Below are 115,343 nucleotides of genomic sequence, written 5' to 3' on the forward strand. Positions count from 1 at the left end.
GATCGGCGGTTCCTGATCAGTCAGGGTGATCCGCACGATCGACTTGATCGACTTGAACCCATATTTCCACGGCACCACCAGCCGGATCGGGGCGCCGTTCTGGTTGGCAATGGGTTCGCCGTAAATACCGGTCGCCATGATGGTCAGAGGATGCATCGCTTCGTCCAGACGCAGACCTTCGACATAGGGGAAATCCAGCACGCGGCGCTGCACCCCGATCATGTTTTCGGGCTGGACCACGGTTTCAAAGGCAACGTAGCGCGCGCCGGACTGCACACCGACCTTGTTCAGGATGTCCGCCAGTTCGATCCCATTCCACGGAATGACCATCGACCACGCCTCGACACAGCGGAACCGATAGATGCGATCCTCGACCGTCAGGCCTGCCAACAGATCGCCCAGCGCGTAATCGCCGGGGCGGTCCACCATGCCATCGACCTTGATCGACCAAGGCGCTGTGACAAGCTGGTGCGCATTCGCGGCGGGGTCGCCCTTGCCAGTGCCAAATTCATAAAAGTTGTTGTAGCTGCGGATTTCCTCGAGCGTGTTAGGCTCCAGCCCAGCCTGCGCATCAGCCGCGCGTGGCACCAGACCGATCGCACCCAGCCCTGCGGCGCCCGCAAGGATCTGTCGCCGGTTAAGATACGCCGCTTTTGGCGTGATGTCTGCGTGGGTCAGCGTGTTCTTCCAGCGATAGGCCATTGTCTGTCTCCGATTCAGGTGGGTTACTTGTCTATACGACAGAAAGCTGAATTTGTTTCTCACGATGCTGCCAAGGTTTGAAATGTTCCAGTTTTGCACGGAATTTTCACGACTTTTCACAGGAGGTTGATTTGAAATCGCAGATGACGGCGGCTTAGCCCGCGCGCCCTTTCTGTCAAGCGGCGTAGGCGGGAATCCCCGCTGATCCAGCCGTAAAACACTACGTAAAAAGCACGATGCCAACGAAAAGGCATTTCCAACTGAAGGAACATATCATGCTACGTAGAACTTTTGTCGCAATCGCCACTACCACCGCCTTGTCGTCGGTCGCTTTCGCTGCCGGACATTCCAAGGACATCGTGGACACGGCCGTCGAAGCAGGCACATTCACAACGCTGGTCGCCGCTGTCGAAGCCGCAGGTCTGGTTGAGACGCTCAAGAGCGAAGGCCCGTTCACCGTATTCGCCCCCACTGACGAAGCCTTTGCCGCCCTGCCTGCAGGCACCGTCGAAGGTCTGCTGGCCGATCCAGAAGCACTGGCCGCGATCCTGACCTACCATGTTGTCGCTGGCAAAGTGATGTCGACCGATCTGTCGGATGGCATGACCGCAACAACCGTGAACGGCGCGGACATCACCATCGGCACCACGAATGGCGTGACCGTCAATGGCGCGAATGTCGTGACCGCAGATATCGAAGCATCGAACGGCGTGATCCACGTCATCGACGCGGTGATCCTGCCACCGATGTAAGACCTGTCCTCTTGGATACGACAAAGCCCCGGTCAATGACCGGGGCTTTTTTGTTTTCAGACGCTGCCGGATGCGGGCGTTTGATGGCGCTGAAGCCTCCGGCGGGGATATTTCGGCTCGAAAGATGGGAAAGGCTTTGGCCTTAATGCAGCGGCAGGTTTGGCGGTGCGATCTGGCTGCTGGTGGCGACACGGTCGCCCACGATCAATCCGTCCACTCCGGCCGTGACCTTGATCACGGCGCCTTCCAAGACATCACCGCCAAGGATCATTTCTGCCAACTGGTCCTGCAAGGTGCGCTGGATCACCCGTTTCAGTGGGCGCGCACCGAACACCGGATCGTAGCCTTCATCGGCCAGCCAACGCAGCGCGCCATCATCCAGATCAAGGCTGATGTTGCGCCCGGCAAGCCGTTTGGCCAGCAGACCCAGCTGGATCGCGACGATCCCCGCCATGTCATCACGCGCCAGACGGTCAAAGATGATCGTCTCATCCAGCCGGTTCAGGAATTCGGGCCGGAAATGGGCACGCACGGCATCCATCACATCGCGTTTGGCGGCACCCGAATCCACCCCGTCAGGCAACTGGCTCAGCGCCTGCGCGCCAAGGTTGGACGTCAGGATGATCAGCGTCTGTTTGAAATCGACATGCCGCCCTTGGCCATCGGTCAGCACCCCGTCGTCCAGCACCTGCAACAGTACGTTGAACACATCAGGATGCGCCTTTTCAACCTCGTCGAACAGGATCACCTGATAGGGGCGGCGGCGCACAGCCTCGGTCAGCACGCCGCCTTCGTCGTAACCAACATAGCCCGGAGGTGCGCCAATCAGCCGTGACACGGCATGCTTTTCCATGAATTCGGACATATCGATCCGCACCATCGCGCTGTCGTCGTCGAACAGGTACTCGGCAACGGCCTTGGTCAGTTCGGTCTTGCCCACGCCGGTTGGCCCGAGAAACAGAAACGACCCCAGCGGGCGGTTTTCGTCATTCAAGCCCGCCCGCGCACGGCGCACGGCATTGGCGACGGCGCGCACGGCGGTTTTCTGGCCGATGACGCGCTTGCCCAGCGCGTCTTCCATGCGCAAAAGCTTGTCACGCTCGCCTTCGAGCATCTTGGACATCGGGATACCGGTCCAGCGTTCCACCACTTCGGCGATTTGTTCGGGGCGCACGGCCTCTTCGACCATCAGGTCGTCATTCGCCTCGACCTCGGCCAGTTGGCGTTCCAGTTGCGGGATCACGCCATAGGACAGCTCGCCCGCTTTCGCCAGATTGCCTTCGCGCTTGGCGATATCCAGATCGGCGCGCGCACGGTCAAGCCGTTCCTTGACGCCGCGGGTATCCTCTAGCTTATCACGCTCGGTCTGCCATTTCGCGGTCATTTCCGACGCGCGGTCCTGCACATCGGCCAGTTCCTTTTCCAGCTTTTCCAGCCGGTCCTTGGACGCTTTGTCGTCTTCTTTTTTCAACGCCTCGGCCTCGATCTGCAATTGCAGGATCTGGCGGTCGAGTGCGTCGAGCTCTTCGGGCTTGCTGTCCACTTCCATGCGCAACCGGCTGGCGGCCTCGTCCATCAGGTCGATGGCCTTGTCCGGCAGGAAACGGTCGGTGATATAGCGGTGGGACAGCGTGGCGGCGGCGACCAGCGCGCTATCCGAAATCCGCACGCCGTGGTGCAATTCATATTTTTCCTTGATCCCGCGCAGGATACTGATCGTGTCGACGACGGTCGGTTCTTCGACCAGCAAAGGCTGGAACCGGCGGGCAAGAGCTGCGTCCTTTTCCACATATTTGCGATATTCGGCCAAGGTGGTGGCACCGATGCAATGCAATTCGCCCCGGGCCAGCGCCGGCTTGATCAGGTTGGCGGCGTCCATTGCGCCATCAGCCTTACCGGCACCGACCAGCGTATGCATCTCGTCGATGAACAAGATGATCTCGCCGGCGGCGGTTTCAATCTCTTTCAGCACGGCCTTTAGCCGTTCTTCAAACTCGCCCCGATATTTCGCACCGGCAATCAGCGCACCCATATCCAGCGCCATCAGTTTCTTGTGACGCAGCGATTCAGGCACATCGCCATTGACGATGCGCAGCGCCAGACCTTCGGCAATCGCGGTTTTCCCCACACCAGGTTCACCGATCAGCACCGGATTGTTCTTGGTCCGGCGCGACAGCACCTGCATCGCGCGGCGAATTTCCTCGTCCCGCCCAATGATCGGGTCGATCTTGCCTTGCTCGGCGGCTTCGGTCAGGTCGCGGGCATATTTTTTCAGCGCGTCGAAACTGTCTTCGGCGCTGGCGCTATCGGCGGTTCGGCCTTTGCGCATGTCGTTGATCGCGGCATTCAGCGCCTGTGCAGTGACGCCACCGGCATCCAGCGCATCCTTGGCTTTGGATTTTACCAATGCCAACGCGGTCAGCAAGCGTTCAACTGGCACGAAACTGTCGCCCGCCTTTTTGGCGATTTTTTCAGCCTCATCCACCACCGTGGCGGTGATATTGTCGAGATAGACCTGCGCAGCATCGCCGGTCACCTTGGGCAGTTTGGCAAGGGTTGCGTTGACGGCGCCCAGCACATCGGCAGGGCGGCCACCGGCACGGGTGATCAGATTGGCGGCAAGCCCTTCCTCGTCGTCCAGCAAGGCTTTCAACAGATGTTCAGGTGTCAAACGCTGATGGTTTTCGCGCATCGCGATCGTCTGGGCGGATTGGATAAAACCGCGCGACCGCTCTGTGAACTTGTCCAAGTTCATGGTGTTCTCCTTTATAAAGCGCCCGTTGACGAACATGCCCGGCTTTGCGGCACATGCCCAATTGGGCCTCATGGTATAAATGGGTGGGGCGGATTGATTGCGCAAGACCAGCGCGCAGGCTAGACCGCAACAAACAGATAAGGATTGCCAAGATGCCCGATGACCGCCTGATTGTTGCGATGGATGTCCCCAATGTCGTGGCCGGTCTGGAACTGGCGGCCCTACTTGGCGACAGCGTCAGCTTCTACAAGATCGGTCTGGGGATGTTGACGGGCGGCGGTCTGGCGTTGGCCAACGAGCTGAAACAGGATCAGGGCAAGCGCATCTTTCTGGATATGAAACTGTTCGACATCAGCGCCACAATCGAGGCGGCAGTGCGCGGCATCGCAGCTTTTGATCTGGATTTCCTGACCGTGCATGGCGACCCGCATGTGGTGCGCGCGGCACGGCAGGGGGCGGCAGGGTCGGATATGAAAATACTTGCCGTGACGATCCTGACGTCGCTGGACCGCAATGATCTGGACGCGTCCTGTATCAAGGCGGGCAATATCACCGATTTGGTGCAGGAACGTGCGGGGCTGGCGCTGATGGCGGGGGCCGATGGCGTGATCGCGTCACCACAAGAAGCGGGATTAATTCGCGCGCTCCCCGAAGCGGCAGGCAAGCTGATTGTGACCCCCGGCGTGCGGCCGGTCGGGGCAGATCGGGGCGACCAGAAACGCGTGGCGACCCCTGCGCAAGCCGTGGCAAACGGGGCTGATCATGTCGTCGTCGGGCGTCCGATCTGGCAGGCAGCCGATCCGCGCGCAGCCGCCCAAGATATCCTGCGCGAACTGTCTTCAGTGCAAGCGACCGCGCCTTAGTCGTTGATATCAGTTTCCCAGACCTTGACCTGTCCCTGACGCAGCCGGAAAAACCGGCGCATCCCCAGATAGGATAGCAAAGACAGAACTGCGAAGATCACAAGAGTTAGCGCAAGCCCGGTTGCATTGATCCCGAACAGGATTAGCAGACCCAACAATCCGGCACCGATGGCAAAGCCCAGAAAGATATAGCCGGGGATCAAGACCTCCAACGTCGCCAGGATCAGCGCGCCGGACATCCAGACCCACCATTGTGCCCACAATACCATATCAGCGCCCCTTCAACATCTTGAACGCATCGGCAAAAGCATCCAGCGCATTGGCCGGCAGCACGACGGTCTGGTTGCCTTGCCCTGCACCCATTTTTGATATCGCCTCGACCTGTTTGAGCGCGACTTGGTATTGCGCAGCTTCCAGCCCGTTTTCGGCAATCGCACCTGCCACAACCTGCGTTGCATAGGCTTCGGCATCAGCCAGCACGCGGCGCGCCTTGGCTTCTTGTTCGGCGGCGTAAAGATCGGCATCGGCCTGCAATTCAACAGACCGTTTCTTGCCCTCGGCCTCGGTCACTTGGGCACGGCGGGCGCGTTCGGCGTTCAACTGCTGCAGCATCGCGGCGCGGGTCGCCTGATCCAGATTGACGTCAAGGATTTCGGCGCGCGTCACCTCGATCCCCCAATCATCGACTTGCTGGGATACCTGTTCGCGCACTGCTTCGATCAACCGGCTGCGATTGGCCTGCACCTGATCAAGCTCCATCCGGCCAATCTCGGACCGCACGATCCCCGCGACGGTGGTCGAGATCGCAGCATCGACGTCACGAATGCGATAAACCGTCTTTTCAGGTTCGATGATGCGGTAAAACACCGATGTTTCGACCTGTACCAGCACGTTGTCAGAGGTGATCGCATCCTGCGTCATCGGAGGCAATTGCCGTTCGAGGATCGACACCTGGTGGCGGACACGATCCAGAAACGGCACGATGAAATTGATACCGGGGCCAAGCACCGATTGCAGGCGGCCAAGACGTTCCACCACGAACTTTTCCGATTGCGGCACGATGCGCACACCCGCCATGACGCAAACGACGATGAACACCGCCAGCAAAAGATAAAGTATGTTCTGGCCGAAAAACTCGGCCAGAAATTGATCCATCGGCATTGGTGCATCCCTTGCGTTGTCTTGAGTGTCAGTTAGGCACGATTGACGCGGATTTCAAATCATACCGCGCCATGCTGTTGCTTTTGAAACGCGCGGCGATGGTTGCGCCGATGGCGTCCGCTGTCGCGGGGCTCAGCGTCCAGCCCAGATGACCATGGCCGGTGTTGTAAAACACGCGGTCATTGCGGCCCTGCCCGACGCGCGGCATCATGTTGGGCATCATCGGGCGCAGGCCCGCCCAAGGCACACAAGCCTCGGTCGAAACATCGGGAAAATGCGTTTCGCACCATTGGATCAAGGGGCGCACACGACGTTCCAGAATATCGCGGTTTTCGCCGTTGAACTCCGCCGTACCCGCAATCCGCAGCCGGTCCCGACCCAGACGGGATGTGACGATCTTGGCCTTGTCATCCAGCAAGGAAGTCGTTGGCGCCGCCGCCTGACTGGCCGCATCGTTCAGATTGACCGTGATCGAATAGCCTTTGACCGGATAGATGTTCACGCGATCCCCCAGCTTGGCCGCGAATTTGCGACTGGCGACACCGGCCGAAATGACGATACCGTCAAAGCGGGTCTCGTCTCCGCTTTCCACATAAACCCCGTCATCGCGCAGATGCAGGTCCGTCACCGGCACACCAAGGCGAAAGGTCACGCCCTGCTTTTGCAGCCAATCGGCCAGCCCGACGGTGAATTTGTGAATATCACCGGTGCTGTCGCTTTCGGTCCAGAACCCGCCAATGATATCGCCACGCAGGGTGGGTTCGCGCGCCAAAACCTCGTCCACGGTCAGTTCGCGGCGATCCAGACCGCCCTCGCGCAACAACCCGTTGACCATGCGGGCATGGCGCAGGTCCTTGTCAGTCTTGTAGAAATGCAGGATGCCCGCAGGGCTGAAATCGAAATCCACACCGGACCTGTCCGCCATCTCCGCCAGACCCGCGCGCGCGGCAACAGCCAACCGCGCGGTCTTGACGGTGTTGGACTTGTAATTGGGGATATTGCCCAGAAATTCCATCATCCAGCTGACCTTGTGCCAACCGGGGCGCGGATTCACAAACAAGGGCGCATCGCCCTGCAACATCCATTTGATCCCTTTCAGCACGGTGGACCATTGGTTCCAGACCTCGGCATTGGAGGCACTCAACTGGCCGCCATTGGCAAAACTGGTCTCCATTCCGGCGTAACGCTGGCGGTCATAGACCGTCACGTCGAACCCGCGGATCATCAGGGAATAGGCAGTGGTGACGCCGGTAATCCCGGCACCGATAACAGCAATCGAAGGCATGGCTTTCTCCGCCATTGGCGCTTGCGCGCGCTCGCCCCCGCCGTTGCTGTGCCTGAGAGATTCACCCGTCGCGGGGCTTGCTCCTTCGGCGGACCATCAAAGGCCACTCTTCGGCGTGTTGCACCCCAACCGGTCCTTTTGCCTGAGAGTGACCGGGGCGGTTGCTCCTTCGGCGACGGACATCCGTTCTCTCCCGGATGGCGTGTGATGTGGCGGGGTTACGCCGGAACCCGGCACCACGCAAATGAAATTCCGCATCTTCCGAGGATAAATATCCCCGCCGGAGGCCAGAAGTCTCTTTTTTACGCAACCGCCCAGTCTATTATGCGACATGCCTGCATTATGCCGCGATTGCCTGACGACATTCGACAGCGAAACACGCTGTCCCGCCTGCCGGTCACCCCGCGTGACACGGCACCCCGAATTGTTCGCACTGGGCATCGCGCATATGGATTGTGACGCCTTCTATGCTTCGGTGGAAAAGCGCGACAATCCGGGTCTCGCCGACAAACCTGTAATCATCGGCGGTGGCAGGCGCGGGGTCGTGTCCACCGCCTGCTATCTGGCGCGCATCAAGGGCGTCAAATCCGCCATGCCGATGTTTCAGGCGCTGAAGCTTTGCCCAGAGGCTGTCGTCATCAAACCGCGGTTCGACGCCTATGTCAAAGCGTCCCGCGCGATCCGCGCGATGATGGATGACTTGACGCCTCTGGTCGAACCTTTGTCATTGGACGAGGCGTTCATGGACCTGCGCGGCACCGCAAAACTGCACCATGCGCCACCCGCCGTGATGCTGGCGCGGCTGATCAAGCGGATGAAGGATGAATTGGGCCTGACGGGGTCGATTGGGTTGTCGCATAATAAATTTCTGGCCAAGGTCGCGTCCGATCTGGAAAAGCCGCGCGGCTTTTCGATCATCGGCAAGGATGAAACCCCGGCCTTCCTGCGGCCTAGATCAGTCAGGCTGATCTGGGGGATCGGTCCTGCGGCACAGGCCAGCCTCGAATCTGCGGGCATCCGCACCTTTGACGATCTGTTGCGCTGGGACCGGCGCGACCTGCACGCGCGATTCGGCCACACGGGGGAACGGCTTTATGCACTGGCGCGCGGCGAAGACGGGCGCCGGATCAGCCCCAATGCACCGGTCAAGACGCTGTCAAATGAAACCACTTTTCACGAAAACACCGGCAATCCCGATATTCTTGACGGGCATCTGTGGCGCATGGCCGAAAAGGTCAGCGCGCGGGCCAAGGCGACCGACAAGGCGGGGCGTGTCGTGCAGCTGAAGCTCAAGACAGCAGATTTTCGGCTCATCTCGAAACGGCAAAGCCTGCATCACCCCACGCAGCTGGCTGACACGATCTATCGCACCGCGCGGGGTCTGTTTGATCAGGTACCGGGGTCGGGGCCTTACCGTTTGCTGGGGGTCGGGCTGTCAGACATCACAGCGGCTGCGGATGCGGACCGCAGCGGCGACCTGCTGGACCCTACGGCAGACCAACGGGCCAAGGCGGAGCATGCCACCGATGTTATCCGACAGAGATTCGGGTCCGATGCGATCATCAAGGGGCGCGCGTTGCGGTAAGGTGCTTGATCCACCTTACTCGGCGGCGACACGCACCGCAGGCACGCGTCCGATATTGGCAAGTGCGGCGATCACCCCGTCCAGCAAATCCCGAAACGCATCAAAACCGGCGCTGGGCGTCAGCGTTGTTTCATGCATGTAAAGCGCGCGGTCGATCTCGACCTGAATGGCGTGCTGGTTGCGCGACGGGCGGCCATAATGCTGCGTGATATAGGCCCCGGCAAAAGGCATGTTGCGCGCCACTTTCAGCCCCGCCGCGATAAATGCCGCCTCGACCTGATCCATCACCGCGCCCGACGCCGTTGCCCCGAAACGGTCCCCGAGCACGACATCGGGACGGCCCGCTCCCGGCGGCCCCATGTTTTCCAGCGCCTCATGCGGCATCGAATGACAATCTATCAGAACAGCCTGACCAAAATCATTGATGCTTTGGTCTATCAGCATCTGCAAACGGTCATGATAGGGCCGCCAATATTGAATGATGCGTTGATGCGCCTCAACCAGTGTCAGCTTGCCGCGATAGATCTGCCGGCCATTCGCCACAACGCGCGGAATCACACCCAAACCGCTGGCGACGCGTGGGTTATGGATGTTGCGCCGAACGCCTTCGATCAGGGCCGGGTCGAATTCATCCGGCCCACGATTGAGATCAAGAAAAGCGCGCGGCGCAGTCGCGGTCAGGAACGGGGCGCCATGCAGTGGTGCTGATGCAAACAGCAGATCGACAAATGCATCTTCCGACGACCGAATTTCCTGCGCATCCAGCACCGCGCGGCGCAGAAACGACGCAGGATAGTCACGCCCGCTGTGTGGCGAAGCGAAAACGACGCTGGTCGAACGCGCCTCTGGCAGCAATAGGTGATAGGGCGATGTCGGCAATGAAACACTCCTTCAGGTCTTCAATCTAGCGCATTTGTGGAAATGAGCAAAAGCCCTTGATCCCTGTTCCGACTCCTTTTATAGACCGCACGACTGACGCGGTTCGTGCCGCGTCCTATTTCGTTATAGGGCGCATCAAACCGTTGACGGCATGGATGATTAGCTCAGCGGTAGAGCACTTCGTTGACATCGAAGGGGTCACTGGTTCGATCCCAGTATCGTCCACCATGATTTCGCGGGCCATTCCGGCCTAAATGCAACCCAAGGCGCAATCCGCGCGCCGCGACATGAAGGACACGCACCATGAAGGTCCGTAACTCCCTCCGCTCGCTCAAGCAGCGCCATCGCGATTGCCGCGTCGTGCGCCGTAAGGGCCGCGTCTATGTGATCAACAAGACGCAACGCCGGTTCAAGGCCCGTCAGGGCTAAGACCTGCCAAAGCAGCAGATCAAAAAGGTCGCATCCTTCGGGGCGCGGCCTTTTTCTTTGTGACGGGATCAGAAAGTTGCGGGCAGATCGCCACCCGGACTGGAAAAGCCCGCAAGGGTTGTATTAACGTGGCACAACGTTTTGTTTTGATTGCCGCGAAGGAAACCAGATGGCACGTAGATCCATTCCCCAACCAGCTACATTATCTGTCATTTTGCTCAGTCTTGCCGCCCCTGCATTTGCCCAAGACCTCTGCGGTGGCGTAGGGTCCGGCGGGCAATGGATCGGCGGCGACGCCGCCAGTTCAGATATGACAACGGCCGACAATTTCCGTGAACAATTGGCGCTCGTGATGGGTGGCAATGATTACGTCGCCCTGTTCACCCTGTCTGAGACGACCGATGTCCGGCTAGAAGCGGCAGGCCGGGGCGCGGGCGATCCGATCATCGACTTGCTGCATGCGGACGGCAGCCTGATCCTGTCGGATGATGATTCCGGTGGCAATGCCGCATCGCGCGCCGAAACAACGCTCGACGCAGGCAGCTATTGCATGGCGATGCGCAGCTATGACGGCGGACCGATGACCGCATTCGTCCGCATCGGGCGGCAGGACCATGAACCGCTGACCGAGGGGATCGCCTTGCAGGTTGATCCCGGTAGCAGCGGCAGCTGTGCCGAGGCGGTGCCGATCGGCCCGCTGGGGTCCAGCGTCAACGGGTCAGCCATTGACGACCCCTACTGGAGCTTCACGCTGGATCAACCCACTGCAATCAGCATTACCGCTGTGAACGAATCCGCCGACCCGTTGATCACGCTTTATGACGGCGCCAATAATTATATCGCCGAGAATGACGATCACGACGGGTTCAATTCGCGCATCGACATGACAGACCCGCTGGCCGCTGGCACCTATTGCATCAGTCTGAACGCATTGGCCGATGAAACCGCGCCAATCACCTTGACCGTCAGCGCCTATGACCCGCAGGCCGCCGTGCTCGCGATCTACGACCGCGGTGAAGCGGCACCACCGCTGGACGGGACGGTGCCTGTGACAGACCTTGGCCTTGTCAGCACCCGCATCCGGCAGGATGTTAACGGAAGTTCCATCGCATCATGGTTCACCGTTGACGTCGACGCACCCGGCCTGCTGATGCTGGAAGCCATTGGCAATGCGAGCGCCGATCCGGTTCTGGTGATCTTTGACGATCTTGGCCGCGAGATTGGCCGCAACGATGACCACGGCAACACGACCGACAGCCTGATCGCAGCACGGGTGACCCCCGGCACCTATACCATCGGCGTATGGAAATACGGCGGAAGTCTGGGGCTGATCCGCCTGCTTGTGGAACGCTACGTTCCGGCCCAGTAAAGGGTCAGGCATCAGCGCGTGATGCGTCGTTATTGGCATCAGGTGTCATAGCTTCGGCGATCCTCGATCACCAACCCGTCGCGCGGCAGCGTGCCGGGCGCACAACAGATCACCTCGCCCTTCAGTTTCAGGATATCGACGACAGCGGCAGCGATGGCCGTTGCATCCAGCCCGGTGCCTTCGACATGGACCTGCATCGTATCGGCATCGCCAGCACGGTCGGCGATAACGCGCGCACGCGCAGCACCCAGCTTGGCGACAAGGGCAGCCACCTGTTCGGGGCGGACGAACATGCCCTTGATCTTGGTCGTTTGATCGGCGCGGCCCATCCAGCCTTTGATGCGCATATTGGTGCGCCCGCAGGCGCTCGTGCCTGGCATCGCGGCGCTCATGTCGCCAGTCGCAAAGCGGATCAGCGGGTAATCGGGGTTCAGGGACGTAACCACGACCTCGCCCACATCGCCGGGGACGACCGGATCGCCGGTGCCGGGGGTGACGATTTCGACGATCACGCCTTCATCGACGATCATGCCTTCGACGGGGGCCGTTTCATAGGCGATATGGCCCAGATCGGCGGTCGCATAGCATTGCAGACAGGTGACACCACGGTCAGCATAATACTGGCGCAATTGCGGAAACAGCGCGCCACCCGAAACAGCGGCCTTGGTGATTTTCAGGGCGACACCCATCTCGTCCGCTTTCTCAAGGATCACCTTGAGGTAATCAGGCGTGCCGGCATAGGCAGTTGTCCCGATATCGGCGGCGGCACGGACCTGCAATTCGGTCTGGCCGGTGCCGGCAGGCAGGATCGCGGCACCGACGGCGCGCGCGCCATTCTCGAACATCGTGCCGGCAGGTGTCAGATGATAGCCGAAACAATTCTGCACGATATCTGTCGCGCCGATCCCGCAGGCATGCAGGAACCGCCCGAACCGCCACCAGTCATGCGAAGATCCACCCGGTTCATAGATCGGGCCGGGCGACTGGAACACATGGGTCATGTTGGACACATGCAGTCCGCCAAAGGGTGGCTGTGCCTTTTGCCAGCTGCCAAGATCGGATTTGCGCAGGACCGGAAACTTTGCAAGATCCGCCATCGACGTCACGACGACATCGGGCAGACAGGCCCCCGGCATCGCGCGCACGCGTGCGATCTGTGCGCGCAGCTGGTCGAGCTGGGCTGCGGCGCGGGCCTGAGGCGTGCGTGTTTCCAGATCGTCGAAATAGGTCGTCATCAGTGTCTCCTGTCCACATCCATGCAGCGACGTGGATCAAGGCAGGTCTGGCCCTGCACGCACCGCTATTCAAAGCGCCCCCTCAGAAGGGCGCGATCATCATGCCAACCACCGCTTGCGCCGCCGGTAGCTGCGCACGTCACGAAACGATTTGCGCCCCTCGTCCGACATGCCCAGATAAAATTCCTTCACATCGGGATTTTCGCGCAATTCGGCGGCGGGGCCTTCCATCACGACACGCCCGCTTTCAAGGATATAGCCTTGATGCGCGAACCGCAGGGCGACGTTGGTATTCTGTTCGGCCAAAAGGAAGGACACGCCTTCGTTTTCGTTGAGGTTTTTCACGATGGTGAAAATCTCCTCGACCAATTGCGGCGCAAGACCCATCGACGGCTCGTCCAGCAGGATCGTTTCAGGCCGCGACATCAGCGCGCGCCCGATGGCGCACATCTGCTGTTCCCCCCCCGAAGTATAGCCCGCCTGACTTTTGCGCCGTTCTTTGAGGCGTGGGAAATAGGTATAGACCATCTCAAGATCAGCCGCGACAGCCGCCCCGCCATCACGGCGGGTATAGGCCCCAGTCAGCAGGTTTTCCTCGATTGTCAGATGCTCGAAACAATGCCGGCCTTCCATGACCTGCACGACGCCTTTCTTGACCAAGGCCTCTGGCGACAAGTGATGCACGGGTTCGCCGCGATAGATCACCGATCCTTTCGTCACCTCGCCGCGTTCGGAATGCAAAAGGTTGGATATTGCCTTGAGCGTGGTGGTCTTGCCTGCGCCATTACCACCCAAAAGCGCCGTAATCCCGCCTTTGGGCACATTCAACGACACGCCTTTCAGCACCAGAATGACGTGATTGTAGATCACTTCGATGTTGTTGACCTCAAGCAGGGTCTCTTTGCTGTCCGGCATTACTGGCTCCATGGAAAACGGACGGCCCGAAGGCCGCCCGTGGTGATGTGTTTAGAGACAGCCGGGAGTGATCCCACTTTCGGCGGCAAATGCGGCCGAATCTTCGGCAATCAAAGGTGCGATGACCGAAGCGTCAGGCGAAATGAAACCCGTCAGCGGTTCCCAGACCCCAGCCGAGGCATTCCACTGCTGCACAAGGCCCTGCCCCGTGCCTCCATGGTTCTGGCAGGTGACCGCAAATTCCGGCCCGATTCCTTCCATGCCCAGTTCGGTCATACGGGCGTTGGTGATCTCCAGCGCCTCCATCCCATCGCGGACCATCGCAGGGGTCACATCAGCCACCCCGTGGATGTCCTGCGCATTGGCAATGGCTTCGGCGGCCAGCATGGCGGCATACATGCCCCGCACATAAAGCACCGACCCAAGGTTCGATCCGTCACCGGCCGCGTTGCCCGCCTCATGCACAAGGCTCTGGATTTCGCTCAACACCGGATAGTCGGTGATCGGGTTCATGTTCAGCGATTTGTACCCGTTCGCGGCCATGCCCGCCGGTGTCACGTCATGCTCAGCCCCGGCCCACCAATTGCCGATGAAGTTTTCCATCGGGAAACCGATATTCGCGGCTTCCTGCACGGCAACCTGGTTCATCACGCCCCAGCCCCACATCAGCACATAGTCAGGCCGCTCGCGCCGGATTTGCAGCCATTGCGATTTCTGTTCCTGACCAGGGTGATCCACAGCCAGCTGCGTCAGGGTAAACCCATGCAGCGCAGACAGGTCTTCCAGCGTGCGGATCGGTTCCTTACCATAGGCGGAATTGTGATACACAAGTGCGATGGTCTTGCCATCCAGCGACCCGCCGTTTTCATCAAGCAGGTAATTCACCGCAACTGATGCAGCATCCCAATAATTGGCGGGATAGTTGAACACCCAGTTGAACACCTCGCCATTGGCGGCAGATGTGCGGCCATAGCCCATCGTGTGCAGCGGGATATTGTCGGCCGTAGTGCGCGGGATCAACTGATAGGTGATACCCGTAGATAGGGGTTGATAGATCAAGGCACCCTCACCCTTGGTCGCCTCGTAACATTCGACACCGCGTTCGGTGTTGTAGGCCGTCTCGCATTCGATCACGCGGACAGGCTCGCCGCCGATCCCGCCATCACGGGCATTCAGCAGCGCGAAATAATCCTGATACCCGTCCGAAAACGGCACGCCGCCCGCCGCATAGGGGCCAGTGCGATAGCTCAGATCCGGGATCACCAGATCGGCCATGGCGGTCCCTGCGGTCATCGACCCAGCCAGGGCCATTACGGCCAGTGTCTTCATCTTCATCGGTCTCTCCTCCCAATGGTTACGATTGTTCTGCCGGGGTGTACCCCGATCTGTCTTTTAATAGGGGAACGGCCATAGCCGCAGTTTCTCTTTTGCCACGCGCCAAAGCTGGGCAAGGCCGTGGGGTTCCTTGATCAAAAAGAACATGATCAGCCCGCCCACGATCACCAGTTGCAGATGGGCCACCAGATCCGTGGGCCAACCCAGCAGATCAACGCCAATCACCTTCAGCGCGACAGGCAACAGCACCAGAAACGCCGCCCCCGCGAAGCTGCCGAACAGCGACCCCAGCCCGCCGATAATGATCATGAACAACACCAGGAACGATTTCTGGATGCCGAATGCCTCGCCCACCTCGACAGCGCCCAGATAGACGGCAAAGAACAAAGCACCCGATATCCCGATAAAGAACGACGACACGGCAAAGGCGGTCAGCTTGGCCTTCAGCGGGTTGACCCCGATGATCTCGGCCGCGATATCCATGTCGCGGATCGCCATCCATGACCGGCCAATCGTGCCGCGCGTCAGGTTGCGCGCGATCAACGCGCAGATCGTCAGAAACACCAGACAGATCATGTATTGCGCCCAAGGCGCGGTATTCGGCCCTGTCACGGCGATGCCAGCGACAAAACGTTCCGGCGCGTTGATCTGGCCAGATGCGGAATAATTATAGAACCAGCTGACCTTGTTGAACATCCAGACCAGAAAGAACTGCGCGGCCAGCGTCGCCACTGCCAGATAGAACCCTTTGATCCTCAGGCTAGGCAGCCCAAACGCCGCACCGACAGCCGCGGTGATCCCGCCTGCCAGAATGATATGGATCACGATCGATACGTCCGGAAAGGACGTCATCAGCTTGTAACAGGCATAGGCCCCCACAGCCATGAACCCGCCGGTGCCCAGGCTGACCTGCCCGCAATAGCCTGTCAGGATATTCAGCCCGATCGCTGCAATCGCATAGATCAGGAACGGCACCAGAATGGCATTCGCCCAATAGGCATTGACGAAAAACGGCACCACGCAAAAAGCAATGACCAGCACAGCCCAATACCGCCAGCGATCAAAAGCAATAGGAAAGGTCTGGCTATCCGCCTGATAGGATGTCTTGAAATCGCCCGCCTCACGATACAGCATGACTTAATCCCTTCCCATCTTCCGAGCCCAAATATCCCCGCCGGAGGCCAAAAAGTTCTTTTGAAATGACGCTTGCATCACACACGTTCGATGATCCTTTCGCCAAACAACCCCTGCGGACGGAACACGAGGAACACCAGCGCCAGCATATAGGCGAACCAGTTTTCCGTAGCCCCGCCCAGATAGGGCGCACCAATCGTGTATTCGAACAGCTTTTCGCCGACCCCAATGATCATACCACCAACGATGGCCCCAGGAATCGACGTGAAACCGCCCAGCATCAGCACCGGCAAAGCTTTCAACGCGATCAGCGACAGCGAGAACTGCACGCCGGATTTTGCACCCCACATAACCCCAGCGACAAGGGCAACGATCCCTGCCAGCGACCAGACCAGCACCCAGATATAGCTCAGCGAAATGCCAACGCTCAGTGCGGCCTGATGGTCGTCGGCCACAGCCCGCATCGCGCGGCCCTGCTTGGTATATTGCGCAAAGGCGACTAGCCCCGCGACCAGCACCAGCGCCACAAGGGTCGCGACCATGTCCAGCTTGTCGATGAAAAAACCGTAGAAATCATCGCCGCCCAGCCCGTTCGTCATCTCCTCGACCCAGAGCGACCCACCCTGTGGCAGGCCCAGCGCCAGCGTGCGGATGCTTGACCCCCACATCAGATCGCCCACACCTTCAAGGAAATAGGCCAGACCGATGGTCGCCATGAACAGGATGATCGGTTCCTGTCCGACCAGATGTCGGAACACGAAATGCTGCACCGCCCATGCAAAGGCGATCATCACCAGCACCGTCAGGAAAATCGCGAGGATGGCCGGCACCTGCCAGCCGAAATGGTGGATGTTCGTGCCAAAGACTGCGTTGATCAGATGGGCAAAGGGCACCTGCCCTTCCATGATCCCCACCAATGTCAGTGCCGCGAACAGCGCCATCACGCCTTGGGCAAAGTTGAAGATGCCAGACGCCTTGAAGATCAGCACAAAGCCAAGGGCGACCAGCGCATAAAGCACACCGGCCATCAGCCCGTTGAGGACGACTTCGATGCCGTAAAGAAAATCAGCCGACATAGCGTGCCTCCCCGCCCCGGGCCTGACCCGGGGCCTCTTGCCAATGGTGGTCGAGGTCCCGGATCAGGTCCGGGACGGCGAAGGCGTTATTCATGCGCCACCCCCAGATAGGCGTCGATCACCTCTTGATTGTTGCGCACCTCGTCGGGGGTGCCGTCGCCGATCTTGCGACCGTAATCCATCACCACAACACGGTCGGACAGGTCCATGACCACGCCCATATCATGTTCGATCAGCGCGATGGTCGTGCCGAATTCGTCGTTCACATCCAGAATAAAGCGGCTCATGTCCTCTTTCTCCTCGACGTTCATGCCGGCCATGGGTTCGTCCAGCAGCAAAAGCTTGGGTTCGGCGGCAAGCGCACGCGCCAGCTCCACCCGCTTTTTCAACCCGTAAGGCAGGCGGCCGACAGGCGTCTTGCGGATCGCCTGAATTTCCAGAAAGTCGATGACCTTTTCCACGATTTCGCGGTTGGCGACCTCTTCAGCCTCAGCGCGACCTTTCCAGATCGCCTGCGCCAGCAAACCGGTTTTCATATGTGTCAACCGCCCGGTCATGATGTTGTCGAGCACGCTCATCCCCTCGAACAACGCGATATTCTGGAAGGTGCGCGCGATGCCAAGGCGGGCGACCTGATAGGGTTTCATCGGCTTGCGCTTTTCGCCACGAAACCAAACCTCGCCGTCCTGAGGATGATAGAACCCCGAGATCACGTTCAGCATCGACGATTTGCCCGCCCCATTCGGCCCGATGATCGCCCTGATCTCGCCTTCGCGGATATCAAACGAAATGTTCTTGATCGCCTCCACCCCGCCGAACCGCAGGGTGATGCCGCGCATGTCCATCAACACGCCACCGATCTGGCGGCCGTCAGCGGTCACATAGGGTGCAACACCGTCCATCATTCTGCCGCCACCTTGTGTTGTTCCGCCGCGACCTGAGCGTCGCAGATCGCCAGCGTCGCCGTAATCTTGCCCTTGCGGCCGTCCTCATAGGTGACTTCTGTTTCAGTGTAGATATCAGCCGCCCCGCCATAAAGCGCCGTGATCAGGTCGTGGAATTTCTCTTCCACGATCCGGCGGCGGACCTTGCGGGTGCGAGTCATCTCGCCGTCATCGGCGTCAAGTTCCTTGTGCAGCACCAGAAAGCGATGCACCTGACAGCCTGCCAGCATCGGGTCGGCGGCCACGGAGCGGTTCACCTCGGACACATGGCCAAGGATCATGTCCAGCACGCGCGGATGCTGCGACAATTCCTGATAGCTGGAATAGGCGATATTGTTGCGTTCCGCCCAATTGCCCACCGCTGTCAGGTCGATGTTGATGAAGGCGGTGCAATAGTCGCGGTTCGCGCCGAACACGACGGCCTCGAGGATATTGGGATAGAACTTGAGCTTGTTCTCGACGTATTTGGGCGCGAACAGCCGCCCATCAGCCATCTTGCCCACATCCTTGGCACGGTCGATGATCCGCAGGTGGCCGGTGCCATCCTCGATGAACCCCGCATCCCCCGTCGCGACCCAGCCGTCGGCATCCTTTGTGGACGCTGTGCTTTCAGGGTTCTTGTAATATTCGACAAAGACGCCAGGGCTACGATAATAGACCTCGCCATTCTCGGCGATGCGCAGCTCCACACCGGGGCTTGGCACGCCGACTGTATCGGACCGGACTTCGCCATCGGGTTGCTGGGTGATGAACACGGTCGCCTCGGTCTGGCCGTAAAGCTGTTTGAGGTTGATGCCCAGCGCGCGGTAGAAATCGAAAATCTCTGGCCCGATAGCCTCGCCCGCGGTATAGCCCACACGCACGCGGCTAAGGCCAAGGGTGTTTTTCAACGGCCCGATCACCAGCAGTTTCGCCAGCATGTAATTCAACCGGTCGCCAGCGCTGACCTGCTTGCCATCCAGCAACAGCGCACCGACCCTGCGCCCCACCGCCATATAGCGATGGAACAGCCATTTCTTGACCCGCCCCGCATCTTCCATGCGGATCATCACATTGGTCAGTTGCTGTTCGAACACGCGTGGCGGGGCAAAGAAATAGGTCGGCCCGATCTCGCGCAGGTCCAGCTGCATCGTGTCCGCACTTTCGGGGCAATTGACACAAAAACCGGTCCACATCGCTTGCCCCACCGAAAAGATGAAATCCCCGACCCAGGCCATTGGCAGATAGGCCAGCACCTCGTCATCGGCGCGCAGATGGTCGAATTCAGACGAGTTTTTCGATGTTTCGATCACATTGCGGTTGGACAGCACAACGCCCTTGGGCCGCCCGGTGGTGCCGGAGGTATACAGCATCACACATGTGTCGTCATAGGTCCGCGCAGCGCTGCGGGCATTGACCTGATCCAGCAAACCGGACGCGCGCCCCGCCTTTTGCACATCAGCATAGCTGGTCATCGCGGCATGGTCGTATTTACGCAAACCCCGCCCGTCGAGGTAGATCACATGGTCAAGCTGGGTCAGCCCGTCACGGACATCGGCGATTTTATCCACCTGTTCCTGATCGCCTACTACCGCAAAGCGCGCGCCACAATGGTCCAATGCATAGGCGATTTCCTCGGCCGCGGCTTCGGCATAAAGCGGGACGGGGATACAGCCGATCCGTTGTGCCGCAACCATCGCCCAGTAAAGCGCAGGGCGATTCCGACCAGAGACAGCAACATGGTCGCCCACATTCGCCCCCAGCGTCAGCAAGCCCATCGCCAGCGCGTCAATCTGTTCAGATGCCTGCGCCCAGGTCCAGCTTTGCCAGATACCGAATTCCTTTTCGCGGTAAGCGGGCTTTGCCCCATGGCGCGCCACATTGCGCGCCAGCAGGTCGGGGATTGTGACAAGGCCGCCGTCAGCGGGTGCGTGCATCTTGATGATCCTCCCTCTGGGCGGTTATCCCGCCCTTGGCCACGAGTCGCCTCCTCGCAACGTGCAGCCTTGGGGTGATCTTGCGGACCATAGGGCGATCCGTCAAATCTTTTTTTGAACGGGCGTTCAGTTAATCGGTGGGACTTACTCCGCCGCGACCTCGCTTTGCGCTTTCTCGACCCGCACGGCGGCGAATTTGAATTCGGGGATCTTGCCATAGGGGTCGATGGCGGGGTTGGTCAGGATATTCGCCGCCGCTTCGACATAGGCGAAGGGGACGAAGACCATGTCGGGGGCGACGGCGCGGTCGGACCGCGCCATGATGTCAATGCTGCCGCGCCGTGTCGTCAGGCGCACCATGCCGCCGGGTTCCACGCCCAGCCTGCGCAGGGTGGACGGGTGCAGCGAACAATTCGCCTCGGGTTCGACCGCATCCAGCACGCGCGACCGCCGTGTCATCGACCCCGTGTGCCAATGTTCCAGCTGGCGGCCGGTGGTCATGATCATCGGATAGTCGGCATCGGGGGTCTCGTCGGGGGCAATCACGCTGGCGGGGGTGAATTTGGCGCGCCCATTCTCGCGCGGGAAACCATCGGCAAAGACAATCGGCTGGCCCGGATCATCGGGCGTCAGCGACGGATAGGTCACCGCGCTCTGCGCCTCCAGCCGGTCCCATGTGATATTGTTGAGCGACGCCATCACTTGGGTCATTTCGCCGAACACCTCGGACGGATGCGCATAGGTCCATGGCAGGCCCAGCCGTTTGGCCAGTTCCACGGTGATCCACCAATCCTCGCGTGCGTCACCTGGCGGCGGCACGGCGGGGCGGCCCATCTGGACCTGCCGGTTGGTGTTGGTCACGGTGCCGGTCTTTTCGGCAAAGGCGCTGGCGGGCAGGATCACATCGGCGAAATTGGCGGTTTCGGTGATGAAAATGTCCTGCACCACCAGATGCGACAGCTTGGCCAAGGCCGCGCGGGCATGGTCCACATCGGGGTCCGACATGGCGGGGTTTTCGCCAAGGATATACATACCGTGGATGTCGCCATCATGCACGGCATCCAGAATCTCGGTCACAGTCAGGCCCTTGGTGGCGTCGATCTCGCCGTGTTGCCAGACCTCCTGAAACGCGGTGCGCACCCCTTGGTCGCCGACGGGCTGGTAATCGGGCAAAAACATCGGGATCATGCCGGCATCCGACGCGCCTTGCACGTTGTTCTGCCCGCGCAGCGGGTGCAGCCCTGCCCCCGGACGCCCAACCTGCCCCGTCATCAGTGCAAGCGAGATCAGGCAACGCGCGTTGTCGGTGCCGTGGATATGCTGGCTGACGCCCATGCCCCAAAAGATCATCGCGGCCTTTGCACCGGCAAAGGTGCGCGCCACGTCGCGCAGGGTTTCGGCGTCGATCCCGCATATCCCAGCCATCTTTTCGGGGCTGAAATCGGCCAGATGCGCCTTTTCGGCCTCCCAATTCTCGGTATAGGCGGCGATGTATTGCCGGTCGTAAAGCTGTTCTTCGACGATCACATGCATGATCGCATTCAGCATCGACACATCGGCACCCGGACGGAATTGCAGCATGTGGCTGGCATGCCGTTTCAGCGCCTGCCCGCGCGGGTCCATCACGATCAGCTTGCCACCGCGTTTGGCGAATTGCTTGAAATAGGTCGCGGCGACGGGGTGGTTCTCGATCGGGTTGGCACCGATGACGATGGCGACATCGGAATGTTCGATCTGGTTGAAGGTCGCGGTCACAGCACCGGAGCCGACATTTTCCATCAGGGCCGCCACCGATGACGCATGGCACAGCCGCGTGCAGTGGTCGACGTTGTTGTGGCCGAACCCCTGACGGATCAGTTTCTGGAACAGATAAGCCTCTTCATTGGTGCATTTGGCAGACCCGAAGCCCGCGACACCTGTGCCGCCAATCGCGCGCAACCCGCCGGCAGCTGCGTCCAGTGCTTCGTCCCATGTCGCCTCGCGAAAATGTTTCTGCCAGTTGCCGGGATCGACGTTCAGCCCCTTGGCGGGCGCATCGGCGCGGCGGATCAGCGGTTTTGTCAGGCGGTGCGGGTGGTGGATATAGTCGAACCCGAACCGCCCCTTGACGCAGAGCCGTCCTTCGTTTGCCGGGCCATTGATGCCCTCGACGAACTTGACCCTGTTGTCCTTGATCTTCAGGCTGACCTGACAACCGACACCGCAGAACGGGCAGACGCTAGCGACCTCGCGGTCGTAATCGGCAGTATCGCCCTGCTGGTTTTCATCAGTCACCGTCGCAGGTAAAAGCGCGCCAGTCGGGCAGGCCTGCACGCATTCCCCGCAAGCCACGCAGGATGATCCCCCCATCGGGTCATCCATGTCGAATACCGGATAGGCCGTGCCACCGCGCCCCGCCATGCCGATCACGTCGTTGACCTGCACTTCGCGGCAGGCGCGCACGCAAAGCCCGCACTGGATACAGGCATCAAGGTTCACCGACATCGCGACATGGCTGTCATCCAGCAGCGGAATATGCTCGGCCTTGGCGGGAAAACGGCTGACAGCCACACCTTGCGCGCCTGCCATGTCCCACAGATGGCTGGACCGGTCATGCGCCACGTCTTGCGCCGGTTGGTCGGCGACCAGCAATTCCATCACCATGCGTCGCGCCTGCACCTCGCGCGGGCCATCAGTCGTGACAACCATGCCGTCGCGCGGTTCGCGGATACAGGAGGCGGCAAGCGTCCGTTCGCCTTCGATGGCGACCATGCAGGCGCGGCAATTGCCGTCCGACCGGTAACCGGGCGCGGGTTTGTGGCACAGATGTGGGATCACCAGACCGCGGCCGTTCGCCACCTCCCAGATCGTCTGGCCGGGGACGGCGGTGACGGTCACGCCATCAAGGGTAAAGGTGATCTGGTCGGACATTGCATCGCTCCGCTTGGCTTGGCCCGACTAGACCACGACTGCCACGATGCGGAAAGGTCAGGCGCGACCGCCAGCGGCATTTTTGCGCCATGGTATCCACCGTGTCGCAAAATGCATCGAGGCGCAGCCGCGGCCCTGCAATCAGACAAAGGCCCCGATATTGTTGATCAGGAAGATTCGCAGGATTTCCAGACCGACCAGCACGATCACCGGAGCCAGGTCAATACCACCCATGTTCGGCATCATGCGGCGCACCGGGCCATAGATCGGGTCAAGCACGCGTTCGAGCGTGTACCACACCTGCCCGACGAATTGCTGGCGCACGTTCAGAACCTCGAACCGGATCAGCCAGCTCATGATGAAATGCGCAATGACGAAAAACCGCACGACGCCGATGATCACGAGCAAGGCCTGTATGATGGTAAGCATGAAAAGATCGCCCTTTTGAAACTGTCGTACTGACCTAAGCGGTTCAGCCTTGTCCGACAAGCCCAAGGTTGCCCCAAGGTCAAAATTGACGTTAACGTCAGGTGGGATCACTTTGCGCCCAGCAGCAAAAGGCGTCGCATGTATCCTGTCATTCGCACCCTCAAGGAAATCATCGTAAACCGGCGTAGGTCCGCACTTGGGCCGATGGAGGCGCATGTGTCGTGGCACCGCTGCTGGCCGCAGGATATCGACATTTATCTCGAGATGAACAACGGGCGCATCCTGACGATCATGGATCTGGGGCGCACCGGGCTTGGTATCCGCACCGGTCTGGTGGCGGCGCTGCGGCGCAATCGCTGGGGGCTAACGATGGCGGGGGCATCTGTGCGGTATCGCAAACGGATCAGGCCCTTCACGCGGTTCCGCATGGTCAGCAAATGCATCGGCTGGGATGACAAGTTCATCTATCTGGACCAGTCGATCTGGATCGGACAGGATTGCGCGGTGCAGATCCTCTACCGCTCTGCCGCGACGGACAGGAACGGGATCGTCAAACCCGAACGGCTGCTGGCCGAAATGGGCATGCGTGATCCGCAACCATCCCTGCCCGACTGGGTGCAAGGCTGGATCGACGCCGACCGTGTGCGCCCGTGGCCGCCGGTCGATCATAGCCCGCAACCCTAAAGCTTGTCTTGCCAGAGCCGTGATTTGCAGTGTCTAGTCCCCGAAGGGACAGTAGAGGCAGGTCATGTCAGTGAGCAAAAAACGTATCTGGGGATGGATGGCGTTCGATTGGGCGTCGCAGCCGTTTTACACGCTTGGCCTGACCTTCATCTTCGGCCCCTATTTCGCTGTCGTCGCCGCCCAGTATTACCTTGGGGCGGGGCTGGACGAGGCTGCTGCAAACGCCCGTGCGCAATGGATCTGGTCGGCAGGCCAGACCGTCGCGGGGTTGCTGATTGCCTTTAGCGCGCCGTTTTTGGGGGCCTTTGCAGACCGGTCGGGGCGCAAGATCCCGTGGATCGCCTTTTTCTCGGTCGTCTATGTGGTGACGACATGGATGCTTTGGGGTCTGACGCCGGACGGCGCATCTCTGATCCTGATCCTGGTCCTGTTTTATATCGGCTTTATCGCCGCAGAAAGTGCGCTGAACTTTGTCAACGCGATCCTACCGTCGCTTGGCAATGACCGCGAGGTTGGGCGCATTTCAGGGTCTGGTGCGGCATTCGGCTATTGGGGCGGGGTGGTGTCGCTGTTTTTGATGCTGCTGTTGCTGGCGGAAAACGATCAAGGCGTGACCCTGCTGGGCAATGCGCCGTTGTTCGGGCTGGACCCTGACCTGCGCGAAGGCACACGGGCGGTCGGGCCGTTCATCGCGATCTGGTATGTGATCTTTATCATCCCGTTCTTTCTGTATGTCCGCGACGACCCCCATGCCCCGCGTCAATCCACCAACCTGCGCGCCGTGACAGGCGAATTGATCGACACGCTGCGATCCGTGGTGAAGCGCAAAAGTCTGTTCAACTTTCTGCTGGGGTCGATGTTCTATCGTGATGCGCTGAACGCGGTCTATGCATTCGGCGGGGTCTATGCAGCACTTGTGCTGGAATGGCAGACGATCCAGATCGGCGTCTTTGGCATCATCGCGGCCATCGCCGCGGCTATCGTGACATGGCTGGGCGGTCTGGGCGATGCGCGCTATGGCCCGAAACCCGTGATCACCGCCTGCGTCTGGGTGCTGATCGGCGTGTCCGTCATCATCGTCGGCATGTCGCGGCAGGCGATGTTTGGCATCCCGCTACCCCAAGGATCCCCGATCCCCGACATGGTGTTCTATGTCTGCGGCGTCTTTATCGGCGGTGCGGGTGGCGCACTATATTCCGCGTCACGGTCGATGATGGTGCGCCACACCCACCCCGATCGTCCGGCCGAGGCGTTCGGCCTGTTCGCCCTGACCGGCAAGGCAACGGCCTTTCTGGCCCCCGCGCTGATTACAATTTTCACAATCGTGACCGGCAGCAACCAGCTAGGCTTTTTGCCGATCATCTTTCTTTTTGTGATCGGGCTTTTCTTGCTACGCTCTGTCAACAAGAACGGAGATCGTGACGCATGGTCCGCCTGACCGCAGCACTCATCCTGAGCATGGGGCTTGCCGCGTGCCAGCCTGATACACCACGGATCGCGGTGACGCAAAACGCAGGCGACACCCGCGTGGCCAAGGTGTTGTTCGGCGCGGCCCCGCGCCCGACAGCACAATCCCCCTCCGCCTTGGGAAGCTATGCGCGCGGCTGTCAGGCCGGCGCAGTCGCCCTGCCCGAAACCGGCCCGACATGGCAGGCGATGCGCCTGTCGCGCAACCGCAACTGGGCGCAGCCGATCACCGTGGATTATGTGCAGGATCTCAGCCGGTTTGCGGCAACCTTGCCGGGCTGGAACGGGATCTATGTTGGCGACCTGAGCCAGCCACGCGGCGGGCCGATGCTGACGGGGCATGCCAGCCACCAGACTGGGCTTGACGCCGATATCTGGATGCTGCCAGCAACACGGCTGGACCTGTCGCGCGCCGAACGCGAGGCGATTTCGTCGATTTCCATGCGGCGGGCGAACGGCGCCTATGTCAACACCGACTGGACCCCGCAGCACGAGGCGCTCATCCGCGCTGCAGCATCCGACCCGCGCACGGCACGGATTTTCGTGTTTCCGGGTGCCAAGGTCGAAATGTGCAACAACGCAACCGGCGACCGCAGCTGGCTGAACAAGGTCCGGCCTTGGTACGGGCATCATTACCATTTCCACGTCCGGCTAAACTGCCCCGCAGGGGACGCAACCTGCGTCGATCAGGCCCCGCCGCCAGCCGGAGACGGCTGCGCCGAAGCGCAAGATTGGGTGAACACTATCCTGAACCCACCACCGCCTGACCCGACAGCACCGCCTGCCCTGCCACGGGGTGAATTGACGATGGCAAGCCTGCCAGGCCAATGCCTTGGCGTGCTGAACGCCAACTGATCTGCGTAAAGCGATCTTAACCCTGCCAGACTATGGTCGGCTATGACGCCTGCCCCAATGAAATGATCCCGCCTTGCGCCTGACCGCATTATTGCCCGCCCTCTGGTTCGCCCTTCCCGCCCAGTCAGACCCTGTCCTGATCGGCAGCCATGCCTGGGTTCTGGATGATCCGCGCTTTGGCGGCTTCTCCGCGATTGAAGTATCAGATGACGGGGACAGTTTTCTCGCGCTGAGCGACCGCGGCGTGTTTGTAAGGGGGCAGTTTGCACGGTCTGGCGACCAGATCACCGGAATCACAGCAGGCCCCATCGTCACGGTGTCAGGCCCCGGCGGGCAGGCGTTGACCCGCGCGGAAAGCGACAGTGAGGGGCTGGCAATCGGTGCCGACGGGACGATCTACGTGTCCTATGAATGGACGCATGGCATCCGCAGCTTTGCCGCCATCGACGCACCCGCGTCCGATCTGATGACGACGCCCGCGTTTGACGGGATGCAGACCAATGCATCGCTGGAAGCCTTGGCCATCGACCGCGATGGCGCGCTTTATACCATCCCCGAACGGTCTGGTGGCGCGACGCAGCCATTCCCCGTTTTCCGGCTGCGCAATGGCATCTGGGACCAGCCGTTCAGTATCCCGCGGCGGGGCGCGTTTCTGGTCGCAGGCGCGGATATCGGGCCGGACGGGCGGCTTTATGTGCTGGAACGGGATTTTCTTGGCATAGGGTTTCGCAGCCGGGTCCGGCGGTTTGATCTGACCGGCGGGAACGAACAGGTTCTGTTGGAAACGCGCCTGCGCGCGCATGACAATCTAGAAGGTATCAGCGTCTGGCAGGACGAACAGGGACTGCGGATGACCCTGATCTCGGACGACAACTTTCGCGCGTTCCAGCGGACCGAGATCGTGGAATACAGGTTGACGGACTGACAGGCGGGCGTTAGGTCGCGCTGTCCCCTTTGGGGGCCAAGTGCCGCACCCTTGTCAAAACGGAAACATTCAAATGACACGCATCCTTCCCGGCGTTATCGCCATGGCCGCCATCGTTGTGGCCTCAAATATCCTTGTGCAATTTCTGATCCTCGATGGCCTGCTGACCTGGGGGGCATTCACCTATCCGCTGGCGTTTCTTGTCACCGACGTCATGAACCGCGTCTACGGCACCCAAGCCGCGCGCAGGGTCGTGTTCGCGGGGCTGATCGTGGGGATCATCTGTTCGCTGATCGGCAGCCAGATCATGCTGCAAGGCGACGGGTACGAATACCCCGCCGTTGCACTGCGCATCGCGATCGGGTCGGCGACCGCCTTTGCCGTCGCGCAGATGCTCGACATCGCAATGTTCAACCGGCTGCGCGACGGGTCGTGGTGGAAAGCGCCCTTGGGCAGCACGCTGGTCGGGTCCACCGTGGATACGGTGATCTTTTTCGCGATTGCGTTTTCGGCGGTGTTCAACGGGCTGTCGGCAGCGGCGGCAGATGAAATCATCTGGGCGCAGGACGCCGTGCCGTTCTTGAACGCGGGGCCGCTGGTGCCGCTGTGGGTATCGCTCGCCGTGGCGGATTGGGGGGTCAAGCTGACCATCGCACTGTTGGCGCTGTTGCCATTCCGCCTGATTGTTGGGCGAATGCAGCGGGCGAAAATTTAAACGCGAGTGGTGGTATATTTTTACTTGAAATATACCAAATCTGTGCAACTCTACGGATATCGAAACATTTGAAAGGAGGTGATCCAGTGCATCATGAAGTTCTGGAGACGTGTGGCGGGACAACTTGGGGGGCGCGCAGCTAAGGCAGCCCTTGGCTGAATTAACCCCAAGGTGGAGATCCTAACCGACCCACCTCCGACATTCAGGAAAGGGCTATCCCAACGCGGGGTAGCCCTTTTTGACTTTGAGGCCTCCGGCGGGAGTATTTCGAACAAAGCGAGGCGAGATGCGCATCACCGACCAGATCGAGATTGCCGATTGGGAGCTGACAGAAAGCTTTGCCCGCGCGTCCGGACCGGGCGGGCAGAATGTGAACAAGGTATCCACTGCGGTCGAATTGCGGTTCGAGGCGGAACGGTCCCCCAACCTGCCCGATCCGGTGAAACGGCGGCTGCGGCGGCTGGCGGGGCGGCGCTGGACGAATGACGGGGCCATCGTGATCTTTGTGCAGGACACCCGCAGCCAGGCCCGCAACCGTGACATCGCCCGCGAGAGGCTGGCCGAACTGGTCCTGTCCGCCACCGTGGTCCCCAAACGCCGCGTCGCCACGAAACCGACCTATGGGTCGGTCAAGCGGCGGCTGAAAGAGAAGAAGGTGCGCGGGGAAGTGAAGGCGATGCGGGGGAAGGTAGATGAGTGATGGGGATTGCTATCGCTCCCTCATCTAAAAAGTAGGTTAAAATACTGCTATGCTTGATCCTGAAAAACAAACTTAAAGAAAGCTAACTGCTTTTGCTCGTCGTTTAGCTTATGGTTCGATAGCATCTGACCTATCGCGTCCTTTGCGTCACTATGCTGTCCCGATATTAACTGCAGCGCACTATGAGGCTCGTAAACATTGTAGCGAGTAAATGCGTCCTCAAGACTGCGGATGACTAAACGATAATACAAAAACGCGTTTTCGACCAATGGGGCAATAAATGGACTTCTGCTCCCTGAATGAACAATGTCGTTGCGCTCCCTATAAATTCTATTGACCTGCCAAGAAACTCTACTCTCATGCGTTGTCGTTTTACCAAGACCATCTTTTGGATTTAGAAGTACTCGTTGCAATGACCAGACCCTGTTCATCAGCAATGGACTATCAGCCAGGGACTTCATTAACATCTTTTGATATGCAGGCTCTCCAATCAAAATACTGCCTAGCCTCTCAGCCGGACTTGCACCAGCGCCGTGGTCATCAAGAACTTTCTGAAAACTACCCCCAACGCTAGCGGCACAAACCGAGAAGCAATTTTGAAACTTTGACAATAAATATTTTCTCGCAACACACGGAACGATCAGCTTATTAAAGTGTACTATTCTAACGTGTTTACCATCATCTTTTGACGGAGCAGGTAGAAGAGCCTCAAATGCAGACCATAAAGTAATCAACTGAGTCTCAGAATCAGATGAGTTGGCCGCTAACGAAGCAGAGTTTAGCGACCGCAACATCATGCCCATCGTTTTTCGGTCGCTCATCACTTCGCTAGCAAGAGCGTACTCTGCAAAACTCTTAACTGATTTTGATGCCGACTTAATCATGCTAGACTTTGACGGCAAAGATGAAACAGTTGACTTACGCGAAATCTTGTGGAGCTTACTTGTTTTTCCTTCTATGACGATGCACTCATCTTCTAATGCCTCACGCAATCCGGACGGGTAGATAAACAAGAAAGAGCGTGGAAGAGTTAAGAAGCTCTCGACGCCCTTAACAGCCGAATAAGGATCTCTTGCCTTGTACTGAGTTAACACCAATATTTTTTTGTCAGCAGGCAAACCTATCTTTTCAGGCTCTATGATCTTCACTTTAGGTGGAAGAGATTCAATGTTCGAGTAAGCTGGTATTGAGAAAACTCCTGATAGGAAATTAATATAACGAGAACTACCTATCAACAGAATCGTAAAATCGCCACCGCCATCGCGGTGAAATTTGTCGAAAAAACCCATTAGTAAATATCTTGAGCACTGCTTGACCCTGTCTTTACAAAATAATTCTTTAACTGATTGCTCGACCCAACCTCGATGGAATCCAGAGCCAATCAAAAATGAAATGTATAGCTTTGTTAGAACAAGTAGCTCACTTTTCCCCCCTCAGTTTCGCAACACTGAATTATCATTTCCTCACAGGTTCTTCGGTATTCCTTTTTTACTAATCGTTGAGCGAGCTTTGTTCTGCTATTAATTTCTTCTGTTGTTTCTGTAATCAGCGGTGTAATCACAGATACGTCTAGCTTTAAATCTGAAAGTATCTTCTTTACAACCAAATCGCTTTTTATGGCTTCATTAACTTCATCAACTATTGAGCCAATCGAAGCCTTAGGAAACTGCCTGTCTATCACTTTCTGGCTGTTAACTAATAACTCAGCCAACTTTAACGGAGTTGAGAGCGCGTGAACTCTGTAACTGTCATGTGACTTAGGGTTAACTAACTCAGCACAACGCTCAGCAAAAAGCTTATAGCGAACTGCGTTTGGTGTTTTTGGCCAAATTGTATCGCCAACACTGTGCATTAGACCACAACCTCAACCCTTTTCTGATCCCCCACCCCAAACACTCGCTTATAACGTGCAATCTCGTCAAGAGGCCCCATCGCCTTGTTGGGGTTGTCGCTCAGCTTGACCGTGGGCCGGCCGTTCGCACTCACTGCCTTGCAGACAAGGCTGAACGGCGCCAGCGCGTCGTCTGCCACCAAGCCTATGAAATCATTGGTCAGCATCGTCCCCCAGCCAAAGCTGACCCGCACCCGTCCGGCGAATTGCTGGTGCAGTTCGATGATCTTGGCCACGTCCAGCCCGTCGGAAAAGATGACCAGTTTCTGGCGCGGATCCTCGCCGCGTGACTGCCACCAGGCGATCGCCGTCTCGGCCCCCGCCGCCGGATCGCCGCTGTCCACGCGGATGCCCGTCCAGCCTGCCAGCCAATCGGGGGCGCGGTCCAGAAACCCCTTGGACCCAAAGGTGTCGGGCAGGATGATCCGCAGGTTGCCGTCGTGTTCCTCCTGCCAGTCGGCTAGCACCGCATAGGGCGCGTGGCGCAGAGCTTCGTCGCTGTCGGCCAGTGCGGCATAGACCATGGGCAGTTCGTGGGCATTGGTGCCGATCGCCTCGATCTCGCGCTGCATGGCGATGCGGCAGTTGGAGGTGCCGGTGAAATTGGCGCCCAGCCCTTCCATCATCGCCTGCACGCACCAGTCCTGCCACAGATAGGAATGCCGCCGCCGCGTGCCGAAATCGGCCAGCCGCAGGTCGGGGATATGGCGCAGGTCCTCGACCTTTTCCCACAGCTTTGTCATGGCGCGGGCGTAGAGCACCTGCAATTCGAACCGCCCCAGCGTTTTGAGCACCGCACGGCTGCGCAATTCCATGATCACGGCCAGCGCGGGGATTTCCCACAGCATGACCTCGGGCCAGGACCCTTCGAAGGTCAGTTCATACTGCCCGTCGATCTTTTCCAGATGGTAAGGCGGCAGTTGCAGGTTTTCGAACCATGTCATGAAGGCGGGGGTGAACATCTGCCGTTTGCCATAAAACGTGTTGCCGCGCAGCCACGTGCTTTCGCCCCGCGTCAGCCGTAGGCTGCGGATATGGTCCAGCTGTTCGCGCAATTCGCCTTCATCCACCAGATCAGCCAGCCGGATGGTTTTGGTCCGGTTGATCAGGCTGAAGGTGACCTGCGTGTCGGGATGGTTGCGGAACACCGACTGGCACATCAGCAGTTTATAGAAATCAGTATCAATGAGCGAGCGGACGATCGGGTCGATCTTCCATTTGTGGTTCCAGACGCGGGTGGCGATATCGACCATGTTGTTCCCCTGACGGTTTGGGGTGTTAGAGCAAGTGACCGGCCTGAGGGCAAGGGTTAGGCTTGAAGAGTGTTATGCGCAATTCTGCGCTGGTATCGCTTTTTGCCGGCGCATTTAATCTGCCAAAAAAGCCAGGCGCGCAGGCGCAAACGAAAAGGCTGCAGGTCCCTTAAAAGAATCTTTGGCGTTTCCTTAACGCCATTGTACGCCGCAAAACGAAGGCATCTCCGGATCAGGGCCCATTGTTCCGCCGAGTGAGTTTTGAAATAGTTCTGGTTACGCTGGAAGGTGCGCAAATGACACTGGGATTCAATTAATTTGTCACTTCCGCGTGTCAGCTGGGGCGCATCGCTCCCCGAGACAGCATAGCTGCGACTATAGATGCAGCCTGGTTCAGTCTCGAACCATGCTTTTTGTCGATGGCCGTAAAGCCTAAAACAATAATCCGTATCTTCGTCTAGCTTCTGATCGACATAGATTGGACCAAGCTCGGTGAACACTTGCCGCCTTATCCAAAAGCCCTGACTAAATGCTGGTAGGCGGTCAAGAATAGGCACGTCGTCACCCACCAAGCCACTAGAAATTCGTGGAGTCTCATCATACCGGGCAAGGCTGAGCGGTTGATCAATCCCGTTGATCTCAGCTAGCCGCGCAAACCCCCAATCAGCGCCACTTTGCGCTGCCGCAGCCAGCACCCGCCCCGGATAATCCGCGACCATCACATCATCATCATCCAGAAACATCACGATCTCGCCCTTGGCCTGCGCAATCCCGTGGTTGCGGGCACCTGCGGCGCCTTTGTCGCCTGTGTTGGTCGTGATCCGCAGCCGTGGGTCGGTGACATCGCACAAGGCTGTCTGGGCGGTATCGGACCTGTCGTCGATCACGATGACTTCGCCATCCTGCGGGCAGGCCGCCAAGGCGGAGACTACAGCCCGTTGCAGCAAGGCAGGCCGGTTGTAGGTCGGAATGATGATCGAAACCGTCATACCAGAACGACACCCGCCGCCTGCATGTCCGCCTTGGCCCGCGCCAGTGATCCGTCGAAATCAATCGCTCGGCACAAATCCAGCCGGACCATGACGTCGAACCCCAGCTTTGCCGCATCCAGCGCGGAATAGGCGACGCAGAAATCTGTCGCCAGCCCGACCAGCGTGATCCGGTCGATACCGCGCGTGCGCAGATATCCTTCCAGCCCGGTCGGCGTGTTCCGGTCGTTTTCGAAAAACGCCGAATAGCTGTCGATGGCCGGATTATGCCCTTTGCGCAGGATCAGATCGGCGCGGTCCACCGTCAGATCGGGGTGAAACTGCGCGCCAAGCGATCCCTGGATGCAGTGATCCGGCCATAGCACCTGTGGGCCGTAGCGCATGTCCATCATGCTCATCGGGGCGGCACCATGGGTCGATGCAAAAGAAGAATGCCCCGCTGGATGCCAATCTTGCGTCAGCACGACGATATCGAAATCACTCATCGCCACATTGATCCCCGGCACGATCTGGTCGCCTTGCGCCACGGCCAGCGCCCCGCCGGGGCAAAAGTCTTTTTGCACGTCGATCACGATCAGCGCATGTGTCATGGCGGCTTTCCTGTCTTGCTTCACCCACAATCTGCCATTGATTTGTCGCAAGCGAAACCCGAGGGCTTGCGCCTTGCCTGCAATTTTCCTATCGGCGGCATCTTTGCAGGGGGCATGATGGCAACGCTCGGGATCGATTTCGGCACGTCCAATACGGCGGCGGGTGTCATGGTGGCAGGCAGGCCGCATCTGATCGCCGTCGAACCGGCGCAGTCCACCTTGCCGACATCGGTGTTCTTTGACCCCGATCGGAAGGTCACGCTCTATGGGTCCGCGGCCAATGCCGCCTTAATCGAAGGTCGCGAAGGCCGCTTCATGCGCGCGCTGAAATCGGTCTTGGGCACGCCCTTGCTGCGTGAACGGCGCATGATCGCGCATGAACGCCTGACCCTGCTAGAAGTCGTGGCGCGGTTTCTGGCGATGATCCGCGCAAAGGCCGAGGCCGAGACGGGCCAGACCTATAACCATGCCCTGTCGGGGCGTCCTGTCCGGTTTCATTCCGCCGACCCCGCCCGCGATGCGCAGGCCGAACTGGACCTGCACGAGGCTTATCTGCTGGCCGGTTTCCGCGATGTCACCTTTATGAACGAACCCGAAGCAGCGGCGCTGGCTGCTGGCCCGCTGGACAAAGGCGCCTTGGGGCTGGTCATCGATATCGGCGGCGGCACGTCAGATTTCACGATTTTCGAACGCGACGGCAGCGCCACGCGGATTGTCGCCAGCCACGGCGTGCGCGTCGGCGGCACCGATTTCGACCGTGCGCTGTCACTCGCGCAGGTGATGCCACTGCTGGGGCGCGGTGCCGAGATCGGCAATGCCATCGGCAACGGGCGGCATCTGGCGCCAAATGCGATCTACAACGATCTGGCGACATGGCAGAAAATCCCTTTCGTCTATACGCCTGAAAACCGCCGCATGGCGGCAGGTTTTGCCAAACAAGGGGTCGATCCTGCCCTGTTCGCGCGGTTGCAGACTGTGCTGGACATGGAACTGGGTCATGACATCGCCTTTGCCGTCGAGGCTGCCAAGATCAGGCTGAACGCCCCCGACACCGACCAGACCGGCATCGATTTGCGCTTTGTCGCCTCCGATCTTTGGGCGCAGACCCTCAAGGCGGAAATGGATGCAGCCCTTTCCGATCATACTGCCGCGATCAGGGCCTGTGCGGTGGACACACTGGCGCAGGCGGGTATCACGCCAGACCGGATCGCAAAGATCGTCTTTGTCGGCGGGTCCAGCCTGTTGCAGGCAGTCGAGGCATCGGTGAGCCAGCTTTTCCCGCAGGCAGCGCTTGAACGCGGCGAGGCGTTCACCGCTGTCGTGGATGGGCTGGCGCTGGCATCCGGCCCCTCTTGAACCTGATGGCGGGCAGGCGTAACTCAATGCCCATGTATATCGTCGCTGCCCTTTACCATTTCACCCGCTTTGCCGACCCTGCCACGCTGCGCGGGCCGCTTTTGGACCTGTGCCGCGCGCGCGCGATCAGCGGCACGCTGTTGCTGGCAGGCGAAGGCATCAACGGCACGATTGCTGGCGACCGCGCCGGTGTTGATGCCGTGCTGGCGCATATCCGTGCCTTGCCCGGTTGTGCCGATCTGGACTGGAAAGAAAGCACCGCCGTTGACGCCCCGTTTCATCGCATGAAAGTCCGGCTGAAACGTGAAATCGTGACCATGGGCCAGCCGGATATCGACCCGGTGTCGCGGGTGGGCCATTACGTTGAACCTGCTGACTGGAACGACCTTATCAGCGCCCCCGATGTCGCTGTCATCGACACCCGCAACGATTACGAGGTTGCTATCGGCACCTTCGACGGCGCGATAGACCCACAAACCAAGTCTTTCGGCGAATTCCCCGCATGGTGGGAAGCCAACAAGCACCGGTTCCACAACAAGCGTATCGCGATGTTCTGCACCGGCGGCATCCGCTGCGAAAAATCCACCAATTACCTGATGGGTCAGGGGGTGGAAGACGTCTATCACCTCAAGGGCGGCATCCTGAAATATCTGGAGGAAGTCCCGCAAGACGCCAGCAAATGGGACGGTGAATGTTTCGTCTTTGACGGGCGCGTCAGTGTCGGGCACGGGCTGGCCGAGGGGCCGCATATCCTGTGCCACGGTTGCCGCCGCCCGCTGCTGCCCGAGGACCGTCATCATCCAGCATTTGAACAAGGTGTCAGCTGCCATCATTGCGTGGACGAGACGACCACCCAGGACAAGGCCCGTTTCCGAGAACGGCAAAAGCAGATCGCCTTGGCAAAGGGCCGTGGGGTCCGGCATATTGGCGGGCTTTGATCGCAAGACAGCACTGGCGCTGCTGCTCGGGCTGACGGGTGGCGTGGTGGCGTATTTTGTGGGCCTCCCACTGCCTTGGATGCTGGGGCCGATGATCGCCAATGTCGCCGCCGCCATGCTGCGCGCACCGGTCAAGGGGCCAGCCGGGCTGCGCAATATCGTCGTGCCGGTGATCGGTGTGCTGCTCGGGTCGGGTGTCACGGCAGAGCTGTTCGGGCTGGTCTCGACATGGGTGCTGACGCTGGCCCTGCTGCCGCCTTTCCTGCTGGTCGCGGCGGGGGTGTCGTTCCTGATCTACCGCCGCGTCGGGGGCTATGATCCCGTCACCGCCTATTACGCCGCCATGCCCGGCGGTCTGAACGAGATGATCCTGTTAGGGGCAGAGGCTGGTGGCAGCGAACGCCAGATCGCCCTAGCCCATGCCGCGCGGGTGATGATCGTGATTATCTTCGTCGCACTGTTTTTCGGGCTGGTGCTTGGTGTGTCGGCGGGTGGCACAGGTGGCGCCAACTGGACAGCGCTTGATGCGCTGAGCTTGCGCGATTACGCCGTGCTTGGCCTATGCGCCATCGCGGGGGCATGGCTGGGCAAAATCGCGCGCCTTCCTGCCGCCCCCGTCTTTGGCCCTATGATCCTAAGCGCGATCGCCCATTATACTGGCCTTGTCACCGTGCCGCCGCCAAGCCTGTTTGTGATCGCAGCCCAACTGACCATCGGCACCGTGATCGGCACCCGCTTTGTCGGGGCAAAAATGGCCGACCTGCGGCGTGAACTGGGGCTGGCGGCGCTCGCATCGGGGATCATGCTAGCCATCGCCCTCGGTTTCGCCGAAGTGATCGTGCTGGCGGGCGGAATGCCGCTGGCACAAGCGTTTCTGGCCTATGCGCCGGGCGGGCTGACGGAAATGTCGCTGCTCACCCTCGCGATGGGGCAGGATGCGACCTATGTATCAGTGATCCACGTCATCCGCATCACGCTGGTGATTGCGGCCGCACCCCTTGTTTTTGCAATGATCCGCAAACGCGCCCTTTGATTGGAAGCCTTGATGTTCAAACATTTGCCCAACGCCCCTTTGGCCGGCAAACGCCCTACCACGGCCACGGCGCATGGCGTCACGCTACGCGATGATTTTGCATGGCTGCGCGCGGACAACTGGCAAGAGGCGATGCGCGACCCCGCCAAACTGCCCAGCGACATCGCGGATTATCTGACGGCCGAGAATGGCTATTACGACGCGGCCATGGCCGATACGGCAGACCTGCAGACCGCGCTGATCGCGGAAATGCGGGGGCGGATCAAGGAAGACGACACATCCGTCCCGCGCAAGAACGGGGCCTATGCCTATGTGATGCGCTACAGCGAAGGGGCCGAACACCCCGTCTATATCCGCACCCCACGCAATGGCGGGGACGAGGTCGTGCTGCTTGACGTCAACGCCGAAGCTGCGGCGCATGAATATTTTGACCTGGGCGCTGTCGCCGTGTCACCCGATCACGAGGTGCTGGCATGGAAGGCCGATACCACGGGGTCAGAGTTTTTCACCCTGCGGCTGCGCGATACCACGACCGGACAGGATAGTGCCACATTGATCGCGGATGTGGGGTCGGTGGCTTGGGCGAATGAAAGCACATTGTTCTATGTCCGCGTCGACGCCCAGCACCGCCCGAACAAGGTGTTTCGCCACACCATCGGCAGCGATCCGGCGGATGACGTGCTGGTTTACGAGGAAAAAGACCCCCGGTACTTCGTCGGCGTCAGCCGGTTGCGGTCGGGGGCCTATGTCCAGATCGCCACTGGCATGAACGACGAAAACGAGGTTTGGGTGATCCCCACCGCCACACCCGATGCGCAGCCTGCGCTGATCGCGGCGCGCACTGAAGGGCTGGAATACGAAATTGACCATCAGGGCGACCAGTTTGTCATCCTGACCAACGCGGGTGGCGCGGTGGATTTCAAGATCGTCACCGCCCCCACAGCCACGCCGCAGCGCGCGCATTGGGTTGATCGGGTGCCCTATCGCGCGGGGCGCATGGTGATCGGGCTGGCCGCCTATCGCGACTGGCTGATCTGGGTGGAACGCGAAAACGCGCTGCCGCGCATATGTTACCAGGGACGGTCAGGCCCTGTGCAAAGCATCGCTTTTGACGAAGAAGCCTATGCTTTGGGGGCCGACCCGAGTGCAGAATACGACACCGACATGTTCCGCTTTACCTATTCGTCGCCCACGACGCCGTCGCAAGTCTTTGACTTTGATCTGTCCAGCGGCGACCGCGTGTTGATGAAACAGGTCGAACTGCCCAGCGGTCACGACCCTGCCGATTATGTCACCCGCCGGATCATGGCGCCATCGCATGACGGCGCGCTCGTGCCGGTCACAATCCTGCACCATGCGACGACCCTATTGGATGGCACTGCACCTTGCCTGCTTTATGGCTACGGGTCCTACGGCGCCTCCATGCCCGCAGGGTTTTCCGCCAACCGGCTGTCGCTGGTGGATCGCGGTTTCATCTATGCCATCGCCCATGTGCGCGGCGGTGAGGAAAAAGGTCGCGCCTGGTACGAGGACGCGAAATTCGGGCGCAAGGTCAACACGTTCCACGATTTCATCGGTGCCGCCCAGTCGCTGATTGACGAAGGTTACACCGGCAAGGGCCGGATCGTCGCACAAGGCGGATCGGCAGGCGGGTTGCTGGTGGGCGCAGTCGTGAACATGGCACCTGACCTTTGGGCAGGGATCATCGCCGATGTGCCTTTTGTCGATGTGCTGACCACGATCCTTGACGACACGCTACCTCTGACGCCCGGCGAATGGTCGCAATGGGGCAACCCGATCGAAAGCCGCGCCGCATTCGACGACATCCGCGCCTATTCGCCCTATGACAATGTCACCGAACAGGATTACCCTGCGATGCTGGTGACGGCCGGCGTGTCCGACCCGCGCGTGACCTATTGGGAACCGGCCAAATGGGTGGCCAAGCTGCGGACCACCAAGACGGATGACAATATCCTGCTGCTGAAAACAAACATGACATCGGGGCATTTTGGCAAGACAGGGCGGTTCGCCGCACTGGAGGATGCGGCACGATCCTATGCCTTTGCGATCAAGGCGGTAGGTAGGATGGTGGGCTAAAAAAGCCCACCCTACGACCACCCCGATTTGAAGAACCGTAGGGTGCGCTTCAGCGCACCATTCTAAAAATCGAGATTCTCGACGTTCAGCGCGTTCGTCTGGATGAACTCGCGGCGCGGCTCAACAACATCGCCCATCAGCTTGGTGAACAGATCGTCGGCTTCGGCCACGTCTTCGACCTTGACCTGCAACAGGGTGCGCGCATCTGGGTCCAGCGTGGTTTCCCACAGCTGGTCGGGGTTCATTTCGCCCAAGCCTTTGTAGCGCTGCAGGGACAGACCCTTTTCGCCTTCTTCCAGAATAGCGCGCAGCAGGTCCAGCGGGCCATGGATCAACTGGCTGCGATCCTTGCGCACCAATGTCGCGGGCAGGTTGTAAACGTCTTGCAGGCTTTGCGTGAAGGTGCCTGTGCGCCGCGCCTCGCCCGACCGCAGCATGGTGCCGTCCAGCGTGCGCACCTCTTCTACGCCGCGCAGGATGCGGGCCAGACGCATGCCTTTGTCTTGCGTGATCCGGCCTTGCCAGCCACGTTCCCATTCCAGCGCGACCAGATCAAGGCGCTGCGCCACGCGGTCGGCAGTGCCTTGCAGGTCGTTTTCCACGACGCCCGGCACGAAGGCACCAGCAATGGCTGCCTGTTCAAGGATATGGCGAGGGTAATGGGTTGGAAACGCTTCCAGCACGCGCTTCAATTGGCGTGCTTCATCGACGATGCGGCGCAGGTCGGCACCGGCAATTTCCTCGCCATTGCCTTGGCGCAGCATGGCGCCATCAATGCCCTGTTCGATCAGATATTCATCCATCGCGGCCTGATCTTTGAGATAAACCTCTGACCGGCCACGCGTGACTTTGTACAGCGGAGGCTGCGCGATATACAGATGCCCGCCTTCGATCAATTCAGGCATCTGGCGGAAGAAAAAGGTCAGCAAAAGCGTTCGGATATGCGCACCGTCCACGTCGGCGTCGGTCATGATGATGACCTTGTGATAGCGCAGCTTATCGATCTTGAATTCGTCGCGCCCGATACCCGTGCCAAGCGCCATGACCAGATTGCCGATCTCCTGACTGCCCAGCATCCGGTCGAACCGCGCGCGTTCCACGTTCAGGATCTTGCCCTTCAGCGGCAGGATCGCCTGCGTGCCACGGTCGCGGCCTGTCTGGGCGGACCCGCCGGCGCTGTCACCCTCGACAAGAAAGACTTCAGTCTTGGACGGGTCCTTTTCGGAACAATCCTTGAGCTTTGAGGCGTTGAAATTCACATCCATCGCGGATTTACGGCGGATTTCGCGGGCCTTGCGCGCGGCTTCACGCGCTGCTGCGGCCTCGACGATCTTGGAGATGATGGATTTCGCGGTCGCAGGGTTTTCCTCAAACCATTCGTTCAGTTTCTCGCCCATCAGGTTTTCAACAGCGGGCCTGACCTCGGAACTGACCAGCTTGTCCTTGGTCTGGCTGGAAAACTTTGGGTCCGGCACCTTGACCGACAACACACAGGTCAGCCCTTCGCGGGCATCATCGCCTGTCAGGGCGATCTTTTCCTTTTTCGTAATCCCGGTTTCGGTGGCATATTTGATAATCGCGCGGGTCAGCGCGCCACGGAAACCGGCCAAATGCGTGCCACCATCGCGCTGGGGAATGTTGTTGGTGAAGGGCAGCACCATTTCGTTATAGCTGTCGTTCCACCACATCGCGACCTCGACCCCGATGTCGTCGCGTTCGCCGGTGACATAGATCGGCGTTTCCATCAGCGGGGTCTTCGAACGGTCCAGATATTTGACGAATTCGCGCACGCCGCCTTCATAGAACAATTCGTTGCGCAAAGGTTCCGCAGGACGCAAATCTTCCAAGATGATCCGCACGCCAGAGTTCAGGAACGCCAGTTCGCGCAGCCTCTTTTCCAGAATATGGAAATCGAAATCGCGGTTGGAAAAGGTGGTCAGCGCCGCAAGAAAAGTTACTTCCGTGCCTTTGCGCCCATTAGCGTCGCCAACGACACGCAGGGATTCCACGGTAAAGCCACCCTCGAACCGGGCATAATGCTCCTTGCCTTCACGCCAGATGCGCAGTTCCAGAAAATCAGATAGCGCGTTCACAACCGACACACCAACACCGTGCAGACCGCCCGAGACCTTATAGGAATTGCTGTCGAACTTGCCGCCCGCATGCAGCTGGGTCATGATCACCTCAGCGGCGGACACGCCTTCGCCTTCGTGGATACCGACAGGAATACCGCGCCCGTTATCGCCCACAGTGACAGAGCTGTCGGCGTTGATCCGTACATAGACATGATCGGCGTGACCGGCCAAAGCCTCGTCAATGCCGTTATCCACGACCTCGTAAACCATATGGTGCAGACCGGACCCGTCATCAGTATCACCGATATACATACCGGGACGCTTACGAACAGCCTCTAAGCCCTTGAGAACTTTGATAGAATCCGCACCGTATTCTTCCGGTTGCTTGTTGTCATCGGCCATGTGGTCAGTCCTGTTCATCTACCCGCAAAATATATGCGGTTTGACGGGGAATGTCACGCGAATGACACCATATTTTGTATGTTAGCAAAGCGCTTAGCTGATGGCGATGACGGCCCCGACCGCAACCAGCAAACAGCCTGCGACAAGATTGATCCGACGCAGCGTTTCAGGTGACTTCAGCGCGCCGCGCATTCGCCCGATGAACCCAGCCAACAGCAGATTGCCAACCAGCGGGATCACAAAACTCAGCGTGCAGATTGCGACGACATCGGTCAGCGTCACCTGCGTCAGATCGAAAAACCCCGGAAGCACCCCCATGTAGAACAGTACCGCCTTGGGATTGCCAAGGATCACGGCGACACCAGCGACAAAGCCCGCCCAGCGCCCCGGCCGCGTCAGGCGGCTGTCCGCGCGCAGCGTATGCCCACCCGACCGTATCAGCCCGATCCCCATGACGATGAAAACGGCAACGGCGATCCATTTCATCACCATCATCACCTCGGCAAAGGCCGAGACCAGCCATGTCACGCCAAGGATCGCAACCAGCGGCCAAAAGATATCACCCAGCGCAACCCCCACCGCCAAGGGCCATGCGGCCGCAAACCCACCCGACAGGGACCGCGCGAGCAGCGCGACCCAGACCGGACCGGGTGTGACGAACAGGATCAGCAAGGCACCAGCATAAAGCATAAGGCCCGAGGCGGTAACGGTCATACTGCGTCTTTGCGCTCCACTGCCGATTGGCCGTGCGTTTCGGTGACTTCGGCGTATTGCGCGCGGGACCCCAGTTCGGCGAACAGTTCCGGCCCCGTGCCTGTCATGAACGCCTGTGCGCCCAGCGCGCAGATTTCATCATAAAGCGCGGCACGGCGGGTGGCGTCAAGATGGGCTGCGACCTCGTCCAGCAAAAGGATCGGCGGCGCGCCAAAGTCCTGCGCCAGCGCGCGCGCATTGGCGAGGATCAGGCTGATCAGCAAGGCCTTTTGTTCGCCGGTAGAGCAATCCCGGGCAGGCACATGCTTGTCTGCAAAAACTGCATCGAGATCCGCGCGATGCGGCCCCAAGAGCGTGCGCCCGGCGGCCATGTCACGACTGCGGTGATCGGCAAGCGCCGATTGTAAATCAGTTGGCAGCGGGTCGGAATAGGTCAGCGTCAACTGCGCGGTAGGAAAGGCGCTGACCGCCGCCGCTTGTGCTGCCATCAGTGCCGCGATCGCCTTTGTGCGGTTTGCGGTGATCTGAGTTGCGGCCGCGGCCATCTGGCCTTCGATTGCCGCATACCAATGCGGATCGCGCACCATATCTTTCAGCAGGCGGTTGCGTTCGCGCATCGCCTTTTCATAGGTCAGCACGACATCGGCATGACCAGGTTCAAAGCTCAGCGTCGCGCGGTCAAGAAACCGCCGCCGCCCGTCGGCCCCTTCGGTCCAAAGCCGGTCCATCGCGGGCACCAGCCACAGCACCCGCGCGATCCGGCCCAAAGCCACCTGTGGCGCTGTCTTGCCGTCGATACGCAGCTGGCGCGGCTGGCCGGCCTCGGCCCAGGTTTCGATTTCATGGACCTGATAAAGCGATTGCAGCACGCCGGTGATCTTCCAGCCCAGCGCCTCTGGCCTGCGCGCCAGATCGTCGGCCCCCGCACGGCGCAACCCGCGCCCCGGTGACAACAGCGACACAGCTTCAAGGATATTGGTCTTTCCCGCGCCATTCGGCCCAAAGATCGCCAAAGGGCGCGGATCAAGGTCCAGCACCGCGCGTTTATGCGACCGCAGATGCGACAGGGTCAGTTGCAAAAGTGCAAGCCCAGTCATGGGCAACGCCGGGTCATGCCGCCAGACGTGTTTTGCCCCGTCACACGCGCATCGGCATGACGACATAGATCGCCGACATGTCGTTGCCTTCGCGCATCAGGGTCGGATCGCCCGAGGAATTGAACATGAAAACGGCGTTCTCGCGGTCCACCTGGCTGGCGATTTCCAGCAAATATTTGGCATTGAACCCAATTTCCAACCGTTCGTCGGAATAGGCGACGGCCAGTTCTTCTTCGGCGGCACCTGAATCTGGCGAATTAACCGACAGGATCAGCCGGTCTTCGTCCAGTGACAGCTTCACAGCGCGCGACCGCTCGGACGACACAGTGGCCACACGGTCCACGGCGCGGGCGAATTCGCTGGCATCAACTTCTAGCCTGCGCGTGTTGCCCTGCGGGATGACGCGGGTGTAATCAGGGAATGTGCCGTCGATCACCTTAGAGGTAAGGGTGATGTCGGGGGTGGCAAAACGGATCTTGGTTTCGGACACCGACACCGCAATCTTCATGTCGTCATCATCCAAAAGCTTGCGCAATTCGCCCACGGTCTTGCGCGGCACGATCACACCAGCCATGTTTTCGGCGCCCATCGGCAATTCCGCATCAATCCGCGCCAGACGGTGACCGTCGGTCGCCACACAGCGCAGGACCTTGCCATTTTCGCCATCGGCCACATGCATGTAGACACCGTTGAGGTAATAGCGCGTTTCTTCGGTCGAGATGGCAAATTTGGATTTGTCGAACAGCCGCCGCAGCACGGGTGCCTTGGCCGAGAAATTGGCCGCGTAATCGGACGAGGCCATCACGGGAAAATCTTCTTTCGGCAGCGTCGCGAGCGAGAAGTTGGAGCGCCCCGCCTCGATTGTCAGGCGGCCTGTGGCGCTTTCCTCGGTCAGGGTGACCAGCGCGCCATCGGGCAGTTTGCGCACGATTTCGTTCAGGGTCACGGCCGACACTGTGGTCGCTCCGGCGCGGTCCACCTTGGCGGGGGCCTTATCGACGATTTCGATATCAAGATCTGTCGCGCGGAAATGCACCTCGTCGCCCTGCGCCTCGATCAGCACATTGGCAAGGATCGGAATCGTGTTGCGTCGTTCAACGACGGATTGAGCCTGCGCGACCGCCTTGAGCAATACCGCGCGTTCAATGCTGAATTTCATGTCCCAATCTCCGCCTGTCTTGTTGCCGGACGAGGCCGGGATGCGAAATCTACTGCATTCCGGCGCGGCCTCAAGTGTTTTGTTTCTGATGCCGACGCCAGCGTCAAGCGCGCCTATGCTTCCAATGCGCGGCGCAGCAGTTCCAGATCATCCGCGATCTGGCTGTCCAGCAATTTCAGTTCTTCGATCTTGCGCACGCCATGCATGACTGTCGTATGGTCGCGCCCCCCAAACCGCCGCCCAATTTCGGGCAAGGACCGGCTGGTCATCTGCTTGGCCAGATACATCGCCATTTGCCGCGGGCGGGCATAATTACGCACGCGTTTCGGCCCGATCATATCGGACAGGCGAATGTTGTAATGTTCTGAAACCTTGCGCTGGATTTCTTCAACCGTGACCTTGCGATCCGACGCTTTAAGCACATCGGACAGGCAATCCTGTGTCAGTTCCAGATTAATCTCGCGGCCGACCAGGGATGCAAAGGCGAACAGCCGGGTCAGCGCGCCTTCGAGCACCCGAACATTGGTCGAAATGCGATGCGCAAGAAATTCAAGCACACCAGGTGCGACCGCCAGACCGGGGTATTGCGCCGAAAACGCATCGACCTTTGATTGCAGGATGCCAAGGCGCAGTTCATAATCAGTCGGGTGCAGGTCAACGACCAGCCCGCATTGCAGCCGCGACCTGATCCGGTCCTCGAGGTCCTTGATTTCACCCGGCGCACGGTCAGCGGAAATGATGATTTGCTTTTGGCCGTCCACCAGCGCGTTGAACGTGTGAAAAAACTCTTCCTGCGTGCTGTCCTTGCCGGCAATGAATTGCACGTCATCGACCATCAGCACATCGACAGAACGGAACAATTGTTTGAAATCCATCATCTTGCGTTCGCGCAACGCGGTGATGAAGCGGTACATGAATTGTTCGGCGGACAGATACAGCACGTTCAATTCGGGCGACCGGCGCTGCAATTCATGCGCGATGGCGTGCATCAGATGAGTTTTCCCCAAGCCCACCCCACCATATAAAAACAGCGGGTTAAAGGTGACAGGCCCACCGTCGGCGACGCGGCGTGCGGCCGCATGGGCCAGTTCGTTGGGCTTGCCGACCACAAAGGTATCAAACGTAAACCGTGCATCCAGCGGAGAGCCGGAAATGTCGTCCACATTTACAATGCGGGCAGTGGGTTTCGGCGCAGGCTTTAGCGTGACCTGTGCGCTGACGGGTACCTTGAATTGCAGGCGCTGCACATCTTCGCCCTGCTGGCCCAACTGATAGATGATCTGATCACCGAAATTCTGGGATACATAATTGCCGATGAAATTGGTCGGGACATGGAAGACGGCAACGCCATCAGCAAGTTGGGCAAATTCCAGTGGTTCGATCCAGTTGGAATAATTGTTAACCCCAAGTGCCCCCTTGAGTGTCAGAAGCACCTTTGCCCAGATATCGTTCGTCATTCTTTTCTTTACCCTAACCCCGCACAACCCCACAGCAGAGCCGCACCCATCCTCGCGATGTCACATCAGCGCCGAAAACGGCAATCTCTTCGCCCGAGGTCCCCACCCCAACCGAAATGCCATTTGTCAAACTAAGGTCCATTCAGGGCACACGACGAAAAGTCGCGCACCAAAACGGCAGACGAATGGTGACACAGCAGCACAGAACATCAAAGAGCAGCCCTTGATGTCCACACAGACACAAATGTCGGGACCCTACGTTGTCGCAGTGTACCCCCGTCACATTTGCATGAAGGCCGACCCTTTTATTCTGACAGCAGCCGCCACAGCAATGGGCGCACGGATGTCAAACTGGATCGATCCCCCCATGTCCCCCCGGAACGATGTGAATCGCTGGGTCAAGCTAGCAAGGGGTTTGGGGCTGCTTCAACACAACAACGTGCTTGACTCTGACTTTACCTAAAAAGAATCTCTGGCCTCTGGGTTTTGCGTCAAAATCTTGGCCAGCCTGCAACACCTGCACAAAAAAAGACGCGCCCCAAAAAAGGACGCGTCTTGTCAAATCTGGCCGATAGTCGCCGGTGGTTCAGCCGATCGCTTTGACACGGGCCGACAGGCGCGACATTTTCCGCGCTGCGGTGTTCTTGTGAACAACGCCTTTGGTCACGCCGCGCATCAGCTCTGGCTGGGCAGCGCGCAATGCTGCGATTGCGACGGTCTGATCGCCAGTTGCGATTGCCTCTTCGACTTTGCGCAGGAATGTGCGGATGCGCGAACGGCGCATTTTGTTAACCTGGAAACGAGCGTCGTTCTGACGGGCCCGTTTTTTGGACTGTGGTGAGTTTGCCATGGGTCTTTCCCTTCGTCGGGTCAAATTAAAACTGTTAAGCGCAAAAAGCCCCGACCGGGTTCAGTACCGGTGATTCTGGCCTAAGCGGGCCTCTCGCGCATGTGGTGTCGGCATTAGTGCAGTTTTCCCGCAAAGGAAACCCGAAATATCAACGATCGCGGAACTGCGCCTCGCGCTTTTCCAGAAAGGCAGTCATGCCTTCGGTCTGGTCATCGGTGGCGAACATCGACTGGAACAGCCGGCGTTCGTACTGCAGCCCTTCGGCCAGCGTGGTCTCGAAAGCCCGGTTCACCGCATCCTTAGCCGCGATTGCCGCAATCTGCGACTTTGCAGCGATCTTGACCGCAGCCTTGCGCGCCTCGCCAAGCAGATCCTTGGCGGGGACAACGCGGCTTACCAGCCCGCTGCGCTCCGCCTCGGCTGCATCCATGAAACGGCCTGTCAGATGCATGTCCATGGATTTTGATTTGCCGACGAAACGGGTCAGGCGCTGGGTACCACCCAGCCCCGCAATGACACCAAGGTTGATCTCGGGCTGGCCGAATTTCGCGGTATCGGCGGCGATGATGAAATCGCACATCATCGCCAGTTCGCATCCGCCGCCCAGCGCATAGCCTGCGACAGCAGCGATAATCGGCTTGCGGGTGCGGTTGAAACGGTCGGTTTCATTCTCAAAGAACCGTGTTGTGTAAAGATCGACGAATGTCTTGTCCGCCATCTCGGCAATATCCGCACCTGCGGCGAATGCCTTTTCCGATCCGGTGATGATGATGCAGCGCACCTTGTCGCTGGTGTCGGCCTCTTCCAGCGCGGTGCATAATTCGCGCAGCAGATCGCCGTTGAGCGCATTCAGCGCGTCGGGCCGGTTCAGCGTGATGGTCGCCACGTCGTCGCGCGTATCCACGATGATGTTCTCGTAAGCCATGCTGCCGTCCTTTGCTGATGGTCAGGCCTTTGTGCTTAACAAAGGCTGCGGCTGGTTCAAGTTATCTTTGGCATTGCGCACAAAAGAAAGATGACCGGCCCGATTGTACGATTCGGCTGATCGGGCGGGCACAGTCTGGGGTGACACAGGGCGCGCCTTCACGGTCATAAACCTGAAACCCGTGCTGGAAATAACCCAACTCACCATCACTTTGCCGGTAGTCGCGCAGGCTTGATCCGCCCGCGGCGATCGCCTCGTGCAGCACATCGCGGATCAGCGGCACCAATGACGCCACCCGGCGCGCGGCGATTTGACCCGCCTTGCGCCGTGGGTCGATACCCGCGCGGAACAGCACCTCGCAAACATAGATATTGCCCAGACCTGCCACGATCCGCTGGTCGAGCAAGGCCGATTTGATCGGCGTGTTGCGCCCTTTCAGCCGGGCGACCAGGTAGGTTTCGTCGAACGCATTGCCCAAGGGTTCCGGCCCCAGATCGCGGATCAGCCAGTGATCGTCCTGCGCTGCTGTCGGCATCAGGTCCATCGCGCCGAAACGGCGGGCATCGTTAAACGTGATCCGCGCGCCACCATCCATATGCAGGACAACGTGGTCATGTTTGGCGGGTGCCGGATGCGGGTGGTAGAATGCGCCCTGTGCCGCCCCGGACACCAGAATCCGGCCCGACATGCCCAGATGGATCAACAATGTCTCGGCACTGTCCAGATCGACCAGTATGTATTTCGACCGCCGCCGCAGACCCAGAACGCGCCGCCCGGTCAGACGATCTGCCATGTTTTCAGGGAAAGGCCAACGCAGGTCGGGGCGGTTCACCTCGGCCTTTGCGATCAACTGCCCTGTCATGACGGGGGCTATTCCGGCCTTGACGGTTTCGACCTCGGGCAATTCGGGCATGGCGGACTTTCTATCGGCAGGTCGGCGTTGTAAGCCTTTGTCTGCGCCCTATAGTTGGGACGAGCGCAAAGGACCACAAGCACCGATGACCGACGATACAGAAAAGACCACCCATTTCGGTTTCGACACCGTCCGCGAAGATGAAAAGGCAGGCCGCGTGCAGGGCGTGTTTTCCTCTGTCGCCAGCAAATATGACATCATGAACGACGTGATGTCCGGCGGTATCCACCGGATCTGGAAAGATGCCATGATGGATTGGCTTGCCCCACGACCCGGGCAGCGGTTGCTGGATGTCGCAGGCGGCACCGGCGATGTGTCGTTTCGGTTTCTCAAACGCGCGGGGCGCGGCCATGCGACCGTGCTGGACCTGACCGAATCCATGCTGGTCGCCGGGCGCAAACGCGCCGAAGCGGCACAGATGTCCGACAGCCTCGACTGGGTCGTGGGCGATGCGATGGCCCTGCCATTCGAGGCGAACACCTTTGACGTCTATACGATTTCTTTCGGGATCAGAAACGTGACCCGTCCCCAAGACGCGCTGGCCGAGGCGTTTCGCGTGCTCAAGCCCGGCGGGCGGTTGATGGTACTGGAATTCAGCCAGATCCCGAACCCGATGTTGCAGGCCGCCTATGACGCCTATTCGTTCAACGTGATCCCTCGCATGGGCCAGATCATCGCAGGCGACCGTGACAGTTACCAATATCTTGTCGAATCGATCCGGCAATTCCCCGATCAGGACACTTTCCTTGGCATGGTCCGCGATGCAGGATTCGGGAATGCGAAGTACCGCAACCTGACCATGGGTGTCGCCGCGCTGCACTCAGGGTGGAAGATTTAGGGTGCGCGGACCTCACAACATCATCCGGCTGATCCGGACCGGGGCGACGCTGGAGCGTACCGGTGCAATGAAGGTGATCCTTGACGCCTTTGATGTCGGGTTGTTGCTGCGCATCACGCTACGATCCTTGGTCTGGCCGTTCCAATGGCTGGGCTACAAGGGCGATCCGTCGATGCCGCCCGCGCCCCGCGCGCTGACGGCACTTGGCCCTGCTTACATCAAATTCGGGCAGATCCTGTCGACACGCCCCGATGTCGTCGGTGAGGACATGGCCGTGCAGCTGCGCGTGCTGCAGGACAAGCTGCCGCCCTTTTCCATGGCCGAGGCCAAGGCCGAAATCCAGCGCGAGCTGGGGATGCCCGTGGAAAAGCTGTTTTCCACCTTTTCTGCCCCCGTCGCCGCCGCATCACTGGCGCAGGTCCACAAGGCCCATCTGGCCGACACGGGCGAAGCTGTCGCCGTCAAGATCCTGCGCCCCGGCATCGAAAAGGCATTTCGCCGCGACATTGACGCGTTTTATTTTGCGGCCCGCACGATCGAGGTGCTGTCACCCTCGTCGCGCCGCCTGCGCCCGATGGATGTGATCACCCATTTCGAAGGCGTGGTAATGGGCGAACTTGATCTGCGGCTGGAAAGCTCTGCGGCAGCCGAATTCGCCGCCAATACCAAGGATGATCTGGGTTTCACCGTGCCACAGGTGCGCTGGCATCTGTCAGGGCGGCGGGTGATGACGCTGGACTGGGCCGAAGGAATCGGGATCGGGGATAATGCAGCACTAGATGCCGCCGGACACGACCGGCGGGCGCTGGCAGACCGTGTGCTGGGGTTATTTTTGAATCATGCGCTGCGCGACGGCTATTTCCACGGCGACATGCACCAGGGGAATCTCAAGGTCAGCGCGACCGGAGAGATCATCGCCTATGATTTCGGGATCATGGGGCGGATCGACGAATATACCCGCCGCGTTTATGCCGAAATCCTGTTCGGGTTTATCCGCAAGGATTACCAGCGCGTGGCCGAAGTGCATTTCGAGGCGGGTTATGTCCCTGCCAACCGCGACGTCGATGAATTCGCCCGCGCCCTGCGCGCAGTGGGCGAACCGATATTTGGCATGGATGCCAGCCGCATTTCGATGGCGCGGCTTTTGGCCTATCTGTTCGAGGTGACCGAGCGTTTCGGCATGGAAACCCGCACCGAGCTGATCCATTTGCAGCGCACAATGGTCGTGGTCGAAGGCGTGGCCCGTTCGCTCGACCCGCGGATGAATATCTGGGAAGTCGCGAAACCTGTGGTCGAAGACTATATCAAGCAAAGCATTGGGCCAAAGGCCCTGCTGCGCGACCTTGGCCGCACGGCAATGATCCTGTCGCGGTTCGGCCCGCAGCTACCGCGTCTTGCCGAACAGGCGTTGATCCGCCTGAACAACCCCGCGCCCGAACCCAAACCACAACGCCGGATCGCGCGCCTGTCGTGGATGGCGCTGGGGGGCGTGTTGGTTGGCGGTGCAATGTGGCTTGGCCAGATGATGTAGCGTGTTGGATTATGTCGTGTGTGTGTCCGTCCGCCAGTGCCTTGGTTGGCGATTTGCGCGCCATAATCTGCGGTGATTTGTCCATGAGGACCGCAGACACGCATCGTCACTGATCATGACGGACTGCGCAGAGCCGTCACGTCGCCTACTCGAATCATGATACCGCCATGTGCGACAAGGCTGGTTTGACCGGCAAAAGACTGGACCTCTGTTACCGTGTTATAGGTCTCGACCGGGTTTTCACCCAAAACCTCACCATCGCTCAGGCTCGCAAAGGCGAAGCTGTACACACCATCTGGTACCACGACCCCGTTGCGGCCGACACCGTCCCATTGCACAGGATCGGTCGTGGCGGGTGACGCAAAACGGTGCACCACGGCTCCGCTGGCATCGCGAACAACAATTTCGCCTGCGGTCGCAGCCGCCATAGGGTTGGGATGCAATGTGACAGGCGCGCCATCAAAATAGACGGGCGCAGGGGCGCGCACCTCCTTGCCGACCCAGGAAGCCAATCCGGAAACTCCGATTTGCAACGAAAGCCCCCGCAACAGATCGTTCGTCAGTACGGCCTGTTCAACACCTGAAAATGTCGCCAACTGCGTCGCGAAATCCGCTGATTCAACTGGATTGAGCGGATCTTGATTTTTCATTTGCGCGGTCAGCATTCGCAAGAAGGTTTCAAAATCCGAACTGATCGCAGATTGGGACTCCGCTACCGACGGCGAGCGATTCGTTGTAATGGCGCTGCTAGATTGAGGGATTTCCATCATTTCTCCTTAAAGGCGCAGGTCAAGGCCGCCACGCGGCTGCCGCATGCCCGTTTGTTCAGGCGCCTGTGTTTCGGTGGTATCCTCGGCATTTTCGGTCAACGGACTGGCGTCATGGCGCGCCTCGTCCTGTGTGCGTCCGTCGCCGAAATCAAAGGAAATATCGTTATATCCAAGGCTGCGAAATTCCTGTGCCAAGGTATCAATGTGACGCCGCAGCAAATCGGCCGTTTCTGGCCGTTCGGCGTTGATATGCAACATAAGGGTACCATCGGTCAGCGACATGCTCATCCGGACCCGCCCCAATTCTTCGGGGTTGAGCGCGATTTCGGTCGGTTGCCCCGCGGTCTGCGTGATCGTGACGGCCAGCTGCTGCGCAACATGACGGGCAAGACCAGGCGCAGATTGCGCTTCCGACGTTTTGGCCACGCCCGAAGCCGTGTCGCCAGCCGGGGCAAAGGGCAAGGTGGATTCGTCACCACCCAGAGCAGCGTCCACCTTGGGGTCCAGCCCTTTGACAATCGGGATCACAAGTTCAGGCCGCTTGATCGCTGTGGCAACAGGCGACATTGGCACTGTCCGATCCATGACGGTTGCTGGCGGCAAAGGCTCGGGGATGTCGCGCGTCGCCAGCGGCGCAGACGAAGGCATCTGCGCCGCAACAGGCGACGGCGCAATTGTTGGCTGAGCCGCAACAGTACTCGCGATACGCGCAACTGGTGCGCCCTCCTTGATGGCGGTCTCGCGCTTGGTCGGACCAGCATCTGTATCAGCCAAACCGGCCCGGGCAATTTCCTCTGCGGATACGGGCTGACGCGCACCGGGCAGCACCGTCACCAGCGCTGCTACATCAGCCGCATCGGCAGGCGGCGGTGCTGCGGGCGCGGCTGGCTGATCGAACATCATCTGGATCAGTGCATGTTGGGTGATTTTAACCGGCAGGCGGGGGTCACCCGCAGGCAAGAAGGGAACGGCACCTTTCTGGTCAGGGCTGCCAGCAATCTTCACAGGCTCCGCCGTTGTAAGCGGCACCAAATCAGCACCCATTTCCCCCGTCACGTCATCGGCAAGCATCAGCATGTCCGGATCAGAGCCCACAGATACTGTCTGGTCAGGGGGCATGATCACCACCTCGATCAAAGGCTGTGGGTCAACCGCCGCCAATCCGGCAGCGGCATCATAGGTCAGTTGAAAATCGTTCTGCCCTGCCAGCGCGACAGCCCCTGCAGGGGCCACAGGCAGCGCCGACGCGGCGGGGATCAAATGGGGCACAAGCATGCAATGTCCTGTCAAATAAAGTTCGACAGCTTGTGACATAAGAAAATTACTGAATGTTTACGGCTTTATCGCAGGATGAAAAAAATCACTGACGGAGCCGGACATGACCATCATCCCCGTATTGTCACCCCCACGGGGGCCGATCGCCATACCCGAATCGCTGCGCGGCGATACCAAACTGCGCGAAGCCGCTCAAAAACTCGAAGCAACGTTTCTGGCGGAAATGCTGAAATCGGCAGGGCTCGGGACCAGCCGACCAGCTTTCGGCGGCGGCATCGGAGAGGATCAGTTTTCATCCTTCCTACGCGATGCACAGTCGATCGAGCTGGCAAAATCAGGTGGAATCGGGCTTGCCGAATCGCTGTTCAACGCAATGAAGCGCAGCATTGATGCGTGACCCTACGGTATCCGAATTGCGCAGCGTGTTAGCGGCAGAAACTGCAGCGATCCTTGCCGGGCAATATGCACAGCTTGACGATCTGGCCGCGCGCAAGGACCAGCTGTTCAACGCATTGCAACAGGCGCCGCGCGCGGCGGCGGATCTGCGCGCGATATCGCGGATGCTTGCGCGAAACCAGGCGCTGCTCGCGGCAGCATTGAAAGGCATCAGCGCGGCGCGCCTGCGGCTGACGGCGCTCAAGGCGGTGCGTGACGGCTTGCAGGTCTACGATCAGTCAGGGCGCTTTGCAGCCAGCCCTATCACACGGCCTGATCTGGTCAGGAAGGCCTGATTTGACTCGAATTGGCTGAATCAGCGTTCTGGAGATTAATCCGTTGTTCAGAATCCAACGATTAAGTCACAGCACTGCCCGAATGGCAGGATGACAGGCACCAAGGTGCTCGGATCAACGTCAGAATGGCGCGACAACCTGCATATCCGCAGCTTTATGAACCAACCCGGCGCAAAGCGCCTTATGAAGGACCTACAATCATAGCGACCTTCCAAGCGCCACCGTGGTGACCGCCGCCAGAGATCACCTTTTTACGTTTTATGATCGTCGGCGTGTTTTTATCTTTTGTCATCCCGCACCTCTGCCACCCGGTGCCACGTTTAGCTTCACGGGTGTGAAGAGGAAATTAATGCCGCAATACGATTAAAATATCAGGAAATACGCTCAGGAATCGCGCAATACCCCTGTCACCGATCCTGCGACGTGGCGCGCATAGCATTGGTTGATGCCTGTGCGCGCCTCGGCCGCCGACGCGATGGTCGCCAGCAAGGCCTGCGACAAAGCAACGAAAGCGATGCCATATTCCTTACTGGCGTCGCAATTCTGAAGATCCTTGATCAGCGTCATCTGATCCCGGCGCGCATCGCCAAGTTGCTGGATCAGGTCTGCCAACACATCATCGGGCGGCATGATCCGGTCGGCAAGACGCGAGAGCAGCCCATGCTGGCGGCGAAGTTCTGTTTGCAGCACCGGATCGTCCGCAGCATCCAGTCGCAGTTGCAGGTCAACAATCCGGTCGATCAGGTCGGCAGGGTCGGCCGGGACAAGAATATCGTTCATTTGAACTGTTCCACTTCGGGTCACGTCAGAAGGCCGGTCGTGCGGTTGCAGGCCGCGCCATGCGACAAGACCGTAAACGGAAATCCTTGTCAAAAGACCCACCGTACGGTGGTATTGACACAGCACTTGATCGGTTAGGGATTTTGTGGCAACCGCCGCGCGCCACGGCCATCCGCAACGCGACCGATTGGCGCAGTGTAAGCTTTAGTTTACACTTGCTCTGACCACTACTGTCATCTTAGACTGACAGTATGAGCGTCATGTCCGATCTTCCGCTAAACCGTACCACGCGCCGCTGGCCAGAGCCGCGGGCGATGGTGTGGTTGATAAAGCCTGTCACGTGGTTCCCGCCAATGTGGGCGCTGCTCTGCGGGATCGTATCCTCGGGCGCAGCCTTCACTGGCAATTGGACCCTGATTCTGCTGGGCGTGCTGTTGGCCGGCCCGATTGTCTGCGGCATGAGCCAGGCCGCCAACGATTGGTGCGACCGGCATGTGGACGCGATCAACGAACCTGACCGGCCGATCCCGTCAGGGCGGATACCGGGGCGCTGGGGCTTGTGGATCGCGCTGGCGATGACGGGGCTGGGGCTGGGTGTCGGCTATACCTTGGGGCCTTGGGTTTTTGGCGCGACGGTTCTGGCTGTGCTAGCGGCTTGGGCCTATTCGGCGGAACCGGTGCGCGCCAAGAAATCGGGAATCTGGGGGCCAGCGCTTTGCGGGCTGGCATACGAGACGCTGCCATGGATCACGGGGGCGGCTATCCTGACATCGGGTGCCCCATCTGTGCCTGTCATCATGATTGCCGTCCTTTACGGGCTGGGCGCGCATGGGATCATGACGCTGAACGATTTCAAGGCGGTCGAGGGCGACCGCGCCATGGGCCTGCGGTCCTTGCCCGTCACGCTGGGGGCTGACCGCGCGGCGCGGGTCGCCTGCTGGGTCATGGCGGTGCCGCAGATCGCGGTTATCGGGTTGCTGGTCACTTGGGGCTATCCCTTCCACGCGCTGGGCATCGGCGCGATGCTTGCCGTGCAACTGGCCGCGATGCGGGTGCTGTTGCGCGATCCATTGGGCAAGGCGCAATGGTATCAAGGCATGGGCATCCTGTTCTATATCAGCGGCATGATGATCGCTTCCTTCGCATTGGGGGCGATGGCATGAACCTGACTTGGGTCCAAATTATCCGGCTGGGTCTGGTGCAGATGGCGCTGGGCGCGATTGTTGTACTCATGACATCAACGCTGAACCGGCTGATGGTCGTGGAACTCGCCCTGCCTGCGGTGATCCCCGGCATGCTGGTGGCGCTGCATTACGGCGTCCAGATGTCGCGGCCCAAATGGGGCCATGCATCTGATGCCGGTGGGCAGCGCACGCGCTGGATCATCGGCGGGATGGTGGCGCTGGGGGCAGGCGCCATGGCCGCAACTGTCGGGCTGGTGGTGCTGGAAGCCTCTTTTACATGGGGCATGGTTCTGTCCATCGCCGCCTATGGGCTGATTGGCGTCGGCGTCGGCGCGTCGGGTACATCATTGCTGGCGCTACTGGCGACCACGACTGCGCCACACCGGCGCGCGGCGGCGGCGACGATCACTTGGCTGATGATGATCTTCGGGATCGCCATGACGGCAGGCATCGTCGGCACGCTGATCGACCCTTACACCCCGCTGCGCCTGATCGAGATCGTGGCCGCTGTTGTCCTGATCGCCATCGGCGTCACCACCCTTGCCGTCTGGGGCATCGAACGGGGCCTGAAAGTCACCCGCGAGCCCGACCCTACCCCGTTCCGCGAAGGGCTGGCCGAGGTTTGGGCCGAACCAAAGGCGCGCAATTTCACCATGTTCGTGTTTTTGGCGATGACCGCCTATTTCATGCAGGAACTGATCCTAGAACCCTATGCAGGGCTGGTTTTCGGCCTGACGCCGGGACAGACCACGTCGCTGTCGGGCGCGCAGAACGGCGGCGTGTTTATCGGCATGCTGACCGTGGGCATCATGGCAACGGGGCTGAAAATCGGGGCGCTGCGCAACTGGGTCATGGCGGGCTGTCTGGGCTCGGCGGGCGCGCTGGCCATCATCACCCTGCTGGGGCCATTGGGACCGGGTGCACCGATCCTGCCAGCTGTCATGACGTTGGGTTTTTTCAACGGCATGTTCGCCGTCGCGGCGATCGGGTCGATGATGGCGCTGGCAGGCGAAGGCCGCGAACGCCGCGAAGGAACGCGGATGGGCCTTTGGGGCGCGGCGCAGGCCATCGCTGCCGGTTTCGGCGGACTGGTCGGGGCAGCGATGGCCGATATCCTGCGCCTGACGCTGACCGATACCCAAGCCTTTGGCGCGGTGTTCCTGTTCGAAGCCAGCCTTTTCATTGCTGCCGCAGTCGTGGCCGCCAAAATCATGGACCGCAAGATGCCGTCCGCAACACTCGTTCCGGGAGAATAGCCAATGCAATATGATGTCGTCGTCGTAGGTGCGGGGCCTTCCGGGGCCACTGCCGCCGAAGATCTCGCCCGTTCCGGCCACAAGGTCGCGTTTATCGACCGCGAAGGCCGGATCAAACCCTGTGGCGGGGCGATCCCGCCCCGCCTGATCGCGGATTTCTTTATCCCCGATGACCAGATCGTCGCCAAGGTGAACACCGCGCGCATGATCTCGCCTACCGGGCGGCAGGTCGATATCCCGATCGAGAACGGCTATGTCGGCATGGTGGACCGCGAACATTTCGACTCATTCCTGCGGCAACGCGCGCAGGATGCGGGCGCGCACCGTTATGCCGGTACGTTTACCAAGATCACCCGCGACGCAGATGGCACTCATGTCGTCTATCGCGACAAGATCAGCGGCAATGACATGCGGCTGACGACGAAACTGGTGATCGGGGCCGATGGCGCGCGGTCCAATGTCGCGCGCGCGGAAATCAAGGATGGCGACAAGATTCCCTATGTGATCGCCTACCATGAGATTATCGAGGCCCCCGCCGCCAATGCGACCTATGATCCGCTGCGCTGTGATGTGGTCTATGACGGGCGCATCTCGCCCGATTTTTATGGCTGGGTTTTCCCGCATGGGGCGCAGGCGAGCGTCGGCATGGGATCGATGCTGAAATCTGTCGATGTCAAACAGGCAACCGCCGATCTGCGCGCGGCATCCGGCCTGACCGATTGCAAGACGATCCGCCGCGAAGGCGCGCCGATCCCTCTCAAACCACTGGATTGTTGGGACAATGGTCGTGATGTCGTGCTGGCCGGTGATGCGGCGGGTGTCGTCGCGCCGTCGTCTGGCGAAGGCATCTATTACGCGATGGTCGGCGGGCGTGTGGCGGCGACTGCTGCGGCGGCCTGCCTTGCATCCGGCAGGGTCAAGGATTTGCAATTGGCGCGCAAATTGTTCATGCGCGAACACAAGCAGGTGTTCCGCGTTCTGGGGGCCATGCAGAACGCCTATTACCGCAGCGATGAACGGCGCGAACGGTTTGTGTCCCTGTGTCATGATGTCGACGTGCAAAAACTGACGTTCGAGGCATATATGAACAAGAAACTGGTAAAGGCCCGCCCCATGGCGCATTTGAAAATTGGGATCAAGAATCTCGCGCATCTGACGCGGCTAGTGTCGCCGCTGCGGACGTGACAATCATGATCCCGGCCTGGGTGAACGGCAAACTGCAACCGGTGGAAAAGCTGGACGCGCATCAGCGCGGGCTAAAACACAAGGCCGTCAGCGTCTTTGTGATGAACCGCGGGCGGGTGCTGATTCAGCAACGCGCGCTGGAAAAATACCACACCCCGGGGCTGTGGGCGAATACCTGTTGCACCCATCCGGAATGGAACGAAGACCCCGCCGCATGCGCGCTGCGCCGTCTGGACGAGGAATTGGGCATCACCGGGTTGTATCCGACGCACCGCGACCAGATCGAATATCGTGCCGATGTTGGCAACGACCTGATCGAACATGAACTGGTCGAGGTCTATGTCGCCGATGCGCCGAACAATCTGCGCATCACCCCCAACCCATCCGAGGTGATGGCGACGCGCTGGGTGGACTTCTATGACCTGTCCGCCGATGTGACGCGCCACCCCGAGCATTATACCCCATGGCTGCAAATCTATCTGCGTGATTATCAGGATGCGATCTTTGGCGATCTGATGCGCGCGGTCTGACCCCTTTCCGTCAGCGCCTAAACGGTGTTTATGGGCATGACAGGAAAGGGCAGTTTTATGTGGGTTTTCGGATATGGGTCGCTGTTGTGGAACCCAGGCTTTACGCCGGTGCGGCGCGTCACCGCACGCCTGCCCGATTATCACCGCAGCTTCTGCATGCTGTCGATCCATCATCGCGGCACACCCGACCATCCGGGCCTTGTGCTGGCGCTAGACCATCAGCCCGGCGGGCAATGCACCGGCGTCGCGTTTCAAGTAGCACCGCAGGATCAGGACGAAGTGCTGGCGATGCTGCGCGAACGCGAATTGGTATCATCGGCCTATGTCGAACAAGAGGTTCCGCTAATCTGCGACACGGGTGACCAGGTCACGGCACTGGCCTATGTCGTGGACCGCACCCATATCCAATATTGCCAGTTCGATCTGGAACAGCAGGCGCAGATGATTGCCCATGCGACAGGCGGCCGTGGGCCGAATACAGAATATCTTTACAACACTGTCACCCATCTGGCCGAGATCGGGATCAAGGATGCCGACATGGCATGGCTGGCAGACAGGGTCCGTGCCTTGACGGCAACATAAGATCACTACGATTTTGTTTGGGTTGGTCCCTCTGCCGCCATATGCTGCTATGGGTGCAGTGACCGACCCCCAGATAAGGATGAACCTGCGTGTCAGACAAACGGGCAGCCAAGGCAGCGCCGCAGTTTTCCCAGCCGATCCGCCAGCTTTTGTTCATGTTGATCGTGATTGGGCTGCTGGGCGCGGGGATCTACCTTGGGCTTGAACAGATCACCGCGATTTACCTGTCAAACCCCTATCTGAACGGGGTGATCCTGGGCGTTTTCGTGCTGGGGGTGCTGTCATGTTTCAATCAGGTGTTTCTGCTGATGAACTCGGTCCGCTGGATCGAGCTGTTCGCGCGCGAAACCGGCGGGCATAGTTTTACCGCAGCACCGTCCTTGCTGGCGCCATTGGCCACATTGCTGCGGTCGCGCGGCGCGCGGACGCAGGTTTCGTCAAGTTCCGGCCGGTCGATCCTCGATTCTGTTGCCCAGCGCATCGACGAAGACCGCGAGATAACGCGCTACATCGGGAATTTGCTAATCTTTCTGGGGCTTCTGGGCACATTCTATGGGTTGGCAACCACCGTTCCTGCATTGGTGGAAACCATCAAATCGTTGAACCCTGGTGACGGCGAATCCGGTGCTGACATCTTTGGTCGGCTGCAGGTCGGTCTGGAAAACCAGTTGGGTGGGATGGGCACCGCCTTTTCCAGCTCTTTGTTGGGGTTGGCGGGGTCTTTGGTGGTTGGCTTGCTGGAACTTTTCGCAGGACATGGGCAAAATCGGTTCTACCGCGAACTGGAAGAATGGATGTCCACCATCACCCGCGTCGGTATTGACGGCGACGACAGCGCTGGCACGGGCGGGGCCGCAACCACGGCCATGGTCGAACAGATGGGCGAAGTGATGGACACGATCCAGCTGCTTTTGGCACAGAACGAGGCAGACCGCGCCGCGACTGACAACCGCTTCCAAGCGCTGGCCGAGGCGATTACGACGCTGATGCAGGTCACAACCACGCAAGACACATCCGCCTCTCTGGCCCGTGTGGCCGACGGACAGGCCACGCTGATCCAGAAACTGGACGACAGCGGGATGGACGGGATCGATGCCGAAAGCCGGATGCGGCTGCGGTCGATCGACGTGCAATTGCTGCGGATACTTGAAGAGCTTTCCGCAGGTCGGCAGGAAAGCATCGGCGCGCTGCGGCATGATCTGGCCACCCTTGCCAGCGCAATACGGGACAGAGGCTGATTCATGGCGCTGAGCCGCAGATCATCCAACCGTTTTCAAAACGCGATCTGGCCGGGCTTCGTGGATGCAATGACCGGCATCCTGCTGGTGCTGATGTTCGTGCTGAGCATTTTCATGGTGATCCAGTTCACGCTGCGCGAAACCATCACCGGGCAGGAATCGGAACTTGATCTGCTGTCAGGCGAAATGACTGCGCTTGCCGCAACGCTGGGGCTGGAACGCGCACGGACAGCGACACTGAGCACCGATCTCGACGCCGCCAATGCGCAGGCGGCACGGCAGGCCAACCAGATCGCCAGCCTGATCGCGCAGCGCGCGGCACAGGATCAGGCGCTGGCACAGGCGCAGAACCAGATTACCAGTTTCGAGGCGCAGGTCGCAGGGCTGCTGTCGGACCAGCGGCAAGCGCGCGATACAATTTCGGGACTGGAGGCGGCGCAGGACCAGCTGCTGTCGGACCAAGAGGCGCTCAACCTTGCCCTTGCGCAGGCGCGTGATGAAATCGACGCAGGTGCCGAGACCGCGCGCCTAGCAGCCGCAAGGCGTGAAGCGTTGGAAGCCTTGATCGTCGATCTTGAAACCGCGCGGGACGAAAACGCAGCGCGGATCAGCACGTTTGAGGCAAAACGCATTGCCGATGCCGCCGCGGCCGCAGCCCTGCGCGCACGACTGGAAAACGCGGATGCCGAACTGACCGCGATGACCCTGAACCTGGAACGCCAGCGCCGCGAAGCCGAGGAGACACTGACGCTTCTGGCCGCCGCCCGAACCGCGCAGGCCACACTTGCCGCAGACCGCACCGAGGCCCTGACAGAGGCCGAACGCCAAGCCGCCCTGCTGGCCACAGCGACTGCTGCGCTGTCAGAACAAAAAGCGCAATCCGATGCCAGCCAGCGGCAGGTTGCCGTTTTGAACGAACAGATCCTTGCGCTGCGCAATCAGGTGGGCAATCTGCAAAGCCTGCTAAACATTGCCGAAGATTCAGACCGTGCAGCACAGGTGCAAATCGAAACGCTCGGCGCGCAGTTGAACACCGCCCTCGCGCGGGTGGTGTCCGAGGAAAGGCAGCGCATTGCGCTGGAAGAAGCCGAACGCTCTAGGCTAGAGGCCGAAGCCGCCCGCCTGCAGGCCGAGGCTGAAAACCTTGAAAGGTTCCGGTCGGATTTCTTTGGTCAGCTGCGGCAGGTGCTGGAAGGTCAGGACCGGATCAGGATCGAAGGTGACCGTTTCGTGTTCTCCTCCGAAGTCCTGTTCGAAGTCGGGCGCGCCGATCTTTCACCGCAGGGGCGCGACGAAATCGCAAATGTCGCGGGTATTCTGAACGACATCGCCGACGATATTCCCGCTGGGATCGACTGGATCATCCGCGTGGACGGGCATACCGACGACAACCCGATCGCCGCTGGCGGCCGCTTTGCGGACAACTGGGAATTAAGCCAGGCCCGTGCGCTGTCCGTAGTGCGGTTCATGGTCGATGATCTGGGCATCCCACCAATGCGGCTGGCCGCAAATGGGTTTGGCGAATACCAGCCGCTGAACACAGCGGATACGGCACAAGCGCGCGCCCAGAACCGCCGGATCGAGCTGAAGCTGACCGAAAGGTAGGGGCGGGGCGTTCCGCTTGGTCAACTTGCACCAGCGGCTTGGAGTGCTGGTCCGGTATCACCAAATCGGCAGAGCAAGACACCAAGAATCATCCTTTGAGTTTCGGGAAAAAAAATCCGCTGTTCACTGCCGCTCGTTGCGCTCGAACGTCAAAAGCGGCAATCGGTTTTCCACTATTTCCCGAAACGTGCTATGCAAAAACCAATGGCTGCGCATTGCGTTGATGGCGCGAGACCAGATTGCGCGCGGGCCCACCAGTGACGACGGGGCGGGCGAAAGCAGCCGTTTCATTTTCCATGTCTGGAAACAGTTCAAGAAGTTCGTTGCGCGTCGCTATATCCAGGCTGCGCAGCACCATAGGTCCAAGATAGAAACTTTCCATCGGCGCGCCTTCGGCCAGAACGATCCGGTGCGCATCAAACATCAAATGGATGTAATCTACGTCAGTAATGTCATCTGCGCGCGCAATACCCGGCAGACCGACAAGGTCTTTGGCCGCGACCAGCACCTCGTCAGCGTCGAACATCCGCTGGGCGATACGCGAACGGATCAAGACCCGATGCTGAGGCGACACCATCATATCCCGCTTTGGCAAACCAGCGCCAAGCGCGCCGGCGCTGATGCGAACGGGGCACCATTTCGGCATGCGAGACAAGACGTCCGAACTGATATGGCGGCGACCGACCCATCGCAATTCCTGCAGCCCCGCATCGCAGGTCAGGATGCGATCACCCGGCAATAATTCCTCGATTAGGCGTGGGCCGGTCTCGGTTTCGATCAGGGTTCCCGCAGCAAAGCAGAACGGGAAAAAGCCGGTTTTCAGGACAGGTGCGGCAACGCCAGACCCAAGGCGCACATCGTTGGAATACGGGTTAAATCCAGTCGGCCCCTCGCGCAGGCCGCCGCCACCGCGTTGCCAGGGATTGAAGCCCCCGGGATAGTCGTTGCCAACCGAAATCAGGGTAAAGGTTGTTCCGATCGGCGGTGGCCCAACCCATTCCTGGGTAACCGGATTCCAGCCTTCGGACATGACACTGCCGTTATACAGGGAATCTGCCAGAACGCTGACCTTTACCTTGCCGACAAAATAATCGATGCCGTTACTGTCACGGACGATAAACCCATAATCCATTTCGACCGACGAGCCGGCACCAAAGCTGCGCCCGCTGATCGTATAGGTCTGGGATAGTCCCCTTGCCGCAGAAGGACTGTCTGCGAGCCCGTCGCCACGGACAGTCACGACCTGCCCCGATTCAGGGTTCCTGAGCGTTATCTGGTCGCCCGTTCTTGCTCTTCCCAGGTTGTCACTTTGGTTGAGCATGCTACGCGGATCATCCCATGCATCACGGTTGAACAAATAAAAACTGTAAGACATCACGCGCCTCCTACAGCTATCCCTAAGAGCAAAAACTTAAAAAACTCTTTCGATGCGAAAGCGCGTCCATTTTGAAAGAAATTTTGTTTAGTTTTGATTCACACAGGAACGTCATGTCGCCATGCAGAGGTCGCCTGCCTTTGGCGATTAGCGGCCCGATCAGAACTTGCGCCATGCAGTCAGTTGCCCAACAAAAACGGGCGCCAGCATCACGCCAGCGCCCGCATTGCTCGTCATGACAGGTCAGATCAGTTCAGCGCCTGATCCGTGATCAGATGCGTCCATGCGCCTGTGGGTGCAGCCGAGATCACGGGGTCAGACCCGCCACCCAGCAACGTCGCGACCGTACGTTCGTAATCGGCCGGGTCCAGCGCGCCGTTCGATCCAGCGGTCAGTTTGGCGACTTCCTGCATCATGCGGACCTGTGCGGCCTCTGACTGGGCGCCAGTTTCGTCATACTCGATGATGATGGCGCCTGCCGCTTCGGGGTTTTCCTCGGCCCATTTCCAGCCCTTCATCGAAGCGCGCACGAAACGGACCATCTTTTCTACGAATACGGGGTCTTCAAGGTTCTGTTCCAGCACATAAATGCCGTCTTCCAATGTGGCAACGCCCTGATCTTCGTACATAAAAGTGATCAGTTCGTCCGGATTTACGCCCGCATCCAGCACCTGACCATATTCGTTATAGGTCATGGTGGAAATGCAATCGGCCTGCCGCTGCAACAACGGGTCAACGTTGAAACCCTGCCGCAGCACCGTCACACCATCCGGGCCGCCATCGGTTGGGATACCGGCCTGCGCCATCCAGCTCAGGAACGGGTATTCGTTGCCAAAGAACCACACCCCGATGGTGCGTCCGCGGAAATCCTCGACCGATTCAATGCCGGTGTCTTTCCAGCAGGTCAGCATCAGGCCCGATGTCTTGAACGGCTGCGCGATGTTAACCACCGGCAGACCGCGTTCGCGCGCGGCAAGGGCGGATGGCATCCAGTTCAGCATCGCATCGGCACCACCACCGGCCAGCACCTGCGGCGGCGCAATATCGGGACCACCGGGCAGGATGGTGACGTTCAGCCCTTCGTCTTCGTAATATCCCTGATCGAGGGCAACGTAATAGCCCGCAAACTGGGACTGCGTGACCCACTGCAATTGCAGCGACACGTCATTGTCTTGCGCCTGAGCCACGCCGCCCAGACCGGCAGCAAGAGCCGCCGCAATCATCGTCTTTTTCATTTTGACCTCCTAGTCAGTGTGATGCCCTCTTGGCGGGGCTTGTTATTTGCGTTGCGATGGGTGCCAGAAAGTCACCCGCCCCTCGATCCATGCGACAGCACCATAAAGCGTGCTGCCCGCAATCGCTGCGACAACAATTTCGGCCCAGACCATATCCAGCGCAAGCCGTCCAACGGATGTGGATATCCGAAAGCCCATACCCACCGTGGGAGAGCCGAAAAATTCAGCAACAATCGCCCCGATCAGCGCCAAAGTCGTCGCAATTTTCAGCCCGTTGAAAATGAACGGCATCGCCGCAGGCAGGCGCAACTTGAATAAGGTCTGCCAATAGCCCGCGCCATAGGTGCGCATCAGGTCGCGCTGCATCGCGGATGTATCGCGCAGCCCCGCGACGATATTCACAAGGATCGGGAAAAACACCATCACCGCAACAACCGCCGCCTTGGACTCCCAATCGCTGCCCAGCCATTTTACGAAAATCGGGGCGATCCCGACAATGGGCAACGCCGCCATGAACCCACCCACCGGCAAGATGCCACGTGTCAGGAAATCCGACCTGTCCGCGAGTACCGCTACGGCAAAGGCGCAGATCATCCCGATGACATAGCCGGTCATCGCACCTTTGACGATCGTCTGTTCGAAATCCACCCAAAGGATCGGCAGCGAGTTCGCAAAACGCTCTGCGATCATACTGGGCGGCGGCAGGACAATGGGGCTGACACCTGTCATGCGGACAAGAAGCTCCCAGATCAAAAGCAAGGTCAGCCCGAAAATCACCGGCACCAGCACGCGTATGATGCGCGCATCAGACATACGGCTGACTGCCAGCCGCGCATTAATGAACCAGCCCACCACCCAGACCGCCAGAACAGAGATCAGCGCCGGTCCCGTCATGCCGCTGCCATCCCCATCCGGCGCAGCGTCAACCGCTCCATTGCGGTGAAGATAGCGACAAGTGCCGCCGCCGTGATCGCCGCGGCAAACAGCGCCGCCCACGTCACCAGCGGATTGCCATATTGATCCCCCACCAGCATCCGCGCGCCAAAACCGGCCCGCGCACCTGTAGGCAATTCGGCCACGATCGCCCCCACCAGCGCCGCCGAAATCCCGATCTTGAACGACGCGAACAGATACGGCACCGAGGCGGGCAACCGCAGCTTCCAGAATCCCTGCGAAGAACTGGCATAATAGGTACGCAGCAAGTCCATTTGCATCGCATCGGGACTGCGCAAGCCTTTGACCATGCCGACGACAACAGGAAAGAAACTCAGATAGGCGCTGATCACGGCCTTGGGCAGCAGACCTTGAATGCCAAACTGGCCCATCATGACGATAATCATCGGCGCCAGCGCCAGAATCGGAATGGTCTGGCTGGCAATTGCCCAAGGCATCACGCTCATATCCATGGCACGGTTATGCACAATCCCCACCGCCAGCAGAATGCCCAGCGTGGTGCCAATGGCAAAACCCACCAGCGTCGCCGACAATGTTACCCAGCCATGATAAACCAGCGACTGGCGCGAGGTGACATTGCGCAGTGCAATCGTCTCCCACATCTCGCCTGCCACCTGATGCGGCGAGGGCAGGCGCGGACGGTCCAGCGTATAGGTCAGCGGGATCAGACCTGCATTGGCGAAACTCAGCCCCAGCCCCGAATAGCCCTGCCGTTCCGCAGGCGTTTGGGGCATCACCATCAGACCATCCCGCTGCGCCTGATCGGCGGTCAGATGCATGTTCATCGGCACCACGGCCAGCACCCAGATCACCAGGATCGCAGCAACAATAGTGAGGATCGGAAACAGCGATTTCACAACGCCCCTCCCTCGCTTTGGTCAAAATACTCCCGCCGGAGGCAGCGCCTAGTCATCCACATGCCCCGCCCGCAATCCTTCACGCACACGGTGCGCGATGTCGATGAATTCCTTGCTGTCACGAATATCCAGCGGGCGTTCCTTGGGCAGCGGGCTGTCGATCACATCGGTGATCCGGCCGGGACGTGGCGACATGACGACAATTTTGGTGGACAGATAGACCGCCTCGGGGATCGAATGGGTGACGAAACCGATGGTCTTTTCTGTGCGCGCCCAAAGGGCAAGAAGTTGCTCGTTCAGATGGTCGCGCACGATTTCATCCAGCGCGCCAAAAGGTTCGTCCATCAGCAGGATATCCGCATCAAAGGCCAGCGCGCGGGCGATACTGGCGCGCTGCTGCATCCCGCCAGACAATTGCCAAGGAAACTTCTTCTCGAACCCCGCCAAGTCGACCAGCGCCAGCACACGCGCCACGCGCTCGGCCTGTTCGGATTTAGAAAACCCCATGATCTCCAACGGCAGTTTCACATTGCCGCCGATAGTGCGCCACGGATACAGCCCCGCCGCCTGAAACACATAGCCATAGGCCCGCGCGCGCCGCGCCTGATCAGGCGTCATGCCGTTGACGGACAAGGTACCGTCCGTGGGCGTCTCCAACCCTGCGATACAACGCAGAAACGTCGTCTTGCCACAGCCGGACGGACCGATAAAGCTGATGAATTCGCCTTTGCGGATATCCAGATTGACGTCTTTCAGCGCATGCACAGGGCCATCATTGGTCTGGAACGTCAGGTTCAGCCCTTGCGCGCTGATTACAGTATCGGCAGTCATCAAACCCCCGTCGCGGGAATGCCCGTCCGTTCAACCGGGCGGGGTGCGGTCAGTTCTTTCCACTTGGACAAGGCCGTATTGGTCGGCGTATTGGGCGCGCGCTTGACGAATTGGCCGTGGCCTTCGCGCGTGCGCATCTCGCCATCATGCACCGCGACATGGCCACGCGTCAGGGTAAAGCGCGGCAAGCCCGTCACTTCCTTGCCCTCGAAAACATTGTAGTCGATGGCGGATTGCTGGGATTTCGCCATGATCGTCTTGGACTTTTCAGGGTCCCAGACCACCAGATCGGCATCGGCACCGACCAGCACCGCGCCTTTGCGCGGATAGCAGTTCAGGATTTTGGCGATATTGGTGGATGTCACGGCAACAAATTCGTTCATCGTCAGCCGCCCCGTGCGCACACCATGCGTCCAGAGCATCGGCATCCGGTCCTCCAGCCCGCCCGTGCCGTTCGGGATCTTGGTGAAATCTCCCACGCCATAACGTTTCTGCGCCGTGGTAAAGGCGCAATGATCCGTCGCCACCACCGACAGGCTGCCCGATTGCAAACCGGCCCACAGGCTGTCTTGATGCATCTTGTTGCGAAACGGCGGCGACATTACGCGCCGCGCGGCATGGTCCCAGTCCTGATTGAAATATGCGCTTTCGTCCAAGGTCAGATGCTGGATCAGCGGTTCACCCCAAACGCGTTTGCCCTGCATCCGCGCGCGCCGGATCGCCTCATGCGCCTCCTCGCAGGACACGTGGACGATATAAAGCGGCACACCGGTCATGTCGGCGATCATGATCGCGCGGTTGGCGGCCTCGCCCTCGACCTGCGGGGGGCGGGAATAGGCATGGGCCTCTGGCCCAGTGTTGCCTTCGGCCAGTAGCTTGGCAGACAGTTCCGCAACCACATCGCCGTTTTCGGCATGGACCATCGCGATGGCACCCAAGGATGCGAGACGGGCGAAGGAGGCATACATCTCGTCATCATTGACCATCAGCGCGCCTTTATAGGCCATGAAATGCTTGAAGGTGTTGATACCACGGTCGCGCACGACGCTTTCCATTTCATTGAAAACCTGTTCGCCCCACCATGTCACCGCCATGTGGAAGGAATAGTCGCAAGACGCGCGGCCCGATTTGTTGTCCCACATCTGGAGCGCATCATGCAGGCCTTGACCGGGGGCAGGCAGCGCGAAATCGACGACCATCGTGGTACCGCCCGACAAGGCCGCACGCGTGCCGGATTCGAAATCATCCGCCGAATAGGTGCCCATGAAGGGCATTTCCAGATGCGTATGCGGGTCGATCCCGCCCGGCATGACATAGCAGCCCGTGGCATCGAGCTTTTCGTCGCCCGACAGGTTCTGCCCGATTTCGATGATCTTGCCTCCGTCGATCAGGACATCCGCCTTATAGGTCAGATCCGCCGTGACGATGGTGCCGTTCTTGATGACTGTTGTCATTGGTCTCTCCCTGTCTTCACCCGTCCCGGCCAAAAGCCGGGACCTGTGCCCGGATCAGACAGGTATATGGATGGTGATGTCCTGCCAATGCGGATTGGCCGTGTGGATCAATTGGTTTTTCCATGCGCGCCGCCACCGCTTGATCGCGCGTTCGCGGCGCAGGCTGGTGTCGAAATCGTCGTGCGTTTCGAACCAGACCAGCGTCTTGATCTTGTATTTCGCCGTATGCACGGATCGGCCGTCGCGGTGGTGTTGCACGCGGGAATGCAGATCGCGGGTACGACCGATGTAGATCGCACCATTCGGGCGAGAGGCCATGATATAGACGAAATGGGTCATGTCGCAGTTTTGGCTGGATCTGATGACCAAGTGGTAAATGCTCATCGCACCCCGGACTTGATCCGGGGTCTCGGGCAAAGGTTGGCGAGAGGCCCCGGATCAAGTCCGGGGCGCAGAGGTGTGCACCGACACTCACCCGACAATCTCCGCCGTTTCGACCACGGCATGGAACAACACATCCGTCCCTGCGGCGGCCCATTGCGGCGTGATTTCTTCAGCCTCGTTATGGCTCAACCCGTCTACACAAGGGCACATGATCATCGCTGTCGGATAGATATCATTGATCCAGCAGGCGTCATGGCCCGCACCCGACACGATATCCATGTGGCTATAGCCCAGCCGTTCGGCCGCCTTGCGCACGGCGGCCACGCAGGTTTCATCAAAGGCGGGCGGGTCGAACTGGCCCACGATCTCGGCCTCGAATTCGACGCCGATATCGGCGCATATTTGCGGCGCGCGCTCCATCAGTTCGGTCACCATCGCGTTCAGCTTGTCCAGCAAATGGCTCCGCATATCGACGGTAAACACCACCTTGCCCGGAATGATGTTGCGGCTGTTGGGATAGACATCAATATGGCCGATCGCCCCCACCGCATTGGGCTGGTGTTTCATCGCGATCTCGTGGACGAGTTCGGTAATCAGCGCCAATCCGCGCCCAGCATTCTTGCGCATATGCATAGGCGTCGATCCGGTGTGGCTTTCCTTGCCGGTCACCGTGCATTGCACCCAGCGCAGACCCTGCCCATGCGTGACAACGCCAATCTGCTTGCCTTCAGCCTCCAAAATCGGGCCCTGCTCGATATGCAGTTCAAAGAAGGCATGCATCTTGCGATCGCCCACCTTTTCCGGGCCTTTCCAGCCGATACGTTCCAGCTCGTCCCCGAACCGTTTGCCTTTGGCGTCCACGCGGTCGAGCGCCCAGTCCAACGCATGTTTGCCAGCAAACACACCCGACGCCAGCATCGCAGGCGCATAGCGTGTGCCTTCCTCATTGGTCCAGTTGGTCACGACGATGGGGTGTTTGGTCTTGATATCAAGATCGTTCAGCGTACGGATGACTTCCAGCCCACCCAAGACCCCCAGCACTCCGTCGTATCTGCCACCCGTGGGCTGTGTATCAAGATGCGACCCGACATAAACCGGCAGCGCGTCAGGGTCGGTGCCGTCGCGGCGGGCGAACATATTGCCCATCTCGTCCACGCCCATCGTGCAGCCTGCGGCGTCACACCAGCGCTGGAACAGATGCCGGCCTGCGCTGTCTTCATCGGTCAGGGTCTGTCGGTTGTTGCCGCCCGCCACGCCGGGGCCGATCTTGGCCATCTCCATCAAACTGTCCCAGAGGCGTTCGCCGTTGATCTTGAGGTTCTCACCGGGGGATGGCATCACGCTTTCCTTTTTCTTGGTTTGACCAGATGGTCAAAACAACGCTAACAGAGGAATAGTACCAGTCAAGTTTTCTGCGCGAACCTTTGGCAGCTGCCTATTTTGCCAGCAAGACAGACCCTCCACCGGCGTTCCCGCCTGAAAATTGAGCGTTGTGTGATCATGACCAAACCACCAACCAGAATCCAAAAACGCAATCAGGCGGCGATCATGTCTGCGGGGTTGGATATCTTTTCGCAATTCGGGTTTCGCGGGACAACCCTGGACCAGATCGCCGATGCGGCCGGGCTGTCAAAACCCAACCTTTTGTATTATTTTCCGTCGAAAGAGGCGATCCATACCGCCTTGCTGGAACGGTTGCTGGAAAACTGGCTTGACCCGTTGAAGGCGCTGAACAGTGGTGGCGATCCGGTGCAGGAAATCATCGCTTATGCCCATCGAAAACTGGCATTGAGCAAAGATTACCCGCGAGAAAGCCGCCTGTTTGCCAATGAAATCCTGCAAGGCGCGCCACGGATCGAAAACATCCTGCATACTGACCTCAAGCAGCTAGTTGATGAAAAGGCCGCCGTGATCAAAGGCTGGGCCGATAAAGGCAAAATCGCGCCTGTCGATCCGTATCATCTGATTTTTTCGATCTGGGCACTGACACAACATTACGCTGATTTCGATGTGCAGGTGCAAGCGGTGATGCCGGGCAGCGACCCCTATGCCGGGGCCGCCACCTATCTGGATCATGTGATCAGCCGGATATTGCAGCCCTGATCATTCTGCCGCGACAGCACCGGGATTGTTCGGATGTGTTGTCCAGTTGGCGTATTCTTTCTGCACAACCTTGCCAGTGCGCGGATCAACCTGACCAGGTTGCATCGCCTCCATCGTGATGCAGTTTTCCACCGGACAGACATCGACACACAGGTTACAGGCAACACATTCCGCATCGATCACGGTAAACGTCCGGTCGGCAGACATCGCAATCGCCTGATGGCTGGTATCTTCGCAGGCAGCATAGCAGCGGCCGCATTTGATACAATCGTCCTGATTGATCTTGGCTTTTGCGACGTAATTCAGGTTCAGGTATTTCCAATCGGTGACATTAGGGATGGCACGCCCGACCACCTGTTCGACCGAAGTATAGCCTTTTTCATCCATCCATCCGGACAGGCCGCTGATCATTTCCTGCACGATCTTAAAGCCATAGGTCATCACCGCGGTGCAGACCTGCACGTTGCCGCAACCAAGGCTGATATATTCCGCTGCATCGCGCCACGTCGTGACACCGCCAATGCCGCTGATCGCCAAACCACGCGTTTCGGGATGGCGCGCGATTTCGGACACCATCGACAGCGCGATGGGTTTCACCGCAGGCCCGCAATAGCCACCATGCGATCCTTTGCCGTCGATCGATGGTTCGGGCGACATGGTGTCAAGGTTCACAGATGTGATCGAATTGATCGTGTTGATCAGGCTGACCGCATCCGCCCCCCCGCGCATCGCAGCAGCGGCAGGCTGGCGGATGTCGGTAATATTGGGCGTCAGTTTCACGATCACCGGCTTGTCGTAATATTGTTTGCACCAGCGCGTGACCATTTCGATATATTCAGGCACCTGCCCCACGGCAGCCCCCATGCCGCGTTCGGACATGCCATGTGGACAGCCGAAATTCAGCTCGATCCCGTCGGCACCGGTTTCCTGCACACGCGGCAGGATGTCTTTCCACGCCTGTTCCTCGCAGGGGACCATGATCGACACGATCATCGCACGGTCGGGATAGTCGGCCTTGACGCGCTTGATCTCGTCAAGGTTCGTTTGCAAAGGCCGGTCTGTGATCAACTCGATATTGTTCAGCCCCAACAGACGCCGGTCCGCCCCATAGATCGCGCCATAGCGCGGGCCGTTGACGTTGACGACAGGCGGCCCTTCGGACCCCAGCGTTTTCCAGACGACACCGCCCCAGCCTGCATCAAAGGCGCGGCGGACGTTATATTCCTTGTCCGTCGGTGGCGCAGAGGCCAGCCAGAACGGGTTGGGGGATTTGATCCCCAGAAAATTCGTTGTCAGATCAGCCATGGCTTTATCCTTTGCTGTCCGCCGCGTCCCGGGCGTGACCCGGGACCTCGTGCGGTAATGTTAGAGGTCCCGGGGCGGGCCCGGGACGCCGCCTTGTTCATGCGGTCAGGGCCGCGTGTATATCCATTGCCGCATCGCGCCCTTCGGCCACGGCGGTCACGGTCAGATCGTCGCCACCGCTGGCGCAATCGCCACCGGCCCAGACACCCGCGCGGCTGGTGCGGCCTGCTGCGGTGACCGCGATCTTGCGCCCGTCGAGCGCCAGCCCTGCGCCTGTTTCCAGCGTCTGGCCGATAGCCTTGAACAGCTGGTCGACGCGCAGGCGGATGGTTTCACCTGTCCCTTGCAGCCCAGCGCCGGTGTCGGCGGTATATTCCAGTTCCACCTCGCGTACGGACCCATTCCCGTGGATCGCAACAGGCTGGACGTTGAACATCAGCCGCACGCCGTGAGATGCGGCAAGGTCCTGCTCATAACGACTCGCGCTCATCGCGTCGCGGCTGCGGCGATAGGCGATGGTGACGTTCTGGGCGCCAAGCAGTTTGGATTGCACGGCGGCATCCACCGCCGTCATGCCACCGCCGATGACGACGACATCGCGGCCAACGGGCAGGCTGGTCAGGTCGCTGGCCTGGCGGAGTTCGGCAATGAAATCGACAGCGTTGCGCACGCCATCCTTATCCTCGCCTGCCGCCTGCAGCGCGTTTACACCGCCAAGCCCGACAGCAAGAAACACCGCGTCGAAATCACCCGCCAGCGCATCCAGCGACAGATCGCGGCCCAGCGCCTTGCCGGTCTGCAGGGTTATGCCGCCGATGCCCATCAGCCAATCAACCTCGCGGGCGGCAAAATCATCGGTGGATTTATAGGCGGCGATGCCGAATTCGTTCAGCCCGCCGGGTTTGGTCTGGGCATCGAAAATGGTGACATCGTGGCCGTACATCGCCAGACGGTGCGCACAGGCGAGACCGGCAGGGCCAGCGCCGACGACAGCAACCGTCTTGCCGGTGGGTGCCGCGCGGGAGTAGGGATGGCTTTGCTTGGCCATCAGCGTATCGGTGGCATAGCGTTGCAGGCGGCCGATTTCGACAGGTTTGCCTTCGGCGGCTTCGCGCACGCAGGCCTGTTCGCACAGATCCTCGGTCGGACAGACGCGGGCGCACATGCCGCCGAGGATGTTCTGATCAAAGATTGTTTTCGCCGCAGCATCTGGTGTGCCTGTGCTGATCTGGCGGATGAACAGCGGGATGTCGATGCTGGTCGGGCAGGCCGTCACGCAGGGCGCGTCATAGCAGAAATAGCAGCGGTCCGCCGCGACGCGGGCTTCGTGCCGGTCAAGTGGGGCGTGCAGGTCGGCAAAGTTCTGGGCAAGCGTTTCAGCGGGCAAGCGGGCCGCTGCAATTCCGGGAGTCATCGGGTTGGACATGGCTGGATCCTGTCTGGCGTGTTACCATCAGCCTGCCACAGTTTTATTTTTTATCAAACGGTAAATTTTTGGCAGTTTGTGAACAACGATTTCTTCGTCGAGGGCGCGCCGCACGAGGATATTTTTACTCTGAAGAAGCAAGGGTTTGGTCAGAAATCGAAAGCGTCGACCACGTGTCTTTTACCCAGGGTGAGCGCATCTGCGACATGGATCATCGGGGTGATATCAACCTCTGACGCCGCTGTTTTGACCAGTTCCGCCATCCGGTCATAGAGGGCGGGATATTCACGGTCGGCGCCAGATTCGACGTCTTTCCCATCAATCACAAGCCGCGCACCGCCGTCGTGCAAGGCCAGCGTGCCATTGTCGGTCTGCACCACGATATCCCAGCTTTGCGGGCCGGTTTGCCGCCAGTCGAAGCTGCCGGTGACATTGCCTGTCCATGTCAATTCGGCCGCAATCGGCGTGTCGCGGTTGGCGGGGAAATAGAGGTCGGCATGGCGCAGATGCACGGGCTGCGGCAGGATCTCTGTCATGATCGAAAGCGCATTGCTGCCCGGATCGAACACGCCCATGCCACCGGGCGTAAAGACCCAGTCCTGACCGGGATGCCAGCGGCGCACATCTTCTTTCCAGGTGATGTGGGCGGCGGTGACTATCTTGTCCGCCAGCCACGCCTTGGCGGGGGCGACGCCTTTGGCCATCCGACTATGCCATGTCGTATAGAGCGTCACACCTGCATCCTGCGCCATCCGCGCCAGCGCCTGCACCTCGGCCAAGGTGGCACCGGGGGGTTTTTCCAGCATCACATGGCGGCCTGCGGCGATGGCCGCGGCGGCGTAATCATAGCGCGGCACCGGCGGCAGGCAGAGCGAGACCGTGTCTATATCAGGCCGTTCCGCCAGCATGCGCGCAAAATCCGTATAGGCTGGCACGCCATCCACCGCGCCCGCGCGGCTAACGGTCGCCGCAAGCATCCAATCGGGGCTGGCGGCGATGGCGGGGATGTGTTGATCAACAGCGATCTTGCCGATACCCACAAGGCAGATGGCGCGCATCAATGCGCCTCTTTGCCGACGGCATTGCCGCGATGTCCGACAAGGAAATCGAAATCCGCACCCGTGTCAGCCCCCATCACGCGGTCATGATACAGCATCGCGTATCCGCTGGCAGGGCGCGGGTTGGCACCTGATGTCTCTGCCGACCATGCCGCCAGACGCGCCTGCAATTCGGCATCCGTGATATCCAGATGCAGGCGGCGACCGGCGACATCCAATTCGATCATGTCGCCGTTCTGCACGACAGCCAGCGGGCCGCCCATCGCCGCCTCGGGCGAAGTGTGCAGCACCACGGTGCCGAATGCCGTGCCTGACATGCGGGCATCCGAGATGCGCACCATATCGGTGATGCCTTTTTTCAGGATCTTGGGCGGCAGGCCCATATTGCCAACCTCGGCCATGCCAGGATAACCGCGCGGGCCGCAGTTTTTCAGAACCATGACGCAGGTTTCGTCGATATCGAGATCATCATCGTTGATGCGCGCCTTGTAATCGTCGATATCCTCGAACACCACAGCACGCCCGCGATGCTGCATCAGGGTTGCGGTCGCCGCAGAGGGTTTCAGCACTGCGCCACCGGGGGCCAAGTTGCCGCGCAGCACCGCGATGCCGCCCGAGGCCGTCAGCGCCTTGTCTACCGGAAGGATCACCTCCTCGTTCCAGTTGCGTACATCCTTGACCTCGTCCCAGATCGTGCCGCCCGACACGGTCAGCGCGTCGCGGTACAGCAGCCCTGCCTCGCCCAGTCGTTTGATGACGACGGGCAGGCCCCCGGCGTAGAAAAATTCCTCCATCAGGTATTTGCCCGATGGCATCAGGTTCACAATCGTCGGCACGTCGCGGCCCAGCCTGTCCCAATCATCCAGCGTCAGGGTCACGTCCTTGGTGCGTCCTGCCATTGCCAAAAGGTGGATCACCGCATTTGTCGATCCGCCAATCGCGGCATTGGTGCGGATCGCATTTTCGAACGCCGATTTGGTCATGATATCGGAGGGTTTGAGATCATCCTTGACCATCTGCACGATACGCCGTCCGGTCAGATGCGCCATCACGCGGCGGCGGCTGTCAACGGCAGGAATCGCAGCATTGCCAGACAGGGCCATACCCAAAGCCTCGGCCATGCTGGCCATCGTGCTGGCCGTACCCATCGTGTTGCAGGACCCGGGCGAACGAGACATCGACGCCTCGGCCTCGACAAATTCTTCTTCGGTCATTTCACCCGCGCGCACCGCTTCGGAAAATTTCCACAAATGCGTGCCGGACCCAACCCGTTCACCGCGAAAATGGCCGTTAAGCATTGGCCCGCCCGAGACCATGATCGCGGGCAAATCGACCGAAGCTGCGCCCATCAACAGCGCAGGCGTGGTTTTATCGCAGCCTGCCAGCAACACGACGCCATCGATGCATTTTCCGCGCAGCGCCTCTTCGACATCCATGGCGCAAAGGTTGCGATACATCATCGCCGTTGGGCGCAGGGTGCTTTCCGACGGGCTGAAGACAGGGAATTCCACCGGGAAACCGCCGGCTTCGTAGATACCGAATTTCACACGCTCGGCCAGATCGCGCAGATGGGCGTTACAAGGCGTCAGTTCCGACCACGTATTGCAGATGCCGATCACAGGACGCCCATCCAGCAGATCGGCGGGCAGACCCTGATTTTTCATCCATGACCGGTGGTAGATCGCGTCTTTTGACGAGCCGCCGAACCATTCCTGCGACCTTAATTTGCGTGGCCATGTTGCGGGTATGAAGGTCATGATGAATTCCTGCTATGATTGCGCTACCATTACAATGGGCCAAAGGGGAATCCAAGCGGTGCGCGCGCCTGCTGGTTTACAATGAGGTCAATTGGTTGCAAATTTATTTACAACAGAAAAACTCCAAATCCTTATCTTATTTGAAACTTCTGCCAATATGCTAACCTGACGGCGGAGGAGATGGCACGCGTTCACCTTGGTGAACCGCGCCATCGGCTAAAAAGCCGGGATGATAAACGGAGGTTCCATGACACACGCACCCAGCGCCGACGATCGGTTTGCGCCTTCTGCGGCATTTGCCGCCAAGGCCCATGTCACCGCAGACCAATATCAGGCGATGTATAACGCGTCGATCCAAGACCCAGAGCGTTTCTGGGCCGAGCATGGCAAGAGAATCGACTGGATCAAGCCTTTCACCAAAGTGAAAAGTACCAGCTTTGCTCCCGGCAAAATCGACATCAAATGGTTCGAAGATGGCACGTTGAACGTCAGCGCCAATTGCATCGACCGGCATCTGGAAACCCGTGGCGACCAGACCGCAATCATCTGGGAGCCCGATGATCCAAAGGACGCCGCACAGCACATCACCTATAAAGAGCTGCACCGCCGCACCTGCCGGATGGCCAACATTCTGGAAACCATGGGCGTGCGCCGCGGCGACCGCGTGGTGATTTATCTGCCGATGATCCCCGAGGCTGCCTATGCCATGCTGGCCTGCGCGCGGATCGGCGCGGTCCATTCGATCGTTTTTGCCGGCTTCTCGCCCGATGCTTTGGGTACGCGCATCAATGGCTGCGACGCCAAGGTCGTGATCACGGCTGATCACGCACCGCGCGGCGGCCGGTCCACACCGCTGAAATCGAACACAGATGCGGCCCTGCTGCATTGCAAGGACAGTGTGAAATGCCTCGTCGTGCGTCGCACCGGCGGGCAGACCAGCTGGGCGGACGGACGCGATTTCGACTATAACGAAATGGCGATGGAGGCCGATGATTACTGCGCCCCCGCCGAGATGGGCGCCGAAGACCCGCTGTTCATTCTGTACACTTCAGGGTCCACCGGGCAGCCCAAGGGGGTCGTGCATTCATCTGGCGGCTATCTTGCCTATGCCGCGATGACGCATCAATATACGTTTGATTATCATGACGGCGACATCTTTTGGTGTACCGCCGATGTGGGTTGGGTGACGGGCCACAGCTATATCGTCTATGGCCCGCTGGCCAATGGCGCGACCACGATCATGTTCGAAGGCGTGCCAACCTATCCCGATGCAGGCCGGTTCTGGGAAGTCTGCCAGAAACACAAGGTCAACCAGTTTTACACCGCCCCCACCGCGCTGCGCGCGCTGATGGCGCATGGTAACGGACCCGTGGAAAAATATGATCTGTCCAGCATCAAGGTGCTAGGTACCGTGGGTGAACCTATCAACCCCGAGGCATGGAACTGGTACAACGATGTTATCGGCAAGGGCAAATGCCCCATCGTCGATACCTGGTGGCAGACCGAAACCGGTGGCCACCTGCTGACGCCGCTACCCGGTGCAATTGCGACCAAACCCGGATCGGCCACGCTGCCGTTCTTTGGCGTGCTGCCTGTCATTCTTGACCCGCAGACAGGTGTCGAAATCACCACGACTGCTGCCGAAGGTGTGCTGTGTATCAAGGACAGCTGGCCCGGCCAGATGCGCACCGTTTACGGCGATCATGAACGGTTCGAAAAGACATACTTTTCCGACTACAAAAATTACTATTTCACCGGTGACGGGTGCCGCCGCGATGAAGACGGGTATTACTGGATCACCGGTCGCGTTGATGATGTGATCAACGTATCCGGGCACCGCATGGGCACCGCCGAAGTCGAAAGCGCGCTTGTCGCGCATGCAGATGTCGCCGAGGCTGCTGTCGTCGGCTATCCCCACGCGATCAAGGGTCAGGGCATCTATGCCTATGTCACGTTGATGAACGGGGTCGAACCGTCAGAGGATCTGCGCAAGGACCTGGTGAAATGGGTCCGATCCGAAATTGGGCCAATCGCCAGCCCCGATCTGATCCAATGGGCGCCCGGCCTGCCGAAAACGCGATCGGGCAAGATCATGCGCCGCATCCTACGTAAGATAGCGGAAAACGATCATACCACTTTGGGCGATATCTCGACCCTTGCTGATCCGTCCGTGGTCGATCATCTGATCGAACACCGGATGAACAAGGTATGAGCGGTGCAGAAACCATAACCCGGCCCGCCGTCCTGATCCTTTTGGGGCCTCCAGGTGCGGGCAAGGGTACACAGGCGCGGATGTTGCAGGATCGTTTCGGCCTCGTGCAATTGTCCACCGGCGATCTGTTGCGTGCAGCCGTCGCCGCAGGGACCGAGGCTGGTCTTGCCGCGAGATCGGTGATGGCGGCAGGCGGTCTGGTGAGCGACGATATCGTACTGGCGATCCTCAAGGACAGGCTGGCGGCGGCCGACACTCAAAAAGGCGTAATACTGGACGGGTTTCCGCGCACCACGGTGCAGGCTGAAGCGCTCGATACATTGCTTGCCCAAAGCGGACAGCGGATCAATGCGGCCATCTCTCTTGACGTGGATGATACCGAAATGGTGACGCGTATTGCCGGGCGTTATACCTGCGGCGGCTGCGGCGAAGGGTATCACGACAGCTTCAAGACGCCGGCCGTTGCGGGTGTTTGCGACAAATGCAGCGGCACCGACATGCAGCGCCGCCCCGATGACAATACGGCAACGGTTGGCCAGCGGCTGGCGGCCTATCACGCCCAGACCGCGCCGCTGATCACCTATTATGAGAACAAAGGCACTCTGCAACGGATTAACGCCATGGGCGCAATCGGGCAGATCGCCGAAGAGTTGGGCACGATCGTCAAACAAGCGGTCGTGTAGCAGGGAGGGGAAGAGGGCGCAAAAATCGGCGCGCCTTCAGTTAAGTGCAACAAGAGAGGATGCCAAAAATGGCAGAAGAACCACAAAACAACAACGCCTACTGGGCCGCGAACGTGCGGATCATTCTGATCAGTCTTACCATCTGGGCAAGTGTATCATTCGGCTTTGGCATCATTTTGCGGCCAGCGCTGATGGGTATCTCGGTCGGCGGTGCTGATCTGGGATTCTGGTTCGCGCAGCAAGGCTCGATCCTGACATTCCTCGGGCTGATCTTTTTCTATGCTTGGCGGATGAACAAGCTCGACGCTGAACACGGCGTCGAAGAATAAGTTTCAGGGACAGGAAAAACCAATGGATCAGTATACACTCAACCTGCTGGTGGTTGGCGCGACTTTTGCGCTTTACATCGGCATCGCGATTTGGGCCCGTGCGGGTTCGACCGCAGAATTCTATGCAGCCGGTCAGGGCGTTCCGCCCGTGATGAACGGCATGGCGACGGCGGCAGACTGGATGTCGGCGGCGTCGTTCATTTCAATGGCAGGCATCATCGCGCTGGCACCTGCTGGCGGCTATACCCAATCGTCCTTCCTGATGGGCTGGACCGGTGGATATGTGCTTTTGGCTCTGCTGCTGGCACCTTACCTGCGCAAGTTCGGCAAATTCACTGTGCCGGAATTCGTCGGTGACCGGTTCTATTCCAACGGGGCACGGGTCGTTGCCGTTATCTGTCTGATCGTCATCTCGGTGACATACGTGATCGGGCAAATGCGCGGCGTCGGCGTCACCTTTGCCCGCTTCCTCGAAGTGTCGACAGATACCGGCCTTTACATCGGTGCGGCGATCGTTTTCGCCTATGCGGTGTTCGGCGGGATGAAGGGCATCACCTACACGCAGGTCGCGCAATATTGCGTTCTGATCGTGGCTTATACCATTCCTGCGATCTTCATCTCTTTGCAGATCACCGGAAACTTCTTGCCACAATTGGGGCTGCTGGGGGGCTACGCACCCACAGGCGGCGACGTTGCATTCCTCGCGAAACTTGACCAGGTCGTGACCGAACTGGGGTTCACGCAATACACGTCGCATACGACATCGACGCTGAACATGGTGTTCTTCACGATGTCGCTGATGATCGGCACCGCCGGTCTGCCACATGTCATCATCCGCTTCTTCACCGTGCCAAAGGTTTCTGACGCACGTTGGTCTGCGGGCTGGGCGCTGGTTTTCATCGCACTGCTTTACACCGTGGCACCAGCCGTGGGGTCGATGGCGCGCTTGAACATCTCGACCACATTCTGGCCAAACGCCGTGGAAGGCAACGCGCTGGATGGTGAAGCTCTCTCGCTGGAGCAGATCAATACCAATCCGGAGCTTGCCTGGATCAACACGTGGAAAAACACCGGCCTGTTAAACTTTGAAGACAAGAACGGTGACGGGTTCATCCAGTATTACAACGAAAACAACGCAGGCATGCAAGCGATCGCAGCCGAACGTGGCTGGACCGGTAACGAGCTGACAAAGATCGACAACGATATGATGGTTCTGGCGAACCCAGAGATTGCAAAGCTTCCGGGCTGGGTGATCGCACTGGTGGCGGCAGGCGGTCTGGCGGCAGCGCTGTCAACAGCAGCAGGTCTGTTGCTGGCGATTTCGTCGGCAATCTCGCATGACCTGATCAAAGGCTCGATCAACCCGAACATCAGCGAAAAAGGCGAATTGCTGGCCGCGCGGATTTCGATGGGCTTTGCGATCCTGCTGGCGACATGGCTGGGCCTCAACCCTCCGGGCTTTGCTGCCCAGGTGGTGGCGCTGGCCTTTGGTCTGGCTGCGGCGACGATCTTCCCTGTGCTCATGATGGGGATCTTCTCCAAGCGCGTGAACAAGGAAGGCGCAATCGCAGGGATGTTGGTCGGTTTGATCGCAACTGCGATCTACATCTTCCTGTTCCTGGGCTGGTTCTTCATCCCTGGCACGGCGATGCTGGCCAACACGCCTGACAACTGGCTGTTCGGCATTTCGCCTGCGTCCTTCGGGACTGTTGGCGCGATGCTGAACTTCGGGACCGCCTATATCGTGTCGGGCCTGACCAAGGCGCCACCGCGCGAGGTCCAGGACCTGGTTGAATCGATCCGCGTGCCAAAAGGCGCGGGCGCGGCAACCGGTCACTAAGACCACAGGGCGGGCAGTCCGCAAGGGCTGCCCGCTTTCACTTTTCAGATGTCCGCGGCCTGTCCCATGGCCGGACAAGGATTCATCAGATGCCCCGATCCATGCTTGATCTGCGCCGGTTTCTTTTGTCGATCCACCCTTATGACAGTCTACCAGATGTCGATTTTCAGAATGTGCTGACGCAGTTTATTCGCGTGCCAATGGCGCCGGGCGATGTGATCTATGCCTTCGGGACCCCCTGCGAAGGGCTGTACATCATCCTTGACGGCGAGGTCGAGATCACCACCGAAAACGGCGAGATCGTTTCGCATCTGGGCAGCCGCAATTCCTTTGGCGAACGCGGGCTGATGCGCGACGGCACCACCGGCACCCATGCCCGCGCACTGAGCGATGGCGAATTGCTGTTGCTGCCGACGGATGATTTTCATGCCCTGATTGCCGCGAATGCAGGCGCGCACCGTTTCTTTACCCGTGGCCGCACCCGCAATGATGCCGATGCCACCCGCCCCGCCACGTTGACCGAAACCCGTGTCGATCAACTGATGGCCGCTGATCCTGTCACCTGCAGCGCGGACGACACGATCACTGCCATCGCCAAGCTGATGCGCCAGTACCGGATATCCTGCCTGCCCGTGATGGCAGGCACACGGCTGGCCGGAATCGTGACGCTGCATGACATCAACAACCGCGTCGTGGCCGAAGGGCTGGACACGGGATTGCCCGTCAGCCGGATCATGACGGCAAACCCCGAAACCTTGCCACCATCGGCCATCGGGTCTGACGTATTGCATATGATGATGGAACGCCGGTTCGGCCATGTGCCGATCGTCGATCAGTGCAGGCTGGTTGGGATCGTCACCCAGACAAACCTGACCCGGTTTCAGGCGACCAATTCTGCATCGCTTGTGCATGACGTTGTGCGCGCCACCACAGCGGACGACATGGCCGGCGTCAGCGCCCGCATTCCGCAATTGTTGGTGCAACTGGTCGGCGCGGGCAACCGGCATGAGACCGTCACCCGCCTGATCACCGATATCGCCGATGCGATCACTCGTCGCCTGCTGACACTGGCCGAAGAAAATCTCGGGCCACCGCCAGTGCCCTATCTGTGGCTGGCCTGCGGATCGCAGGGGCGGCAGGAACAGACTGGCATTTCGGATCAGGACAATTGCCTGATGCTGGATGACAGCGTGACCGATGCCGATATGCCCTATTTTGCAGATCTGGCCAAATTCGTCAGCGACGGGCTGAGCAAGGCCGGATATTTCTATTGCCCCGGCGACATGATGGCAACCAATCCGCGCTGGTGCCAGCCGGTGCGCGTCTGGCGCCGGTATTTCCGCCGCTGGATCGACACACCCAACACCGAGGCGCAGATGCTGGCCTCGGTGATGCTCGACCTGCGCCCCATCGGCGGCACAAGGTCGCTGTTCGCGGATCTGCACCGCGAAACATTGGCACAGGCAGCGCGCAACTCGATCTTTGTCGCGCATATGGTGTCAAATTCGCTGAAACACACGCCGCCGCTGGGGCTGTTGCGCGGTTTCACGACCCTGCGCAGCGGCGAACACAAGCACCATATCGACATGAAAATGAACGGGGTGATCCCGATTGTCGATCTGGGCCGGATCTATGCTTTGCGCGGACAGTTGGACAGCGTCAACACCCGCGCACGGATCGCCAGCGCGCATGGGGCCGGCCAGATCAGCCAATCGGGCGGGCATGACCTGTTGGACGCCTATGATCTGATCGCACAGGCACGGCTGGACCATCAGGCGATGCTGATCCGTGCAGGAGCCAAACCCGACAACTTTATGTCACCCAACGTGCTGTCCGAATTCGAACGCAGCCATCTGCGCGATGCTTTCGTCGTGGTGCGCACGATGCAATCCGCTGTTACACAGGGACTTGGCATCATCGGCTGACGCGACAACAACCAAAGGACCCAAGAATGTATGTCGATATCATCACCATCGTCGCCGCAGGCTTTGCCGCTGCAGGTGTTGCGCTGATCCTCAACCGGCTGAGCGGGCGCCGCCTGCCGCGCTGGGTCGTCCCTGCATTTGCCGGTACAGGCATGATTGTGATGAGCCTGACCAACGAATACCGCTGGTATCCAAGGACGTTAACGCTGCTGCCCGCTGGTTTCGAGGTGATCTCGACCGCGGATTATTCCGCGCCGTTCAGCCCTTGGACCTATGTTATACCTTATGTGAACCGCTTTGCTGCGGTTGATGTGGCGGGCGTGCAGCGCAATGCGAATGCACCCGACATGCGGCTGGCCAACGTCGTCTTTTTCCAGCGTTGGCAGCCAATGCAATTGCGCAGCGCCCTGTTCGATTGCGCACAAGGGCGGACTGCCCTGCTGCAGGATAATGCTATGTTTAACGAGGACGGCACCGTACGAGTCCCGCGATGGGACCAGACCGGCCTTGACGATCCGGCAACGGCATTGGTCTGCGCAGGGCCGATCTGATGCTGGGCCGGCTTCGCCCACGCCAGCGCACGCTTGCTTTCTTCGCCTTGCTGGCCTTTGGCAGCATTGGTCTTTTGGCGGCTGCTCTACTGCTAGCCGAGGCCCGGCTGGACCAGCCCGAAGCGCGGCAAGCCTTCATCACTGCAGGGATTATCGGCGGGTTCGGGATTTTTGGCTTTGTTGCGGTGATGTGGCTGGTTTTCGATGACATGGTCGTGCATCCGATGGAACGGCTGGCCGCAGCGATGCAGGCGCATGCCGCAACAGACATGCACCGCGGCATCGACGCGGAGACAGCGCGCCATCTGGGCGATCTGGCCAAAGGGGCAGCGGCGCTGACATCGCGACTGGCCTCTGCGCGCGCCGAGGCTGATGCCAACCTCGCGCGCTATACCAGCAAGCTCGCGACCGAACGCGAACATCTGACGCGCATCCTGTCGGCTATTCCGGCCGCCGTGCTGATGGTCAGCCCCGACCACCGGATCGCTCTTTACGATGGCCATGCCGCCCTGATGCTGGACGACCAGCACCATCTGGGGCTGAGGCAAAAGATCTTTGACTATTTTGACGAAACTTATCTGCGCGCCGCCCTGACCAATCTTGCCCGCAGCGGACAGGCGACGCTGGACCAGCAGATCGCCACCGCAGATGGCGCACGCCTGCTGGATGTCAGCCTGCACAATCTGGGGCGAGATCAGGGCTATATGCTCAGCTTTCCGGTTCCCAGAGAGGCCAGCCCCGCCCGCCCTGTCGTGTTCGATTTCGCGATGACCACGCGGACAGAGACCCGCGATATTCAGGACGTGCCCCTGCGCGACCTGACCTATGTGGTCTTTGACACCGAAACGACCGGCTTTCTGCCCAACAAGGACGAGGTTGTGCAAATCGGCGCGCTGCGTGTCGTGAACGGACAACAAGCGCCGGGCGAGGTGCTGGACCTGCTCGTAAACCCTGGCCGGGCGATCCCTGCCAGTTCAACCGCCGTCCACAGGATCACCGACGCCATGGTGAAAGACGCCCCCGACATGGTGCATGCAGGCCGCAAATTTCACAGCTTCGCCCGCGATGCCGTGCTGGTCGCGCATAACGCACCGTTCGATCTGTCGTTCTTTCACCGCTACGCGCCAAAAATTGGGATGAAATTCGATCATCCGGTGCTGGACACAGTGCTTCTGTCTGCCGTGCTGTTCGGGATCACCGAAGGGCATACGCTGGACGAGCTGGCTAAAAGGCTGGGCATCGAATTACTGGACAAACACCGGCACACCGCGATTGGCGATGCGATTGCCACACGCGACATATTCCTGCGGATGATCCCCATGCTAGAGGCGCGCGGGCTGACCACCTTTGGCGCGGTGGTGGCCGAAATCCGCAAGCACAAGCGCCTGCTGCCAGACATGAACACATAGCGGTTCGCGCGAACCCGCCGCAGGCCTGCACGATCAAAACAATCGTTCGTGCCGTGCTATCGCCATTTTGGGGCCTTGCACACGGTCTCGCACTGCGGCACCAAGCCTTATGACCCAAACGCTTTTATCATTCGGACACGGCTTTAGCGCGGATGCGCTCGCGCGGATATTGCTGCCACAGGGCTGGCGGATCATCGGCACAACACGGTCAGAGGATAAGGCCGCGCGCCTGCATCAAGCCGGAATAGAGCCGCGAATCTGGCCCGGTGCGGACATGCGTCCAGCGCTTGATGCTGCCACCCATCTGCTGGTCTCGGCCGCGCCAGACGACAACGGCGACCCAGTGCTGGCACAGCTACAGGCCGAAATTACGGCCCGTGCCGGCCAATTCGCCTGGGTCGGCTATCTGTCAACAACAGGGGTTTACGGCGACCACGCCGGCGACTGGGTTGACGAGACGACCCCCCTGGCGCCCGCCACAAAACGCGGCATCGCCCGGGTGCAGGCAGAAGCAGCGTGGGCCACTATTCCCGATCTGGCGCTGCATATTTTCCGGCTTGCAGGGATCTACGGGCCGGGGCGCGGCCCGTTCGCCAAAGTACGCGACGGCAGCGCGCGGCGGATCATCAAGCCGGGGCAGGTGTTCAGCCGCACCCATGTCGCCGATATCGCGCAGGTGCTGGCGGCATCCATCGCGCGGCCCAATCCGGGCGCTATCTACAATGTCTGTGATGATGATCCCGCCCCACCCGAAGACGTGATAGGCTATGCCGCCGAGCTGCTTGGCCTGCCGCTCCCCCCCGCTCAGGATTTCGCCACCGCGGAAATGACACCGATGGCGCGCAGCTTTTATGCCGAAAGCAAGAAGGTACGGAACGACCGGATCAAGGATGAACTGGGCGTGCGGCTGATCTATCCTGACTATCGCCGCGGCCTGCAGGCATTGCTGGTGCAGGAAGACGGTACCTGACCACCAAGGCGATATCCGCATGGATGATCTGCGGTATCTTATCGGTGTTATGAAAACCTGAAATCAAAAAATTTCACCCTATGGTAGAAATACGGGATCCAAATCTGCCATTTTTTTGCCATGCTAAGTCCCGACATAAGCAGTCCCACTTGCTGTTTTGTGCTCGAACACTCATATGAAGGCAAGATTTTCACACGGGTATGCCCATGAATTTGCGCGCCAGAACATCCGCCTTTCTTGACCGACCCGCGGTAGGGCAATTCATCTTTGGCGTGATCGTCTTTAACGCGATCATTCTGGGGCTAGAGACGTCGGATAACGTGATGGCGCGGGCGGGCGGTCTAATCCTGTTATTGGATCAGATCTGCCTTGCGATCTTTGTGGCCGAACTTGCGGTCAAGCTTTTTGCCTATGGGCCACGGTTCTTTCGGAGTGGCTGGAACATATTTGATTTCATCATCGTCGGCATCTCGCTGGTGCCGGGCAATGGCGCGCTGTCGGTGCTGCGGGCCTTGCGCATCCTGCGCGTGCTGCGCGTCATTTCGGTGGTGCCATCGCTGCGCCGCGTCGTCGAAGGTTTTGTTACCGCCTTGCCGGGCATGGGGTCGGTCTTTTTGCTGATGGGGATCGTGTTCTACATCGGCGCCGTCATGGCGACCAAATTGTTCGGCGACAGCTTTCCCGAATGGTTCGGGACCTTGGGCGCATCGGGCTATTCATTGTTCCAGATCATGACGCTGGAAAGCTGGTCGATGGGCATCGTCCGTCCAGTGATGGAAGTCTATCCCTATGCCTGGGCGTTTTTCATCCCCTTCATCATGATGACGACCTTCGCGGTGGTGAACCTGCTGGTTGGTCTGATCGTCAATTCCATGCAGGACGCCCATGCCGAAGAAGGCAACGCTGCGACCGATGCCTATCGTGACGAAGTGTTAGCCAAGCTCGCCGCCATTGAACAGCGACTGGATCAGGCGGGCAAGTGATCTGAACTGGACAGGCAAACCGCCCCGATGGGATCGGATTTCAGTGCTGCCCGCCAACATGCCCTGTTACCGGCACGACACCGCATATAGCAGTCGGCGTATCACACCAGATACGCCAGCCTCACCCCACCCCAATGACGTCCGTTGACCATGATCGGGGCCGAGACGTCCTTCATCATCGCAAAGGTTCCGTTACCCATGTCCCGCCGATAAGCCTGCAGCAAGAACGGGCGCGTACTGCGCCCAGCGGCCAACCCCACACGGTCGTTAAAGATGCGGCGGTTGCGGCAGTGGGCGGCGTTCCAATCGGGATCATCGGGGCGCTGTGGCTGGCTGAACTTGACGTTATGCGTAGGCAGATATCCGTCGGCATTGACCGCCGCGCAAAATACGACGCGGTCCGAAAGCGTCAGCAGCGGTTCTTGAAGCGCGGGCAGCACCCGGTCGGTAAACCGCACACAGCGTAAAATCACCTGCGCAGGGTTACTGCCGGGAACAGGGCGATAATCGCGGTCGAAAAGATCGGCCAGCGCCACTTCGCCGCCTTGGACGGCCTGTTCGAACCGCGCGCTGATCCGCTGTGCCAGATCCTGCGCCGCCGTGATGTAGGGCGTGTCAATCGTTTCCAACCCGATCAACGCTGTCATCGCTGTCAGCGTTTCGGAACTGTTCGTCAGGTCGCGCATTTTCTCACGCGCGTTTGCGAGGCTTTGGTCGGATGCGGCGATCCCCTCCGACAATTCATCGATGCCCGATTTCATCTGCACGATTTCCGTCGCGATGCTGGTCGAGGCACCGACGATATCGCGTTGCGCCGCTATCACAGTACCCATAACGCGCGGCATGTTTTCGACCAATGTGCTGACATCGTCGATCTGTGTCCGGATCACGCTCGCACTGTCCAGCGCGCGAGCAGTTTCACCACGAAGTCCGGCCAGTTCACGATCAAGCGTCGTGATCGTGCTGGCGATTTCTTCGGTCGCCTCGCGCGTGGTCTGCGACAGGTCTTTCACCTCGCGCGCCAACACCATGAAACCGCGTCCATGCGCCCCGGCACGCGCCGCCTCGATCGCGGCATTTAGCGACAAAAGGTTGGTCTGGCGTGAAATTTCACCGATTTCGCCCGAAACGCGCGCCACGCTGGTCAATGTGTTCTGCAAACGGCCGAACTGGCCTGCGATATGTGTGACCATGTCGATCAAAGCGGCCACATCTGCCACCATCGACTGCAATTTGCTGCCGCTTTCCTGCGCGTTTTCTTCGGCCTTGGCCGATATCGCCTGCGCCTCCTCGGCCGAGGTCAGGACCGCCTGTGCGCGGCTGGAAATATGATCAACCCGCTGCGCAAGTTCTATTCCAGTGCGCGATTGCTGCCCAACCTGTTGAGACGTATCGTCAACATGGCCTGACACCCTGGCGATATCGATAGAAAGATCACCCAAACGCCGCGCAAGATCCGCCATCAGCGCGTCTGATTTGTCTTGTTCAGGCATATCCTGTTGCAGATCTTTCATCACCGATTCCCAAGCTGGTAGTCCCCAACCTAGACCGAAACCGACAATGATCCGTTAAGACCCGCTTGTCTTAGGCGCGTTTACCAAGACGGGCGATACCCAGCGCCTCCAGCACTTTTGCCTCGATATGCGCAGCATTCATCCCGGCCACATCATACATCGCCTTGGGGCTGGCCTGATCAATGAACGTGTCAGGCAGCACCATGGACCGGAACCGCAACCCGTGGTCAAAAACGCCTTCATCCGCCAGCAATTGCCCGACGTGGGACCCGAAACCACCCACGGCACCTTCTTCGACGGTGATCAGCGCATCATGACCGGCGGCCAGTTGCAGAATCAGGTCGCGGTCCAGCGGTTTGGCGAACCGCGCATCAGCGACGGTCGGTTTGATGCCTTTGGCTTCCAGCGTCTCGCAAGCCTTCATCACTTCGGACAGACGTGTGCCGAAGGACAGGATCGCGACCTGCGCGCCTTCACGGATCATGCGGCCCTTGCCGATTTCCAAGGGGGTAGCGTCTTGAGGAATCTCAACACCCACACCTTCGCCACGCGGAAACCGGAACGCGATGGGGCCTTCGTCATAGGCGGCAGCGGTGGCGACCATGCGGACCAGTTCAGCCTCGTCCGCAGCGGCCATCACCACGAAACCCGGCAGATTGGCAAGGAACGCCACATCAAACGACCCCGCATGTGTCGCGCCATCCGCCCCCACCAGCCCAGCACGGTCGATAGCGAAACGCACCGGAAGCCGCTGGATCGCGACATCGTGGACGATCTGATCATAGCCGCGTTGCAGAAAGGTCGAATAGATCGCACAGAACGGGCGCATCCCGCCTGCCGCCAGACCCGCGCTAAAGGTGACGGCATGTTGTTCGGCGATACCGACGTCAAAACACCGGCTGGCATAACGTTCCATAAATTTCGACAGGCCGGTGCCATCGGGCATGGCGGCGGTCACGGCACAGATACGCGGATCGGCGGCTGCATGTTTCAGCAGGCTTTCCGCAAAGACGGATGTATAGCTGGGGGCATTGCTGGGTGCCTTGGCCTGTTTGCCAGTGACCAAGTCGAATTTTGCGGTGGCATGCCCCTTGTCGCTGGCGCTTTCGGCGGGGGCATAGCCCTTACCTTTTTTCGTGATCGCATGGATCAGGATCGGGCCATCGGCGCGCGCCTTGACCGTGCGCAGGACGGACAGCAATTGGTCCATGTCATGCCCGTCAATCGGGCCAACGTAGGAAAAGCCCAATTGCTCGAACAAGGTGCCGCCCACCGTCATATGCTTGAGCACATCCTTGGCCCGCTTGGCCCCTTCGCGGAACGGCTCGGGCAGCAACGACACCGCCCCCTTGGCAGCGGCCTTGAATTCCTGAAACGGCGCACCGGCATAGAGCTGCGACAGATAGGACGACATCGCCCCCACCGGCGGGGCAATCGACATCTCGTTGTCGTTCAGAATAACGATCAGCCGCTTGCCCAGATGGCCCGCATTGTTCATCGCCTCATAGGCCATACCAGCCGAAATCGCGCCATCCCCGATAATGGCAATCGCATCGCCCGGATCACCGCCCAGATCACGCGCCACGGCAAACCCCAACGCCGCCGAAATCGACGTGCTGGAATGCGCGGCACCGAACGGGTCATAGGGGCTTTCCGACCTTTTGGTGAAGCCCGACAAACCGCCTTCGGTACGGATCGTGCGGATGCGGTCGCGCCGGCCTGTCAAAATCTTGTGCGGATAGGATTGGTGCGACACATCCCAGATGATCTTGTCCTTGGGCGCATCGAACACAGCATGCAGCGCCACGGTCATTTCCACCACGCCAAGCCCCGCCCCCAGATGCCCGCCTGTCACGGACACGGCGGCGATCGTTTCTGCGCGCAATTCATCGGCCAGCTTGCGTAACTGCGCATCCGACAGCGATTTCATATCGGCCGGGGTCTGGACCTTGTCCAAAAGCGGGGTGTTGGGCTGGTCCGACATGGCGACCCTTCCTAATGCGTGCGCGCGGTCACAAAACGTGCGGCGTCCTTTAATGTTTCGGCATCATCGCCATAATCAGATAGCGCATCGCAAGCTTGCGTGACCAGATCGACAGCGCGGCGTTTCGCCCCATCTAGCCCAAGAAGCGACACGAAGGTTGCTTTGCCCGCCGCTGCGTCCTTGCCCAATGCCTTGCCAACAAGGGCGGCGTCACCGGTCACATCCAGCACATCGTCAGCAATCTGGAAGGCAAGGCCCAGACAATCGCCATAGAGGCGCAGGGCCGCTTGATCGGCCAGCGCCATGCGCGGCCCGACAAGGGCGGCCCATGACATCAACGCGCCGGTCTTGCCCGCCTGCAAGGCGATGATCTGGTCCAGCGTCAGCGGCACATCCGCCGTTTCCGCCGCGATATCCGCTGCCTGCCCGCCCACCATGCCGCGCACGCCTGCCGCCTGCGCCAAGCTCAGCGTCAGATCGAGCTTTGCCGCATCCGCACAATCGAGCCTGCCCAAGAGTTCAAACGCCAGCGCCTGCAAGGCATCCCCCGCCAGCACGGCCGTCGCCTCGTCCCAACGCTTATGCACCGTAGGTTGGCCACGGCGCAGGTCGTCGTCATCCATGCAGGGCAGATCATCATGGATCAGCGAATAGGCGTGGATACACTCGATCGCCGCCGCCGCATGGGCCGCCACCTGCGGCGGCACACCATGCAGACGGGCCGTCTCGATCGCCAGAAAGGCGCGCAATGCCTTGCCGCCGCGCGCGGCATAAATCATCGCGTCCGGCACAGGTCCTGACAGGTCCGACAGCTGCGCCTCTATCATCTGGGTCGCGATCCGGGCGGCCTGCGCCAAGGCGTCAGGCAGCGGTCGCCGCGTGATCAGGTCAACCATCCAGCGGCGCTGTCCCTGTCGGGTGACCATTCTCGCCCAAAGTGATGCGGGCGACCTTTTCTTCGGCTTCTTTCAGTTTCGCCTCGCAGCGGGCCTTCAACGCGGCGCCACGCTCATACAGCGCGATGGACTGGTCCAGCGCGACATCGCCACGCTCCAGCTGGCCCACGACGGTTTCCAACTCTTTGATAGCGTCTTCGAAACTCATCTGGTCAACTTCGGTCATCGGCCTCTTTCCTCCAAAATCCTGACATGGGCTGCCGCGGATGCGCCCAGCGCCGGCAGGTCATAGCCGCCTTCCAGCGCCGACACCACCCTGCCGTGGCAATGGCTGTCCGCCAGATCGCACAGGCGCGCGGTCACCCATGCAAAATCATCCTCGGTTAATTCCAACCCCGCCAGCGGATCATCGCGATGCGCATCGAACCCCGCCGAAATCAGGATCAACTCTGGCGCAAAGGCATCGACACGGGGCAGCACCACGCGGTCCATCACGTCGCGAAAGGTCCTTGACCCAGTGCCTGCAGGCAAAGGCACGTTCAACACATTGCCAACACCGGTTTCATCCGCCGCGCCCGTGCCCGGATAGAGCGGCGATTGATGCGTGGAACAGAACAAGATGCGCGGATCATCCTCGACCAGATCTTGTGTGCCATTGCCGTGATGCACATCAAAATCCACGATGGCGACGCGGGCCAGCCCATGATGGTCCAGCGCATGTTTCGCCCCGACCGCGACATTGCCAAAAAAACAAAACCCCATCGGCGTCTCGCGCTCGGCATGATGACCCGGCGGGCGGACGGCGGCAAAGGCGTTCGCGACATCGCCCGCCATGACCAGATCGACTGCCAGCACGACCGCCCCGGCTGCGCGGTAAGCCGCCGCCAGCGTGCCGCGCGACATATGCGTATCGGCATCCAGTGCGTGCCACCCAGTTTCGGGTGCTGCGGCATGCAAAGCATCCAGATGCGCCTGTGGATGCGCGCGCAACAGATCATCCTGGGCCGCCAATGGCGCCTTAACGCGCATCATCTCCATCCCCGCAAGCGCACCCAGCACGGCATCAAGCCGCGCCACCTGTTCGGGATGGCCGGGTGGGGTCACATGGCCATGGCAATCATCATGAAAGATCAGCGCAGTTGTCATGCTCCCAAAGAACCCAATTCCATGCGAAACCTCAACCACCTTCTTATTTCCCAAAATACTCCCCGCGCGGAGCGCATCAAAGTCTACTCCGGTGCCAGCATATACCCTTCGCCGCGGACAGTTTGCAGAAACCTTGGCTGTTTGGGATCGATTTCGATCTTGCGACGCAGGCGGGTGATCTGGACATCAACCGCGCGCTCCTGCGTCTGACCGCCGGACCGGCTCAATTCCTCAACCAGCTTGGTGCGGGTGACAGGCTCTCCCGGACGGCCCGAAAATATGCGCATCAGCTGACTTTCGGTCGCGGTCAGCCGGACTAGGTTTGTGCCGTGCCACATTTCACCACGTTCGATGTCATAGCGCACAGGCCCCATATGCAGCACCTTGGGCAAAATCGCGACGGGTTCGGCAGCGGGGACGCGGCGCAAGATCGCGTTGATCCGCAACAACAACTCCTTAGGCTCGAACGGCTTGACCAGATAATCATCCGCCCCCGCTTCCAGCCCAGTGATACGGTCCATCGTTTCACCCTTGGCGGTGAGCAGCATGATCGGCGTCGTGATCGTCCGGCGCAAATCACGGCATAGCGCAACCCCGCCCTCGCCAGACATCATCACATCCAGCACGATCAGATCAAATTCCAGCCCCGCCAACACACGGCGGGCATGGGCGGCATCGCGCGCCGTTGTCACCAGAAAGCCCGCGCGCATCAGGAATTTCTGCAACAGGCTGCGGATACGGGCGTCATCATCGACGATCAACAGGTGGGCATCGTCAGCACTCATTCAGGTTTGTCCTTCATCGCCTCGTAATGCTGGCGCGCCTCGGGGTCCATCATCGCCTCCAGCACCTGCCGGAAACCGACCACGGCAGCAGGTCCGGCCGCACGATACGCGGCGCGCATCCGGTCCCTTTGAGCGTCCGACAAGGCGCGTTCCAGCACGGCACCGGCGGGTGTCAGGTGTAGATGGCGTTCGCGCTTGTCCTTGTTGCCGACGCTGCTGATGACCAGACCGTCCTCGATCAGGCTGCGCAACACACGATTAAGCGATTGTTTTGTAACACCAAGTATCGACAACAGGTTGTTGACCGTCGTGCCGGGGCTGCGGTGAATGAAATGCAATGCCCGGTGATGGGCGCGGCCATAGGATTTCTGCGCAAGGATACGGTCGGGATCAGCCGTGAAGCCGCGATAGGCGAAAAACATCGCCTCGATCCCCTTGCGCAACTGTTCATCCGTCAGGAACAGCAGGTTTTGCCCCATCTGGGGTCGCGCGCCTTCGGCCATCCTGTCCTCCCTTGTTACACGTCCGACAATACGTCAGCTTTATTGACATTCCAAGAATCAACTGTTAGCGATTTGGGGAAATTGCGCAACTTTATATCCGAAACGGACCTTGTTGCGACATAATTGCAAAGTGTGGAGGAACCATGGCAGGCGCATACGACGACAGAGACGGCAAGATCTGGCTGGACGGCAAACTTGTGGAATGGCGCGATGCCAATGTGCATATCCTGACACATGCGATGCACTATGCCTCATCGGTGTTCGAAGGCGAACGTTGCTACAACGGCAAGATTTTCAAATCCCGCGCACATTCCGAACGTCTGATCAAATCTGGTCAGCTGATCGATTTCCAGATCCCGTTTTCCGTGGATGAAATCGAGACCGCGAAACAGGCAGCGCTTGATGCCAACGGCCTGAAAGACGCCTATGTCCGCCCCATCGCTTGGCGCGGCTCGGGCGAGGATATGGGCGTGGCTGCCGCACGCAATCCTGTGCATCTGGCGGTCGCTGTCTGGGAATGGGGCAATTATTACGGCGATGCGAAAACCCGTGGTGCCAAGCTCGACATCGCAAAATGGAAACGCCCCAGCCCCGAAACCGCCCCCAGCCAGGCCAAGGCCGCCGGTCTTTACATGATCGCCACCATGTCCAAACACGCCGCCGAAGCCAAAGGCTGTTCGGATGCCATGATGTTCGATTATCGCGGCTATGTGGCAGAGGCGACGGGCGCCAACCTGTTCTTCGTCAAGGATGGCGAAGTGCATACACCCGCTGCCGATGCGTTCCTGAACGGGATCACCCGCCAGACCGTGATCGGCATGCTGCGCGACAAGGGCATCACTGTACATGAACGCGTGATCATGCCGGACGAGCTGGAAGGCTTCCAGCAATGCTGGCTGACCGGCACCGCGGCCGAGGTCACGCCAGTGGGCCAGATCGGCGATTATAATTTCGAGGTCGGCGCACTGACCCGTGACATCGCTGCGGATTATGAAAAACTGGTCCGCGCCTAGGCGGACAATACAAAGGGCGCCAAACGGCGCCCTTTTTCACATCTAGCGTTGCCAGATCGCAGTTTCTTCTTCGCGAGCGATCCGCACGAATTCAGTCGTGCGGCGCTCAGTGACATGGCTACGGGGCCGCTTTTGCAGATCAAGCGTGGTGCGGCGTGGCAAGGCATCCTTTTTCAGGCCAATTACCCGCTGCAATTCGTCATTGGACCCTGATTTCGCGCGATCAAGTGGATGTTTCATCGACTCCTCCTTTTCGGTTGCGGACTTGAACGATAGCACAGATGCGCGCTCTATTCATAACCTTTATGGCTGTGCTCAACTTCCCATGTTGCCTGTTGCTTTGCGCTGCTGCGCGCGCTGTAGGCCCAATTTGCGTTCGCGCCAGATGATCAGCACGCCAGCAAGGATGACGATGCCCGCCCCGATCAACATCGTGCCGGTCGGGACTTCGTCAAAGATGAAATAGCCGATGGCCAACGCCAAAATCATCGAGGTGTAGTCAAAAGGGGCCACCAACGACGCATCGGCAAAGCGGTAGCTGGAGGTCAGGAAAATCTGCCCGACCCCGCCCAACAGCCCCGCCATGACCAAGAGTGCCGCGATGGGCCATGTGGGGGTGACCCAGCCCCAGGGAATCGTCAGCAGCGCCAGCAAGGATGATGTGACAGTGAACCACAACACGATGGCCGAGGTTGTTTCAGTGGCCACCAGTTTACGCACGAAAACCTGCGCCAAGGCGGTCAACACCGCCCCCATCAGCACGACGACCGCGCCCAAGGTTTCAGCCGTGTTCAGCGACGCGCCCACCGACAGGCGCGGCGACAGCACGACCAGCACGCCAATCATGCCCAGCGCCACAGCAGACAGGCGAAAGGCGCGCACATCCTCGTTCAGAAACATCGCGGCAAAAATGACCACCAACAGCGGGGCAGCATAGCCAATCGCTGTCACCTCGGGCAAAGGCAGCAGGCCTAGACCGGCGAACCCCAATCCCATGGCCGAGGTACCGACCAGACCGCGCCAGAAATGACCCACAGTATTCGTGGTTTTCCAGCCGTGCCGCAATTCACCGCGCAGGGCCAGCCAGCCAAAAATGATCGGCAAGGCAAAAAAAGACCGAAAGAACACCGCCTGCCCCGGTGGCACAGTTTCCGACGCGGCCTTGATCAGCCCGGCCATTGCCATGAACATGCAGACCGACACGACCTTGAAGACAATTCCCTTAAGCGGCTGCATGGCGTTCCCCTTTTTGTCGTGACACTATGGCGGCGCATTGACACAATGAAGCCCTTTTCGCTTGCTTCTCGCTCCGGCTCGGTTACCGCTTACGAAACGGGACAAGAAGAACAATATGAGCAGAACCACAGACCGCCCTTCCACCATGACCGCACGCGACTGGGTGCATGTGCTTGCGCAATACCGCGAGCCAAACAACTGGCGCAGCAGCTTTGAATTGGCGGTCAGCCTGATCCCGTTCATCCTGTTGTGGGTACTTGCCGTCTGGGTATCCCAATTCAGCTATATCGGTGCTTTGCTGATCTCGGCGCTGAACGGGCTGTTCCTGCTGCGGCTGTTCTGCATCCAGCATGATTGCGGGCACGGGTCGTTCTTTGGCAACCGCAAGGTCAGCGACTGGATCGGGCGGGCTTTGGGTGTTGTCACTCTGACGCCCTATGACGTCTGGCGACGGACTCATTCGATCCACCACAGCCATGCGGGCGATCTGGATCAGCGCGGCATCGGCGACGTGATGACCCTGACGGTCGAGGAATACCACCAGCGCACGCCGTTCGGGCGTTTTCTGTACCGCGCCTACCGGCATCCGCTGGTGATGTTCGGGCTTGGGCCAACCTATATCTTTTTTCTGCAAAACCGCATGCCACATGGCCGGATGCAGCGCGAAAGCAAATATTGGGTCAGCGCTATGGGAACCAATCTTGCCGTCGCAGTTCTATTGACAGTGATCGGCTATGTCGGCGGTTTTGCGGCGTTGTTTCTGGTGTTCCTGCCCACGACATTGATCGCCGCATCCATAGGGGTCTGGCTATTCTATGTGCAGCACCAGTTCGAGACGACGCATTGGGACGCTGCCGATGACTGGCAGCTGCATGACGCGGCTCTGCACGGCAGTTCACATTACGACCTGCCCCCGATCCTGCGCTGGTTCACCGCGAATATCGGCATTCACCATGTGCATCATCTTTATAGCCGCATCCCGTTCTATCGTTTGACCGAGGTGCTGCGCGACCATCAGGATCTTGTTGAATGCAGCCGCATGACACTGCTGCAAAGCCTCAAATGCGCAAGTCTTGATCTGTGGGATGAAAAATCACGGCGGCTGGTATCTTTTGCCGCCGCGCGCCGCGCCGCCGCCTGAACATCCACCTCGGGGTGGTCATGGTGGGTAGCTCAAGGCTATCAACCTGCCCTCTGCAGCCGCAAAACAGCCCAGCGCGCGGCATCGGCCACGGTTGCATCCGGATCATCAACCAGATGCGACAGGTGTGCCGCCATCGCCGGATCACCGGAATTGCCTAGCGCATAGGCGACATTGCGCACGAAGCGGTCCCGCCCGATCCGCTTGATGGGCGATCCGGCAAAACGGGCGCGAAAGGCGGCATCATCCAGTTGTGCCAGCTCTGCCAAGGGCGGGGCCAGCAAATCATCGCGCGCGGCAAGCCGTGCATCACGACCCGACGCTGCGAACTTGTTCCAGGGACAGACTGCCAGGCAATCGTCACAGCCATAGATCCGGTTGCCCATCAGACCGCGCAGGTCGGGGTCCACCGGCCCCTTGTGCTCGATGGTCAGGTAGGAAATGCAGCGCCGCGCATCCAATTGGTAAGGTGCTGGAAAGGCCTGCGTCGGACAAATATCCAGACAGGCGGTGCAGGACCCGCAATGGCTGATTTCGGGTGTATCAGGCTCCAACACAACGGTGGTAAAAATAGCGCCCAAAAACACCCAGTTGCCCAGATCACGACCCAAAAGGTTGGTATGCTTGCCTTGCCACCCCAACCCCGCCGCCTGCGCCAGCGGCTTTTCCATCACGGGGGCTGTATCGACAAAAACCTTGATCTCGGCCTCCGGCACCTGGTCGATCAACCAGCGGCCTACAACTTTCAATCTCTTCTTGACGACATCGTGGTAATCACGCCCCTGCGCATAAACGCTGATCGCGGCGCGGTCGCGTTCGTCCAGCACAGCAAGCGGATCATGGTCGGGTGTATAGACCTCGGCCAGCATGATGACAGACCGCGCCGCAGGCCAAAGCGCCGTGGGATCGCCGCGCCACTGCATCCGGTCCGCCATCCACGCCATCTGGCCATGGCGGCCGTCCGCCACAAAGGTGGCCAGCCGTTCGGCCATCTCAGGCACGGCATCGGGACGGCAGATGCCGATCTTGGCAAAACCGGCCTCAAGCGCAAAATCTTTCAGACGATCCTTCATCGATCTTCCGAGCAAAAATATCCCGAGGGAATTGCCCCTTTGGGGGCAAGGGGGCAGAGCCCCTTCTTAAAAATCCAGATCGGCATAATGCGCCGCGGGCTGAAAGCCCGGCACCTCATCGGCCAGCAAGGACCGGAACGCGGGGCGGGACTTGATCTTGGCATACCAATCCTTGACCACCTCATGCCGGTTCCAATCAACATCACTGGTGTAATCAAGACAGGACAGATGCGCCGCCCCCGCAAAGTCCGCCAGCGTCATGTCATTGCCCGCCAGCCAACGGCGGTGTTCCAGCAGATGCGCCATGTAATCCAGATGGAACTTGATAGCGCGCGCACCCGCTTTTACATTGGCGCTGTCGGGATAGCCGCGCGCCATCACCTTGCGATAAACGCGTTCGCCCGTCAGCTTGAATGTGACCTCATGATAGAACTTGTCATCAAACCAACCGACCAAGCGACGCACCTCATACCGGCCTTCTGCGTCACGCGGCATTAGTGGCGGGGTGGGGTACACTTCTTCAAGGTATTCACAGATCGCCGTGCTTTCCGACATCAACCGCCCGTTCATCTTGAGAACCGGCACCTTGGCGGCAGGGTTGCGGCGCAAGAATTCGGGGCTTTGCTCCCAATATCGTTCCTCGACCAGACCGACCTCGATCTTCTTTTCAGCAAGGCAAAGCCGGACTTTGCGCGAAAAGGGCGACAGCGGATAATGGTAGAGCGTGTTCATGGCAAACCTGACTTGGACAATGGAACTTCCATGCCGCAACAGGTCGCGGGGTTCAATGCCTGCCTCATCGTTCAAAGCACTCCGCGCGGCCATCCGCCGCGATGGTATCGGCGCCCTGCATGATCTGCGCGGCCCGGTTGCGGGTGAAACCGCTGGGGTTAGATGCCGACCGCTCCTTGGGCGCAGGCAGGATCGCGGCCAGACGTGCCGCCTGTGTCGCGGTCAGATCACCGGCATCGACGCCGAAATAATGCCGCGCTGCGGCCTGCACGCCGAACACGCCCGTGTCGAACTCCGCCACGTTGAGATAGATTTCAAGGATGCGCCGCTTGCTCCACAAAACTTCGATCACGGGGGTCCAGACGGCCTCAACGGATTTGCGGGCCCAGGACCGACCATGCCACAAAAACAAGTTCTTGACGACCTGCTGGCTAATGGTCGATGCCCCGCCCCGCCCGTTTTCCATCGCATCACGGATTGCATTCACGTCCAGCCCCCAATGCAGGCAGAAATTCGCATCTTCGGCTGCAACAGCTGACCGCGCCATGACAGGCGCAATCCCGCCCATCGGCACCCAATCCTGCTGCACCCCGCCAAGCCTGCGGCCCTCGGACAGCATATAGGCATTGGTCGGCGGATTGATCAGCGCATAAAGCAGCGTCCAGACCAGAACAAAGCCCGCGATCCCCGCGCCACCCCACACCAGCGCCCGCCGCGCAGCGCGCAAAACCCGGTGCCGAAGGCCCGGTTTTTTTGCCGCTGTGTCGCGGGTGGATTTACGCGCGCGGCGCTTGGGGGGTTTGGGGGTCTCTGCCATCGCCCTGTATAGCCACAAGCCGACCGGCAGGGTCAAGCAAAGGGCGCGCCCCGCGACTGAATTCAGCGCGGGGCGTCGCCATTATTCTGCCGGAATCGCAGTTTGCGCGATGGTCAGCGGATGTTTAAGGTTGATCAGCATTTCTTTCGGGCAGACCTGCACGAAATTGGCTTTCTCCAAATCCCAATGTTGCAGGATGTCCGCAGCCTTGCGGCTGCCGGTTTCCTTGGCATGCCGTATGATCAGGTCTTTCAGCTGGTCATGCCAATGCGCGACCGTCACGGGGCAAGTGACGAGCGATTCCATGTTGATCAACGGGGCAGACATCCCCTTGGGATCGTAAAGATAGGCCATACCGCCGGTCATGCCCGCGCCAAAGTTGGCGCCAATGCTGCCAAGGATCACCGCGACACCACCGGTCATGTATTCGCAGCCATTGGTGCCGCAGCCTTCGATCACGACATGCGCGCCGGAATTGCGCACGGCGAACCTTTCACCCGCACGGCCAGCGGCAAACAGATAGCCCGCAGTCGCACCATAAAGCACTGTATTACCGATGATCGTGTTTTCTGATGCGACCAGCGGGCTGATCATCGGCGGACGCACGACAATAGTCCCGCCCGACAACCCCTTGCCCACATAGTCGTTGGCGTCGCCTGACACCTCAAGCTTCAGCCCCGGTGCTGCAAAAGCGCCCAAGGATTGCCCCGCCGATCCGCGCAGTTTTACCGTCAGATGGTCGGGTTGCAGCGCGTTGCGCATCCCGAACTTCTGCACGATGTGGCTGGATGTGCGGGTACCGATGCTGCGTAACGTGTTCTGCACCGCGTAATCCAGCTGCATCTTTTCGCCATCGTTCAAGAAACGCGCGGCATCCTGCACGATCTGCGCATCAAGCGTATCATCGACCGCGGTGCGCGGGCGGTGGCGGTCATACCGGATCTTATGCGCGCCATCGACAGTGATCAGCAGCGGGTTCAGGTCCAAATCATCCAGATGCGCCGAACCGCGCGAAACCTGCGTCAGCAGATCCGCCCGCCCGATCACGTCATCAAGGCTGCGTGCCCCAATGCTGGCCAGGATTTCGCGCACTTCGGTCGCGTAGAAGGTGATCAGGTTCACCACCTTTTCGGCATTGCCGGTGAACTTTGCGCGCAGGGCGTCGTCCTGCGTACAAACACCGACAGGGCAGGTGTTGGACTGGCACTGGCGCACCATGATACAGCCCATTGCGATCAGCGCAGCGGTGCCGATGCCGTATTCTTCGGCCCCCAGCATCGCAGCCATGACGATATCGCGCCCTGTGCGCAAACCGCCATCGGTGCGCAAGGTGATACGTTCGCGCAGGTTGTTCATTGCCAGCACCTGATGCGCTTCGGTCAGGCCCATTTCCCATGGCAGACCCGCATATTTGATCGATGTGCCGGGCGATGCGCCTGTGCCGCCGTTGTGGCCCGAAATCAGGATGACATCGGCCTTGGCCTTGGCCACGCCCGCCGCAATCGTGCCGACGCCGGAGGATGCGACGAGTTTCACCGTCACCTTGGCGCGCGGGTTGATCTGCTTGAGGTCATAGATCAGCTGCGCCAGATCCTCGATCGAATAGATATCGTGGTGCGGCGGCGGTGAAATCAGCGTCACGCCTTTGGTCGAATGGCGCAAGCGTGCGATCAGCTCGGTCACTTTCATGCCGGGCAATTGCCCGCCTTCACCGGGCTTGGCGCCTTGGGCGACCTTGATTTCCAGTTCCTCGCAGGCGTTCAGATATTCCGCCGTCACGCCAAACCGGCCTGATGCCACCTGCTTGATCTTGGCAGATGGATTGTCGCCATTGGGTTCCGGCACGAAATGCGCTGGGTCTTCGCCGCCTTCGCCGCTGTCGGATTTCGCGCCGATTCGGTTCATTGCGACGTTCAGCGTCTTATGCGCCTCGGGCGACAAAGCACCCAAGGACATGCCAGGTGTCACAAACCGTTTGCGGATCGCGGTGATGCTTTCGACCTCTTCGATTGGCACTGGCGCACCAAGCGGTTTGATCGCCAGCAGATCACGCAGATGGATCGGTGGGTTGGCCTGCATCGATTTGGAATATTGCTGCCACAAAGCATAAGACGCGTTATTGCAGGCGGCCTGCAGCATATGCATCGTCTGCGCTTCCCAAGCGTGCTTTTCACCCGACCGGCGCGCCTTGTAGAACCCGCCGATAGGCAACACATCGCTGCCGCCTTTCCAGCCTTTGGCGTGGACTTCTTCGGCCTTGGCCTGAATCCCCGTTGTCCCAATGCCGGATATGCGGCTGTGCATGCCGGGGAAATATTCGGCGACCATGGCGCGGGACAGCCCCACAGCCTCGAAGTTCAGACCACCGCGATAAGATGACAGGACCGAAATGCCCATCTTGGACATGATTTTCAGCAGACCCGCATCAACCGCCGCGCGATAGCGGCGCACGGCCTCGGTCAAGGTCCCGTCGATCAACCCGCGCCGCAGACGATCGGCAATGGAATCCTGGGCCAGATAGGCGTTGACGGTGGTTGCCCCACAGCCGATCAGCACCGCGAAATAATGCGGGTCGATACATTCCGCCGAGCGGACGTTGACAGAACAGAAAGTGCGCAGCCCCTTGCCCGTCAGCCCAGAATGCACAGCAGATGTCGCAAGGATCATCGGCATCGCCACACGGTCAGCCGATTGGTGCTGATCAGTCAGCACCAGATGGCCGGCACCAGAGCGCACGGCATCTTCTGCCTCGGCCCTGATGCGTTGCAGGCCTGCGTTCAACGCACCCCGCCCCGCCGCGAATGTACAGTCGATAAACGCCACGCTGTCACCAAATTGGCGTACCATTTCGTCAAATTCAGCATTCGCAATGAACGGGCTGTCCAGCACCAGGATTTCGGTCTGTGACGAATCTTCGTCCAGCACGTTCTTGAGGTTGCCGAACCGCGTTTTCAGGCTCATCACGCGGCTTTCGCGCAAACTGTCGATCGGCGGGTTGGTGACCTGGCTGAAATTCTGACGGAAGAAATGCGACAACGGACGATAGGTCGTCGACAGCACGGCAGATGGCGTGTCGTCGCCCATCGAGGCGATCATTTCCTTGCCATCTTCGGCCATGGGCGCGAGCACCTGTTCCAGTTCTTCGATGGAATAGCCTGCCGCGACCTGCCGTTTGCGGAGTTCTGCACCGTCGAACAGCGCCTTTTCGGGCATATCGCGCATCAGGTTGTTCAGGTCCACGACCTTTTCCACCCAATCGCTGAATGGCTGGGCAGCGGCCAGTTTGTCCTTGAGCTCGCGGTCGCGGTAAAGCCGCCCTTCGAGCATATCGACAGCGATCATCTGACCGGGGCCAAGCGCGCCTTTTTCGATGACGGTTGCTTCGTCCACGGGAACCATGCCCATCTCGGACCCAGCCACCAACAGGCCATCACCGGTGACGACATAGCGCAAAGGACGCAGACCGTTGCGGTCAAGCCCGCCACAGACCCAGCGACCATCCGTCATGGCCAGCGCAGCGGGGCCGTCCCATGGTTCCATGACCGCATTGCAATACCCGTACATGTCCTGCCAGGCCTGTGGCATTTCCACGGCCTGTTGCGACCATGCCTCTGGCACCAGCATGGTTTTTGCCATCGGCGCGTTGCGGCCTGCACGGACCAGCACCTCAAACACCGAATCCAAGGCGGCGGAATCGGACGCACCCGACGGGATGATCGGTTTGATATCCTCTGCCTTGTCACCGAACGCGCCCGACGCCATGCGGATTTCATGGCTTTTCATCCAGTTGACGTTGCCCTTGAGCGTGTTGATCTCGCCATTATGGGCCAGCATGCGGAACGGCTGCGCCAGCGACCATTGCGGGAACGTATTGGTCGAATAGCGCTGGTGATAGATCGCAAAGGCGCTCTCGAACCGCGCGTCCATCAGGTCGGGGTAAAACTCGGCGACCTGCTCGGCCAGCATCATTCCTTTGTAAATGACCGACCGGCAGGACAGCGAGCACAGATAGATGCCCGCGATCTGCGCGGCAGCGGCGGCCTTTTCGATGCGGCGGCGGATGATATACAGCTCGCGCTCGAATTCTTCTTCGGTCATGTCCTTTTCGCAGCGGATCAGGATCTGTTCGATCTCCGGGCGGGTGGCATTGGCCTTTTCGCCCAGAACTTCGGTGTTCACCGGCACATGGCGCCAGCCGTAAATATAGTGACCCATGCGCAAGACTTCGGATTCCACGATGGTCCGGCAGCGCTCTTGTGCGCCAAAATCGGTGCGGGGCAGAAACACCTGACCCACTGCGATCATCTTGTCATCGTCGGGTTCGTGACCGGTACGGCGAACTTGATCGTAAAAGAACGGAACGGGAATCTGCAAATGGATACCCGCACCGTCGCCAGTCTTGCCGTCGGCATCGACAGCGCCACGGTGCCAGATCGCTTTCAGTGCGTTAATGCCTTTTTCAACGACATCGCGTGACGGCGTGCCGTCGATCGCCACAACCAAACCCACACCGCAGGAGGCGTGTTCGTCATCATCGCGGTACATGCCATTTTCGGCCATCCATTTGCGCTTGGCTTCTTCTGCCGCTACCCAGGTCTGGTCATAGGTTGTCATCATAATCTCCTTCGGTGGGTCGGCACCGCTTGCGCGGCCGAGAATATTTGGCAGAGGCGTGGCGCTACGGCCGGAACCCGGATTCAATCACATTGCATTCGTAACGGGGCTGGTCGGTGAAAAACCCGGCCTCGCCAGGATAGATGAATTCGACGGGCGAAGAATCTGTGACCTGATCGGGTGTCACATCTTCCCAACCTTCGCCCAGAAAAAACAACCGATGCGTTTCGCTGACATATTGGCGACCGGACCCTGCGTAAATCTCGTTGCCATCGGCATCGGTTGTGCGGCCCTGGAATTCGGTCACAAGCAGGGTTTCACCGTCGATGACGATTGTTTCACCGGTCAGCATGTCAAAACCGACATGCCGTTCGATGCCTGCATCGGTATCAACGGTGAAATCCCAAGTATCAATTTGTGCTGCGAACAATTCTGTTAATGACGCGGGATCGGGTGCTGGCAGCTGCAACATTTCGGTGCCTGTCGTTTTATAGCTTTCCAGCCACTGGAACTGGTCATCAACGCGCTGCACGCTGAACACCCCGTTTTGTCCGATCAGGGCCAGCCATTGATCACCAGCGGGGTCCGCATCACAGGTCCAGACATTGACCATAACGCAATTGCGGTGCTGCACGGTCAGCTTGCCAGTGCAGCCCTGCGGCGGCGCAAAGCTTTGCTGCGCCGCGACCGGGGCCGCGACCATGAACACGATCAGCGCTGAAAGCAGCTTTGCCATCATTCTGCCGCGACCGATGCGGATTGCCCGAGATAATCGAGGATCGCTGTCGCCGCATCGCGCCCATCACGGATCGCCCAGACGACCAGTGATGCGCCGCGCACGATGTCACCGGCGGCATAGACACCGTCGAGGCTGGTTTTGCCGGTGGTGAAATCCGCCTTGATCGTGCCCCAGCGGGTCACGGCCAGTTCCGGCACGCCCCAGAGGGTGGGAACATCCTCTGGCTCGAAGCCAAGCGCCTTGACCACCAGATCGGCCTCTTCGATGTAATCGGCACCGGCAATCACCTCTGGCATCTGGCGACCAGTCGCATCAGGCGCGCCAAGGCGCATTTTCTGCACCTTCACGCCGGATACGGCATCACCTTCAAACCCAAGCGGTGCAGACAGCCAAACAAATTCGACGCCTTCTTCTTCCGCATTAGCGACTTCGCGTTGCGATCCGGGCATATTGGCACGGTCACGGCGATACAGACATTTCACGCTTTCGGCACCCTGCCGGATCGCGGTGCGCACACAATCCATCGCCGTGTCGCCACCACCGATGACGACAACGCGCTTGCCTGCAGCATTCAGCGCGCCGCTGTCGTATTCCGGCACCTCATCGCCAAAGGATTTGCGATTGCTTGCCGTTAGGTAATCAAGGGCGTTCACAATGCCTTCGGCGCTGGAATCGGGCAGATCACGGGTCTTGTAAACGCCAGTGGCGATCAGCACGGCATCATGCTTGCCGCGGATCGCGTCGAATGACAAATCCTCGCCCACGTTGCAATTCAGCACGAATTGCACGCCGCCATCCTCGAGCTGCGCCATGCGCTGCATCACGATGTCTTTTTCCAGTTTGAAACCGGGGATGCCATAGGTCATCAACCCGCCGCCACGGTCATAGCGGTCATAGACCGTGACCTGCACGCCCTGACGGCGCAGCATATCCGCGGCGGCCAGACCACCGGGACCAGCGCCGATGATGCCCACGCTTTCGGCGCGTTCTGCATGGGGGCGGATCGGCTGCACCCAGCCGTTTTCAAACGCCATATCGGTGATGTATTTTTCCACCGAACCGATCGTGACCGTGCCATGGCCGGATTGTTCGATCACGCAATTGCCTTCGCACAGACGGTCCTGCGGGCAGATGCGGCCGCAAATCTCGGGGAAAGTGTTGGTGGCCTGCGAAATTTCATAGGCTTCCTGCAACCGGCCTTCGGCGGTCAGGCGCAGCCAGTCAGGGATATTATTGTGCAGCGGGCAATGGGTCTGACAATAAGGAACGCCGCATTGCGAACACCGGCTAGCCTGTTCGGCAGCCTTGTCACGCGCGTATTCGGCATAGATTTCGTTGAAATCCTGCTTGCGCAAATCAGGTAGCCGTTTTTCGGGCATGTCCCGGTGAACGGTGGTGAATTTCAACATTTTTTGGCCAGCCATTGCCGTCCTCCCATCCAAGCGCAGACTTGGTTCTAGTGCGGGGGCAAAGAAATGAAAAGGCAGTATTGCTGACCTATATTGAAGTATTTTTATGAAGTTGGCGTTAACACCTGTATTTTTACCTCATATTAGGTAACATATGGGACCTATATCTTTGCTTCCATCAGATTTTCCTGAGGCTAGGGTGCAGTGAACGAATCACCGGGGCGGCTTTTATGACGATGTTCCACCTTTTGCTGGTTGCGCTGATCCAGGGCGTGACCGAGTTTTTGCCGGTTTCGTCGTCGGGCCATCTGATCCTGCTGCCAAGCCTGACAGGGATGGCCGATCAGGGGCTGATCATCGACGTGGCAGCGCACCTTGGCACGCTCACGGCGGTGATCGTGTATTTCTGGCCCGATGTGCGTCTGGCACTTTCCGGGGCGCTTCGCCTGCTACGCGGCAAGATCGATACACAAGGCGCGTTCTTGGCGCTATGCCTGCTGATCGCGACAATCCCCGTCATCATCGCGGGGCTTATTTTGAAAGTGACCGGTTTGGCCGACGCAATGCGCGGGATCGCGGTGATCGGATGGGCGATGCTGCTTTTCGGGATCGTGCTGTATATCGCCGACCAAAAAGGCGAGACGGTCAAGACCGCCGAACGCTGGACAATGAAAGATGCGGCGGTCATGGGGCTGTGGCAGGCGGTGGCGTTGATCCCCGGCACGTCACGGTCTGGCATCACGATCACGGCGGCGCGGATGCTGGGCTATGCCCGCCCCGACGCGGCACGGCTTTCAATGCTGATGTCGATACCGACGATCATCGCCTCTGGCGCATTGCTGAGCCTTGATGTCATTGGCACCGCCACGGCAGCGGACCTGCGCGACATTGCCATCGTCGCTGTCATGTCTGGTGTTGCTGCTTGGGCGGCACTGGCAATCATGATGCGACTGCTGCGCAGCGTCAGCTATACGCCTTATGTCATCTACCGCATCGGCCTCGGGATCGTGCTGCTGATGATCGCCTATAGTTAGGAGCGCAGGTTCTTGGCCGATTCCTTGATCGCGTCATATTGGCCCGACGGGCGGAACCGCCACAGGTAATCGGGCAGGACAGCCATCATTGCAGTAGGCACGATGCCCAGATCGGCAAAACCCTTGGCCCCGTCGCTGACGACATTGTCCAAGGCAAGATTTTCGACCTGGTCACGCGTCACAGGCGGCGTCACCAGACCCAGCGATACAATACGCAGAATGTTGAACGCACCCGCCATGATCCGCGCGGCCCAGAAAGGCATATTCAGGATCATCCGGCGGCGGCGCACCACAGCCAGCATCGTCTGCATCAATTCACGGAAGGTCGCGACATCAGGCCCGCCCAGTTCGTAGATGCCACCCGGCACCTCGCCCAGCACGCCCTTGACGGCGGCGGCGGCCACATCATCGACATAGACCGGCTGAAACTGCGTATCGGCACCGATCACCGGCAGAACGGGGCCAAGCCGCGTCATGCCTGCGAAACGGTTGAAAAATTGATCCTCGGCCCCGAAAATGATCGACGGGCGCAGGATCATCGCATCCGGCATATGGTCCAGCACGCCCTGTTCGCCAGCGGCCTTGGTACGGGCATAGGCGCTGACGGATGTGTCACTGGCGCCAATGGCCGAAATCTGCACCATACGCGCCACGCCCATCTCGGCCGCAATACGCGCAATGCGTGTGGCACCCTCGGCCTGTACGGCGGCAAAGGTGTTCTTGCGCAGCTCGGCCAGAACGCCGACGCAATTGACAACAGCATCGGCCCCATGCGTGACAGCCGCCACGCTGGCATCATCGCGGATGTTGCAAAAAACCGGCTCGACCTGACCGACGGCACCATAGGTGCGCACAAACATCGCCTCGTTCGTGTTGCGCACGGCGACGCGTACGCGCCAACCGTTTTGCGCCATGCGGCGGGCGATGTAACGCCCGACAAAACCGGATCCGCCGAAAATGGTGACAAGCTTTGACATAAGACAGCCTTTGTTCCCGTTCGCCCTCGTTTACCGCCCCGACCGGTGCCAGACAAGGCGCAATCAGGCGCTGTGAAAGATCCGACTGATTTCAGATCGAAAGCCGTTGACACGCCCGCGCCGCAGGCTTATTGCCCCGTCAGCACACCTGCCCAGGTGGCGGAATTGGTAGACGCGCTAGCTTCAGGTGCTAGTATTGGCAACGATGTGGAGGTTCGAGTCCTCTCCTGGGCACCAGAACCTCCCCGATATCTCCAAGAAAACCAACAATAACTTAGTGTTTAGTGTTTTTCTGGACCATTTTCGGGACCGCTTTTGGGACCACTTGTGTCGATTTCGGGCTGTGATTTGTCAGGTCTGGCGGGTCGATTTAGGTTGCACCGCGTGATCCTGCGGCTGAGATTACTCAGCATGGACCAGAAGATGCCCTTGAAGCTGCCTCGCTACGTGTTCCGCCGCGCCAATGGCTCGTACCGGTATAAGCGCAACGTGCCCAAGGCGCTGCGTGAAGTAATTCCCAAAGCAACCGTGTACCGCCAACTCGGAGAAAGCTACGATGAGGCGATCCGAAGGCTTCCGGTCGTTCATGCTGAGATAGAAGCGCTGTTCGACCAGGAGCGTAACACACCCAGCAGTGTGAGGGCCAAGTCCCTGGTGCGTGAGCACTTGGGAGCCTGGCATGCCGACGTGTTTGCGGAAGGTGTGGTTGAACCGGAATGGGACATCACAGACGACTTCCGGGAGCTGGCTGCGGAACTTGAGGGCAGCACACCGGCTGACGTGGTCCGCCAGGTTGGCAGCGCCAGGTTGAAGCCAGAGCCGATGACCCTGCACAGGGTGCTGACAGAATACTGTGCCTACAAGTGCGACGGCAGTGTAGAGCACACAGACCTCAAGACCCGCATTGAGCGCATCAGGAAGGACCTGGTCATTGTGCTTGGCAAGAACAGGGTGGAGTGGACACCGCTGGCCGACATCAACCGTGCTGATGCCAACACGTTCCGGGACTACCTGCTGAACCGCATGGCACCAAACTCAGTTCTACGTACCCTTGGGGTCATCAAGGCTGCCATGAACCACGTGATCATCGAGAACGATCTCGAGCAGCGCAACGTGTTCCAAGGCATCAAGATCAAAGGTGCGGGGGCGAGCAAGGATGACCGCCTGCCCATGAGCGATGCCCAGCTGGAAGCCCTGCTGCAGAGTATCAAAGCAACCCCGAGCCTATGCCCTGCTTATCACCCTCGCAGACAGCGGCGCCCGCCTTGCAGAAATCGTCGGGCTCGAGGCAAACGACATCGACCACGAGGCTGGCTGCCTGCACATCCGCCACAACACGCTCCGCCGCCTGAAGACCAAAACGTCAGAACGCACGATCCCGCTGTCCCCCAGAGCCATAGCGTGCCTCAAGCACCAGCAAGCGCAGGCCCTCGGCACAGACCCCATCTTCCCACAATATGCCCGACCAAGGGGGAGTGATGCGGCGTCCGCCATGCTGATGAAGCGGCTAAGGACACAGATCAGTGATCCCAAGGTGACTATCCACTCGCTCCGCCACCGGATGAAGGACAAGCTGCGCAATACTGGCTGTCCTGAGGCCATCTCCCTGGCCATCCTGGGTCACAGCACCAACACCGTCGCTGCGAACTATGGCTCAGGCTATGCCCTAGAGGTCATGCGGGAGCAGATGGAGCGGGTGTGGGGATAATGCAGAGGCACGAGGATATTTTATCACCTGAGAAAGCCCGAGCGTTTAACCCGTTCCTGTGTGCAATCTCCGATAAGCTGAAGGCGCTTATCGTAGAAGTGCAAAAACAAGTGAGCGGCTATGAAGCTTATTACAAGACCCGCGAACGCGTGCGTAGACCAGCAGATCAGATCACCTTTGAGCGAACAATTGAGGCGATCCTGTGTGACCTTTGTGCCGTTACGCTTGAGCCGCAGCACAACAGCCTACACCTCCCGCTGAGTAACAAAATCCTGCGAGCGAAGTCGCGGTACAAAGGCATCGCCCTTGGCAAAACCCTCCCAGACATTCTGAACATACTGTCAGCACCCGAGATGGACTTCGTTGTTGTCGAGAAAGGCCATAGCAACTTCAAGATTGTCGATGAAGATCTGAACATGGCCTTTGCGGGGGGACGACAAACCATCCTGAGGGCAGGACAAAAACTGCTCTCACGCATAGAGCGCTTTGAGATCACAAAGGATGACCTAGGCCATGCGTCCGAGGAAGAGGTGTTGGTGCTCCGTGCGCCCAAGCGTCATGCGGCCAGCATTGCAGAGTATGAGGAATATGAGGACAATCAGGCGACCTTAGGTCTGCGCAGGCAAATGACCGGTATCAATGCGTGGCTAGGGGCTGCGGACATCAGCTGCAGTTACCCAGACGCGAATGCTGCGCAGCGCCGCCTCCGCCGCATCTTCAATAACTCGGACTTTGCGCAGGGGGGCAGGCTTTATGGTGGGTTCTGGCAGTCGATGTCCTCAGATGAACGACAAGAGCATATCAGCATCAATCAGGATGCTGTGGTGGAGTGTGACTACGGCCAGATGAACATCTTGCTGTTGTATGCGGTCGCGGCAGCACAAGACCACCTGCCTCCAGGTGACCTCTACGACCTGTCGGAATATGGTATCCCAGTGAGCTGTCGTCCGGGCATCAAGAAGGTGATGCAAACGGTCATCAACAGCACGGTACTGCCCAGACGACTACCAAAGAGGTCTCGCAAGCACTTCCCTCCAAGGATCAGCCTCGGGGACATCCTCGCAGCCATCCAGGAGAAGCACCCAATGATCTTCCCGCTAATGACCTCAGGGATAGGCATGCAGCTGTTCCGCACAGAAGCCGATATCCTTGTAGATGTCCTCGAAGCTCTCAGGTCGAAAGGTATCGTCGCCCTCCCCGTCCATGATGCTGTTATTGTTGCTGATGAAGACAAAGACACAACACGGACGATCATGAAGGCAGTCTTCAAGGATCACACAGGGATCACCCCTCAGGTCACCCTAGGGTAGGACCCTGGGGGTTAGGTATGTTTGTGATGAACAACATAAGAACAATAACACCCTAAAGGGACCCTCTAAGGCTCCTCATATAGGGGACCCGTATGGCAGGCCATGTCAGATGCTCCACAGTAACAGATCCGAAAATCTGACTAGACCACTATCATGCTTGCCCCATGCACGACGCGATAGATGTCTAGTTTGAGGGCTAGAACTATCAGCAGGGATACCACAGCAACGCCACAAAGCCCCTCGAAAGAGCGAAATAGGGACATCAAAACGATCATGATCTCGAGTTCCAGATCCAGGGCGTCAACATAGCTCATGGAATACGTCTAATGTTCCGCCGTCATAAGAAAGTTAGAACATGAACGCTTGGCGTTTGAACGGATTTGACGTTAGGCTAAAATGACCAGCAGGGGTTGCAAAAATCTCTGTACTAGAGGCCGCATGAAAGAGCAGAGCTTTTGTCGAAAGAATTTGACCCCTTACCGGACACAAGTGCCGAGCGCGACATCGAACGGCATGAAAGGCGATCCGCACAAGGTCTCGATTATTTTCCTTTCAAAGACGGTCTCGGTCGCTTCTATAAACTCGGACCTGAGGTTCAATATACAAGAGACGATGCTGACGAAGTGCTACGTATCGTATCCTCTTGGTACGTGAAAAAGAACAATGCTTATTATGACGTAGAAAACCTGCAGGTGAAGTATCAGCCGCATGATATTAAGCAAGTGATTGTGCAACGAATGGTCGAAACCTTCCCGTTATGGCAATTAAGTGATCAAGGGTGGCGAGATTTTTTTAAAATACTCCTTGATCCACCGGTAAACAAGTTAAACCCGGAGCGCAGCATTGCTGTTTGGTCAGGAAAACAGGTATTTATTCCGCAAAACGATCAAAAAGTCATATTTGAAAAGGGAACAGCTACGATCAATACTTGGTCGCGTCCCATCTATCGCAAAACGGTTGGGGTTGAAGCTTCTGCGTTCAATGATTTCATCGAATATGTAATTCCCAACGATGCAGAACGAGACGTTTTTCTAGACTGGTTGGTTTGGGTTCTGCGGTATGAAGCCCAAAAGCCGGCATGGGCCATCATGCTTTATTCAGAAAAGCAAGGTACGGGTAAATCTACACTAGCTGAAGTTTTAATAGAACTATTCGGAAGACTAAATACTGGGCGCGTCAACGGCGTTAACAAACTTATTGGTCGCTTCAATAAAGAGGTCCTAGAAAATAAATTGGTTATTGTTGAAGAGGTCGAGGTCAAACGCGGCTCACCCCAAGCAAATGCGATTAAAAGCTTGGTGACTGAAGATAGCATAATGGTCGAGGCCAAGCTCATGCCTGTCTATGTCCAGCAGATCCACTGTGCCTTCCTTATGACCACAAACCACTTACCTCTTTGGCTAGAAGAATCCGATCGGAGGTTTTTCATTCTGAACTTTGATCACCATGGCTATGCTAATGGCGGTAAGGACTACAACAGATTTACCAAACTAGTGGGCGCGGTAAAGCTTCAAATCAAAAAACCAGAAGGGGTAAAGGGTATCTATGATCAACTGATGCGCCGCGATGTACCACAAGATTTTGGGCTTAAAGTAGACATTACAAAACATCGCACTGACATCATGGAGAGATTACAGGATCTCGCACCTGACGCTGCTAAGCAAGTGCTAGAGGAAACGCTAAAAGATAAAAACATTGTCTTCGTGCCAATGAAGTTAGCCCATCAACTTATTAATAAAATTACACCTAGAGAGATAAATGCTCAAACACATATTTTCAGCGAGCTAGGCTGGCGAAAGGGGAAGTTTGCCTGGGATGGCGGGCCACAAAACCGTGCTTGGTATCTGGTATTGGATGAAGACAAACTGCCTAACCGTGGTAAAGTATATACTCGGAATATGACAAGTCCTAAATGTGATTTTGGCTGGTCGACTATGGCATCTCAGGTGGATGCGGTGCGTACCATTTTACGGTTAGAAGAAAAAAACAAAAGTGAAGAATTCTTGAGAGTATAAGAGGAGTGATACGCATAAATGAGAACACGATTGACGACTGGCTGCTCAGTGCTCAAAGAAAATTAGAGTACTGGGAGCCCGATATATTTTTTGAAGAACTTCGCACTCCCCGACGCGACGCCTATGCGTCAACATTTCAGCGACCGGAAGCGGCTCTAGAGTTAATAAAAGATAAGCTTGAAGCTGCAAAGGTTCGCGCACCGAGGCCCTTCCATATAATGAACATTGAGGCGCCTGGAGGGTGTTGGGAGTTGGGCACACAAATCAGCCCTGATTTAACTACATTTATGGCGCCTAATGGGCATAAAATAGACACCGAGACATATAGGTTCGTTTACCTTCTATGCCATGCAATTGTGGTCGATGAGCACGATGTTGTTCGCCACCAATGCAACAATCGAGCATGTATACGACCAGATCATTTACTCTTGGGCACACAGGCGCAGAATGTTCTGGACGAAGATCGGCGTAAATATGCTGGGCATACATCTCAGGGACGCGGCCAAGCCTTAGATGCCCAGGTCAAAAAGCACTTGCAGCGTCGACCTGATCCTTTCGTGGTTGAGCCACTGGCCCACGATGAGACCACAAAGCCCTCAGACCAGTGGGATTAGATCAACCAGAAATCTGTCTGATGTGGATGTTGTCTACTTGTCTGTCTGTCTAGTTTGTACTGGTCTCCGTCCCCCCAGGAACTGAGCAAACCTGGGCATCTATGATGATACCAATCATCATGGAGAACGATCATGTTTACGACCTTCACGGCCCTTGCGCTTGCAGGGGGCGGGCTTC

Annotated in this window: 102 protein-coding genes, 2 tRNA genes, 1 pseudogene and 1 riboswitch (1 of these 106 cut by a window edge); of the genes and pseudogenes, 45 read left to right on the forward strand and 60 right to left on the reverse strand. The window is 59.3% G+C overall.

What is annotated here, in order from left to right:
• Positions 1 to 702, reverse strand: the 5' portion of a protein-coding gene (gene msrP / locus SKA53_RS10025) for a protein-methionine-sulfoxide reductase catalytic subunit MsrP (RefSeq protein ID WP_007206021.1). The gene continues 201 nt to the left of window position 1, outside the view; the window shows 702 of its 903 coding nt (coding positions 1-702); its start codon is at positions 700 to 702; its stop codon lies off the left edge, out of view.
• A gap of 275 nt (positions 703 to 977) precedes the next feature.
• On the opposite strand from msrP, the gene SKA53_RS10030 reads away from it, so the two are divergent.
• A complete protein-coding gene (locus SKA53_RS10030; RefSeq protein ID WP_040483259.1) occupies positions 978 to 1,454 on the forward strand; it encodes a fasciclin domain-containing protein in 477 nt (158 codons plus the stop codon).
• Between the two features lie 142 nt (positions 1,455 to 1,596).
• On the opposite strand, the gene clpB is transcribed toward SKA53_RS10030, so the two are convergent.
• The gene (gene clpB / locus SKA53_RS10035; protein ID WP_040483260.1) at positions 1,597 to 4,209 is read right to left on the reverse strand and encodes an ATP-dependent chaperone ClpB; all 2,613 of its coding nucleotides are present in this window, start codon (positions 4,207 to 4,209) and stop codon (positions 1,597 to 1,599) included.
• A gap of 152 nt (positions 4,210 to 4,361) precedes the next feature.
• Between clpB and pyrF the strand changes: the two genes are divergently transcribed.
• Positions 4,362 to 5,072 carry an orotidine-5'-phosphate decarboxylase gene (gene pyrF, locus SKA53_RS10040; protein ID WP_007206024.1) on the forward strand — a complete coding sequence of 237 codons (711 nt, stop codon included), beginning with the start codon at positions 4,362 to 4,364 and terminating at the stop codon, positions 5,070 to 5,072.
• Here the strand turns inward: pyrF and SKA53_RS10045 are convergent.
• From SKA53_RS10045 to SKA53_RS10055, 3 genes are read right to left on the reverse strand one after another with little or no spacing between them, the layout of a single operon-like run.
• Positions 5,069 to 5,341 (reverse strand): NfeD family protein, encoded by a 273-nt coding sequence (locus tag SKA53_RS10045; RefSeq protein ID WP_007206025.1) that lies wholly within the window; start codon positions 5,339 to 5,341, stop codon positions 5,069 to 5,071. The two genes, pyrF and SKA53_RS10045, sit on opposite strands and share 4 nt — an antisense overlap.
• Before the next feature lies 1 nt (position 5,342).
• Entirely contained in the window at positions 5,343 to 6,233 is an 891-nt protein-coding gene (locus tag SKA53_RS10050; protein ID WP_007206026.1) for an SPFH domain-containing protein, read from the reverse strand.
• A 28-nt stretch (positions 6,234 to 6,261) separates the two neighbouring features.
• Positions 6,262 to 7,518, reverse strand: a complete 1,257-nt coding sequence (locus SKA53_RS10055) for a D-amino acid dehydrogenase (protein WP_040482909.1) — start codon at positions 7,516 to 7,518, stop codon at positions 6,262 to 6,264.
• Between the two features lie 120 nt (positions 7,519 to 7,638).
• Positions 7,639 to 7,724, reverse strand: a riboswitch (glycine riboswitch).
• A 125-nt stretch (positions 7,725 to 7,849) separates the two neighbouring features.
• Here SKA53_RS10055 and SKA53_RS10060 point away from each other — a divergent pair.
• Entirely contained in the window at positions 7,850 to 9,103 is a 1,254-nt protein-coding gene (locus tag SKA53_RS10060) for a DNA polymerase IV (protein ID WP_007206028.1), read from the forward strand.
• Positions 9,104 to 9,118: 15 nt separating this feature from the next.
• Here the strand turns inward: SKA53_RS10060 and SKA53_RS10065 are convergent, their stop codons facing one another.
• Complete coding sequence (locus tag SKA53_RS10065) at positions 9,119 to 9,982, reverse strand: N-formylglutamate amidohydrolase (RefSeq protein WP_007206029.1); 864 nt, start codon at positions 9,980 to 9,982, stop codon at positions 9,119 to 9,121.
• Positions 9,983 to 10,135: 153 nt separating this feature from the next.
• On the opposite strand from SKA53_RS10065, the gene SKA53_RS10070 reads away from it, so the two are divergent.
• The 3 genes from SKA53_RS10070 to SKA53_RS10080 all read left to right on the forward strand — a co-directional run bounded on the left by SKA53_RS10070 (position 10,136) and on the right by SKA53_RS10080 (position 11,780).
• Positions 10,136 to 10,210, forward strand: a tRNA-Val gene (locus tag SKA53_RS10070).
• Between the two features lie 75 nt (positions 10,211 to 10,285).
• Positions 10,286 to 10,411 carry a type B 50S ribosomal protein L36 gene (ykgO, locus tag SKA53_RS10075; protein WP_010141322.1) on the forward strand — a complete coding sequence of 42 codons (126 nt, stop codon included), beginning with the start codon at positions 10,286 to 10,288 and terminating at the stop codon, positions 10,409 to 10,411.
• A gap of 169 nt (positions 10,412 to 10,580) precedes the next feature.
• Positions 10,581 to 11,780, forward strand: a complete 1,200-nt coding sequence (locus tag SKA53_RS10080; RefSeq protein WP_040482910.1) for a PPC domain-containing protein — start codon at positions 10,581 to 10,583, stop codon at positions 11,778 to 11,780.
• 38 nt (positions 11,781 to 11,818) lie between these two features.
• Here SKA53_RS10080 and SKA53_RS10085 read toward each other — a convergent pair whose 3' ends face one another.
• The 9 genes from SKA53_RS10085 to SKA53_RS10125 all read right to left on the reverse strand — a co-directional run bounded on the left by SKA53_RS10085 (position 11,819) and on the right by SKA53_RS10125 (position 23,674).
• Positions 11,819 to 13,015, reverse strand: a complete 1,197-nt coding sequence (locus tag SKA53_RS10085; RefSeq protein ID WP_007206032.1) for a phenylacetate--CoA ligase family protein — start codon at positions 13,013 to 13,015, stop codon at positions 11,819 to 11,821.
• A gap of 99 nt (positions 13,016 to 13,114) precedes the next feature.
• On the reverse strand, positions 13,115 to 13,930 hold the full coding sequence (locus SKA53_RS10090; RefSeq protein ID WP_007206033.1) for an ABC transporter ATP-binding protein: 816 nt from the start codon (positions 13,928 to 13,930) through the stop codon (positions 13,115 to 13,117).
• Positions 13,931 to 13,981: 51 nt separating this feature from the next.
• On the reverse strand, positions 13,982 to 15,265 hold the full coding sequence (locus tag SKA53_RS10095) for an ABC transporter substrate-binding protein (protein WP_007206034.1): 1,284 nt from the start codon (positions 15,263 to 15,265) through the stop codon (positions 13,982 to 13,984).
• Positions 15,266 to 15,322: 57 nt separating this feature from the next.
• Positions 15,323 to 16,399 carry a branched-chain amino acid ABC transporter permease gene (locus SKA53_RS10100; protein WP_007206035.1) on the reverse strand — a complete coding sequence of 359 codons (1,077 nt, stop codon included), beginning with the start codon at positions 16,397 to 16,399 and terminating at the stop codon, positions 15,323 to 15,325.
• A 77-nt stretch (positions 16,400 to 16,476) separates the two neighbouring features.
• Positions 16,477 to 17,475 (reverse strand): branched-chain amino acid ABC transporter permease, encoded by a 999-nt coding sequence (locus tag SKA53_RS10105; RefSeq protein ID WP_007206036.1) that lies wholly within the window; start codon positions 17,473 to 17,475, stop codon positions 16,477 to 16,479.
• An 86-nt stretch (positions 17,476 to 17,561) separates the two neighbouring features.
• Positions 17,562 to 18,380 carry an ABC transporter ATP-binding protein gene (locus SKA53_RS10110; protein ID WP_007206037.1) on the reverse strand — a complete coding sequence of 273 codons (819 nt, stop codon included), beginning with the start codon at positions 18,378 to 18,380 and terminating at the stop codon, positions 17,562 to 17,564.
• On the reverse strand, positions 18,377 to 20,335 hold the full coding sequence (locus SKA53_RS10115) for an AMP-binding protein (protein WP_007206038.1): 1,959 nt from the start codon (positions 20,333 to 20,335) through the stop codon (positions 18,377 to 18,379). Before SKA53_RS10115 ends, SKA53_RS10110 begins: the two co-directional genes overlap by 4 nt.
• Before the next feature lie 144 nt (positions 20,336 to 20,479).
• Complete coding sequence (fdhF, locus tag SKA53_RS10120) at positions 20,480 to 23,245, reverse strand: formate dehydrogenase subunit alpha (RefSeq protein ID WP_007206039.1); 2,766 nt, start codon at positions 23,243 to 23,245, stop codon at positions 20,480 to 20,482.
• A 141-nt stretch (positions 23,246 to 23,386) separates the two neighbouring features.
• Complete coding sequence (locus SKA53_RS10125; RefSeq protein ID WP_040482912.1) at positions 23,387 to 23,674, reverse strand: YggT family protein; 288 nt, start codon at positions 23,672 to 23,674, stop codon at positions 23,387 to 23,389.
• A gap of 138 nt (positions 23,675 to 23,812) precedes the next feature.
• Here SKA53_RS10125 and SKA53_RS10130 point away from each other — a divergent pair, with 138 nt between their 5' ends.
• The 6 genes from SKA53_RS10130 to arfB all read left to right on the forward strand — a co-directional run bounded on the left by SKA53_RS10130 (position 23,813) and on the right by arfB (position 29,020).
• Positions 23,813 to 24,358 (forward strand): acyl-CoA thioesterase, encoded by a 546-nt coding sequence (locus SKA53_RS10130; protein WP_040482913.1) that lies wholly within the window; start codon positions 23,813 to 23,815, stop codon positions 24,356 to 24,358.
• Between the two features lie 64 nt (positions 24,359 to 24,422).
• Positions 24,423 to 25,796 carry an MFS transporter gene (locus SKA53_RS10135; RefSeq protein WP_007206042.1) on the forward strand — a complete coding sequence of 458 codons (1,374 nt, stop codon included), beginning with the start codon at positions 24,423 to 24,425 and terminating at the stop codon, positions 25,794 to 25,796.
• Positions 25,784 to 26,680 carry a penicillin-insensitive murein endopeptidase gene (gene mepA, locus SKA53_RS10140; RefSeq protein WP_007206043.1) on the forward strand — a complete coding sequence of 299 codons (897 nt, stop codon included), beginning with the start codon at positions 25,784 to 25,786 and terminating at the stop codon, positions 26,678 to 26,680. Before SKA53_RS10135 ends, mepA begins: the two co-directional genes overlap by 13 nt.
• Before the next feature lie 73 nt (positions 26,681 to 26,753).
• Positions 26,754 to 27,605: an esterase-like activity of phytase family protein gene (locus tag SKA53_RS10145; protein ID WP_007206044.1), complete on the forward strand. Its 852-nt coding sequence runs from the start codon at positions 26,754 to 26,756 to the stop codon at positions 27,603 to 27,605.
• Positions 27,606 to 27,678: 73 nt separating this feature from the next.
• Positions 27,679 to 28,320 (forward strand): queuosine precursor transporter, encoded by a 642-nt coding sequence (locus SKA53_RS10150; protein WP_007206045.1) that lies wholly within the window; start codon positions 27,679 to 27,681, stop codon positions 28,318 to 28,320.
• 286 nt (positions 28,321 to 28,606) lie between these two features.
• Positions 28,607 to 29,020, forward strand: coding sequence for an alternative ribosome rescue aminoacyl-tRNA hydrolase ArfB (arfB, locus tag SKA53_RS10155; RefSeq protein ID WP_007206046.1), 414 nt, complete (start codon positions 28,607 to 28,609; stop codon positions 29,018 to 29,020).
• A 47-nt stretch (positions 29,021 to 29,067) separates the two neighbouring features.
• Here the strand turns inward: arfB and SKA53_RS10160 are convergent, their stop codons facing one another.
• The 5 genes from SKA53_RS10160 to pncA form a co-directional block, all read right to left on the reverse strand.
• On the reverse strand, positions 29,068 to 30,309 hold the full coding sequence (locus SKA53_RS10160; RefSeq protein WP_007206047.1) for a hypothetical protein: 1,242 nt from the start codon (positions 30,307 to 30,309) through the stop codon (positions 29,068 to 29,070).
• 116 nt (positions 30,310 to 30,425) lie between these two features.
• Positions 30,426 to 30,872, reverse strand: a complete 447-nt coding sequence (locus tag SKA53_RS10165) for a hypothetical protein (RefSeq protein WP_040482914.1) — start codon at positions 30,870 to 30,872, stop codon at positions 30,426 to 30,428.
• A complete protein-coding gene (gene pncB, locus SKA53_RS10170; protein WP_007206048.1) occupies positions 30,872 to 32,164 on the reverse strand; it encodes a nicotinate phosphoribosyltransferase in 1,293 nt (430 codons plus the stop codon). Before pncB ends, SKA53_RS10165 begins: the two co-directional genes overlap by 1 nt.
• Before the next feature lie 56 nt (positions 32,165 to 32,220).
• The gene (locus SKA53_RS10175; protein WP_007206049.1) at positions 32,221 to 33,153 is read right to left on the reverse strand and encodes a glycosyltransferase family 2 protein; all 933 of its coding nucleotides are present in this window, start codon (positions 33,151 to 33,153) and stop codon (positions 32,221 to 32,223) included.
• A complete protein-coding gene (gene pncA / locus SKA53_RS10180) occupies positions 33,150 to 33,743 on the reverse strand; it encodes a bifunctional nicotinamidase/pyrazinamidase (protein WP_007206050.1) in 594 nt (197 codons plus the stop codon). The genes SKA53_RS10175 and pncA overlap by 4 nt, the downstream gene beginning before the upstream one ends.
• Before the next feature lie 117 nt (positions 33,744 to 33,860).
• On the opposite strand from pncA, the gene SKA53_RS10185 reads away from it, so the two are divergent.
• The 4 genes from SKA53_RS10185 to SKA53_RS10200 are packed head-to-tail and all read left to right on the forward strand — an operon-like array spanning position 33,861 to position 39,167.
• On the forward strand, positions 33,861 to 35,099 hold the full coding sequence (locus SKA53_RS10185; RefSeq protein ID WP_040483261.1) for an Hsp70 family protein: 1,239 nt from the start codon (positions 33,861 to 33,863) through the stop codon (positions 35,097 to 35,099).
• A 32-nt stretch (positions 35,100 to 35,131) separates the two neighbouring features.
• Complete coding sequence (locus SKA53_RS10190) at positions 35,132 to 36,037, forward strand: rhodanese-related sulfurtransferase (protein ID WP_007206052.1); 906 nt, start codon at positions 35,132 to 35,134, stop codon at positions 36,035 to 36,037.
• A complete protein-coding gene (locus SKA53_RS10195) occupies positions 36,024 to 37,070 on the forward strand; it encodes an AbrB family transcriptional regulator (RefSeq protein WP_007206053.1) in 1,047 nt (348 codons plus the stop codon). Before SKA53_RS10190 ends, SKA53_RS10195 begins: the two co-directional genes overlap by 14 nt.
• 12 nt (positions 37,071 to 37,082) lie before the next feature.
• On the forward strand, positions 37,083 to 39,167 hold the full coding sequence (locus tag SKA53_RS10200; protein WP_040483262.1) for a S9 family peptidase: 2,085 nt from the start codon (positions 37,083 to 37,085) through the stop codon (positions 39,165 to 39,167).
• Positions 39,168 to 39,229: 62 nt separating this feature from the next.
• Here the strand turns inward: SKA53_RS10200 and gyrB are convergent, their stop codons facing one another.
• From gyrB to mutM, 8 genes are all read right to left on the reverse strand, one after another.
• Positions 39,230 to 41,644 carry a DNA topoisomerase (ATP-hydrolyzing) subunit B gene (gene gyrB / locus SKA53_RS10205; RefSeq protein ID WP_040482915.1) on the reverse strand — a complete coding sequence of 805 codons (2,415 nt, stop codon included), beginning with the start codon at positions 41,642 to 41,644 and terminating at the stop codon, positions 39,230 to 39,232.
• A gap of 93 nt (positions 41,645 to 41,737) precedes the next feature.
• Positions 41,738 to 42,358, reverse strand: coding sequence for a LysE family translocator (locus SKA53_RS10210; protein ID WP_040482916.1), 621 nt, complete (start codon positions 42,356 to 42,358; stop codon positions 41,738 to 41,740).
• Positions 42,355 to 43,455 (reverse strand): DNA replication/repair protein RecF, encoded by a 1,101-nt coding sequence (recF, locus tag SKA53_RS10215; protein WP_007206057.1) that lies wholly within the window; start codon positions 43,453 to 43,455, stop codon positions 42,355 to 42,357. The genes SKA53_RS10210 and recF overlap by 4 nt, the downstream gene beginning before the upstream one ends.
• A 40-nt stretch (positions 43,456 to 43,495) precedes the next feature.
• Positions 43,496 to 44,614 (reverse strand): DNA polymerase III subunit beta, encoded by a 1,119-nt coding sequence (dnaN, locus tag SKA53_RS10220; RefSeq protein WP_007206058.1) that lies wholly within the window; start codon positions 44,612 to 44,614, stop codon positions 43,496 to 43,498.
• 113 nt (positions 44,615 to 44,727) lie between these two features.
• Positions 44,728 to 46,071, reverse strand: a complete 1,344-nt coding sequence (gene dnaA, locus SKA53_RS10225) for a chromosomal replication initiator protein DnaA (RefSeq protein WP_007206059.1) — start codon at positions 46,069 to 46,071, stop codon at positions 44,728 to 44,730.
• 586 nt (positions 46,072 to 46,657) lie between these two features.
• Positions 46,658 to 46,921, reverse strand: a complete 264-nt coding sequence (gene rpsT, locus SKA53_RS10235; protein WP_040482918.1) for a 30S ribosomal protein S20 — start codon at positions 46,919 to 46,921, stop codon at positions 46,658 to 46,660.
• Positions 46,922 to 47,069: 148 nt separating this feature from the next.
• Positions 47,070 to 47,846: an enoyl-CoA hydratase gene (locus tag SKA53_RS10240; protein WP_007206061.1), complete on the reverse strand. Its 777-nt coding sequence runs from the start codon at positions 47,844 to 47,846 to the stop codon at positions 47,070 to 47,072.
• 61 nt (positions 47,847 to 47,907) lie between these two features.
• On the reverse strand, positions 47,908 to 48,759 hold the full coding sequence (gene mutM, locus SKA53_RS10245; protein WP_007206062.1) for a bifunctional DNA-formamidopyrimidine glycosylase/DNA-(apurinic or apyrimidinic site) lyase: 852 nt from the start codon (positions 48,757 to 48,759) through the stop codon (positions 47,908 to 47,910).
• A gap of 85 nt (positions 48,760 to 48,844) precedes the next feature.
• On the opposite strand from mutM, the gene ubiE reads away from it, so the two are divergent.
• Positions 48,845 to 49,597, forward strand: a complete 753-nt coding sequence (gene ubiE, locus SKA53_RS10250) for a bifunctional demethylmenaquinone methyltransferase/2-methoxy-6-polyprenyl-1,4-benzoquinol methylase UbiE (RefSeq protein ID WP_007206063.1) — start codon at positions 48,845 to 48,847, stop codon at positions 49,595 to 49,597.
• Position 49,598: 1 nt separating this feature from the next.
• Entirely contained in the window at positions 49,599 to 51,128 is a 1,530-nt protein-coding gene (ubiB, locus tag SKA53_RS10255; RefSeq protein WP_040482919.1) for a 2-polyprenylphenol 6-hydroxylase, read from the forward strand.
• Positions 51,129 to 51,241: 113 nt separating this feature from the next.
• Here ubiB and SKA53_RS10260 read toward each other — a convergent pair whose 3' ends face one another.
• Positions 51,242 to 51,898, reverse strand: coding sequence for a flagellar hook capping FlgD N-terminal domain-containing protein (locus tag SKA53_RS10260; protein WP_081440131.1), 657 nt, complete (start codon positions 51,896 to 51,898; stop codon positions 51,242 to 51,244).
• 6 nt (positions 51,899 to 51,904) lie between these two features.
• Complete coding sequence (locus SKA53_RS10265; protein WP_040482921.1) at positions 51,905 to 53,173, reverse strand: flagellar hook-length control protein FliK; 1,269 nt, start codon at positions 53,171 to 53,173, stop codon at positions 51,905 to 51,907.
• 103 nt (positions 53,174 to 53,276) lie between these two features.
• Between SKA53_RS10265 and SKA53_RS10270 the strand changes: the two genes are divergently transcribed.
• On the forward strand, positions 53,277 to 53,570 hold the full coding sequence (locus SKA53_RS10270) for a rod-binding protein (RefSeq protein WP_007206067.1): 294 nt from the start codon (positions 53,277 to 53,279) through the stop codon (positions 53,568 to 53,570).
• A complete protein-coding gene (locus SKA53_RS10275) occupies positions 53,563 to 53,904 on the forward strand; it encodes a hypothetical protein (RefSeq protein ID WP_007206068.1) in 342 nt (113 codons plus the stop codon). The genes SKA53_RS10270 and SKA53_RS10275 overlap by 8 nt, the downstream gene beginning before the upstream one ends.
• A 384-nt stretch (positions 53,905 to 54,288) precedes the next feature.
• Here SKA53_RS10275 and SKA53_RS10280 read toward each other — a convergent pair whose 3' ends face one another.
• Positions 54,289 to 54,684 (reverse strand): hypothetical protein, encoded by a 396-nt coding sequence (locus SKA53_RS10280; RefSeq protein WP_007206069.1) that lies wholly within the window; start codon positions 54,682 to 54,684, stop codon positions 54,289 to 54,291.
• A gap of 251 nt (positions 54,685 to 54,935) precedes the next feature.
• On the opposite strand from SKA53_RS10280, the gene chlG reads away from it, so the two are divergent.
• The 7 genes from chlG (at position 54,936) to SKA53_RS10315 (ending at position 62,264) form a co-directional block, all read left to right on the forward strand.
• Positions 54,936 to 55,847: a chlorophyll synthase ChlG gene (gene chlG / locus SKA53_RS10285; RefSeq protein WP_007206070.1), complete on the forward strand. Its 912-nt coding sequence runs from the start codon at positions 54,936 to 54,938 to the stop codon at positions 55,845 to 55,847.
• Positions 55,844 to 57,124, forward strand: coding sequence for a BCD family MFS transporter (locus tag SKA53_RS10290; protein ID WP_007206071.1), 1,281 nt, complete (start codon positions 55,844 to 55,846; stop codon positions 57,122 to 57,124). The genes chlG and SKA53_RS10290 overlap by 4 nt, the downstream gene beginning before the upstream one ends.
• Before the next feature lie 3 nt (positions 57,125 to 57,127).
• The gene (locus SKA53_RS10295; RefSeq protein ID WP_007206072.1) at positions 57,128 to 58,309 is read left to right on the forward strand and encodes a geranylgeranyl diphosphate reductase; all 1,182 of its coding nucleotides are present in this window, start codon (positions 57,128 to 57,130) and stop codon (positions 58,307 to 58,309) included.
• A complete protein-coding gene (gene idi, locus SKA53_RS10300; RefSeq protein WP_040482922.1) occupies positions 58,306 to 58,839 on the forward strand; it encodes an isopentenyl-diphosphate Delta-isomerase in 534 nt (177 codons plus the stop codon). Before SKA53_RS10295 ends, idi begins: the two co-directional genes overlap by 4 nt.
• A 57-nt stretch (positions 58,840 to 58,896) precedes the next feature.
• Entirely contained in the window at positions 58,897 to 59,421 is a 525-nt protein-coding gene (locus SKA53_RS10305; RefSeq protein WP_242601256.1) for a gamma-glutamylcyclotransferase, read from the forward strand.
• A 155-nt stretch (positions 59,422 to 59,576) separates the two neighbouring features.
• The gene (locus SKA53_RS10310) at positions 59,577 to 60,659 is read left to right on the forward strand and encodes a hypothetical protein (protein WP_007206075.1); all 1,083 of its coding nucleotides are present in this window, start codon (positions 59,577 to 59,579) and stop codon (positions 60,657 to 60,659) included.
• Between the two features lie 3 nt (positions 60,660 to 60,662).
• Positions 60,663 to 62,264: a peptidoglycan -binding protein gene (locus SKA53_RS10315; RefSeq protein WP_007206076.1), complete on the forward strand. Its 1,602-nt coding sequence runs from the start codon at positions 60,663 to 60,665 to the stop codon at positions 62,262 to 62,264.
• 190 nt (positions 62,265 to 62,454) lie between these two features.
• Here SKA53_RS10315 and SKA53_RS10320 read toward each other — a convergent pair whose 3' ends face one another.
• The 8 genes from SKA53_RS10320 to SKA53_RS10355 form a co-directional block, all read right to left on the reverse strand.
• Complete coding sequence (locus tag SKA53_RS10320) at positions 62,455 to 63,639, reverse strand: Hint domain-containing protein (RefSeq protein ID WP_081440132.1); 1,185 nt, start codon at positions 63,637 to 63,639, stop codon at positions 62,455 to 62,457.
• Between the two features lie 248 nt (positions 63,640 to 63,887).
• Positions 63,888 to 64,874, reverse strand: a complete 987-nt coding sequence (locus SKA53_RS10325) for an ABC transporter substrate-binding protein (RefSeq protein ID WP_007206078.1) — start codon at positions 64,872 to 64,874, stop codon at positions 63,888 to 63,890.
• Positions 64,875 to 64,916: 42 nt separating this feature from the next.
• Positions 64,917 to 65,768 carry an ABC transporter permease gene (locus SKA53_RS10330; protein ID WP_007206079.1) on the reverse strand — a complete coding sequence of 284 codons (852 nt, stop codon included), beginning with the start codon at positions 65,766 to 65,768 and terminating at the stop codon, positions 64,917 to 64,919.
• Positions 65,765 to 66,685, reverse strand: coding sequence for an ABC transporter permease (locus SKA53_RS10335; protein ID WP_007206080.1), 921 nt, complete (start codon positions 66,683 to 66,685; stop codon positions 65,765 to 65,767). The genes SKA53_RS10330 and SKA53_RS10335 overlap by 4 nt, the downstream gene beginning before the upstream one ends.
• A gap of 48 nt (positions 66,686 to 66,733) precedes the next feature.
• Positions 66,734 to 67,516: an ABC transporter ATP-binding protein gene (locus SKA53_RS10340; RefSeq protein ID WP_007206081.1), complete on the reverse strand. Its 783-nt coding sequence runs from the start codon at positions 67,514 to 67,516 to the stop codon at positions 66,734 to 66,736.
• A complete protein-coding gene (gene hydA / locus SKA53_RS10345) occupies positions 67,516 to 68,970 on the reverse strand; it encodes a dihydropyrimidinase (protein WP_007206082.1) in 1,455 nt (484 codons plus the stop codon). Before hydA ends, SKA53_RS10340 begins: the two co-directional genes overlap by 1 nt.
• Positions 68,971 to 69,024: 54 nt before the next feature.
• The gene (locus SKA53_RS10350; RefSeq protein ID WP_040482923.1) at positions 69,025 to 69,309 is read right to left on the reverse strand and encodes a GIY-YIG nuclease family protein; all 285 of its coding nucleotides are present in this window, start codon (positions 69,307 to 69,309) and stop codon (positions 69,025 to 69,027) included.
• Positions 69,310 to 69,441: 132 nt separating this feature from the next.
• Positions 69,442 to 70,692, reverse strand: a complete 1,251-nt coding sequence (locus tag SKA53_RS10355; RefSeq protein ID WP_007206084.1) for a Zn-dependent hydrolase — start codon at positions 70,690 to 70,692, stop codon at positions 69,442 to 69,444.
• A 162-nt stretch (positions 70,693 to 70,854) separates the two neighbouring features.
• On the opposite strand from SKA53_RS10355, the gene SKA53_RS10360 reads away from it, so the two are divergent.
• Entirely contained in the window at positions 70,855 to 71,457 is a 603-nt protein-coding gene (locus SKA53_RS10360; RefSeq protein ID WP_007206085.1) for a TetR family transcriptional regulator C-terminal domain-containing protein, read from the forward strand.
• Here SKA53_RS10360 and preA read toward each other — a convergent pair whose 3' ends face one another.
• From preA to araD, 4 genes are all read right to left on the reverse strand, one after another.
• On the reverse strand, positions 71,458 to 72,762 hold the full coding sequence (preA, locus tag SKA53_RS10365) for an NAD-dependent dihydropyrimidine dehydrogenase subunit PreA (protein ID WP_007206086.1): 1,305 nt from the start codon (positions 72,760 to 72,762) through the stop codon (positions 71,458 to 71,460).
• A 97-nt stretch (positions 72,763 to 72,859) separates the two neighbouring features.
• A complete protein-coding gene (locus tag SKA53_RS10370; RefSeq protein WP_007206087.1) occupies positions 72,860 to 74,188 on the reverse strand; it encodes an NAD(P)-dependent oxidoreductase in 1,329 nt (442 codons plus the stop codon).
• 149 nt (positions 74,189 to 74,337) lie between these two features.
• Positions 74,338 to 75,246, reverse strand: a complete 909-nt coding sequence (locus tag SKA53_RS10375) for a Gfo/Idh/MocA family protein (RefSeq protein WP_007206088.1) — start codon at positions 75,244 to 75,246, stop codon at positions 74,338 to 74,340.
• Positions 75,246 to 77,003 carry an L-arabinonate dehydratase gene (gene araD, locus SKA53_RS10380; RefSeq protein ID WP_007206089.1) on the reverse strand — a complete coding sequence of 586 codons (1,758 nt, stop codon included), beginning with the start codon at positions 77,001 to 77,003 and terminating at the stop codon, positions 75,246 to 75,248. Before araD ends, SKA53_RS10375 begins: the two co-directional genes overlap by 1 nt.
• A gap of 247 nt (positions 77,004 to 77,250) precedes the next feature.
• Here araD and acs point away from each other — a divergent pair, with 247 nt between their 5' ends.
• The 9 genes from acs (at position 77,251) to SKA53_RS10425 (ending at position 87,905) form a co-directional block, all read left to right on the forward strand.
• Positions 77,251 to 79,215 carry an acetate--CoA ligase gene (gene acs, locus SKA53_RS10385; protein WP_007206090.1) on the forward strand — a complete coding sequence of 655 codons (1,965 nt, stop codon included), beginning with the start codon at positions 77,251 to 77,253 and terminating at the stop codon, positions 79,213 to 79,215.
• Positions 79,212 to 79,898, forward strand: coding sequence for an adenylate kinase (locus tag SKA53_RS10390; RefSeq protein ID WP_007206091.1), 687 nt, complete (start codon positions 79,212 to 79,214; stop codon positions 79,896 to 79,898). Before acs ends, SKA53_RS10390 begins: the two co-directional genes overlap by 4 nt.
• Before the next feature lie 68 nt (positions 79,899 to 79,966).
• Complete coding sequence (locus SKA53_RS10395; protein ID WP_007206092.1) at positions 79,967 to 80,227, forward strand: DUF4212 domain-containing protein; 261 nt, start codon at positions 79,967 to 79,969, stop codon at positions 80,225 to 80,227.
• 22 nt (positions 80,228 to 80,249) lie between these two features.
• On the forward strand, positions 80,250 to 82,067 hold the full coding sequence (locus tag SKA53_RS10400) for a sodium:solute symporter family protein (RefSeq protein ID WP_007206093.1): 1,818 nt from the start codon (positions 80,250 to 80,252) through the stop codon (positions 82,065 to 82,067).
• Positions 82,068 to 82,156: 89 nt separating this feature from the next.
• Positions 82,157 to 83,992, forward strand: coding sequence for a DUF294 nucleotidyltransferase-like domain-containing protein (locus SKA53_RS10405; RefSeq protein ID WP_007206094.1), 1,836 nt, complete (start codon positions 82,157 to 82,159; stop codon positions 83,990 to 83,992).
• Positions 83,993 to 84,018: 26 nt separating this feature from the next.
• Positions 84,019 to 84,543, forward strand: coding sequence for a hypothetical protein (locus SKA53_RS10410; protein ID WP_007206095.1), 525 nt, complete (start codon positions 84,019 to 84,021; stop codon positions 84,541 to 84,543).
• On the forward strand, positions 84,543 to 85,952 hold the full coding sequence (locus SKA53_RS10415; protein WP_007206096.1) for a 3'-5' exonuclease: 1,410 nt from the start codon (positions 84,543 to 84,545) through the stop codon (positions 85,950 to 85,952). The genes SKA53_RS10410 and SKA53_RS10415 overlap by 1 nt, the downstream gene beginning before the upstream one ends.
• Before the next feature lie 109 nt (positions 85,953 to 86,061).
• Positions 86,062 to 86,922, forward strand: coding sequence for an SDR family oxidoreductase (locus SKA53_RS10420; protein WP_007206097.1), 861 nt, complete (start codon positions 86,062 to 86,064; stop codon positions 86,920 to 86,922).
• Positions 86,923 to 87,128: 206 nt separating this feature from the next.
• Positions 87,129 to 87,905, forward strand: coding sequence for an ion transporter (locus tag SKA53_RS10425; protein WP_007206098.1), 777 nt, complete (start codon positions 87,129 to 87,131; stop codon positions 87,903 to 87,905).
• A gap of 101 nt (positions 87,906 to 88,006) precedes the next feature.
• Here the strand turns inward: SKA53_RS10425 and SKA53_RS10430 are convergent, their stop codons facing one another.
• The 7 genes from SKA53_RS10430 to SKA53_RS10460 form a co-directional block, all read right to left on the reverse strand.
• On the reverse strand, positions 88,007 to 89,419 hold the full coding sequence (locus tag SKA53_RS10430) for a methyl-accepting chemotaxis protein (protein WP_007206099.1): 1,413 nt from the start codon (positions 89,417 to 89,419) through the stop codon (positions 88,007 to 88,009).
• A 70-nt stretch (positions 89,420 to 89,489) separates the two neighbouring features.
• Positions 89,490 to 91,403, reverse strand: a complete 1,914-nt coding sequence (gene dxs, locus SKA53_RS10435) for a 1-deoxy-D-xylulose-5-phosphate synthase (RefSeq protein ID WP_007206100.1) — start codon at positions 91,401 to 91,403, stop codon at positions 89,490 to 89,492.
• 11 nt (positions 91,404 to 91,414) lie between these two features.
• Positions 91,415 to 92,299, reverse strand: a complete 885-nt coding sequence (locus tag SKA53_RS10440; protein WP_007206101.1) for a polyprenyl synthetase family protein — start codon at positions 92,297 to 92,299, stop codon at positions 91,415 to 91,417.
• Positions 92,292 to 92,525 carry an exodeoxyribonuclease VII small subunit gene (locus SKA53_RS10445; RefSeq protein ID WP_007206102.1) on the reverse strand — a complete coding sequence of 78 codons (234 nt, stop codon included), beginning with the start codon at positions 92,523 to 92,525 and terminating at the stop codon, positions 92,292 to 92,294. Before SKA53_RS10445 ends, SKA53_RS10440 begins: the two co-directional genes overlap by 8 nt.
• On the reverse strand, positions 92,522 to 93,445 hold the full coding sequence (locus tag SKA53_RS10450) for a histone deacetylase family protein (RefSeq protein WP_007206103.1): 924 nt from the start codon (positions 93,443 to 93,445) through the stop codon (positions 92,522 to 92,524). The genes SKA53_RS10445 and SKA53_RS10450 overlap by 4 nt, the downstream gene beginning before the upstream one ends.
• 83 nt (positions 93,446 to 93,528) lie before the next feature.
• Positions 93,529 to 94,230, reverse strand: a complete 702-nt coding sequence (locus SKA53_RS10455; protein WP_007206104.1) for a response regulator — start codon at positions 94,228 to 94,230, stop codon at positions 93,529 to 93,531.
• The gene (locus tag SKA53_RS10460) at positions 94,227 to 94,733 is read right to left on the reverse strand and encodes a MarR family winged helix-turn-helix transcriptional regulator (RefSeq protein ID WP_007206105.1); all 507 of its coding nucleotides are present in this window, start codon (positions 94,731 to 94,733) and stop codon (positions 94,227 to 94,229) included. Before SKA53_RS10460 ends, SKA53_RS10455 begins: the two co-directional genes overlap by 4 nt.
• 143 nt (positions 94,734 to 94,876) lie before the next feature.
• Here SKA53_RS10460 and SKA53_RS10465 point away from each other — a divergent pair, with 143 nt between their 5' ends.
• Positions 94,877 to 95,746 carry a branched-chain amino acid aminotransferase gene (locus SKA53_RS10465; protein ID WP_007206106.1) on the forward strand — a complete coding sequence of 290 codons (870 nt, stop codon included), beginning with the start codon at positions 94,877 to 94,879 and terminating at the stop codon, positions 95,744 to 95,746.
• 42 nt (positions 95,747 to 95,788) lie between these two features.
• Here the strand turns inward: SKA53_RS10465 and SKA53_RS10470 are convergent, their stop codons facing one another.
• Both SKA53_RS10470 and SKA53_RS10475 read right to left on the reverse strand, forming a co-directional pair.
• The gene (locus SKA53_RS10470; RefSeq protein ID WP_007206107.1) at positions 95,789 to 95,986 is read right to left on the reverse strand and encodes a hypothetical protein; all 198 of its coding nucleotides are present in this window, start codon (positions 95,984 to 95,986) and stop codon (positions 95,789 to 95,791) included.
• A gap of 75 nt (positions 95,987 to 96,061) precedes the next feature.
• Positions 96,062 to 96,982: a DMT family transporter gene (locus SKA53_RS10475; RefSeq protein WP_007206108.1), complete on the reverse strand. Its 921-nt coding sequence runs from the start codon at positions 96,980 to 96,982 to the stop codon at positions 96,062 to 96,064.
• Positions 96,983 to 97,097: 115 nt separating this feature from the next.
• Between SKA53_RS10475 and SKA53_RS10480 the strand changes: the two genes are divergently transcribed.
• On the forward strand, positions 97,098 to 98,123 hold the full coding sequence (locus tag SKA53_RS10480; protein WP_040482924.1) for a fatty acid desaturase: 1,026 nt from the start codon (positions 97,098 to 97,100) through the stop codon (positions 98,121 to 98,123).
• 41 nt (positions 98,124 to 98,164) lie between these two features.
• On the opposite strand, the gene queG is transcribed toward SKA53_RS10480, so the two are convergent.
• The 6 genes from queG to SKA53_RS10510 all read right to left on the reverse strand — a co-directional run bounded on the left by queG (position 98,165) and on the right by SKA53_RS10510 (position 107,522).
• On the reverse strand, positions 98,165 to 99,196 hold the full coding sequence (gene queG / locus SKA53_RS10485) for a tRNA epoxyqueuosine(34) reductase QueG (RefSeq protein WP_007206110.1): 1,032 nt from the start codon (positions 99,194 to 99,196) through the stop codon (positions 98,165 to 98,167).
• A gap of 66 nt (positions 99,197 to 99,262) precedes the next feature.
• On the reverse strand, positions 99,263 to 99,928 hold the full coding sequence (gene fzlA / locus SKA53_RS10490) for an FtsZ-binding protein FzlA (RefSeq protein ID WP_040483265.1): 666 nt from the start codon (positions 99,926 to 99,928) through the stop codon (positions 99,263 to 99,265).
• A 64-nt stretch (positions 99,929 to 99,992) separates the two neighbouring features.
• Positions 99,993 to 100,745 carry a monofunctional biosynthetic peptidoglycan transglycosylase gene (gene mtgA, locus SKA53_RS10495; RefSeq protein ID WP_007206112.1) on the reverse strand — a complete coding sequence of 251 codons (753 nt, stop codon included), beginning with the start codon at positions 100,743 to 100,745 and terminating at the stop codon, positions 99,993 to 99,995.
• An 81-nt stretch (positions 100,746 to 100,826) separates the two neighbouring features.
• A complete protein-coding gene (gene gltB / locus SKA53_RS10500) occupies positions 100,827 to 105,359 on the reverse strand; it encodes a glutamate synthase large subunit (protein ID WP_040483266.1) in 4,533 nt (1,510 codons plus the stop codon).
• Positions 105,360 to 105,423: 64 nt separating this feature from the next.
• Positions 105,424 to 106,095 carry a hypothetical protein gene (locus SKA53_RS10505; RefSeq protein WP_007206114.1) on the reverse strand — a complete coding sequence of 224 codons (672 nt, stop codon included), beginning with the start codon at positions 106,093 to 106,095 and terminating at the stop codon, positions 105,424 to 105,426.
• A complete protein-coding gene (locus SKA53_RS10510; protein WP_007206115.1) occupies positions 106,095 to 107,522 on the reverse strand; it encodes an NAD(P)-dependent oxidoreductase in 1,428 nt (475 codons plus the stop codon). Before SKA53_RS10510 ends, SKA53_RS10505 begins: the two co-directional genes overlap by 1 nt.
• A gap of 215 nt (positions 107,523 to 107,737) precedes the next feature.
• Between SKA53_RS10510 and SKA53_RS10515 the strand changes: the two genes are divergently transcribed.
• On the forward strand, positions 107,738 to 108,541 hold the full coding sequence (locus SKA53_RS10515) for an undecaprenyl-diphosphate phosphatase (protein ID WP_007206116.1): 804 nt from the start codon (positions 107,738 to 107,740) through the stop codon (positions 108,539 to 108,541).
• Here SKA53_RS10515 and SKA53_RS10520 read toward each other — a convergent pair.
• Entirely contained in the window at positions 108,538 to 109,518 is a 981-nt protein-coding gene (locus SKA53_RS10520) for a complex I NDUFA9 subunit family protein (RefSeq protein WP_007206117.1), read from the reverse strand. The two genes, SKA53_RS10515 and SKA53_RS10520, sit on opposite strands and share 4 nt — an antisense overlap.
• A 150-nt stretch (positions 109,519 to 109,668) precedes the next feature.
• Here SKA53_RS10520 and SKA53_RS10525 point away from each other — a divergent pair.
• The 4 genes and pseudogenes from SKA53_RS10525 to SKA53_RS10540 all read left to right on the forward strand — a co-directional run bounded on the left by SKA53_RS10525 (position 109,669) and on the right by SKA53_RS10540 (position 112,536).
• Positions 109,669 to 109,755, forward strand: a tRNA-Leu gene (locus tag SKA53_RS10525).
• 186 nt (positions 109,756 to 109,941) lie between these two features.
• Positions 109,942 to 110,079, forward strand: a pseudogene (locus SKA53_RS15800) (DUF6538 domain-containing protein); the annotation flags it as partial.
• Positions 110,080 to 110,695: 616 nt separating this feature from the next.
• A complete protein-coding gene (locus tag SKA53_RS15730; RefSeq protein ID WP_242601257.1) occupies positions 110,696 to 111,226 on the forward strand; it encodes a tyrosine-type recombinase/integrase in 531 nt (176 codons plus the stop codon).
• Positions 111,226 to 112,536, forward strand: coding sequence for a hypothetical protein (locus SKA53_RS10540; protein WP_007206120.1), 1,311 nt, complete (start codon positions 111,226 to 111,228; stop codon positions 112,534 to 112,536). The genes SKA53_RS15730 and SKA53_RS10540 overlap by 1 nt, the downstream gene beginning before the upstream one ends.
• Before the next feature lie 140 nt (positions 112,537 to 112,676).
• Here the strand turns inward: SKA53_RS10540 and SKA53_RS15585 are convergent, their stop codons facing one another.
• Positions 112,677 to 112,850, reverse strand: coding sequence for a hypothetical protein (locus SKA53_RS15585; protein ID WP_007206121.1), 174 nt, complete (start codon positions 112,848 to 112,850; stop codon positions 112,677 to 112,679).
• A gap of 141 nt (positions 112,851 to 112,991) precedes the next feature.
• On the opposite strand from SKA53_RS15585, the gene SKA53_RS10545 reads away from it, so the two are divergent.
• Complete coding sequence (locus tag SKA53_RS10545; protein WP_110549027.1) at positions 112,992 to 114,551, forward strand: primase-helicase family protein; 1,560 nt, start codon at positions 112,992 to 112,994, stop codon at positions 114,549 to 114,551.
• The last annotated feature ends 792 nt before the right edge of the window (positions 114,552 to 115,343 follow it).

The organism is Yoonia vestfoldensis SKA53 (assembly GCF_000152785.1).
In the GTDB taxonomy this organism is placed as follows: Bacteria; Pseudomonadota; Alphaproteobacteria; order Rhodobacterales; family Rhodobacteraceae; genus Yoonia; species Yoonia vestfoldensis_A.

What these genes read in the sequence shown, in the direction of transcription:
- SKA53_RS10030 (WP_040483259.1), top strand. Translation starts at nt 978, where the DNA reads ATGCTACGTAGAACTTTTGTCGCAATCGCCACTACCACCGCCTTGTCG.
- clpB (WP_040483260.1), bottom strand. Translation starts at nt 4,209, where the DNA reads ATGAACTTGGACAAGTTCACAGAGCGGTCGCGCGGTTTTATCCAATCC.
- pyrF (WP_007206024.1), top strand. Translation starts at nt 4,362, where the DNA reads ATGCCCGATGACCGCCTGATTGTTGCGATGGATGTCCCCAATGTCGTG.
- SKA53_RS10045 (WP_007206025.1), bottom strand. Translation starts at nt 5,341, where the DNA reads ATGGTATTGTGGGCACAATGGTGGGTCTGGATGTCCGGCGCGCTGATC.
- SKA53_RS10050 (WP_007206026.1), bottom strand. Translation starts at nt 6,233, where the DNA reads ATGCCGATGGATCAATTTCTGGCCGAGTTTTTCGGCCAGAACATACTT.
- SKA53_RS10055 (WP_040482909.1), bottom strand. Translation starts at nt 7,518, where the DNA reads ATGCCTTCGATTGCTGTTATCGGTGCCGGGATTACCGGCGTCACCACT.
- SKA53_RS10060 (WP_007206028.1), top strand. Translation starts at nt 7,850, where the DNA reads ATGCCTGCATTATGCCGCGATTGCCTGACGACATTCGACAGCGAAACA.
- ykgO (WP_010141322.1), top strand. Translation starts at nt 10,286, where the DNA reads ATGAAGGTCCGTAACTCCCTCCGCTCGCTCAAGCAGCGCCATCGCGAT.
- SKA53_RS10080 (WP_040482910.1), top strand. Translation starts at nt 10,581, where the DNA reads ATGGCACGTAGATCCATTCCCCAACCAGCTACATTATCTGTCATTTTG.
- SKA53_RS10085 (WP_007206032.1), bottom strand. Translation starts at nt 13,015, where the DNA reads ATGACGACCTATTTCGACGATCTGGAAACACGCACGCCTCAGGCCCGC.
- SKA53_RS10090 (WP_007206033.1), bottom strand. Translation starts at nt 13,930, where the DNA reads ATGCCGGACAGCAAAGAGACCCTGCTTGAGGTCAACAACATCGAAGTG.
- SKA53_RS10095 (WP_007206034.1), bottom strand. Translation starts at nt 15,265, where the DNA reads ATGAAGATGAAGACACTGGCCGTAATGGCCCTGGCTGGGTCGATGACC.
- SKA53_RS10100 (WP_007206035.1), bottom strand. Translation starts at nt 16,399, where the DNA reads ATGCTGTATCGTGAGGCGGGCGATTTCAAGACATCCTATCAGGCGGAT.
- SKA53_RS10105 (WP_007206036.1), bottom strand. Translation starts at nt 17,475, where the DNA reads ATGTCGGCTGATTTTCTTTACGGCATCGAAGTCGTCCTCAACGGGCTG.
- SKA53_RS10110 (WP_007206037.1), bottom strand. Translation starts at nt 18,380, where the DNA reads ATGATGGACGGTGTTGCACCCTATGTGACCGCTGACGGCCGCCAGATC.
- SKA53_RS10115 (WP_007206038.1), bottom strand. Translation starts at nt 20,335, where the DNA reads ATGCACGCACCCGCTGACGGCGGCCTTGTCACAATCCCCGACCTGCTG.
- fdhF (WP_007206039.1), bottom strand. Translation starts at nt 23,245, where the DNA reads ATGTCCGACCAGATCACCTTTACCCTTGATGGCGTGACCGTCACCGCC.
- SKA53_RS10125 (WP_040482912.1), bottom strand. Translation starts at nt 23,674, where the DNA reads ATGCTTACCATCATACAGGCCTTGCTCGTGATCATCGGCGTCGTGCGG.
- SKA53_RS10130 (WP_040482913.1), top strand. Translation starts at nt 23,813, where the DNA reads ATGTATCCTGTCATTCGCACCCTCAAGGAAATCATCGTAAACCGGCGT.
- SKA53_RS10135 (WP_007206042.1), top strand. Translation starts at nt 24,423, where the DNA reads ATGTCAGTGAGCAAAAAACGTATCTGGGGATGGATGGCGTTCGATTGG.
- mepA (WP_007206043.1), top strand. Translation starts at nt 25,784, where the DNA reads ATGGTCCGCCTGACCGCAGCACTCATCCTGAGCATGGGGCTTGCCGCG.
- SKA53_RS10150 (WP_007206045.1), top strand. Translation starts at nt 27,679, where the DNA reads ATGACACGCATCCTTCCCGGCGTTATCGCCATGGCCGCCATCGTTGTG.
- arfB (WP_007206046.1), top strand. Translation starts at nt 28,607, where the DNA reads ATGCGCATCACCGACCAGATCGAGATTGCCGATTGGGAGCTGACAGAA.
- SKA53_RS10160 (WP_007206047.1), bottom strand. Translation starts at nt 30,309, where the DNA reads ATGGGTTTTTTCGACAAATTTCACCGCGATGGCGGTGGCGATTTTACG.
- SKA53_RS10165 (WP_040482914.1), bottom strand. Translation starts at nt 30,872, where the DNA reads ATGCACAGTGTTGGCGATACAATTTGGCCAAAAACACCAAACGCAGTT.
- pncB (WP_007206048.1), bottom strand. Translation starts at nt 32,164, where the DNA reads ATGGTCGATATCGCCACCCGCGTCTGGAACCACAAATGGAAGATCGAC.
- SKA53_RS10175 (WP_007206049.1), bottom strand. Translation starts at nt 33,153, where the DNA reads ATGACGGTTTCGATCATCATTCCGACCTACAACCGGCCTGCCTTGCTG.
- pncA (WP_007206050.1), bottom strand. Translation starts at nt 33,743, where the DNA reads ATGACACATGCGCTGATCGTGATCGACGTGCAAAAAGACTTTTGCCCC.
- SKA53_RS10185 (WP_040483261.1), top strand. Translation starts at nt 33,861, where the DNA reads ATGGCAACGCTCGGGATCGATTTCGGCACGTCCAATACGGCGGCGGGT.
- SKA53_RS10190 (WP_007206052.1), top strand. Translation starts at nt 35,132, where the DNA reads ATGTATATCGTCGCTGCCCTTTACCATTTCACCCGCTTTGCCGACCCT.
- SKA53_RS10200 (WP_040483262.1), top strand. Translation starts at nt 37,083, where the DNA reads ATGTTCAAACATTTGCCCAACGCCCCTTTGGCCGGCAAACGCCCTACC.
- gyrB (WP_040482915.1), bottom strand. Translation starts at nt 41,644, where the DNA reads ATGGCCGATGACAACAAGCAACCGGAAGAATACGGTGCGGATTCTATC.
- SKA53_RS10210 (WP_040482916.1), bottom strand. Translation starts at nt 42,358, where the DNA reads ATGACCGTTACCGCCTCGGGCCTTATGCTTTATGCTGGTGCCTTGCTG.
- recF (WP_007206057.1), bottom strand. Translation starts at nt 43,455, where the DNA reads ATGACTGGGCTTGCACTTTTGCAACTGACCCTGTCGCATCTGCGGTCG.
- dnaN (WP_007206058.1), bottom strand. Translation starts at nt 44,614, where the DNA reads ATGAAATTCAGCATTGAACGCGCGGTATTGCTCAAGGCGGTCGCGCAG.
- dnaA (WP_007206059.1), bottom strand. Translation starts at nt 46,071, where the DNA reads ATGACGAACGATATCTGGGCAAAGGTGCTTCTGACACTCAAGGGGGCA.
- rpsT (WP_040482918.1), bottom strand. Translation starts at nt 46,921, where the DNA reads ATGGCAAACTCACCACAGTCCAAAAAACGGGCCCGTCAGAACGACGCT.
- SKA53_RS10240 (WP_007206061.1), bottom strand. Translation starts at nt 47,846, where the DNA reads ATGGCTTACGAGAACATCATCGTGGATACGCGCGACGACGTGGCGACC.
- mutM (WP_007206062.1), bottom strand. Translation starts at nt 48,759, where the DNA reads ATGCCCGAATTGCCCGAGGTCGAAACCGTCAAGGCCGGAATAGCCCCC.
- ubiE (WP_007206063.1), top strand. Translation starts at nt 48,845, where the DNA reads ATGACCGACGATACAGAAAAGACCACCCATTTCGGTTTCGACACCGTC.
- SKA53_RS10260 (WP_081440131.1), bottom strand. Translation starts at nt 51,898, where the DNA reads ATGATGGAAATCCCTCAATCTAGCAGCGCCATTACAACGAATCGCTCG.
- SKA53_RS10265 (WP_040482921.1), bottom strand. Translation starts at nt 53,173, where the DNA reads ATGCTTGTGCCCCATTTGATCCCCGCCGCGTCGGCGCTGCCTGTGGCC.
- SKA53_RS10270 (WP_007206067.1), top strand. Translation starts at nt 53,277, where the DNA reads ATGACCATCATCCCCGTATTGTCACCCCCACGGGGGCCGATCGCCATA.
- SKA53_RS10275 (WP_007206068.1), top strand. Translation starts at nt 53,563, where the DNA reads ATGCGTGACCCTACGGTATCCGAATTGCGCAGCGTGTTAGCGGCAGAA.
- SKA53_RS10280 (WP_007206069.1), bottom strand. Translation starts at nt 54,684, where the DNA reads ATGAACGATATTCTTGTCCCGGCCGACCCTGCCGACCTGATCGACCGG.
- chlG (WP_007206070.1), top strand. Translation starts at nt 54,936, where the DNA reads ATGAGCGTCATGTCCGATCTTCCGCTAAACCGTACCACGCGCCGCTGG.
- SKA53_RS10290 (WP_007206071.1), top strand. Translation starts at nt 55,844, where the DNA reads ATGAACCTGACTTGGGTCCAAATTATCCGGCTGGGTCTGGTGCAGATG.
- SKA53_RS10295 (WP_007206072.1), top strand. Translation starts at nt 57,128, where the DNA reads ATGCAATATGATGTCGTCGTCGTAGGTGCGGGGCCTTCCGGGGCCACT.
- SKA53_RS10305 (WP_242601256.1), top strand. Translation starts at nt 58,897, where the DNA reads ATGTGGGTTTTCGGATATGGGTCGCTGTTGTGGAACCCAGGCTTTACG.
- SKA53_RS10310 (WP_007206075.1), top strand. Translation starts at nt 59,577, where the DNA reads ATGTTGATCGTGATTGGGCTGCTGGGCGCGGGGATCTACCTTGGGCTT.
- SKA53_RS10315 (WP_007206076.1), top strand. Translation starts at nt 60,663, where the DNA reads ATGGCGCTGAGCCGCAGATCATCCAACCGTTTTCAAAACGCGATCTGG.
- SKA53_RS10320 (WP_081440132.1), bottom strand. Translation starts at nt 63,639, where the DNA reads ATGTCTTACAGTTTTTATTTGTTCAACCGTGATGCATGGGATGATCCG.
- SKA53_RS10325 (WP_007206078.1), bottom strand. Translation starts at nt 64,874, where the DNA reads ATGAAAAAGACGATGATTGCGGCGGCTCTTGCTGCCGGTCTGGGCGGC.
- SKA53_RS10330 (WP_007206079.1), bottom strand. Translation starts at nt 65,768, where the DNA reads ATGACGGGACCGGCGCTGATCTCTGTTCTGGCGGTCTGGGTGGTGGGC.
- SKA53_RS10340 (WP_007206081.1), bottom strand. Translation starts at nt 67,516, where the DNA reads ATGACTGCCGATACTGTAATCAGCGCGCAAGGGCTGAACCTGACGTTC.
- hydA (WP_007206082.1), bottom strand. Translation starts at nt 68,970, where the DNA reads ATGACAACAGTCATCAAGAACGGCACCATCGTCACGGCGGATCTGACC.
- SKA53_RS10350 (WP_040482923.1), bottom strand. Translation starts at nt 69,309, where the DNA reads ATGACCCATTTCGTCTATATCATGGCCTCTCGCCCGAATGGTGCGATC.
- SKA53_RS10355 (WP_007206084.1), bottom strand. Translation starts at nt 70,692, where the DNA reads ATGCCATCCCCCGGTGAGAACCTCAAGATCAACGGCGAACGCCTCTGG.
- SKA53_RS10360 (WP_007206085.1), top strand. Translation starts at nt 70,855, where the DNA reads ATGACCAAACCACCAACCAGAATCCAAAAACGCAATCAGGCGGCGATC.
- preA (WP_007206086.1), bottom strand. Translation starts at nt 72,762, where the DNA reads ATGGCTGATCTGACAACGAATTTTCTGGGGATCAAATCCCCCAACCCG.
- SKA53_RS10370 (WP_007206087.1), bottom strand. Translation starts at nt 74,188, where the DNA reads ATGTCCAACCCGATGACTCCCGGAATTGCAGCGGCCCGCTTGCCCGCT.
- SKA53_RS10375 (WP_007206088.1), bottom strand. Translation starts at nt 75,246, where the DNA reads ATGCGCGCCATCTGCCTTGTGGGTATCGGCAAGATCGCTGTTGATCAA.
- araD (WP_007206089.1), bottom strand. Translation starts at nt 77,003, where the DNA reads ATGACCTTCATACCCGCAACATGGCCACGCAAATTAAGGTCGCAGGAA.
- acs (WP_007206090.1), top strand. Translation starts at nt 77,251, where the DNA reads ATGACACACGCACCCAGCGCCGACGATCGGTTTGCGCCTTCTGCGGCA.
- SKA53_RS10390 (WP_007206091.1), top strand. Translation starts at nt 79,212, where the DNA reads ATGAGCGGTGCAGAAACCATAACCCGGCCCGCCGTCCTGATCCTTTTG.
- SKA53_RS10395 (WP_007206092.1), top strand. Translation starts at nt 79,967, where the DNA reads ATGGCAGAAGAACCACAAAACAACAACGCCTACTGGGCCGCGAACGTG.
- SKA53_RS10400 (WP_007206093.1), top strand. Translation starts at nt 80,250, where the DNA reads ATGGATCAGTATACACTCAACCTGCTGGTGGTTGGCGCGACTTTTGCG.
- SKA53_RS10405 (WP_007206094.1), top strand. Translation starts at nt 82,157, where the DNA reads ATGCCCCGATCCATGCTTGATCTGCGCCGGTTTCTTTTGTCGATCCAC.
- SKA53_RS10410 (WP_007206095.1), top strand. Translation starts at nt 84,019, where the DNA reads ATGTATGTCGATATCATCACCATCGTCGCCGCAGGCTTTGCCGCTGCA.
- SKA53_RS10415 (WP_007206096.1), top strand. Translation starts at nt 84,543, where the DNA reads ATGCTGGGCCGGCTTCGCCCACGCCAGCGCACGCTTGCTTTCTTCGCC.
- SKA53_RS10420 (WP_007206097.1), top strand. Translation starts at nt 86,062, where the DNA reads ATGACCCAAACGCTTTTATCATTCGGACACGGCTTTAGCGCGGATGCG.
- SKA53_RS10425 (WP_007206098.1), top strand. Translation starts at nt 87,129, where the DNA reads ATGAATTTGCGCGCCAGAACATCCGCCTTTCTTGACCGACCCGCGGTA.
- SKA53_RS10430 (WP_007206099.1), bottom strand. Translation starts at nt 89,419, where the DNA reads ATGAAAGATCTGCAACAGGATATGCCTGAACAAGACAAATCAGACGCG.
- dxs (WP_007206100.1), bottom strand. Translation starts at nt 91,403, where the DNA reads ATGTCGGACCAGCCCAACACCCCGCTTTTGGACAAGGTCCAGACCCCG.
- SKA53_RS10440 (WP_007206101.1), bottom strand. Translation starts at nt 92,299, where the DNA reads ATGGTTGACCTGATCACGCGGCGACCGCTGCCTGACGCCTTGGCGCAG.
- SKA53_RS10445 (WP_007206102.1), bottom strand. Translation starts at nt 92,525, where the DNA reads ATGACCGAAGTTGACCAGATGAGTTTCGAAGACGCTATCAAAGAGTTG.
- SKA53_RS10450 (WP_007206103.1), bottom strand. Translation starts at nt 93,445, where the DNA reads ATGACAACTGCGCTGATCTTTCATGATGATTGCCATGGCCATGTGACC.
- SKA53_RS10455 (WP_007206104.1), bottom strand. Translation starts at nt 94,230, where the DNA reads ATGAGTGCTGACGATGCCCACCTGTTGATCGTCGATGATGACGCCCGT.
- SKA53_RS10460 (WP_007206105.1), bottom strand. Translation starts at nt 94,733, where the DNA reads ATGGCCGAAGGCGCGCGACCCCAGATGGGGCAAAACCTGCTGTTCCTG.
- SKA53_RS10465 (WP_007206106.1), top strand. Translation starts at nt 94,877, where the DNA reads ATGGCAGGCGCATACGACGACAGAGACGGCAAGATCTGGCTGGACGGC.
- SKA53_RS10470 (WP_007206107.1), bottom strand. Translation starts at nt 95,986, where the DNA reads ATGAAACATCCACTTGATCGCGCGAAATCAGGGTCCAATGACGAATTG.
- SKA53_RS10475 (WP_007206108.1), bottom strand. Translation starts at nt 96,982, where the DNA reads ATGCAGCCGCTTAAGGGAATTGTCTTCAAGGTCGTGTCGGTCTGCATG.
- SKA53_RS10480 (WP_040482924.1), top strand. Translation starts at nt 97,098, where the DNA reads ATGAGCAGAACCACAGACCGCCCTTCCACCATGACCGCACGCGACTGG.
- queG (WP_007206110.1), bottom strand. Translation starts at nt 99,196, where the DNA reads ATGAAGGATCGTCTGAAAGATTTTGCGCTTGAGGCCGGTTTTGCCAAG.
- fzlA (WP_040483265.1), bottom strand. Translation starts at nt 99,928, where the DNA reads ATGAACACGCTCTACCATTATCCGCTGTCGCCCTTTTCGCGCAAAGTC.
- mtgA (WP_007206112.1), bottom strand. Translation starts at nt 100,745, where the DNA reads ATGGCAGAGACCCCCAAACCCCCCAAGCGCCGCGCGCGTAAATCCACC.
- gltB (WP_040483266.1), bottom strand. Translation starts at nt 105,359, where the DNA reads ATGACAACCTATGACCAGACCTGGGTAGCGGCAGAAGAAGCCAAGCGC.
- SKA53_RS10505 (WP_007206114.1), bottom strand. Translation starts at nt 106,095, where the DNA reads ATGGCAAAGCTGCTTTCAGCGCTGATCGTGTTCATGGTCGCGGCCCCG.
- SKA53_RS10510 (WP_007206115.1), bottom strand. Translation starts at nt 107,522, where the DNA reads ATGGCTGGCCAAAAAATGTTGAAATTCACCACCGTTCACCGGGACATG.
- SKA53_RS10515 (WP_007206116.1), top strand. Translation starts at nt 107,738, where the DNA reads ATGACGATGTTCCACCTTTTGCTGGTTGCGCTGATCCAGGGCGTGACC.
- SKA53_RS10520 (WP_007206117.1), bottom strand. Translation starts at nt 109,518, where the DNA reads ATGTCAAAGCTTGTCACCATTTTCGGCGGATCCGGTTTTGTCGGGCGT.
- SKA53_RS15730 (WP_242601257.1), top strand. Translation starts at nt 110,696, where the DNA reads ATGCCCAGCTGGAAGCCCTGCTGCAGAGTATCAAAGCAACCCCGAGCC.
- SKA53_RS10540 (WP_007206120.1), top strand. Translation starts at nt 111,226, where the DNA reads ATGCAGAGGCACGAGGATATTTTATCACCTGAGAAAGCCCGAGCGTTT.
- SKA53_RS15585 (WP_007206121.1), bottom strand. Translation starts at nt 112,850, where the DNA reads ATGAGCTATGTTGACGCCCTGGATCTGGAACTCGAGATCATGATCGTT.